Annotated in this window: 96 protein-coding genes (2 of these 96 only partly in view); 64 read left to right on the forward strand and 32 right to left on the reverse strand. The window is 61.2% G+C overall.

Annotated features, from left to right (window positions below):
• From QMK52_RS03805 to QMK52_RS03830, 6 genes are all read left to right on the forward strand, one after another.
• Window positions 1-621, forward strand: partial view of a LysR family transcriptional regulator gene (locus tag QMK52_RS03805; RefSeq protein WP_003188270.1) — the 3' portion only. Its footprint begins 300 nt before the window's first position; 621 of the gene's 921 nt are visible here — the last part of the coding sequence; the start codon falls outside the window, past its left edge; it ends in the stop codon at window positions 619-621.
• A gap of 87 nt (window positions 622-708) precedes the next feature.
• On the forward strand, window positions 709-2,103 hold the full coding sequence (locus QMK52_RS03810; protein WP_320403826.1) for a nucleobase:cation symporter-2 family protein: 1,395 nt from the start codon (window positions 709-711) through the stop codon (window positions 2,101-2,103).
• An 87-nt stretch (window positions 2,104-2,190) separates the two neighbouring features.
• Window positions 2,191-2,850: a TetR/AcrR family transcriptional regulator gene (locus QMK52_RS03815; RefSeq protein WP_005784489.1), complete on the forward strand. Its 660-nt coding sequence runs from the start codon at window positions 2,191-2,193 to the stop codon at window positions 2,848-2,850.
• A gap of 12 nt (window positions 2,851-2,862) precedes the next feature.
• Complete coding sequence (locus QMK52_RS03820) at window positions 2,863-3,444, forward strand: IMPACT family protein (protein ID WP_005784487.1); 582 nt, start codon at window positions 2,863-2,865, stop codon at window positions 3,442-3,444.
• Window positions 3,445-3,499: 55 nt separating this feature from the next.
• Entirely contained in the window at window positions 3,500-4,186 is a 687-nt protein-coding gene (locus tag QMK52_RS03825; RefSeq protein WP_194439999.1) for an SDR family oxidoreductase, read from the forward strand.
• Between the two features lie 243 nt (window positions 4,187-4,429).
• Complete coding sequence (locus QMK52_RS03830; RefSeq protein ID WP_320403827.1) at window positions 4,430-5,788, forward strand: 8-oxoguanine deaminase; 1,359 nt, start codon at window positions 4,430-4,432, stop codon at window positions 5,786-5,788.
• Window positions 5,789-5,861: 73 nt separating this feature from the next.
• On the opposite strand, the gene QMK52_RS03835 is transcribed toward QMK52_RS03830, so the two are convergent.
• Complete coding sequence (locus tag QMK52_RS03835) at window positions 5,862-6,953, reverse strand: calcium:proton antiporter (RefSeq protein WP_005784481.1); 1,092 nt, start codon at window positions 6,951-6,953, stop codon at window positions 5,862-5,864.
• A 193-nt stretch (window positions 6,954-7,146) separates the two neighbouring features.
• On the opposite strand from QMK52_RS03835, the gene QMK52_RS03840 reads away from it, so the two are divergent.
• Complete coding sequence (locus tag QMK52_RS03840; RefSeq protein ID WP_005784479.1) at window positions 7,147-8,100, forward strand: adenosine deaminase; 954 nt, start codon at window positions 7,147-7,149, stop codon at window positions 8,098-8,100.
• 128 nt (window positions 8,101-8,228) lie between these two features.
• Here QMK52_RS03840 and QMK52_RS03845 read toward each other — a convergent pair whose 3' ends face one another.
• From QMK52_RS03845 to QMK52_RS03855, 3 genes are all read right to left on the reverse strand, one after another.
• Window positions 8,229-9,599 carry an MFS transporter gene (locus tag QMK52_RS03845; RefSeq protein ID WP_005784477.1) on the reverse strand — a complete coding sequence of 457 codons (1,371 nt, stop codon included), beginning with the start codon at window positions 9,597-9,599 and terminating at the stop codon, window positions 8,229-8,231.
• Between the two features lie 100 nt (window positions 9,600-9,699).
• A complete protein-coding gene (locus QMK52_RS03850; RefSeq protein ID WP_194439996.1) occupies window positions 9,700-10,386 on the reverse strand; it encodes an ArsR/SmtB family transcription factor in 687 nt (228 codons plus the stop codon).
• Between the two features lie 134 nt (window positions 10,387-10,520).
• Complete coding sequence (locus tag QMK52_RS03855) at window positions 10,521-11,450, reverse strand: LysR family transcriptional regulator (protein ID WP_194439995.1); 930 nt, start codon at window positions 11,448-11,450, stop codon at window positions 10,521-10,523.
• A gap of 133 nt (window positions 11,451-11,583) precedes the next feature.
• On the opposite strand from QMK52_RS03855, the gene QMK52_RS03860 reads away from it, so the two are divergent.
• A complete protein-coding gene (locus QMK52_RS03860) occupies window positions 11,584-12,597 on the forward strand; it encodes a zinc-binding alcohol dehydrogenase family protein (RefSeq protein ID WP_005784471.1) in 1,014 nt (337 codons plus the stop codon).
• Between the two features lie 144 nt (window positions 12,598-12,741).
• Window positions 12,742-12,924 (forward strand): hypothetical protein, encoded by a 183-nt coding sequence (locus tag QMK52_RS03865; protein ID WP_005784470.1) that lies wholly within the window; start codon window positions 12,742-12,744, stop codon window positions 12,922-12,924.
• Window positions 12,925-12,932: 8 nt separating this feature from the next.
• On the opposite strand, the gene QMK52_RS03870 is transcribed toward QMK52_RS03865, so the two are convergent.
• On the reverse strand, window positions 12,933-14,126 hold the full coding sequence (locus QMK52_RS03870; RefSeq protein WP_005784468.1) for a multidrug effflux MFS transporter: 1,194 nt from the start codon (window positions 14,124-14,126) through the stop codon (window positions 12,933-12,935).
• Between the two features lie 88 nt (window positions 14,127-14,214).
• The gene (locus QMK52_RS03875; RefSeq protein WP_057010836.1) at window positions 14,215-14,412 is read right to left on the reverse strand and encodes a heavy-metal-associated domain-containing protein; all 198 of its coding nucleotides are present in this window, start codon (window positions 14,410-14,412) and stop codon (window positions 14,215-14,217) included.
• A 147-nt stretch (window positions 14,413-14,559) separates the two neighbouring features.
• Here QMK52_RS03875 and QMK52_RS03880 point away from each other — a divergent pair, with 147 nt between their 5' ends.
• From QMK52_RS03880 to cueR, 3 genes are all read left to right on the forward strand, one after another.
• Window positions 14,560-14,940 carry a hypothetical protein gene (locus QMK52_RS03880; RefSeq protein WP_005784464.1) on the forward strand — a complete coding sequence of 127 codons (381 nt, stop codon included), beginning with the start codon at window positions 14,560-14,562 and terminating at the stop codon, window positions 14,938-14,940.
• A 66-nt stretch (window positions 14,941-15,006) separates the two neighbouring features.
• Complete coding sequence (locus QMK52_RS03885; RefSeq protein WP_320403828.1) at window positions 15,007-17,208, forward strand: heavy metal translocating P-type ATPase; 2,202 nt, start codon at window positions 15,007-15,009, stop codon at window positions 17,206-17,208.
• Window positions 17,205-17,606 (forward strand): Cu(I)-responsive transcriptional regulator, encoded by a 402-nt coding sequence (gene cueR / locus QMK52_RS03890; protein WP_003188242.1) that lies wholly within the window; start codon window positions 17,205-17,207, stop codon window positions 17,604-17,606. The genes QMK52_RS03885 and cueR overlap by 4 nt, the downstream gene beginning before the upstream one ends.
• Window positions 17,607-17,734: 128 nt before the next feature.
• Here the strand turns inward: cueR and QMK52_RS03895 are convergent, their stop codons facing one another.
• Together QMK52_RS03895 and QMK52_RS03900 are read right to left on the reverse strand one after the other, a co-directional pair.
• A complete protein-coding gene (locus tag QMK52_RS03895; protein WP_005784460.1) occupies window positions 17,735-18,634 on the reverse strand; it encodes a PA4780 family RIO1-like protein kinase in 900 nt (299 codons plus the stop codon).
• A 134-nt stretch (window positions 18,635-18,768) separates the two neighbouring features.
• Window positions 18,769-20,046 (reverse strand): acetyl-CoA C-acetyltransferase, encoded by a 1,278-nt coding sequence (locus QMK52_RS03900; protein WP_005784458.1) that lies wholly within the window; start codon window positions 20,044-20,046, stop codon window positions 18,769-18,771.
• A 105-nt stretch (window positions 20,047-20,151) separates the two neighbouring features.
• On the opposite strand from QMK52_RS03900, the gene QMK52_RS03905 reads away from it, so the two are divergent.
• From QMK52_RS03905 to QMK52_RS03925, 5 genes are all read left to right on the forward strand, one after another.
• Window positions 20,152-21,504, forward strand: a complete 1,353-nt coding sequence (locus QMK52_RS03905; RefSeq protein WP_194439992.1) for a 3-oxoacyl-ACP reductase — start codon at window positions 20,152-20,154, stop codon at window positions 21,502-21,504.
• Between the two features lie 2 nt (window positions 21,505-21,506).
• Window positions 21,507-22,355 (forward strand): MaoC family dehydratase, encoded by an 849-nt coding sequence (locus QMK52_RS03910; RefSeq protein ID WP_194439991.1) that lies wholly within the window; start codon window positions 21,507-21,509, stop codon window positions 22,353-22,355.
• 300 nt (window positions 22,356-22,655) lie between these two features.
• On the forward strand, window positions 22,656-24,536 hold the full coding sequence (locus QMK52_RS03915) for a collagen-like triple helix repeat-containing protein (protein WP_320403829.1): 1,881 nt from the start codon (window positions 22,656-22,658) through the stop codon (window positions 24,534-24,536).
• A gap of 186 nt (window positions 24,537-24,722) precedes the next feature.
• Entirely contained in the window at window positions 24,723-26,405 is a 1,683-nt protein-coding gene (locus QMK52_RS03920) for a ShlB/FhaC/HecB family hemolysin secretion/activation protein (protein ID WP_122732315.1), read from the forward strand.
• A 275-nt stretch (window positions 26,406-26,680) separates the two neighbouring features.
• Entirely contained in the window at window positions 26,681-27,805 is a 1,125-nt protein-coding gene (locus tag QMK52_RS03925; protein WP_216091764.1) for an IS481 family transposase, read from the forward strand.
• Window positions 27,806-28,240: 435 nt separating this feature from the next.
• Here the strand turns inward: QMK52_RS03925 and QMK52_RS03930 are convergent, their stop codons facing one another.
• Together QMK52_RS03930 and QMK52_RS03935 are read right to left on the reverse strand one after the other, a co-directional pair.
• Complete coding sequence (locus tag QMK52_RS03930) at window positions 28,241-28,642, reverse strand: response regulator (protein WP_005784450.1); 402 nt, start codon at window positions 28,640-28,642, stop codon at window positions 28,241-28,243.
• Window positions 28,643-28,695: 53 nt separating this feature from the next.
• On the reverse strand, window positions 28,696-28,893 hold the full coding sequence (locus QMK52_RS03935) for a Flp family type IVb pilin (protein ID WP_005784449.1): 198 nt from the start codon (window positions 28,891-28,893) through the stop codon (window positions 28,696-28,698).
• A gap of 335 nt (window positions 28,894-29,228) precedes the next feature.
• Here QMK52_RS03935 and cpaB point away from each other — a divergent pair, with 335 nt between their 5' ends.
• Genes cpaB through QMK52_RS03975 form a run of 8 tightly spaced genes read left to right on the forward strand, consistent with a single transcriptional unit; the run spans window position 29,229 to window position 36,654 of the window.
• Entirely contained in the window at window positions 29,229-30,173 is a 945-nt protein-coding gene (cpaB, locus tag QMK52_RS03940; RefSeq protein WP_320403830.1) for a Flp pilus assembly protein CpaB, read from the forward strand.
• Window positions 30,174-30,192: 19 nt separating this feature from the next.
• Window positions 30,193-31,398: a type II and III secretion system protein family protein gene (locus QMK52_RS03945; protein ID WP_005784446.1), complete on the forward strand. Its 1,206-nt coding sequence runs from the start codon at window positions 30,193-30,195 to the stop codon at window positions 31,396-31,398.
• Window positions 31,395-32,588, forward strand: a complete 1,194-nt coding sequence (locus QMK52_RS03950; protein ID WP_005784444.1) for an AAA family ATPase — start codon at window positions 31,395-31,397, stop codon at window positions 32,586-32,588. The genes QMK52_RS03945 and QMK52_RS03950 overlap by 4 nt, the downstream gene beginning before the upstream one ends.
• The gene (locus QMK52_RS03955; RefSeq protein ID WP_320403831.1) at window positions 32,585-33,856 is read left to right on the forward strand and encodes a CpaF family protein; all 1,272 of its coding nucleotides are present in this window, start codon (window positions 32,585-32,587) and stop codon (window positions 33,854-33,856) included. Before QMK52_RS03950 ends, QMK52_RS03955 begins: the two co-directional genes overlap by 4 nt.
• An 8-nt stretch (window positions 33,857-33,864) precedes the next feature.
• Entirely contained in the window at window positions 33,865-34,746 is an 882-nt protein-coding gene (locus tag QMK52_RS03960; RefSeq protein ID WP_320403832.1) for a type II secretion system F family protein, read from the forward strand.
• Window position 34,747: 1 nt separating this feature from the next.
• Window positions 34,748-35,635, forward strand: a complete 888-nt coding sequence (locus QMK52_RS03965) for a type II secretion system F family protein (RefSeq protein ID WP_005784440.1) — start codon at window positions 34,748-34,750, stop codon at window positions 35,633-35,635.
• Window positions 35,636-35,645: 10 nt separating this feature from the next.
• A complete protein-coding gene (locus QMK52_RS03970) occupies window positions 35,646-36,371 on the forward strand; it encodes a tetratricopeptide repeat protein (RefSeq protein WP_005784438.1) in 726 nt (241 codons plus the stop codon).
• A gap of 10 nt (window positions 36,372-36,381) precedes the next feature.
• Window positions 36,382-36,654, forward strand: a complete 273-nt coding sequence (locus tag QMK52_RS03975) for a DUF3613 domain-containing protein (RefSeq protein WP_005784437.1) — start codon at window positions 36,382-36,384, stop codon at window positions 36,652-36,654.
• 75 nt (window positions 36,655-36,729) lie between these two features.
• Here QMK52_RS03975 and QMK52_RS03980 read toward each other — a convergent pair whose 3' ends face one another.
• Together QMK52_RS03980 and QMK52_RS03985 are read right to left on the reverse strand one after the other, a co-directional pair.
• The gene (locus QMK52_RS03980; RefSeq protein WP_005784435.1) at window positions 36,730-37,515 is read right to left on the reverse strand and encodes a response regulator transcription factor; all 786 of its coding nucleotides are present in this window, start codon (window positions 37,513-37,515) and stop codon (window positions 36,730-36,732) included.
• 123 nt (window positions 37,516-37,638) lie between these two features.
• Window positions 37,639-38,088, reverse strand: a complete 450-nt coding sequence (locus tag QMK52_RS03985) for a prepilin peptidase (protein ID WP_320403833.1) — start codon at window positions 38,086-38,088, stop codon at window positions 37,639-37,641.
• Window positions 38,089-38,159: 71 nt separating this feature from the next.
• On the opposite strand from QMK52_RS03985, the gene QMK52_RS03990 reads away from it, so the two are divergent.
• Window positions 38,160-38,597, forward strand: coding sequence for a TadE family protein (locus QMK52_RS03990; RefSeq protein ID WP_005784432.1), 438 nt, complete (start codon window positions 38,160-38,162; stop codon window positions 38,595-38,597).
• Window positions 38,594-41,347 carry an ATP-binding protein gene (locus QMK52_RS03995; RefSeq protein ID WP_320403834.1) on the forward strand — a complete coding sequence of 918 codons (2,754 nt, stop codon included), beginning with the start codon at window positions 38,594-38,596 and terminating at the stop codon, window positions 41,345-41,347. The genes QMK52_RS03990 and QMK52_RS03995 overlap by 4 nt, the downstream gene beginning before the upstream one ends.
• Here QMK52_RS03995 and QMK52_RS04000 read toward each other — a convergent pair.
• From QMK52_RS04000 to pbpC, 6 genes are all read right to left on the reverse strand, one after another.
• Window positions 41,332-43,275, reverse strand: a complete 1,944-nt coding sequence (locus QMK52_RS04000) for a pilus assembly protein TadG-related protein (protein WP_320403835.1) — start codon at window positions 43,273-43,275, stop codon at window positions 41,332-41,334. The two genes, QMK52_RS03995 and QMK52_RS04000, sit on opposite strands and share 16 nt — an antisense overlap.
• A 216-nt stretch (window positions 43,276-43,491) precedes the next feature.
• A complete protein-coding gene (locus QMK52_RS04005; RefSeq protein WP_122732329.1) occupies window positions 43,492-44,049 on the reverse strand; it encodes a DUF4136 domain-containing protein in 558 nt (185 codons plus the stop codon).
• Window positions 44,050-44,093: 44 nt separating this feature from the next.
• Window positions 44,094-44,696 (reverse strand): DUF4136 domain-containing protein, encoded by a 603-nt coding sequence (locus QMK52_RS04010; RefSeq protein ID WP_122732330.1) that lies wholly within the window; start codon window positions 44,694-44,696, stop codon window positions 44,094-44,096.
• A gap of 24 nt (window positions 44,697-44,720) precedes the next feature.
• The gene (locus QMK52_RS04015) at window positions 44,721-45,470 is read right to left on the reverse strand and encodes a methyltransferase (RefSeq protein WP_122732331.1); all 750 of its coding nucleotides are present in this window, start codon (window positions 45,468-45,470) and stop codon (window positions 44,721-44,723) included.
• Window positions 45,463-45,771: a MazG-like family protein gene (locus tag QMK52_RS04020; protein ID WP_003188211.1), complete on the reverse strand. Its 309-nt coding sequence runs from the start codon at window positions 45,769-45,771 to the stop codon at window positions 45,463-45,465. Before QMK52_RS04020 ends, QMK52_RS04015 begins: the two co-directional genes overlap by 8 nt.
• 161 nt (window positions 45,772-45,932) lie before the next feature.
• Window positions 45,933-48,263, reverse strand: coding sequence for a peptidoglycan glycosyltransferase PbpC (gene pbpC / locus QMK52_RS04025; RefSeq protein ID WP_320403836.1), 2,331 nt, complete (start codon window positions 48,261-48,263; stop codon window positions 45,933-45,935).
• Window positions 48,264-48,353: 90 nt separating this feature from the next.
• Between pbpC and QMK52_RS04030 the strand changes: the two genes are divergently transcribed.
• Window positions 48,354-48,647: a hypothetical protein gene (locus QMK52_RS04030; protein ID WP_005784417.1), complete on the forward strand. Its 294-nt coding sequence runs from the start codon at window positions 48,354-48,356 to the stop codon at window positions 48,645-48,647.
• A gap of 137 nt (window positions 48,648-48,784) precedes the next feature.
• On the opposite strand, the gene QMK52_RS04035 is transcribed toward QMK52_RS04030, so the two are convergent.
• Entirely contained in the window at window positions 48,785-53,683 is a 4,899-nt protein-coding gene (locus QMK52_RS04035) for an alpha-2-macroglobulin (protein ID WP_320403837.1), read from the reverse strand.
• Between the two features lie 296 nt (window positions 53,684-53,979).
• Between QMK52_RS04035 and QMK52_RS04040 the strand changes: the two genes are divergently transcribed.
• Window positions 53,980-55,323, forward strand: coding sequence for an MATE family efflux transporter (locus QMK52_RS04040; protein WP_005784412.1), 1,344 nt, complete (start codon window positions 53,980-53,982; stop codon window positions 55,321-55,323).
• A 111-nt stretch (window positions 55,324-55,434) separates the two neighbouring features.
• Here the strand turns inward: QMK52_RS04040 and speA are convergent, their stop codons facing one another.
• The 4 genes from speA to QMK52_RS04060 all read right to left on the reverse strand — a co-directional run bounded on the left by speA (window position 55,435) and on the right by QMK52_RS04060 (window position 59,651).
• Window positions 55,435-57,348, reverse strand: a complete 1,914-nt coding sequence (gene speA, locus QMK52_RS04045; protein WP_005784410.1) for an arginine decarboxylase — start codon at window positions 57,346-57,348, stop codon at window positions 55,435-55,437.
• Window positions 57,349-57,490: 142 nt separating this feature from the next.
• Window positions 57,491-57,862, reverse strand: a complete 372-nt coding sequence (locus QMK52_RS04050; RefSeq protein WP_005784408.1) for a translation initiation factor Sui1 — start codon at window positions 57,860-57,862, stop codon at window positions 57,491-57,493.
• 182 nt (window positions 57,863-58,044) lie between these two features.
• The gene (locus QMK52_RS04055; RefSeq protein WP_194439980.1) at window positions 58,045-58,581 is read right to left on the reverse strand and encodes an NUDIX hydrolase; all 537 of its coding nucleotides are present in this window, start codon (window positions 58,579-58,581) and stop codon (window positions 58,045-58,047) included.
• 2 nt (window positions 58,582-58,583) lie between these two features.
• A complete protein-coding gene (locus QMK52_RS04060; protein ID WP_003188197.1) occupies window positions 58,584-59,651 on the reverse strand; it encodes a DUF2333 family protein in 1,068 nt (355 codons plus the stop codon).
• Between the two features lie 298 nt (window positions 59,652-59,949).
• Here QMK52_RS04060 and QMK52_RS04065 point away from each other — a divergent pair, with 298 nt between their 5' ends.
• The 13 genes from QMK52_RS04065 to QMK52_RS04125 all read left to right on the forward strand — a co-directional run bounded on the left by QMK52_RS04065 (window position 59,950) and on the right by QMK52_RS04125 (window position 76,885).
• Window positions 59,950-61,620 (forward strand): response regulator, encoded by a 1,671-nt coding sequence (locus QMK52_RS04065; protein ID WP_005784403.1) that lies wholly within the window; start codon window positions 59,950-59,952, stop codon window positions 61,618-61,620.
• A 53-nt stretch (window positions 61,621-61,673) separates the two neighbouring features.
• Window positions 61,674-63,635 carry a methyl-accepting chemotaxis protein gene (locus QMK52_RS04070; protein WP_320403838.1) on the forward strand — a complete coding sequence of 654 codons (1,962 nt, stop codon included), beginning with the start codon at window positions 61,674-61,676 and terminating at the stop codon, window positions 63,633-63,635.
• Window positions 63,636-63,898: 263 nt separating this feature from the next.
• A complete protein-coding gene (gene aroQ, locus QMK52_RS04075) occupies window positions 63,899-64,354 on the forward strand; it encodes a type II 3-dehydroquinate dehydratase (protein WP_005784399.1) in 456 nt (151 codons plus the stop codon).
• 24 nt (window positions 64,355-64,378) lie between these two features.
• The gene (gene accB / locus QMK52_RS04080; RefSeq protein ID WP_005784398.1) at window positions 64,379-64,843 is read left to right on the forward strand and encodes an acetyl-CoA carboxylase biotin carboxyl carrier protein; all 465 of its coding nucleotides are present in this window, start codon (window positions 64,379-64,381) and stop codon (window positions 64,841-64,843) included.
• A 17-nt stretch (window positions 64,844-64,860) separates the two neighbouring features.
• Window positions 64,861-66,222 (forward strand): acetyl-CoA carboxylase biotin carboxylase subunit, encoded by a 1,362-nt coding sequence (gene accC, locus QMK52_RS04085; RefSeq protein WP_003188188.1) that lies wholly within the window; start codon window positions 64,861-64,863, stop codon window positions 66,220-66,222.
• A gap of 276 nt (window positions 66,223-66,498) precedes the next feature.
• Window positions 66,499-67,377 carry a 50S ribosomal protein L11 methyltransferase gene (gene prmA / locus QMK52_RS04090; RefSeq protein ID WP_005784395.1) on the forward strand — a complete coding sequence of 293 codons (879 nt, stop codon included), beginning with the start codon at window positions 66,499-66,501 and terminating at the stop codon, window positions 67,375-67,377.
• Window positions 67,378-67,407: 30 nt separating this feature from the next.
• On the forward strand, window positions 67,408-68,634 hold the full coding sequence (locus QMK52_RS04095) for a DUF3426 domain-containing protein (RefSeq protein ID WP_194439979.1): 1,227 nt from the start codon (window positions 67,408-67,410) through the stop codon (window positions 68,632-68,634).
• Between the two features lie 185 nt (window positions 68,635-68,819).
• Window positions 68,820-69,833 (forward strand): tRNA dihydrouridine synthase DusB, encoded by a 1,014-nt coding sequence (gene dusB, locus QMK52_RS04100; RefSeq protein ID WP_032878112.1) that lies wholly within the window; start codon window positions 68,820-68,822, stop codon window positions 69,831-69,833.
• A complete protein-coding gene (gene fis / locus QMK52_RS04105) occupies window positions 69,830-70,150 on the forward strand; it encodes a DNA-binding transcriptional regulator Fis (RefSeq protein ID WP_002555375.1) in 321 nt (106 codons plus the stop codon). The genes dusB and fis overlap by 4 nt, the downstream gene beginning before the upstream one ends.
• 81 nt (window positions 70,151-70,231) lie before the next feature.
• Window positions 70,232-71,839 carry a bifunctional phosphoribosylaminoimidazolecarboxamide formyltransferase/IMP cyclohydrolase gene (purH, locus tag QMK52_RS04110; RefSeq protein ID WP_005784388.1) on the forward strand — a complete coding sequence of 536 codons (1,608 nt, stop codon included), beginning with the start codon at window positions 70,232-70,234 and terminating at the stop codon, window positions 71,837-71,839.
• Between the two features lie 170 nt (window positions 71,840-72,009).
• Window positions 72,010-73,302, forward strand: a complete 1,293-nt coding sequence (purD, locus tag QMK52_RS04115; RefSeq protein WP_103733880.1) for a phosphoribosylamine--glycine ligase — start codon at window positions 72,010-72,012, stop codon at window positions 73,300-73,302.
• A gap of 115 nt (window positions 73,303-73,417) precedes the next feature.
• Window positions 73,418-76,192 carry a hybrid sensor histidine kinase/response regulator gene (locus QMK52_RS04120; RefSeq protein WP_194439978.1) on the forward strand — a complete coding sequence of 925 codons (2,775 nt, stop codon included), beginning with the start codon at window positions 73,418-73,420 and terminating at the stop codon, window positions 76,190-76,192.
• Between the two features lie 96 nt (window positions 76,193-76,288).
• Window positions 76,289-76,885, forward strand: coding sequence for a MarC family protein (locus tag QMK52_RS04125; protein WP_003171467.1), 597 nt, complete (start codon window positions 76,289-76,291; stop codon window positions 76,883-76,885).
• Here the strand turns inward: QMK52_RS04125 and QMK52_RS04130 are convergent.
• The 5 genes from QMK52_RS04130 to cobG form a co-directional block, all read right to left on the reverse strand.
• Window positions 76,882-77,661, reverse strand: a complete 780-nt coding sequence (locus QMK52_RS04130) for a hypothetical protein (RefSeq protein ID WP_005784382.1) — start codon at window positions 77,659-77,661, stop codon at window positions 76,882-76,884. The genes QMK52_RS04125 and QMK52_RS04130 overlap by 4 nt on opposite strands.
• 237 nt (window positions 77,662-77,898) lie before the next feature.
• Window positions 77,899-79,536 (reverse strand): precorrin-3B C(17)-methyltransferase, encoded by a 1,638-nt coding sequence (gene cobJ, locus QMK52_RS04135; protein ID WP_005784380.1) that lies wholly within the window; start codon window positions 79,534-79,536, stop codon window positions 77,899-77,901.
• Window positions 79,536-80,267, reverse strand: coding sequence for a precorrin-2 C(20)-methyltransferase (locus QMK52_RS04140; protein ID WP_005784378.1), 732 nt, complete (start codon window positions 80,265-80,267; stop codon window positions 79,536-79,538). The genes cobJ and QMK52_RS04140 overlap by 1 nt, the downstream gene beginning before the upstream one ends.
• The gene (locus QMK52_RS04145) at window positions 80,267-80,893 is read right to left on the reverse strand and encodes a precorrin-8X methylmutase (RefSeq protein ID WP_005784376.1); all 627 of its coding nucleotides are present in this window, start codon (window positions 80,891-80,893) and stop codon (window positions 80,267-80,269) included. Before QMK52_RS04145 ends, QMK52_RS04140 begins: the two co-directional genes overlap by 1 nt.
• Window positions 80,886-82,232, reverse strand: a complete 1,347-nt coding sequence (cobG, locus tag QMK52_RS04150; protein WP_194439976.1) for a precorrin-3B synthase — start codon at window positions 82,230-82,232, stop codon at window positions 80,886-80,888. Before cobG ends, QMK52_RS04145 begins: the two co-directional genes overlap by 8 nt.
• A gap of 38 nt (window positions 82,233-82,270) precedes the next feature.
• On the opposite strand from cobG, the gene cbiE reads away from it, so the two are divergent.
• The 13 genes from cbiE (at window position 82,271) to QMK52_RS04215 (ending at window position 95,214) form a co-directional block, all read left to right on the forward strand.
• Window positions 82,271-83,476: a precorrin-6y C5,15-methyltransferase (decarboxylating) subunit CbiE gene (gene cbiE, locus QMK52_RS04155; protein WP_194439975.1), complete on the forward strand. Its 1,206-nt coding sequence runs from the start codon at window positions 82,271-82,273 to the stop codon at window positions 83,474-83,476.
• On the forward strand, window positions 83,473-84,201 hold the full coding sequence (locus QMK52_RS04160; RefSeq protein WP_005784369.1) for a cobalt-precorrin-6A reductase: 729 nt from the start codon (window positions 83,473-83,475) through the stop codon (window positions 84,199-84,201). The genes cbiE and QMK52_RS04160 overlap by 4 nt, the downstream gene beginning before the upstream one ends.
• 347 nt (window positions 84,202-84,548) lie before the next feature.
• Window positions 84,549-84,848, forward strand: a complete 300-nt coding sequence (locus QMK52_RS04165; RefSeq protein WP_005784367.1) for a type II toxin-antitoxin system RelE/ParE family toxin — start codon at window positions 84,549-84,551, stop codon at window positions 84,846-84,848.
• Window positions 84,849-84,851: 3 nt separating this feature from the next.
• Window positions 84,852-85,139 carry an addiction module antidote protein gene (locus QMK52_RS04170; protein ID WP_005784366.1) on the forward strand — a complete coding sequence of 96 codons (288 nt, stop codon included), beginning with the start codon at window positions 84,852-84,854 and terminating at the stop codon, window positions 85,137-85,139.
• 96 nt (window positions 85,140-85,235) lie between these two features.
• Entirely contained in the window at window positions 85,236-85,628 is a 393-nt protein-coding gene (locus QMK52_RS04175) for a DUF2946 domain-containing protein (RefSeq protein ID WP_005784364.1), read from the forward strand.
• Window positions 85,629-85,675: 47 nt separating this feature from the next.
• Window positions 85,676-86,158, forward strand: a complete 483-nt coding sequence (locus tag QMK52_RS04180) for a copper chaperone PCu(A)C (protein WP_005784362.1) — start codon at window positions 85,676-85,678, stop codon at window positions 86,156-86,158.
• Between the two features lie 9 nt (window positions 86,159-86,167).
• Entirely contained in the window at window positions 86,168-86,557 is a 390-nt protein-coding gene (locus QMK52_RS04185) for a DUF2946 domain-containing protein (RefSeq protein ID WP_320403839.1), read from the forward strand.
• 93 nt (window positions 86,558-86,650) lie between these two features.
• A complete protein-coding gene (locus QMK52_RS04190) occupies window positions 86,651-88,711 on the forward strand; it encodes a TonB-dependent copper receptor (protein WP_320403840.1) in 2,061 nt (686 codons plus the stop codon).
• 118 nt (window positions 88,712-88,829) lie between these two features.
• Window positions 88,830-90,212 carry a PepSY domain-containing protein gene (locus tag QMK52_RS04195; RefSeq protein ID WP_320403841.1) on the forward strand — a complete coding sequence of 461 codons (1,383 nt, stop codon included), beginning with the start codon at window positions 88,830-88,832 and terminating at the stop codon, window positions 90,210-90,212.
• 151 nt (window positions 90,213-90,363) lie between these two features.
• Entirely contained in the window at window positions 90,364-92,472 is a 2,109-nt protein-coding gene (locus QMK52_RS04200; protein WP_320403842.1) for a TonB-dependent receptor, read from the forward strand.
• Window positions 92,472-93,260, forward strand: a complete 789-nt coding sequence (locus QMK52_RS04205; protein ID WP_194439972.1) for an ABC transporter ATP-binding protein — start codon at window positions 92,472-92,474, stop codon at window positions 93,258-93,260. Before QMK52_RS04200 ends, QMK52_RS04205 begins: the two co-directional genes overlap by 1 nt.
• On the forward strand, window positions 93,257-94,207 hold the full coding sequence (locus QMK52_RS04210; RefSeq protein ID WP_194439971.1) for an ABC transporter substrate-binding protein: 951 nt from the start codon (window positions 93,257-93,259) through the stop codon (window positions 94,205-94,207). The genes QMK52_RS04205 and QMK52_RS04210 overlap by 4 nt, the downstream gene beginning before the upstream one ends.
• Window positions 94,204-95,214: an iron ABC transporter permease gene (locus QMK52_RS04215; protein WP_320403843.1), complete on the forward strand. Its 1,011-nt coding sequence runs from the start codon at window positions 94,204-94,206 to the stop codon at window positions 95,212-95,214. Before QMK52_RS04210 ends, QMK52_RS04215 begins: the two co-directional genes overlap by 4 nt.
• Window positions 95,215-95,216: 2 nt before the next feature.
• On the opposite strand, the gene QMK52_RS04220 is transcribed toward QMK52_RS04215, so the two are convergent.
• The 4 genes from QMK52_RS04220 to QMK52_RS04235 form a co-directional block, all read right to left on the reverse strand.
• Window positions 95,217-101,120, reverse strand: coding sequence for a DUF4329 domain-containing protein (locus QMK52_RS04220; RefSeq protein WP_320403844.1), 5,904 nt, complete (start codon window positions 101,118-101,120; stop codon window positions 95,217-95,219).
• A gap of 281 nt (window positions 101,121-101,401) precedes the next feature.
• Window positions 101,402-102,046: a hypothetical protein gene (locus QMK52_RS04225; protein WP_194439968.1), complete on the reverse strand. Its 645-nt coding sequence runs from the start codon at window positions 102,044-102,046 to the stop codon at window positions 101,402-101,404.
• Between the two features lie 76 nt (window positions 102,047-102,122).
• The gene (locus tag QMK52_RS04230) at window positions 102,123-102,425 is read right to left on the reverse strand and encodes a hypothetical protein (protein WP_320403845.1); all 303 of its coding nucleotides are present in this window, start codon (window positions 102,423-102,425) and stop codon (window positions 102,123-102,125) included.
• Window positions 102,426-102,862: 437 nt separating this feature from the next.
• The gene (locus QMK52_RS04235) at window positions 102,863-107,449 is read right to left on the reverse strand and encodes a DUF4329 domain-containing protein (protein WP_320403846.1); all 4,587 of its coding nucleotides are present in this window, start codon (window positions 107,447-107,449) and stop codon (window positions 102,863-102,865) included.
• 282 nt (window positions 107,450-107,731) lie between these two features.
• Here QMK52_RS04235 and urtA point away from each other — a divergent pair, with 282 nt between their 5' ends.
• From urtA to QMK52_RS04280, 9 genes are all read left to right on the forward strand, one after another.
• A complete protein-coding gene (gene urtA / locus QMK52_RS04240) occupies window positions 107,732-108,997 on the forward strand; it encodes an urea ABC transporter substrate-binding protein (RefSeq protein WP_005784337.1) in 1,266 nt (421 codons plus the stop codon).
• Window positions 108,998-109,163: 166 nt separating this feature from the next.
• Window positions 109,164-110,666 carry an urea ABC transporter permease subunit UrtB gene (urtB, locus tag QMK52_RS04245; protein ID WP_122732361.1) on the forward strand — a complete coding sequence of 501 codons (1,503 nt, stop codon included), beginning with the start codon at window positions 109,164-109,166 and terminating at the stop codon, window positions 110,664-110,666.
• The gene (gene urtC, locus QMK52_RS04250) at window positions 110,666-111,733 is read left to right on the forward strand and encodes an urea ABC transporter permease subunit UrtC (RefSeq protein ID WP_005784333.1); all 1,068 of its coding nucleotides are present in this window, start codon (window positions 110,666-110,668) and stop codon (window positions 111,731-111,733) included. Before urtB ends, urtC begins: the two co-directional genes overlap by 1 nt.
• The gene (gene urtD, locus QMK52_RS04255; protein ID WP_087149500.1) at window positions 111,730-112,563 is read left to right on the forward strand and encodes an urea ABC transporter ATP-binding protein UrtD; all 834 of its coding nucleotides are present in this window, start codon (window positions 111,730-111,732) and stop codon (window positions 112,561-112,563) included. Before urtC ends, urtD begins: the two co-directional genes overlap by 4 nt.
• Window positions 112,564-112,575: 12 nt before the next feature.
• Entirely contained in the window at window positions 112,576-113,274 is a 699-nt protein-coding gene (gene urtE / locus QMK52_RS04260) for an urea ABC transporter ATP-binding subunit UrtE (protein WP_005784329.1), read from the forward strand.
• Window positions 113,275-113,305: 31 nt separating this feature from the next.
• Entirely contained in the window at window positions 113,306-114,145 is an 840-nt protein-coding gene (locus QMK52_RS04265) for an urease accessory protein UreD (RefSeq protein ID WP_005784327.1), read from the forward strand.
• A gap of 26 nt (window positions 114,146-114,171) precedes the next feature.
• Window positions 114,172-114,474 carry an urease subunit gamma gene (gene ureA, locus QMK52_RS04270; protein ID WP_003171437.1) on the forward strand — a complete coding sequence of 101 codons (303 nt, stop codon included), beginning with the start codon at window positions 114,172-114,174 and terminating at the stop codon, window positions 114,472-114,474.
• Window positions 114,475-114,483: 9 nt separating this feature from the next.
• Window positions 114,484-114,996: a GNAT family N-acetyltransferase gene (locus QMK52_RS04275; RefSeq protein WP_005784324.1), complete on the forward strand. Its 513-nt coding sequence runs from the start codon at window positions 114,484-114,486 to the stop codon at window positions 114,994-114,996.
• Window positions 114,997-115,001: 5 nt separating this feature from the next.
• A protein-coding gene (locus QMK52_RS04280) for a GNAT family N-acetyltransferase (RefSeq protein WP_005784322.1) crosses the window boundary here: on the forward strand, window positions 115,002-115,343 show its 5' portion. Its footprint extends 192 nt past the window's final position; only the first 342 of its 534 coding nucleotides appear in the window; its start codon is at window positions 115,002-115,004; its stop codon lies off the right edge, out of view.

Raw genomic sequence — 115,343 nt, forward strand, 5'->3', positions numbered from 1 at the left:
CAGCATTTGCGCGGCGAGTTGATCATCGGCCTCACCGATAACCTCGTCACCCTGCCGCATATGCGCATCACTCACGCACTGGCGCAATTGAAGGAACGCGGCCCGGACGTGCAGATCCAGATCCGCATGATCGCCCCCAATGAAGTGGAACAAGGTGTACTTGATGGCCGTCTGCATGTCGGCGTGGTGCCCCAGGCCAGCGCCCTGTCGGGTCTGGAATACCAACCGCTGTACAGCGAGCGCTCACTGCTTTATTGCGCGGTCGGGCACCCGCTGTTTTATGCCGACAACAAACAACTCGATGACGAGCGCATCGACAGCCAGGACGCCATCGCCCCTACCTTTCGCCTCCCCGCAGAGATCCAGGCCCACTACCAGGCGCTCAACTGCACGGCCAGCGCTTCGGACCGTGAAGGCATGGCGTTCCTGATCCTCACTGGCCGCTATATCGGCTACTTGCCCGATCACTACGCCAGCCTGTGGGTGCAACAAGGCCGACTGCGCGCGCTGAAACCGGCTACACGTTTTTACGATTTGAGCCTGGCATCGGTCACGCGCAAAGGCCGGCGCCCTCATTTGGTGCTGGAAAGTTTCCTTGAAAGCCTGGCCGCGACGCGCTAACTCGGGCCTCACGCAAAAAGCTGAGCACATGGACAGCTTTTTGCAAGGCACAGGGACCTTGAACCGTCCGCCTCGAGTCTACCCGCCATGCCACCAGAATCTGCCAGCCCCAGCGACCTGATCTACGGCCTCAACGACCGCCCCAAACCACTGCCGGCTCTATTGGCAGCACTGCAACATGTGCTGGCGGCGTTCGTCGGCATCATTACTCCGCCGCTGATCATCGGCTCCACGCTCGGCCTCACCGCCTACCTGCCCTACCTGATCAGCATGGCGCTGATGGTGTCCGGCGTAGGCACGTTCATCCAGGCACGCAGGCCGTATGGTATCGGCGCCGGTATGATCTGCCTGCAAGGCACTAGCTTTGCGTTTCTCGGCGCGGTGTTGGCGGCAGGCTTTCTAGTCAAGCAACGCGGCGGCAGCCCGGAAGACATTCTGGCGATGATCTTCGGCGTGTGCTTCTTCGGCGCGGCGGTACAGATCGTGTTGAGCCGCTTCATTGGCCAACTGCGTCGTGTCATCACCCCCCTTGTAACGGGGATCGTCATCACGTTGATCGGCATCAGCCTGATCAAAGTGGGGATTACCGACCTCGGCGGCGGTTTTAATGCGCCAGACTTCGGCGCCCCTGCGAACCTGGCACTCGGCCTGTTCGTGGTACTGACAATCATCCTGCTCAACCGCTCCAATACCCCGTGGGTACGCTTGAGCGCCATTATCATCGGCCTGGCCCTGGGGAGCCTCGCGGCGTGGTTCAGCGGTAAACTGGTGCCCCAAGCCCTGCCCGACTTGCCCTTGATCAGCCTGCCGATGCCGTTCCGATTTGGTTTCAACTTTGACTGGAGCGCTTTCCTGCCGATTGCGCTGATTTATCTGATCAGCAGCATCGAAACCGTCGGCGACCTCACGGCCAATTGCATGATCGCCCGCCAACCCATCAGCGGTGCATCTTATATAAGCCGGCTCAAGGGCGGCGTGCTGGGCGATGGCGTGAGCTGCATGATTGCCGCCACCTTCAGCGCGTTCCCCAACACCACCTTTGCCCAGAACAATGGCGTGATCCAGCTCACCGGCGTGGCCAGCCGTTACGTCGGTTTGTATATAGGTGTGCTGCTGTTCTGTCTGGGCCTGTTTCCATTGATCGGCGCCGTACTGCAGCAAATCCCCAAGCCGGTGCTGGGCGGCGCGACCCTGGTGATGTTCGGCAGCGTGGCCGCCGCCGGCGTGCGTATCCTCGCCCAGGCGCCGCTGGATCGACGCAGCATGTTGATCATTGCCACCTCGTTTGGCGTCGGCCTGGGTATCGCCGCTCAACCCAACTTGCTGCACCTGATGCCGACACTGGTACAGAACCTGTTCGACTCGGCCATCACCAGCGGCGGCCTCACCGCCATCGTATTGTGCCTGTTGCTGCCGGAAGCCAAGGCGAGTACATGCGCTACAAACCCAACAGCGCAAAGCGAAAGCCTGGAGCCGCTTTGACGGTTTTATTGCATCGGGACTTGTCTGAGGCTTGAGGGTGGGTTATCTGTGCACACGTCGCCTTTATCGATCAGCACGGAAACCTCCATGAGCCTCGAAGTTCCTGCCCACAGCAACCACGCCGGTAAACCCGCCAGCCGCATTCGGCAAAAGAACGAACAAGCTATTCTCCAGGCTGCTGAAGATGAATTCGCCCGCCATGGCTACAAAGGCACCAGCATGAACACCATCGCTGCCAGTGCCGGGCTGCCCAAGGCCAACTTGCACTACTACTTCACCAACAAGCTGGGCCTGTATATCGCGGTGCTCAGCAATATCCTCGAATTATGGGACAGCACCTTCAACGCGCTGACCGCCGAGGATGACCCGGCCGTGGCGCTTGCGCGCTACATCCGCACCAAGATGGAGTTCTCACGGCGCCAACCACAAGCCTCGCGGATCTTCGCCATGGAGATCATCAGCGGCGGCGAATGCCTCACCGAATATTTCGGTCAGGACTATCGCGCCTGGTTCAGTGGCCGAGCGGCGGTGTTCCAGGCGTGGATCGACGCCGGCAAAATGGACCCCGTCGATCCCGTGCACTTGATCTTCCTGCTGTGGGGCAGCACCCAGCACTACGCCGACTTCGCCACCCAGATCTGCCGAGTCACCGGTCGCACCAAGTTGACCAAGCAGGACATGGAAGACGCCGGCACCAACCTGATCCATATCATTCTCAAAGGCTGCGGCATCAAGCCGGCCCTATAAACGAAGCGAGTTATGTCTTTTACGCTGACAGGCTTTTGTGAGTTTCGTGAAGAAATACGCAAAAGCCGCTTTATCACCTTGGCGGCGCCGATCACCAGCCCGCCGGACGCCCAGGCGTTTTTCGAGCAGCACAGCGACCTGAACGCCACGCACAACTGCTGGGCCTGGAAGCTGGGCGATCAATACCGCAGCAACGACGACGGCGAACCCGGTGGCACCGCCGGGCGACCGATCCTCGCGGCTATCGAGGCCCAGGGGTTCGATCAGGTCGCGGTGCTGGTGATCCGCTGGTACGGCGGCATTCAATTGGGTACGGGCGGACTCGCCCGCGCCTACGGTGGTGGCGCAAACAAATGCCTGCAAAATGCCGAGCGCATCGAACTGATCAGCCGTGTGCCCCTGAGCTGCGCCTGTGGGTTCTCCGAGCTGAATCTGGTGAAGCTGCGCGTCGCCGAACTTGGCGGTTTGGTGCTGGAAGAAACCTTCACCGCCAACGGCGTAGAGCTACACCTTGCACTGGCAGAGGCACACATCGATACCTTACAAACCCAGCTCGCCGACCTGAGCCGTGGGCGCATCCTGCTGCAACGCTGAAACTGCTACTGTTATGCGCTGAACTCCCTGAACCGCGATTTCAAAGGAAGCCTTCATGTCTACGCCAAAAACCGCACTGATCATCGGCGCCTCGCGCGGGCTAGGCCTTGGCCTGGTCAAGCAACTGCTCCAGGATGGCTGGGACGTCACCGCCACCGTGCGTGATCCGCACAAGGCCGATGCCCTCAAAGCTGTGGGCCCGGTGCAGATCGAGAAATTGGATATGGACGATCAGCAAGCCGTGATCGCCCTGGCCCAACGCTTGAAAGACCGCACCTTCGACCTGCTGTTCGTCAACGCCGGCGTCAAGGGCCCGGCGAACCAGGAGCCAGGCCACGCCACCCTCGCAGAGGTCGGCCAGCTGTTTTTCACCAATGCCGTGGCGCCGATCAACCTGGCCCAGCGCTTTGTCGGGCAGATCCGCAAAGACACCGGCGTGCTGGCGTTCATGAGTTCGGTGCTGGGCAGCGTGACCATTCCTGACGGTTCGGACCTGGCGCTGTACAAGGCCAGCAAGGCTGCCCTCAACTCAATGACCAACAGCTTTATCACCCAGTTGGGCGACCACAAGCCGACGGTTCTGTCGCTGCATCCGGGCTGGGTGAAAACCGACATGGGCGGAGAGAACGCACATATCGACGTCGACACCAGCGTGCGCGGCCTGGTGGATCAGGTAAATGCCTACACCGGCAAGGGCGGCCATCACTTCGTGGACTACAAGGGCGACGCCATCGCCTGGTAAATACACTGATCAACCTGTGGGAGGGGGCTTGCTCCCGATGGCTGAGTGTCAGTCAATGCTGTGTGGACTGGTCCACCGCTATCGGGAGCAAGCCCCCTCCCACCCTGTCCCTGCTCCTACAGCTAGACCCCGCAATGAACTACACGTAATCTAGCCACCTCGCCCTCCCCGGCGACCCTGGATCAGCAGACAGGGCAACACTGAGCTGGCAAACCTGAACCCATCATTCAGAGGAGCCGGCCAATGCCTGCGACCCGTATCTGGTTAAAAAAACCCCTCGCGATTTTCACTGCCAATGGCCTCGATGCCCGTGGCGGCCTGGTGCTGCAAGACGGTGTGATCACCGAAGTGCTGGCCCAGGGCCAAGAACCGGCACAGCCCTGCACGCAGGTGTTCGATGCTCGCGAACATGTGGTCCTGCCCGGGCTGATCAACACTCACCATCATTTCTATCAAACCCTCACCCGCGCCTGGGGCCCGGTGGTCAACCAGCCGCTGTTTCCCTGGCTGAAAACCCTGTACCCGGTATGGGCTCGGCTTACCCCGGAAAAACTCGCCCTGGCCAGCAAAGTCGCCCTGGCTGAATTGCTGCTGTCGGGCTGCACCACGGCGGCCGACCACCACTACCTGTTCCCCGATGGTTTGGAAAACGCCATTGATGTGCAAGTGGGCAGCGTGCGCGAACTGGGGATGCGCGCCATGCTCACCCGCGGCTCCATGAGCCTGGGCGAAGCCGATGGCGGCCTGCCACCGCAGCAGACCGTACAACAAGGCCAGGTCATTCTTGACGACAGCCAGCGCCTGATCCGCGAATATCACGAGCGGGGTGACGGCGCGCAGATTCAGATTGCCCTGGCTCCGTGCTCGCCGTTTTCCGTCACCCCCGAGATCATGCAAGCCAGCGCCGAACTGGCCAACCGCCTGGATGTGCGCCTGCATACCCACTTGGCGGAAACCCTCGACGAAGAAGACTTCTGCCTGCAACGCTTCGGCCTGCGTACCGTGGATTATCTCGACAGCGTCGGCTGGCTCGGCCCCCGCACCTGGCTGGCCCATGGCATTCACTTCAACCCGGATGAAATCGCGCGCCTGGGTGCCGCCGGTACGGGGATCTGCCACTGCCCAAGCTCCAACATGCGCCTGGCTTCCGGTATCTGCCCGACCCTGGACCTGCTTGCCGCCGGCGCGCCCATCGGGCTGGGCGTGGACGGCTCGGCGTCCAACGATGCCTCGAACATGATCCTTGAAGCGCGTCAGGCCCTGTACATTCAGCGCCTGCGTTATGGCGCAGAAAAGATCACCCCAGAAGGCGTGCTGGGCTGGGCAACCAAGGGCTCGGCGCAGTTGCTGGGCCGAACGGACATCGGTGAATTGGCCGTAGGCAAGCAGGCTGACCTGGCATTGTTCAAACTCGATGAACTGCGTTTCTCTGGTAGCCACGATCCGATTTCAGCGCTGCTGTTGTGCGGTGCGGATCGGGCGGATCGAGTGATGATCGGCGGCAAGTGGCGGGTGATCGACGGCCAAGTCGAAGGTCTGGACCTGAAAGGCTTGATCGCCGATCACACCCAGGCGGCTCGCCAACTCATCGCCGGCACCTGAGCCAGGCGCCGATCAAAATGTGGGAGCGGGCCTGCTCGCTCCCACATTGGGTCTACGGCGTCATCAAAAACAGTTACAGCCCCAACAGCGACAACATGATAAAAGTCGCAAACAACACGAAATGGGTCATCCCCTCGATGGCATTGGTTTCACCATCGTTGAGGTTGATCGCGCTGACAATCAGCGTGATAAACACCATCACCGTCTGCACCGGCGTCATCGCCATCTGGAACGGCTGGCCGCTATAGAGCGCCATGGCTTCCATCACCGGCACCGTCAGGATCACCGTAGACAACGAAGCACCCAACGCGATATTCACCACCGACTGCATACGATTGGCCAATGCAGCGCGCAATGCCGTCAGAATTTCCGGCGCGGCCGAGATAGCCGCCACCACAATCGCCGTGATCACCGGCGGCGCGCCCGTGCCTTCCAGGCCCAGATCCAGGGTTTTGGACATCACCTCGGCCAACGCGCCAATCACAATCACGCCAAACACCAACGTGCCTATCGAGAACGCGAGGTTAACGGGCGGTGTGTGTTCTTCTTCGGTTGATTTCTTGCGGCGTTTTTCCGGGTAGCTGTAGCTGAAGAAATAACTGTGTGGGCCTACCTGCATCCTCAGGAACAAGGTGTAGAGCACCACCATCGCGCCAATGGTGAAGGCCGAGTAAATTTTCCAATCGGCCTCGGGGATAAATTCCGGCACCACCATCGACACGCCCATGGCGGTGAGGATCATCACGCTGTAGGTGCGCGCCGAGTCATCGTTGTAGGACTGTTCGCCATGCTTGATGCCACCCATCAAGGCGGCCAGGCCGAGAATACCGTTGATATCCAGCATCACCGCCGAGTAAATGGTATCGCGCACCAGGGTGGGTGATGGCTCGTTGCTCATCATGATCGCCAGGATCACCACTTCCACCAACACGGCCGCGAGGGTCAGGATCATGGTGCCGTAGGGGTCGCCAACCTTTTCTGCCAACTGCTCGGCGTGGTGGGCTACGCGCATTGAGGCCATTACGATAAACGCGATCAGCGCAGCACCGGCCAGCAGGGCCACCAGTTGCCCACTGTGGAGCATCCAGTGCTCCAGCGGATAAGCCGCAATGGCGGCAATCAGCGCCAGCAGCATGAATTTTTCTTGCTTGAGGTGTGTGAGCATTACGGGCCTTTTCGTGCAGCGAATCAGTCATTGATGGGGTACAGACTGCGCCAAGCCGCTAACGTTTCGTTACACCTTAGTTCAGCTCACTCTTGCGTGAGTGACACAAATACTCTCCTGCTGGTCAGGTTTTGCCGATTATTTCAGCCATGGCCTGTAGAATGCCGCCATTGCACCTGATGAGATTTTAACTATGTACGATTGGCTCAACGCCCTGCCCAAGGCTGAACTGCACCTGCACCTGGAGGGTTCGCTGGAGCCTGAGTTGCTGTTCGCCCTGGCCGAGCGCAACAAGATTGCGCTGCCGTGGAACGACGTCGACACCCTGCGCAAGGCCTACGCCTTCAACAACCTGCAAGAGTTTCTCGACCTGTATTACAAAGGTGCCGATGTGCTGCGCACGTCCCAGGATTTCTACGACCTGACCTGGGCCTACCTGCTGCGCTGCAAGGCCCAGAACGTGATCCACACCGAACCGTTCTTCGATCCGCAAACCCACACCGACCGTGGCATCCCGTTCGAAGTCGTGCTGAACGGCATCGCCGCTGCGCTTAAAGATGGCGAGCAGCAACTGGGCATCACCAGCGGCTTGATCCTCAGCTTCCTGCGCCACCTGAGCGAAGCCGAAGCCGAGAAAACTCTCGACCAGGCCCTGCCGTTCCGTGACGCGTTCGTGGCCGTGGGCCTGGACAGCTCGGAAATGGGTCACCCGCCGAGCAAGTTCCAGCGCGTGTTCGACCGTGCCCGCCACGAAGGCTTCCTCACCGTCGCCCACGCCGGCGAAGAAGGCCCGCCCGAGTACATCTGGGAAGCGCTCGACCTGCTGAAAATCCAGCGTATCGACCACGGCGTGCGTGCCATTGAAGATGAACGTTTGATGCAGCGCATCATCGACGAACAGATCCCGCTGACGGTATGCCCGCTGTCCAACACCAAACTCTGCGTGTTCGACGACATGGCCCAGCACAACATTCTCGACATGCTCGAGCGTGGCGTGAAAGTCACCGTAAACTCGGACGACCCGGCCTACTTCGGCGGTTATGTCACCGAGAACTTCCACGCGCTGCACACCTCCCTGGGCATGACCCAGGACCAGGCCAAACGCCTGGCGCAGAACAGCTTGGATGCACGTTTGGTAAAACCATAACCGAACAAGCGCTGCTCAACATGTGGGAGGGGGCTTGCCCCCGATGGCGGTGGGTCAGTCACAGATGTGTTTACTGACACGCCCTCATCGGGAGCAAGCCCCCTCCCACATAGGTTTTGCGCTGATCTTTAGATTTGGGTGAGCTCTTCCAGCGTCTTGCCCTTGGTCTCCATCCCGAACACCCACACCACCAGCGCCGCCACGGCAAAGCACAACGCCCCCAAGGCAAATACCCCGCCCTGCCCGGTTATCGGAAATACCAACCCGGTCACCAACGGCCCCAGCAACGAGCCTACGCGGCCAATCGCTGACGCAAATCCGGAACCTGTAGCTCGCGCCGAAGTGGGATATAGCTCCGGCGTGTAGGTGTACAGCACCGCCCACATGCCAAACAGGAAAAACTGCATCAACAGCCCGGAGGTGATCAGCAGGGCCACATTGCCGCCAAACACAGCACTTTGCCCATACAGAAACGCCATCACCCCGCCACCCAGCAGCGTCACCACGCACACCGGTTTACGCCCCCAGCGCTCGACCAGCCAGGCCGCCATCAAAAAGCCGGGGATCCCGCCCAGGGAAATGATCACCGTGTAATACACCGACTGGGTCACGGCGAAACCCGATTGCTGCAATAGCGCGCTCAACCACGACGTCAGCCCGTAGAACCCGAGCAAGGCAAAGAACCACACGCTCCAGATCATCATCGTGCGTTGGCGGTACTGCGCCGACCACAGCTGCTGGAACGCAGAAAAGAATGTACCCGGCGTACTCTCTACCCATGGCAGGACCATCGGCTCCGGCAAATCGGCGCGGCCCAGGGAATCGCGTACCTTCTGCTCGATACCCAGCAATACCTTGTCCGCCGCTTCGTGGCGCCCGGCCTGTTCCAGCCAACGCGGCGACTCCGGAATAAAGAAGCGGATGGCCAACACAAACACCGCCGGTACAGCCAACACCAGGAAGATGTCGCGCCAACCAATCACCGGCAGCAAAAAGTACGACAGCACCCCGGCGGCTACAAAGCCCAACGGCCAGAAACCATCCATCAACGCAATGTAACGCCCGCGCCGTTTGGCGGGAATCAACTCCGACAGCATCGACTGAGCAATAGGAAACTCCATGCCCATGCCAATGCCCAACAGGATCCGAAACAACGTCAACGCCTCCACCGTCTGCGCCGTGGAGCACAGGTAACTGGCCACGCCCCACAACACGATGCTCCACTGAAACACCGGTTTGCGCCCAAAGCGATCCGCGAGCATTCCAGAAAGAGAAGCACCCACCACCATGCCGAAAAAACTCGAACTGGCCAGCAACCCGGCCTGGGCCGTGCTCAAGCCAAACTCGGTTTTGATCGAGCCCAACAGAAAGGTCATCATCGCCAAGTCCATGGAGTCGAAGAAAAACGCCAGGGCAATGATGATGAAGATGACTCGGTGGTAGCCGCTGATGGGCAACCGTTCCAGCCGCTGCGCTGCGCTATAACCCTGCCTGACCATGCCGCATCCCCCCGTATGAAAAATCCCCTTGGCGAGTGTGCGGCATCGTTTGTCCAGGCTATTGCTGGATGCGACCTGATTGCAGCTCTGAACGACGCGCTTAACGTGCCGCCAGCCGACTGATCTCCCTGAGCCCTGCCTCGTTGATTGACAAGGCACGCGACTCGTTGATCACGCTGATCCAGTTGGCCTGCAGAAACAGCTGCATCAACCCCGCCCCCAATGCTCCGCCCAGATGCGGTTGCTGCTGGCTCCAGTCGAAACAGTCGCACACCAGCGGCGCTGCCAGGGCCTGGATAAAAATCCCCAGGTCCGCCAAATGCTGCGCGCCCTTGACCGTAACCTCGGTACGCTGCTCATGGCGCTCGAACCATCCAGCCTCAAGCATCCGTTGATACAACTGCGCCGCCAACTCGCCGCCGAGATGGCCGTGACACCAGCGGGCACGGCGCAACAACTGCGGTGCCATCAGTGCCGGCGGCAAGGCTTGCGGTGTACTGCGCGCCGCGCTGGCCATGGTGGTGCTGGCCAGTGCATCAATGGCGGCACTCACATCCGCAGCCGCCACGCGAAACAAGCGCTTGCCACGTCGGGCCTCGATCCGCAGCAAACCGCTGCCGGTCAGCCGCGCCAAATGGGCATTGGCCGACGCCGGCGACAAACCGGCCAGCGTTGCCAGCTCTTCTGAAGACTTCGCCGAACCGTCCATCAGGGCCCAGAGCATGGCCGTGCGTTTGGGCTCGGCAAGCAAGCTGGCGATCTGACTGATGCAAGGTGCTGCTTCCATGTATTCACTCCCTGTAAGACCATTTTTCTGCTGCGGTTGACGCCAAAGTATAGGTGCGCACGCTGCAGGTTCCGCGGCCTCCGACAGCTCGGATCAGGACAGGGCATGAGTGAAACTTCCGATCATTACGCAGGCTATTGCCCAGTCGCCGTTCGCCCCGGTCGTTGCGCCGCCAAGGTCGCACACCGGGACACGAGCATGTCCCGCAGCAGATTGATGGGTTTGCTCAATTGCGCACGATGGGCACATAGCAAGTTGAGCGGTGTGCGCTCGCCCTGCAACTGCGGCAGGATCAAACGCAAGCGCCCGGCCAGCACGTCGGTGCTGATATCCAACCAGGATTTGTAAGCGATGCCCATGCCCGCCACCGCCCAGCGCCGCACCACATCGGCGTCATCACTGAACCGGTCACCACTGACCGTCAGGCTCACATGGCGCTTGCCGTCATAAAACCCCCAATGGTCATGCACCCGGCTGCCGAGCATGTACAGCAGGCAATTGTGCTGGGCCAGTTGCTCCAGATGCTGGGGTTCGCCATGCCGGGCGAGGTAGCTCGGCGCGGCGCACAGCACACGAATATTGTCCGGGGCGATGGGCAGAGCCACCAGGCTGGAATCTTCGGGTTCACCATAGCGCAGGGCTATGTCCACTGGCTGGCGGAACAGGTCGGCAATGCGATCGCCCAGCAACAGGCGCACGTTCAGTTGCGGGTGTTGCTGCTGGAACTCATCCAGCCACGGCAACAGCTGGTTGCGCCCGAAATCCGACGGCGCCGACAATTGCAGCACGCCGCTCACATGATCCTGGCCACTGGCCAATAAGCGCCGGCCATCGTCCAGCGCGCTTAATGACGCACGCGCATACTCCAGGAAGCCCTCGCCTTCGGCGGTCAGGCGCAGGCTGCGGGTGGAGCGCGCCAGCAAACGCGTGCCCAGCTGCTGTTCGATACGCTTGAGCGCGGCGCTGGCCACTGCCGGTGACAGGTCCATCACCCGTGCCGCCGCCGACAGGCTGCCCAGGTCCGCAGCACGTACAAACAACTGCAAATCATCAAAACGCAGCATGGAATTCCGCCCATTATCAAAATTTGGTTGAAACAGACTGCTGTTTTAGCCGCTTTTATCTGCGTAGGAAATAGCCAATCATCTGCCCATCCCGTTCTTAGCTATATCACTCAGACCTTTTACCGGAGCCCTCATGAAAGCCATTGCCTACTACACGTCATTGCCGATCAATGATCCAAAATCCCTGCAAGATATAGAGCTGCCGGAGCCCGTGGCCGGCCCGCGCGACCTGCTGGTGGAAGTCAAAGCCATCTCGGTCAACCCGGTGGACACCAAGGTGCGCCACAACGTAGCCCCGGAAAATGGCGACGCCAAGGTGTTGGGCTGGGACGTGGCCGGTGTGGTCAAGGCGGTCGGCAGCGATGTGACGCTGTTCAAAGCCGGTGACAAGGTGTTCTACGCCGGCTCCCTGGTGCGCCCAGGCGGCAACAGCGAACTGCATACGGTCGATGAACGCATCGTCGGCCATATGCCCAAAAGCCTGGGGTTTGCCGAAGCGGCCGCGCTGCCGTTGACCGCCATCACAGCGTGGGAACTGCTGTTTGAACGTTTGCAAATACCCGAAGGCAAGGAAGATCACGGCCAGAGCCTGCTGATCGTCGGCGCTGCCGGCGGCGTGGGGTCGATCCTGACCCAACTGGCCAACCAACTCACGGCGCTGAAAGTCATCGGTACCGCCTCGCGCCCCGAGACTCAGGAATGGGCCAAAGCCTTGGGCGCCCACGTAGTGATCGACCACAGCCAGCCGCTGAGCGAAGCGCTGAAACAGGCAGGCCTTGGGCAAGTGACCCACGTCGCCAGCCTGACCCAAACCGAGCATCACCTGGATCAACTGGTGGAAGCGCTGCAACCCCAAGGCAAGCTGGCGTTGATCGACGACCCCAAGGCGCTGGATGTAAGCAAGCTCAAGCGCAAGAGCCTGTCGCTGCACTGGGAGTTCATGTACACCCGCTCGATGTTCGAGACGCCCGACATGATCGAGCAGCACAACCTGCTTAACCGCGTGGCCGATCTGATCGACGCCGGCACCCTGAAAACCACGGTGGGCGAGCATTTCGGTGTGATCAATGCAGCCAATGTGCGCCGTGCCCACGCGCTGCTGGAAAGCGGCAAGGCCAAGGGCAAGATCGTGCTGGAAGGGTTCTAAAAAACGCTGTCAGTGTCGTCCGTTATACGTGTAGGTAATGGACGACACCATTAGTCCGAGAGTTGATCTTCGTCATATTTGTGAGGGGATTCGGGTTTATATTGGCCGCCTTTGCCACGATTCTTTTACGTGAGGAAGTCAGCAATGAAAATCCTGATAAAAGCGTTAGCAAAATCCCCAGGCAAGCTATGGCAAGTTCGTCTCGACGGCGAAGCCATCACCTTCCGCAGTGAAGCCGAGGCCCGCGCCTTCGTTGACACCCTGCAAGCGCGGATCCAGGCCCCCCACCGTTTCCCCCTCGGCCAGCAGCGCTCTGCCGCTGGCTGACCCGTCTATCAGACCTGCGCCTGCGTGGCCCTTGCCCGTTGCAGGCGCTGGGTCGACATTGCAATCGTTACCGCCAGCACGCCGCACAAGCTGATGACCATGGCCATCGGCATCGCCGTACCATCATGCAACACGCCGACCAGCGACGCCGCACCCGCCGCCACGCCGAACTGGATACACCCGAGCAACGCCGAGGCACTGCCCGCCCGTGCGCCTTGCCCGCTCATGGCACAGGCCGAGGTGTTCGGCAAAATGCAGCCCAGGCTGGCGATGCAGATAAATAGCGGCACCAGCAACGGCCACAGCGCCTCAGTGCGCAGCGCGGCAATCCCCAGCAGCGTCAACGCCGCCGCCACGTAGACCCACACCGTACGCGACAGCAAAAACGCCGGGCCACGCTTGGCCAGCAACCGCGCATTCAACTGCGCCACCAGGATAAAGCCGGCGGCGTTGGAACCGAACAGCCAGCCGTAATGCTCGGCAGGCACGCCGTAGAGTTTGATAAATACGAAGGGGGAGCCGGCGATGTAGGCAAACATCCCGGCAATCGAGATGCCGCCGGTCAAGGCATAGCCCAGGTACACGCGGTCCGACAACAGCGAGCCGTAGCGGCGCAACGAACCAGACAGTGGCTGGCGCGGCTGATCGGCCGGGAAGGTTTCCGGCAAGCCGACTGCCACGGCGATAGCCGCCATCACGCTGAACAACGACAGTGCCAGGAAAATCGACTGCCAGCCCCACACCCCGACCATCAGCCCACCCGCCAATGGCGCAAGGATCGGCGCCAGGCCGGTGACCAGCATCAGTTGCGAATACACCTTGGCCGAGCCCACTGCGTCGCACTTGTCACTGACCACCGCCCGGGAAATCACCATGCCCGCGCAACCACCAAGGGCCTGCACGAAACGCGCACCGATCAGCCACTCCAGCGACGGCGCGTAGGCACAGGCGAAGGATGCGATGGTAAACAACGTGACGCCGCTGAGCAGCGGCACGCGCCGACCGAAACGGTCAGCCAGCGGGCCGTAGATCAATTGACCGATAGCCAGGCCGGCGAAATACACCGCCAAGGTTAACTGGATATGTTTTTCGTCAGTGGCAAAGGCCGTAGCCATGGCCGGAAAGCCTGGCAGGTAGAAGTCGATCGCCAACGGCGCGAAGGCGCTCAAGGCGCCCAGAATCAGGATTATGCGAAGGTTCATCAGACACCCAAGTGAGTCGGCAGCTCGACAGTCTAGCCGCGCTTGGGTGCCGTGAACATTACGTTAGGTCGCTAACGATCAGAAAAAATCACGCCAGTTTGGCGGTGTAGCCCTCCTCGGTGATCAGTTGGATGACCTTATCCGAGGGCAGACTGCTTGCCACGCGCACTTCTTTAGCGCCCAAATCTACTTCGACACTCGCTGCCGGGTCCTGGCTCTGTACCGCCTGGGTCACCGATCGAACGCAATGGCCGCAGGTCATTCCTTCAACATTGAATATTTGCATGACATGACTCCTTTGATGAGGTTGAACCCAGTCTCAAGCTTGCCATGATGGCAAGGTCAAGTTTCAAAAAAATCGGCCGGGCTGGTATTCGCAGGCGACGTCGGCCAAGCTTCAACTTTCCTCGCTGTGAACCATGGAGCATTCGCCATGCGCTGGTCGTTTTTTGCCCTTGCCGGCCTGATGAGCTTGTCTGCCGTTGTGCCCCCGGCACTCGCCGCTGAAGATTATGCGGTGCTGATCATTTCCCGCGAACGCCTGGAAGTACCCACCAATTGCGAAATCGGCCTGTATCTTCAGGACCAACTGGCCGGACGCCTGTTCCAGGAACAAGCCACCTCGTTCAATCTGCCCGCAGGTAACGTGTCGCTGCGCCTCAAGCTATTGCCAGGCCAGTCCCCGGGCTGCCAGCCAGGGATGCTGGCGCCAGCGGCGCAGAACATTACGTTGAAAGCCGGTGATGTCCGCAAATTGCGTATTGCCCAGGGCCAGGACGGCATGTACCTCAAACCTGCCGCATTGGAATACTGAAGACGCTTGACCTTCCCCACAGGTTAAGGTTGATCCTAGTGGCAACTTCTTCTGGAGGACTGCCCCATGAATGGATCCACCACATTTGACCTGCCCATCGGCGGCATGACCTGCGCCAGCTGTGCCGGCCGCGTCGAACGCGCGCTGGGCAAGGTGCCGGGGGTGCAGCGCGTGAGCGTCAACCTGGCCAACGAACGCGCCCACATCGAAGTGCTCGGCCAGATGGACGCCAGCGTACTGATCGCCGCAGTCGACAAGGCCGGCTACACCGCCACCCTGCCACAAAGCGAAACCGCCACCGAAGCCGACCAGGCCGGGCGCCTGCGCCGCGAGCGCTGGGCGCTGGTGGCGGGGATTGTGCTGGCGCTGCCCCTGGTGCTGCCGATGCTGGTAGAACCCTTCGGCCTGCACTGGATGCTCCCGGCCTGGATACAGTTCGCCCTGGCCACACCGGTGCAATTCATCCTCGGTGCGCGCTTCTATGTTGCCGCCTGGAAAGCCGTACGCGCCGGCGCCGGCAACATGGACCTGCTGGTGGCAATCGGCACCAGCGCCGGCTACGGCCTGAGTATCTATGAATGGCTCACCGCCGCCCCCGGCGTGACGCCGCACCTGTACTTCGAAGCTTCAGCGGTGGTCATCGCTCTGGTGCTGCTGGGCAAATACCTGGAAAGCCGCGCCAAGCGCCAGACCGCCAGCGCCATCCGCGCCCTTGAAGCCTTGCGTCCGGAACGAGCGATCCGCGTGCTGGATGGCCGCGAAGAAGACGTCGCGATCAATGCCTTGAAGCACGGTGACCTGGTGCTGGTCAAACCCGGCGAACGCTTCCCGGTGGACGGCGAGGTGGTGGAAGGCCAAAGCCATGCCGATGAAGCGCTGATCAGCGGCGAAAGCCTGCCGGTGCCGAAACAGCCCGGCGACCCGGTCACCGGTGGTGCCATCAACGGTGAAGGCCGTTTGCTGGTGCGCACCCTGGCCCTGGGCGCGGAGAGCGTGCTGGCGCGCATCATCCGCCTGGTCGAAGACGCCCAGGCCGCCAAGGCACCGATCCAGAAACTGGTGGATAAAGTCAGCCAGGTGTTCGTACCGGCCGTGTTGGTCTTGGCGCTGATCACCGTAGTGGGCTGGTGGTTGTATGGCGCATCGCTGGAAACCGCGATCATCAATGCGGTCGCCGTGCTGGTGATCGCCTGCCCTTGTGCCCTGGGCCTGGCCACGCCGACCGCGATCATGGCCGGCACCGGCGTCGCAGCACGCCACGGTATTCTGATCAAGGATGCCGAAGCCCTGGAACGCGCCCATGCCGTGAGCGCCGTGGTGTTCGACAAGACCGGCACCCTGACCTCCGGCGCGCCAAAAATTGCGCACCTGGCGGCGGTGGACGGCGATGAAGCCCTCTTATTGCAACAGGCCGGCGCCTTGCAACGCGGCAGTGAACACCCGCTGGCCAAAGCCGTGCTGGATGCCTGCCAAGAGAAAGGTCTGGACGTGGCCGATGTGAGCGCCAGCCAATCCCTGACCGGACGCGGCATTGCCGGTACGCTGGACGGTCGCCCACTGGCGCTGGGCAATCGACGCCTGCTGGAGGAAACCGGTCTGGACGCAGGCGATTTGGCTCAGCGTGCCAAGGAATGGGAAGCCGAAGGCCGCACCTTGTCCTGGCTGATCGAGCAAGGTGCGCAACCGCGTGTACTGGGCCTGTTTGCGTTTGGCGACACCCTCAAGCCCGGCGCACTTGAGGCGGTGCAACAACTCAAGGCGCAGCACATCAGCAGCCACCTGATTACCGGCGATAACCACGGCAGTGCACGGGTCGTGGCGCAGGCGTTGGGGATCGATGACGTGCACGCCGAAGTGCTGCCGGCCTACAAAGCTGCCGCCGTTGCCGAGCTGAAAAAAACCGGGGTGGTGGCCATGGTTGGCGACGGTATCAACGATGCCCCGGCGCTGGCCGCTGCCGATATCGGCATTGCCATGGGCGGCGGCACCGATGTGGCCATGCACGCCGCCGGTATCACCCTGATGCGCGGCGACCCGCGCCTGGTGCCAGCCGCGCTGGAGATCAGCCGCAAGACTTATGCAAAAATTCGACAGAATCTGTTCTGGGCCTTTGTGTATAACTTGATCGGCATTCCCCTGGCCGCCTTCGGCCTGCTCAACCCGGTACTGGCTGGGGCTGCCATGGCCTTGTCCAGCGTCAGCGTGGTGAGCAATGCACTGTTGTTGAAAACCTGGAAACCCAAGGACCTGGAGGATCAACACCCATGAACATCGGCCAAGCCGCCCGCACCAGCGGGCTGAGTGCAAAGATGATTCGCTACTACGAATCCATCGGCCTGCTGAAAACGGCCCATCGCACCGATAGCGGCTACCGTGTGTATGGCCACGACGACCTGCACACCCTGACGTTTATCAAGCGCTCGCGGGACCTGGGGTTTTCATTGGAAGAGGTCGGCAAGCTGCTGACCTTGTGGGAAGACCGGCAGCGGGCCAGCGCCGACGTAAAAGCCCTGGCGCGCCAGCACATAGACGAGTTGAACCACAAGATTCGCGAGCTGGGGCAACTGCGCGACACCTTGCAGGACCTGATGGAGCACTGCCAGGGCGATCATCGACCCGATTGCCCGATACTCAAGGAATTGGCAGCGGGCAACTGCTGCGCCTGACCGGATAAACACAAAACCCAATGTGGGAGCTGGCTTGCCTGCGATAGCATCACCTCGGTGTCACTGATACACCAAGGGGTCTGCATCGCAGGCAAGCCAGCTCCCACATTGGAACGCGCCGTTTTGAGTTACTGCATCCAAGGCGGCGGTGGCGGTTCGTCCGGCACTTTGCTCGGTGGCGCATCGTCTGCCGCGCGAATCGCCTGGCGACGCTCTTCATCCAGCCGCGCCGCTTCGATTTCGCGGATCACACCGCCTACGTCCGCCAGCTCTTCCGGTTCGTCGAACTCACCGGTCAACACACTGGCCGGATGCAAGGTGCCGGCTTCGTACAGCGCCCACATTTCCTTGGCGTACTTGGTCTTCTTCAGCTCCGGGGCAAAGCGTCCAAAGTAGGAAGCCATGTTGCCCACGTCCCGCTCCAGCATGTTGAAGGCGTGGTTGTTGCCCGCCGCATCCACTGCCTGGGGCAGGTCGATGATCACCGGGCCCGTCGGCGTAAGCAGTACGTTGAACTCGGACAGGTCACCATGCACCAGGCCGGTGCACAACATCAGCACGATCTGCGAGATCAGGAAGGCGTGGTACTCGCGCGCCTGGTCCGGCTCCAGTACCACGTCATTCAAACGCGGCGCTGCATCACCGTACTCGTCGGCCACCAGCTCCATCAACAGCACGCCCTCAAGGAAGTCGTACGGCTTGGGCACGCGAACGCCGGCACCGGCGAGACGGAACAGCGCCGCCACTTCGGCGTTCTGCCAGGCATCTTCGGTTTCTTTCTTGCCGAACTTGGAGCCCTTGGCCATGGCCCGGGCCTGGCGGCTGTTACGGACCTTTCGGCCTTCCTGGTATTCGGCCGCCTGACGAAAACTTCGTTTGTTCGCCTCCTTGTAAACCTTGGCGCAACGCAATTCGTTGCCGCAGCGCACCACATAAACAGCTGCTTCTTTACCACTCATGAGTGGGCGCAGCACTTCGTCGACCAGACCGTCTTCGATCAGGGGTTCAATGCGTTTAGGAGTCTTCATCAGCTTTTATTGTGGGTCCTGTATTACCAAACACGCGTGTGGCACTCGTTATACGGCAATCAGCTCGCCGGTGGGAGAGGCTACCGACCTCTGACCCCTTCAGAATGCATGCAATGGGCCAATTTTTTTGGCAATCAGCGTTCGATAATCGCTGTCACCCCTTGGCCGCCAGCAGCACAGATCGAAATCAACCCCCGCCCTTTGCTCGCCGCATCCAGCAACTTGGCGAGGTTGGCAACGATGCGCCCGCCGGTGGCGGCAAATGGATGGCCTGCCGCCAAAGAACTGCCCTTGACGTTGAGCCGGCTGCGATCGATAGCCCCCAACGGAGCATCCAGGCCCAGGCGCGTCTTGCAGTAATCGGCGTCTTCCCACGCCTTGAGCGTGCACAACACCTGGGCAGCAAAGGCCTCGTGGATCTCGTAGTAATCAAAATCCTGCAAGGTCAGGCCATTGCGGGCCAGCAAGCGCGGCACCGCATACACCGGCGCCATCAACAGACCCTCGGCACCGTTGACGAAATCCACCGCCGCCGCTTCGCCATCACGCAGGTACGCAAGGATCGGCAGCCCCCGCTCCTTGGCCCACGCTTCACTGCCGAGCAGCACCAGGGAGGCACCATCGGTCAGCGGCGTAGAGTTGCCGGCGGTCAGCGTGCCCTTTTCGCTACGCTCGAAGGCCGGCTTGAGGGCGGCGAGTTTTTCCAGGGTCAGGTCCGGGCGCAGGTTGTTGTCACGGGTGAGGCCGAGAAACGGCGTGAGCAAATCGTTATGCCAGCCTTCGGCGTAAGACGCGGCCATCTTTTGATGACTCTCCAGCGCCAGCTGGTCTTGGTCGGCACGCGGGATCTGCCAGGTCTGGGCCATCAGTTCGCAGTGTTGGCCCATGGACAGCCCAGTGCGCGGTTCGCCATTGCGCGGCAGCTCGGGCTTGAGGTGCTGCGGACGAAGTTGTAACAGAATTTTTAATTTGTCTGCCATGGATTTGCTGCGGTTGGCTTTGAGTAGCAGCTTGCGTAGCCCTTCATTCACGCCAATCGGTGCATCGGACGTGGTGTCCACCCCGCCGGCAATGCCACATTCGATCTGGCCCAGCGCGATTTTGTTAGCCACCAGCAACGCCGCTTCCAGACCGGTGCCACAGGCTTGCTGAATGTCGTATGCGGGGGTCTGCGGCGACAACCGCGAGCCGAGCACGCATTCGCGCGTCAGGTTGAAATCGCGGGAATGCTTGAGCACCGCGCCGGCGGCCACCTCGCCCATGCGCAGGCCATGCAGGTTGTAGCGCTCGATCAGGCCCTCCAGGGCGGCGGTGAGCATCGCCTGGTTACTCGCCGTGGCGTAAGGGCCATTGGAACGGGCGAAAGGAATGCGGTTACCGCCAATGATCGCCACTCGGCGCAATTGAGTCATGAAAAGCTCCCTCTGTCGGTTATGGGCTTGATCACTGAGCCTAGTCGAACGACTGCTACCCTGGGATGGTCAACCCTTTGAACCCCAGCCTTCGGAGAGCGTTCCATGTCTGACCGTTATATCGACTTCGCCAACTCAAGCCTCGGCCATCGCCTGGTCGCCGCCATTGGCCTGCCGTCACCGGTACGCCTGGAACGCTGGCAAGCCGGACGCCTGCGCCCGGTCGAAGGCGCACTGTTGCTGGGCGGCGGCGCATTGACGAGCAAGGTGCTGGCGTTTGCCAATCGGCTCACCGACGCCGTCTACAGCTACGGCGCAGAAGCCTCGACGGCATCCGCGTGGATTCCCGGGCACGGCCCCAAGCTCAAGGCGGTGGTGTTCGACGCCAGTGACTTGAAGCACACCGACCAACTCAAGCAACTGCGTGAGTTCTTCCAGCCATTGCTGAAAAACCTCGACCATAGCGCGCACCTGGTGATCCTCGGCCGTGCGCCGGAAAGCCTCAGCGACCCGTTTGCCGCCAGCGCCCAGCGCGCCCTGGAAGGCTTCAGCCGCTCGCTGGCCAAGGAACTGCGCAGCGGTGGCGTGTTGCAGTTGCTGTATGTGGGTGACGGGGCCGAGGACCAATTGGAAGGCGCGCTGCGGTTTTTCCTCTCGCCCAAAAGCGCTTACATTTCGGGCCAAGTCATTCGCCTGTCAGCCTGCGACACCCCGGTCGAAGACTGGACGCGCCCGCTGGCGGGGCGCAAGGCGCTGGTCACTGGCGCCGCCCGGGGCATCGGTGCGTCCATCGCCGAAACCCTGGCCCGCGACGGCGCCGAGGTGATTTTGCTCGATGTGCCCCAGGCCAAGGCCGACCTCGAAGCCCTGGCCGCACGCCTGAATGCGCGTACGGTGGTGCTGGATATCTGCGCCGAAGACGCCGCCAGCCAGTTGGTCGAACACTTGCCCGACGGGCTCGATATCCTGGTGCACAACGCCGGCATCACCCGTGACAAAACCCTGGCCAACATGACGCCCGAATACTGGGACGCGGTGCTGGCGGTGAACCTCAATGCTCCGCAAGTGCTGACCAAGGCCCTGCTCGACAGCGGCACTCTGCACGACAACGCACGGGTCGTGCTGCTGGCTTCGATCAGTGGCATCGCCGGCAATCGTGGGCAAACCAACTATGCCGCGAGCAAGGCCGGTTTGATCGGTCTGGCCCAGGCATGGGCGCCCCTTTTGAAGGAACGCGGGATCAGCATCAACGCCGTGGCGCCGGGCTTTATCGAAACCCAGATGACCGCACACATCCCGTTTGCCCTGCGTGAGGCCGGGCGACGCATGAGTTCGCTTGGCCAGGGTGGCATGCCACAGGACGTGGCCGAAGCCGTGGCGTGGCTCGGCCAGCCGGGTTCCGGTGCCGTCAGCGGCCAGGCGCTGCGTGTGTGTGGGCAAAGTCTTCTGGGAGCATAAGCATGCAATGGCAAACCTTGGACAGCACACCGTCGCTACTCCCGATGTACTGGCGTGCGGCACTCAAGCGCAAGATCACCGGCAGCACGTTGCCCGAACGCGGCTGGCGCTGTCGGGTCAGCGTCGATCCCAAGGCCGTCGCGGCGTACCGCAAGGTCTGCGGGTTCACCGACAGCCCGATGCTGCCAGCGACTTACCCGCACATCCTGGCGTTCGGTCTGCAACTGCAACTGCTGACCGACAAGGCGTTTCCGTTTCCGCTGTTGGGGCTGGTCCATCTGAGCAATCGCATCCGCATCCACCGGCCTCTGGGCGGCGTGGGAGAGCTGAGCATCGGTGTGTACGCGCACAACCTACAGCCTCACGCCAAGGGCGCGACCTTTGACATTGCGACCGTGGTCGAAGATGCCCTTGGGCTGCTATGGGAAGCCGAAAGCCAGATGCTCTGTCGTGGCGTAAAGCTTGAAGGCGAATCGCTGAATAACAGCGTGCACGTCCCAGGGCCGCTCAACGAACTGACACGCTGGAAAGCGCCCACCGATATCGGTCGCCGCTATGCCCGCGTGTCCGGCGATTACAACCCCATCCATCTCAGTGCGCCGACGGCCAAGCTGTTCGGTTTTCCCCAGGCCATCGCCCATGGACTGTGGAACAAGGCCCGCACGCTCGCGGCGCTGGGAGAACACCTGCCGGCCGCCAATATTGAAATCAATGTCGAGTTCAGGAAACCCGTGCGCCTGCCCGGTGAAGTGATATTGATGAGCAGCGCAGCCGGTTCCAGTGGCGAGTTGGAACTTAAAGGGCCGGGCGGCATTGAGCATATGTTCGGAAAGTGGCAGCCGATCGCCTGAAAAAACCGATTAATTGTATATATACACCCAAAGTTATAGCGGACCTTACGAGGTCCGCTTATTTATTCAACCTTTTGATTCACATCACCTAATTTTCAGTAAGCATCCTTGCCATACACCCTTTGTATTAGTCGCTAAGTTGACCGATGGCTGGGGTATATAAATTGTTAATACCAAGTTGAGCATTGTGCGAAAGAGTGCCATGGCCTGAGATAGAACCACGGACAAATCTATTGCTGCCCCAAGAAGTAGCGAAGGTTTGAAACAACCCAGGTTGTACCAGGTGCAAGGAACTCAATCATGAAAACTCAAGTCGTGTTGTGGAAAGCAAGTACCGCGTTGGCCCTGATTCTGGCAATGAGCCTCGGCGGCTGCAGCAGTGGTGGTGGCGGGCATAAATCCAGCGTGGCGGCGTCATCGCCGGATGCTGGCGCAGGTGCTGGTGGTGGTACAGGTGGTGGTGACGGCGGCACGGGCGGTGGTACCGGTGGCGGTACTGGTGGCGGCGATGGCGGCACGGGCGGTGGTACCGGTGGCGGTACTGGTGGTGGTGACGGCGGCACGGGCGGTGGTACCGGTGGCGGTACTGGTGGTGGTGACGGCGGCACGGGCGGTGGTACCGGTGGCGGTACTGGTGGCGGTGACGGCGGCACGGGCGGTGGTACCGGTGGCGGTACTGGTGGCGGTGACGGCGGCACGGGCGGTGGTACCGGTGGCGGCACGGGTGGCGGCACTGGCGGCGGCACTGGCGGTGGCACTGGCGGCGGCACTGGCGGTGGCACTGGCGGCGGCACTGGCGGTGGCACTGGCGGCGGCACTGGCGGTGGCACTGGCGGCGGCACTGGCGGCGGTACAGGTGGCGGCACTGGCTCAACAACCACCCCGCTGGTTACTGGTCAGATCGCCGGTACCCTCGGCACCACTGTGGGCAATGTGGGCGTAGCAGTGGGTGATCTTGGTTCTACCTTGAACGGTGTGCCCATCGTCGGTGTTACCGCTGGCGGCCTGGTGACCTCGGCCGGCACTGCCGTCACCAGCGTCGGCACAGGGGTGACCAACGGTCTGGGCTCACTGGGCACCAATACCAACTCCCTGGGCGTTACTGTGGCAGGCGTAGGGAATGGCGTCGCCGACCTGGGCGGCGGCATCTCCACCACCGGCCAATCACTGTCGACCACCCTCGGCGGTGTACCCGTCGTCGGCGGCCTGACAGGCGGCGTAGGCACTGCAGTCGGCGGCGTAGTGGATAAAGTCGGCACTACGGTAACCATGCTCGGCGATACCCTCAGTACCGCCAGCACCACCGGTCCATTGGGCTCGCTGACCAACACCCTCGGCGGCAAAGTAGTGGTGCCTGTGGTATCGCTGGTGGAAAACACCACCGGCAACCTCGGTACGGCAACCGGCCTGGGCGCTCCAGTCAATGGCCTGCTGGATAAAGTCGGCTCGACGGTTACCAGCCTGGGGACTCAAGTCGCCAGTACTGGCGGTACCGGCAACCCTGTCACTACCGTGGTCGGCAGCGTGCTGACTGGCGTTGGCGGCACGCTCGACAAGTCTGGCGGCTATGTCGCCCCAACCGGTGGCACCGCAGCTCCCGGCATTCCAGAACTGGTCGGCGGCCTGGTCAGCAACGTCGGTACCGGCCTGAATGTCGGCAACACCAACGGCACGGTCAGTGCAGCGGGTGTAACCGGTGGCGCGCTGGGCAACACCATCGCTTCGGTAGGGACTGTGCTGGGTGGTACAGGTGTCGCCAACACAGGCGCCACGGCACCAGTCGCGGCAGTGGCAACCAATGTCGGCGCCGCGCTTAACCCGGTCACATCCGGCGTCACCGCGCTGACGCAAAACATCGGTACTACCACTGGCGTTGGCGCTCCGGTCAACGGCCTGGTGACGCAAGTGGGAGGGGCAGTCAGCAGCGTAGGCACCAACCTGACTGCCGCCAATGCCAACCCGATCACCAACGCAGTGGGCACCACCGTAACGGCTGTCGGCAACACTGTAGGTTCGGTGGGTGGCTTGGTTACCGGCGGCACTACCGGCACCAGCGGTGGCCTGCTCGGTGGCTTGAACATCGGCGCCACCACCACGACCACAGGCACTGCCACAACCACCGGCGGCACTACAGCCACAGGCGGTCTGGGCGGTTTGTTGAACGGCCTGACCGGTAAATAGAAATGCACCTGGCCGATTAGACGGCCTCCCCTACAGCGCCTACGCTTGGTTGAGACGAGAGACCCTAAATAAGTCTCTCGTCTTTTTTATGGGCGACGCCTTGTGTGATGAGCCGCCACCCTCCCGAACCGAGTCCCAGAACCCGGCGGGCCCGAAGCGCTGCTGCAGTTGACCATGGAGTGTCCTATGCGCGTATTAACGCCGTTGTTAATGCTAACCCTCAGCGCTTACGCCCAGGCCGAGCCCCTTCCCAGCTTTTTGAACAGCAATGACACCGTGCGCACCTTGCCGGTACCCAACCTGCCCGCCGATGCCTATCGACCGGCCACGCCACAAACCCAAGTGCCTGAAGCACCGCCGACTGCCGGCCAGCCCCTGTTGATGGACACCAAGGTCACCATTCGCAAGCTGCAGATCGAAGGCGGCACCATTTACCCCCTGACCGAGACGGCCCAAGTCTACGCACCGCTGATTGGCCGCGAGACCAACCTCGCGCAATTGATCGAAGCAACCCGTGGCATCACCCGCCGCTACCAGGAGGACGGCTACCTGCTGTCCTATGCGTTCCTGCCACAGCAGAATTTCGAAAACGGCCTGGTCCGCGTTGTTTTGGTGGAGGGTTACATCAAGGACTACCAGCAAACCGGCGACATCGGCTCGGTGTCGGCCTACGTCGACAAACTGGCGAAAAAACTGTTGGCCGAACGCCCGCTGACGCGCAAGACCTTCGAGCGCTACACCACGCTGATGAGCCGCATTCCCGGCCTGACCGTACAAGCCCAGGTGCCACCGCCCGGCACCACCGATGGCGCCACGCACATGCAGATCCAGGCCAGCCGCAAACCTTTCACCACCAGCATGAGCCTGGTGCAGAAAAGCCGTGGCGGCACGCAAGCCTTGCTCAGTGCCACCAGCAATTCGCAAACGTTCATGGGCGAACAACTGACCGTCAGCGGCCTGTTCCCGCCCGGCGAGGACAAAGAGCATTACTACCGTGTGGACTACAACCAGTTCATCAATGCCGAGGGCACCCAACTGGCACTCGCTGCCGAACGTTACCGCGCCGACCCCAACAGCAGCGTGCAACTGGACGGCGGCTTCGAGCTCAAGCCGCACCAGTCGATCGATCGCTATTCCATCGGCCTGAGCCACCCGTTTATCGCCTCTCCCACCGAGTCATTGAGCCTGGGCACACGCCTGTACGTGGTGGACCAGACCACCCGTTACAAGCTGGTGGGCTACCCGCTGAGTTTCGACATCGAATCCAACCTGCGCGCCCTCGCCTTCGAGGGTGATTGGCGCAAGGCCGACGCACGCCGGTTACGTATCATCAGCGGCGGCCTGTACCAAGGCATCGACGGTTTGGGCGCCAAGGCGCGCAGTGACCTGGACGTGGCAAAACCCGACCTCGATTTCTTCCGCCTGCGCCTCTCCGGCGTGCAAAGCGACAAGTTCTTCGACAACTGGCAAGGCGTGCTCTCAGGTGCGTTGTACTGGAGCAACAACACCTTGCCCGACAGCGAACGCGCCACCTTCGGCGGGCAAAATTTCGGGCGTGGCTATCCTGATGATCAAGGCTCGGGCGACAAGGGCTGGGGGGTGGCGTACGAGGTCAACTACAGCTTCAACCGTGCTGGCAACTGGGTGAAGGTTTTGCAACCCTACGTGGTGCTCGACCGCGCCAAGACCTGGTTCAACGACCTGCCGGTCAAGGCCAGCGACATGTCTTCGGCGGCAGTGGGGTTACGCTTTGGCGATAACAAGTACTACAACATCGCCCTGGAGGCGGCCAAGCCGATGTCGGATATCGCCCTGGACAGTTTTAACCGCAGGCCACGGTATACGCTGAGTTTCAGTTATCAGCTTTGAGGAGCTTGATGCCTTGATCATTGTTGGATCAGACTCGGTGAACATGTGGGAGGGGCGGTGCGACGATTCGACTTGCTCCCGATGGCGGCCTTGTAGCCGACGGGGGTCTTGGATCAGACCGAGTACATATCCATTTCTGCGGTAACGGCTGATATTGGTTCCGCTTTTACAGCGGGTCACTTTTGAAGAGCCTGTACGGACCGGACACATGGTTGACGGGTGTGCGGGGACATGGTGGACACTTTTCGGCGAGCCAACTTCGCCGGAAAGCCATCATGCCTTGGAACACGAGAGATACCATGAGCCTGAAAGAAGAGTTCGTTGCCTTAGCACGGCAGCCCGGCAGTAATAAAAGAGAACTGTGTCGACGCTTCGGCATCAGCCCGCAAACGGCCTATAAATGGCTCAAACGATACGAGATGCAAGGGCAGTCGGGGCTGCAAGAAAAGTCCCGAAAACCAGCTACCAGTCCCAAACTGACCAATGCGGCCCTGGAGGCGGAGGTCGTAGCGCTCAGGCAGGAACATCCGGCCTGGGGCGGACGCACAATCAGCAGCATCTTGAAAAAGCAAATTGCTCCCAGCACAGTAACTAACGTGCTGCACCGACACGACCTGATTCAGCCCGTTCAGAAGGAACAGGAAGCAAAGCTGAGATTTGAACACGATGCGCCTAACGACCTTTGGCAGATGGACTTCAAAGGGCATTTCGCAACTCAAGAAGGTCGATGCCATCCCCTGACCTTGTTGGATGATCACTCGCGATTCAATTTAGCTATTCAGGCGTGTGATAACGAACGCGGGGGCACAGTGAAGGAGAAGATGATTGAGGTATTCCAACGCTTCGGATTGCCCGCTCGTATCAATGTTGATAACGGTCCTCCATGGGGATCGCCGCGCAACCCCGGTGAAATCACAGAGTTAAGTATCTGGTTGATTAGCTTGGGAATCCGGATCAGTTTCAGTCGCCCCTATCACCCTCAAACCAACGGAAAGATCGAGCGCTTTCATCGATCACTCAAGGCGGAGGTGCTTAATGGACGGCAATTTTCCACGATCAAGGAGGCTCAAACCGCATTTGATCAGTGGCGTGAGGTTTATAACCTGCAGCGTCCTCATCAAGCACTGGACTACAAGGTGCCCATGGACCGGTATCGGTCCAGCCCTTGGGCTTACCCGCAGCAGTTATCACCCTTCGAGTACGGGCCGGATGATGTGTCGATCAAGGCGTATCACAGCCGATTTCGTTTTCAGAAACGCTATTTCAGCATCGCCAAGGGCCTGAATGGTCATCACATCGGAATACGACCTAACCCTGAAAAAGACGGTCTCTTTGATGTTTACTTCTGCCATCACTTTCTAAGAACGATCGACCTGAGCAAACCTGACTATGGCCCATAATGTGTCAACCATGTCCCCGCACATGTGTCCACCATGTGTCCGGTCTATACAAAGAGCCCAAAAGTAACCAAAAGGCTCTTGCCCCACCACTCGGCACCTCGCTTAGGCTCGGTGTGCCCGTAATCCGACAGGGATTTGGGGGGCCGCCGCCACGCGCCATCCATGGCGCGGGGCGGCTAAACCGGCATCCCTGCCGGTTTACCCCCCAAATCCCTGTCGAATTCCGGCCAGCGTGGTTTAACGGGGCGCCTGAGATCAAAAGCAGATCAAGATCAAGAGCTGCTCGCTTCGCATCGTGGTTACGGTTGGCTGCGGCTACACAAGCTGTGTCCATACCCATGCTTATCGGGGGCAAGCCCCCTCCCACATTTTGACCGAGGTGTATTAGTTCAATACCTGTCAGCTGTCAGGCAGCACTCGCATTTGATCCATCGATCAATGAGGCTTCAAGGGGGGAAACAAGTTATCCAGCGTATCGATCAACCGCACCAGATAGATCGGCTTGCGAAATAGATCCAGCACCTGCAAGCGCAGCATATCGCTGACATCATCCATCTCGGCATGACCGGACATCACGATCACAGGCAAATGCGAGCGAGAGGTGTGTTCGCGCAGGCGCTTGATCAAGGAGATGCCGCTTTCTTCGGGCATACGCAGGTCGGTGATAACCAGAGCGATATCGGGGTGAAGTGTCAGTTCTTGCAGAGCAAAAGTGACGGTGGTGGCGGTAAAACAGACGAATCCCTCGTTTTCGAGGGACTCGGCCAACTCGATCAGCGCATCCTCCTCGTCATCCACCAATAGGATTTGTTGGCGGGGTGACGAGAAAGGGGTCATGGGCAGTACCTGATAAATAAAATCACCGAAACAACAAGCAACAGCCCTGGCGCTTAAGTAGCCGCCGGCAGCGCATCGGATACTTTCTGGAAGACGCCTTTGATTTTATCGCCAAGCCCAGTGCCGAACCCAATAATAACCAACGCAACTATCGCCACAATAATCACATATTCGATAGCCGACGCCCCCTCTCTGCGGCGCAGAAATAACTGGGCATGAATGTAAAACTTCAAGAACAGGTCAAGGATCATAGGAAGATCTCCTTCATGCGCCACAAAGCGCCGTTACAGCTGGCCCGCACAATGATTGCCGTGTGCCACTAGAGCATTGTCAAGAAATTTAACACTCACAACTGTAAGAACGCATTAATCACAAAGTATTAGTCGCCGCAAACACGCCGCACATCCTGTATTTACAGGACCACCCTTGAACCTCGGATAATTTTTTCGTTCGGTAATGGCATTTTGTCCTAGCTGAGCTACCTTCAAATAGCCAAATCGTTAGTTGTTCATCACAGCCAAGTTGCGAATTTAACTCGTTTGAAGTAACGGGAAAAAAACCGTGCAACAGGATAGGGAGAGCCGTCATGAACAGTCGCATCAGCATGGTCCTGGCTGGCTTGCTGCTTGTTGGGGCTTTGATTGCAGGGTATTGGGGCCTGGTGCTTAGCCGTTCTCCAGTGCCAGTGGCGGCCCCATCACCAGAACCTGTCATTTCCGTTGAAAAAACCGTCGCCGTCGTCGAGGACCAAACCCGCCAGCCGGTGGTGGTACTGGTACACGCGGTGCCGCCTTTCGTCGCTCTCACTGCCGCCGATGTGGCGGTGGAAAAACTGCGCACCGTCCCGGCCGGGAGCCTCACTAGCCTCGACCAGGCCATCGGCCGCACGCCTCTGCGTGCCCTGGGTGCCGGCACCTGGCTGAACGAAGAAAGCTTCACCGCCGGCGGCCCCCTGGCCCGCATGATCCGGGCGAATGAACGCGCCCTGGCCGTGGCCGTCGATGAAGTCATCGGGGCCGGTGGCCAGTTGAGCCCCGGCGATTACGTCGATGTGTTGCTGTTCCTGCGCCAGGACAATGCCAATGCCGAGCAGTCGGCACAGGTGGTTATTCCGGCGATTCGCCTGCTCAGCGTCGGCGATCAACTGGGCCTGGCCAACGACGGCCAACCCGCAGTGCCGCCACCGGCCACCGCCGAAGAACGCGCCCAGGCGGCCCAACGCCGTACCGCCGCGCGCAGCGTCGTGCTGGCAGTGCCAGAACCGTTGCTGAGCCGGCTGATGCTCGCCTCGCAGGCCGGCACGTTGCGCCTGGCCGTGCGCAGTGCCGATGAGCAACTGCTCAGCCGCTACTGGGCTGGCGAAAGCGATACCCCGGACAAAGTGCAAAGCGCCAACCGCGACCTCTACCAATTCACCCAATTGGCCCTCAGCGGACCGCCGAAGAAAATCGCCCCCACGGTTGCCGACACCGGCCAGCGTCGCGGCGTCGAAGTGATTCGCGGCGCAGCGTCAGCACCCCAAACCCCCTGATTGAACAAGGATGCCTTGAATGAGCCAACGCTACGCTCAATTGGCCTTGGCCTTGATGCTGCCGTGCTTGCCCGTGGGCATGGCGATGGCAGCACCGGGTAACTGCAACGCCCTGGGCCAATTGCCCGCTGTGGTTGAGGTGGGCGAAGGTTTGCAAACTGAACTGCACTCGCCAGTAGCGATCACGCGCCTGGCCATTGGCGACCCGAAAATCGCCGACGTGCGGGTCAATGGCGACCGCAACTTCCTGCTGACCGGCGTCGGCACCGGCGCCACCAGCCTGATGGTGTGGACGAGCTGCTCGACCGCCCCGCGCCAGAGCATGGTGTTCGTCAAGGGCAAGGCCACTTCGGCGCTGACCAGCCAATCGCTGTCGCCCTCCGAAGACCCGACACTGCCCAGCCAAGTGCAGACCGACATCCGCTTCGTCGAAGTCAGCCGTACCAAGCTCAAGGAAGCCAGCACCAAGATCCTCGGCATGGGCAAGAACTTCTTCCTCGGCAGCCCCGACCTACTGTCTCCAGCCGAGAGCGTGTTCAAATTGCCGGTGAGCGCTGACAGCTTCAACATCGGTTTCGGTGGTGGGCGGGTCAAGGCATTGATCAACGCGCTGGAGAGCAGCGGCTTCGCCTACACCCTGGCGCGCCCGAGCCTGGTGGCCATGAGCGGCCAGAGCGCGACCTTCCTGGCCGGTGGTGAAGTGCCGATCCCGGTGCCCAGTGCCGGCAGCGATACCATCACCATCGAGTACAAGGAGTTCGGTATTCGCCTGACCCTCACGCCCACGGTCATCGACCACAATCGCATTGCCCTGAAAGTCGCCCCGGAAGTCAGCGAACTGGATTACAACAATGCGATCCGCATCGAGGGCATCCAGGTGCCGGCCCTGACCGTGCGACGTACCGACACCAGCGTGTCGTTGGCCGACGGCGAAAGCTTCGTGATCAGCGGCCTGATCAGCAGTACCAACCGTTCCACCATCGCCAAGCTTCCGGGCCTGGGCGATATCCCGATCCTTGGCGCGTTTTTCCGTGACTCCAATATCCAGAGCGAAGAGAAAGAGCTGCTGATGATTGTCACCCCGCACCTGGTTCGACCCTTGGCGGCCAATGCGCAATTGCCGTCCTTGCCCGGCGAAAAACTGCGCAACTATGACCCGAACTGGTTCCGCCTGTTCTTCCTGGAAAACGGCAACTTCGACCGTCGCAGTGGACTTTCCCAATGAGCGATAGCCTGAGCCAGACCTTCCTGGCAATCACCCGCAACAGCACCGACCTGGAATGGCTCCAGGGTGCGCTGGCACCGCTGGGTCAAGTGATCAGCGTGGGCGGTGGCAGCCTCGACGAACTGCTGGCGCTGGTGGACGTAACCTTCGCCAACCTGGTGTTCGTGGGCCTGGACCGCGAGCACCTGGTGGCCCAAAGCGCCTTGATCGAAGGCGCACTGGAAGCCAAGCCGATGCTGGCGGTAGTCGCGCTCGGCGATGGCATGGACAACCAGTTGGTACTCAACGCCATGCGCGCCGGCGCCAGGGACTTTGTCGCCTATGGCTCGCGCTCCAGTGAAGTGGCCGGGCTGGTGCGGCGCCTGAGCAAACGCCTGCCGCCCTCCGCGCCCAATGCCCACCTTGGCGGCCTGACCGTGCTCTACGGTGCCCAGGGCAACACCGATGGCGCCCTGCTCGCCAGCCACCTGGCGATGGTGGTGCAAAAGAGCGGCCAACAAACCCTGCTGCTCGACCTCGGCCTGCCCAAGGGCGACAGCCTCGCGCTGCTGGGCCTGGAGAGTACCTTCAATTTCGGCGACGCCTTGCGCCACCTGCGCCGCCTCGACACCACCCTGATCAACAGCGCGTTTACCAGCACCGACACAGGCTTGCGCATCCTCGCCTACGCCGGCAACGAAGAGCCCCTGGAAGTGACCAGCGCCGCCGAGCTGTACATGCTGCTCAGCGCCCTGCGCCAGCACTTCCAGCACATCGTGGTGAACCTCACCGGCCAGGCTGACAGCGAAGCATTGCGCACCTTTGTCAGCCACTGCGACAAGCTGCTGTGGTGCACCGACCAGGGCGTACTCGACTGTCGCCGCAACCTCGCGGTGCTGAACCTGTGGCGCGAAAAAGGCATGAAGCTCGACCATGCCAAGCTGCTTGTCGACCGCTATATCAAAGGCTGCGCCCCCGACACCGAAGCCCTGGAAAAAAGCTTCGGCCTTGAGTGCATCGCCGTATTGCCGCTGAGCCCCGAAGTGCGCCTGAACGCCAAGAACCAGGGGCAAAGCCTGTTCACTTTGGCACCACGCGAAGCCTTGACCCAAGCCCTGCGTCAGCTGGGTGAGCGCCTGGCGAAACGCTCCGAGGGCATTGCAAAACCCTCGACGCGCTGGTTCGAGCGCCTGTTGGGGCCAGGTCGATGAACGGCGAAAAACTCTTCGGCGCCCCAACTCGCGGCGCCGCCGCGCACAACGATCACGACGGCCTGAAACTGGTGCTGCATCGCTACATCATCGACGCCATCGAGGAGTCCGGACAGAATTTGCTGGAAGGCTCGCGCCAATCCCTGGCGCAATTTGTCATCGACAAAGTGGCCGAATACATCACGCGCATGCACCTGGCGATCTCGCGCTATGAGATGGAGCGCCTGGCCGAAGAAATCGTCGATGAGCTGACCGGCTTCGGCCCACTGGAAGTGCTGCTGCGCGATGTGTCGGTGACCGAGATTCTGGTCAACGGCCCGCACCGGGTGTTTATCGAGCGCGACGGTGTGCTGTACCAGAGCGACCTGCGCTTTATCGATGCGCACCATGTGGAACGCGTCATGCAGCGCATCCTCGCGCCACTGGGGCGGCGTCTGGATGAGTCCTCGCCAATGGTCGATGCGCGCCTGCCCGACGGTAGCCGGGTCAACGCGATCATCCCGCCGATTGCCCTGGATGGGCCCTGCCTGTCGATCCGAAAGTTTCGCAAGGACATGCTCAAGAGCAGCGACCTGGTGGCGATGCAAACCATCGACCACAGTATCTTAGAATTCTTCCAGGAGGCGGTGGGCAAGCGCTGCAATATCCTTATCAGTGGCGGTACCGGTACCGGCAAGACCACCCTGCTCAACATCCTCAGCCAATTGATCAACCCCCATGAGCGCCTGGTCACCATTGAAGATGTGGCCGAACTGCAACTGGGCCACCCCCATGTGGTGCGCCTGGAAACCCGCCCGGCCAATGCCGAAGGGCATGGCGAGGTCAAAGCCAGCGACCTGATCCGCAACGCCCTGCGGATGCGCCCCGACCGCATCATTCTTGGTGAAATTCGCGGCGTGGAAGTACTCGACGTGATGACCGCCATGAACACCGGCCACGATGGTTCCATGAGCACCGTGCACGCCAACAATGCCCAGGACGCGCTGCTGCGCCTGGAGACCCTGGTGGGTCTGACCGGGCGCGTGGTGGCGGAAAAAACCCTGCGGCAAATGATCTGTGCGGCACTCGATGTGGTGATCCAGCTGACACGCCTGCCCGATGGGCGCCGGTGCGTCAGCGAGGTGGTGGAAGTGGTGGGCGTGCGCGATGACGTGTATGTCACCAATACCCTGTTTCGCCTGGACCGCCGTACCGGTTTTGGCTTCCTGCGCGAGGCGCTCAACCCGGCCGGCGACAAGCTGCGGCGTGAATCGGCATTGCCGTTGTAGAGGGCACCATGACAGGACTTCTCTTGCTGCTCATCTGCATCCTGCTGATCAGCCTGTCGGTGTGGCTGTTCCAGCGCGGGCTGCGCCAGGCCGGCACCGACCGCGTGCTGGAGCGTCTCGCCGACGGCCAGCCGTTGCCTGAGGAACCGAACGGCAGCTGGATTGCGCTGGAGCGCATGTTCCAGCGCGCCGGCCTGGGCAAGCCCACCGATCGCCTGGGGCTATGGCTGAGCGGCTGGGCGGTAGCCATGTTGCTGGGCTACCTGCTGGCCGACGGGCTGGGCCTGCTCGCCATGCTGATAATGCCGCCGCTGCTGCTGCGTGCGTATATCGCTTGGCGCTACCAAAGACGCGTGCAGCGCATGATCGAACAATTGCCGCAACTGCTGGACCACAGCGTGCGCAGCCTCAAGTCCGGCCGCACCCTGGCCGATGCCGTGCTGGGGGCTATCGACAGCACCGAGGCGCCACTCAAGCAGGCCATGAGCCGCATCCAGCGCAACGTGCAAATGGGCGTAAGCCTGCCGGAGTCTGTCAGCGACTTTGCCGAGTTCTATGAACGCGATGAGTTTCGCCTGTTTGCCCTGGGCTTGAAGGTCAACCACCGCTACGGCGGCAACGCCAGCGAATTGCTGGAGAACCTGATCAAGATGATTCGCGAGCGTGAGCAGGGCGCACGCCAACTCAAGGCCATGACCGGTGAAACACGCATGACCGCTTATGTGTTGGCGGGTTTGCCCATCGTCATGGTGGGCTACTTCCTGATGGTCAACCCGGGCTACCTGATGAGCATGTGGAATGACGGCACCGGGCGCTATTTGTTGCTGGCCGCGGTGGCGCTCGACATCACGGGCACCTTCGTGATGTGGCGCATGTTGCGGAGTATTTGAAATGGCGATTCTGATCAGCATCCTGCTGTTGCTCGCCGCCGTCGCCTTGATCGCCGGCAACCTGCTGGAGCAACGGCGGCGCCAGCGCATGGTCAGCCAGCGCCTGCAAGGCCACCTGACCCGCGAAGACAAACTCGGCAGCCTGATGCGCCAACTGGGCGCAAGCCAGGTGGCCCAGCGCTCGGTCAGCCTGGACAACGAAACACAGACCCTGCTCAACCGTGTCGGCTGGCGCAAGGCCAACCAACGCTCGATGTTCGCCGCCTGCCAGGTCGGAGTGCCGATCGTGCTGCTGGGCCTGACCCTACTGGGCCAGCAACTGCTGTTCCCCCATGCCGGCTCGCCGTGGATCGCGCCGGCGGTGGCCCTGGGGATTGGTTACCTGCTGCCCAAGCGCGTCCTGGCCCTCAGCGCCAAATATCGCCAGGAACGCATTGCTCGGGAAATCTCCACGTTCATTCCACTGCTGCGCATCCTGTTCGAATCCGGCATGGCGGTTGAGCAATCACTGCGAGTGTTGAGTACCGAAGCCCAGCGCCTGCTCCCTGACTTGACCCATGAATTGCGCCTGATCCTGGCGCGGGTCGACTCGGGCCTGGAGCTGTCCGAGGAGCTGGGCAAGACCGCACGCCTGCTGGCGGTGGACGAGTTCACCGACACCTGCATCATTCTTCAGCAATTGATTCAGCAGGGTGGCGGCGCGATGAAGTCGCTGCTGGCGCTCAAGCAATTGCTCGATGACCGCCGCCTGACCCGCCTGCAGGAATACATCTCGAAAATGTCGGCGAAGATGTCGGTGGTGATGATGGTGTTCCTGTTTCCAGCCTTGCTGATTGTGCTCGGGGGCCCGGCCATGATCGCCATCTCCCGCGCCCTGAATAACTTCTGAGGAGTCTGTTATGAAGCCACTGATTGTCGCCATAAGCGTGCTGATGCTGGGTGGCTGCGCCAGTAATGGCCAGGCTCCGTGGGCCGGCTTGCTGGCGTCCGGCAGTTGCCCCAAACCCAGCTCGGACCAGGAGCTGTCCTTGAACCTGGCCGACGACATGGCCAACGAAGGCAAGCTGCACGCCAGCCTGGCCAACCTGCAAAACCTGCCCGCTACCCTGCCTCAGGTGCGCCAGCGCCAGGCCCGCGCTTATCGCCTGCTGGGCCGCACCGAGGCCGAGCCGTTGTACCGCAGTTTGCTCGGCACCTGCCTGGCCGCCGATGGCGAGCACGGTCTGGGGCAACTGGCGTCGGCCAAGGGCGACAACGGCCAGGCCATGGCCCATCTGCAACGTGCGGCACGCCTGGCACCCACCGACGAAAAAATCCGCAATGACTTGGGCGTGGTGTACCTCGATCAACTGCGCCTGGAAGACGCACGCTTTGAATTCATGACCGCCATCGAACTCAAGCAGAGCGATCAATTGGCGGCGGTGAACCTGGTGACCTTGTTGATTTACCAGGACAACTGGGAGCAGGCCGCAAAAGTGGTCGGCCAACTCGGGCTGAGCCCCGAGCAAGTGACGCAGGCCCAGGCACGCGCACAACGCATCAAGGGTGCGGCTGCGGCAACGGTACGTCCATCCAAAGACCAGGTAGCGGCCGTCAGCGACACGCTGCCGGCGTCTGTGAAATAGGGAGCCGATGATGAAACTCCATTACCTCGCCAGCCTCGCATTGCTGGCCCTGCCCTACGCAGCATCGGCCATCGAGGCTGGACCGTCTTCGCCGCAGCAGGCGGAAACAGAAAACTGGATGGCCCTGCAACTCAGCGGGCGCGCAGCCTCGGCCAACCCGCAAAAGACCACGCCGGCGGAACGCGAGCAGGCGCTGAAGCGCTGGCTGGACAGCAACAAGCATCCGATCCCGGAGTTCTTTGATCAGAAGGTGGGCGGGTCTGCGCAGAGCGGGAGTAAATAGGGTGACTGTGGGAGGGGGCAAGCCCCCTCCCACATTGAATATCTACCGGCTTTTGCTCTGCCGTTGACTGGGCTTTCAGTGCGCCGTCACCCGCTGGCCCATCGCCGAGTTGCTCGGTGACAACGCCAGCGCCAACTGTGTGCGATTGTGCATATGGGTCAGGCGCAGCACCTGGGATACATACAGCTTGACCGTGTTCTCGGTGATCCCCAGTTCACAGGCAATCTGGTAGTTGGTCTGCCCCTTGCCGACCAGGCGCGCCACGTCCAACTGGCGCGGAGACAACTGATTGAAGATCGCCGGGATTTCCACTGGCCCGGCTTCGTCAGCCATCGCCTCGCCGTCGCTGGCCTTGGGCGCCGGGTTGCGCCGCACCCTGTCCAGGTCCATATACAAGTCGTTGATGGAGTCGGACAGGTACTGCAACTTCTGGTTAAGCGTCCCCAGTTGCAGGTCCTTTTGCCGCTCCTCCAATGCCGCTTCCTGGCGCTTGAGGCCTTCGAGCAGTTCATCCAGGTTGATCGGTTTCTGGTAGTAATCAGCGATCCCTGCACGCAGGGCCTTGATCACATCCTGCTTGTCGGCGCGCCCGGTGAGCATGATCGCTTCAAATGCACGATGCTTGCCGGCGACGCGTTGCAACGCCTGAACCAGTTCGATGCCGTCCATGTCCGGCATATGCAGATCGCACAGCACCAGGCCGATCAGAGGGTCTTCGCTGAAACGCTCTATCGCTTGTTTGCTGGACTCGCACGGGACACAACGGTACCCGCTGCTTTCAAGAAACTCACAGAGCTCCTCTACGATTAACGGTTGATCGTCGACTACGAGCACTTTTACTGCTGATGTAAGCTTGTTCACGCGCTACTCCATGCCTGGCAAGCCAAAAGGTGACCTATCCTTTCTGACGAAAAATCCCACAACCACTCATTAAACGTAGACGTACTTTCTGACTATGTACATACGACTAATCAACTCGAACGACTAGTGGATCCAAAGCCAGCAGGCCGCATAACCTGTCAGAACAAAGGGTGCAAAAGGTTGTTTTGTTGACACCTGCGCGTCCCGCTCTACATGGCTTGAGCTAAGGCCTTGATGCATAAGTGCCCAAGCCACCATGGCGATGCCCGCGCCAATCAGCGACCCCAGCAGATACGTGGTATTGGAGGCCAGGCCCAGGGCTGCCAACAACTTCACATCCCCGGCGCCGAAGCGGCCCAACGCATAACCCGGCAGGGTCAGGGCGAGCGCCAGCACCAGGGCCAGGCCGCCATCGCTGCGGGGAGCACCGAGCCACGTCGAGCCGGTCCACAGCAGGTAGATCAACGCCAGTAATCCGACGCCCAGGGTCAGCGTATTGGCAATTTGCCGCTGACGCATATCCTGTAAAGCGCACAGCCCCAACCACAGCAATATCACTACATTCTGGATCACGTAAAAAACATCCCTTTTTGCCGAATGATTCTATGCTGATATCAGGTACTCGCCTCAGGGTAGACGCAGTCATGAAATCAGGCCTCCCGAGAAAGCAAAAAGGTGCGGCGGCGATCGAGTTTGCCTTGGTCTTCGTAATCTTCTTTGCGGTGTTCTACGGCATGCTCAGCTACAGCTTGCCGCTGTTGCTGATGCAGTCGTTCCACCAGGCGGCGGCAGAAGGCGTGCGCCGCAGTGTGTCACTGGACCCAGGCACCGCAGGCTATTCGGCTTTGGTTGTGCAGCGCGCCAAAGATGCAGCCCAGGCGCAGTTGAACTGGATCCCCGGCTCCTTGAAGTTTCTGCCCGGTTACATCACCGCCACCTACACCAATAACTTGCTGACGGTGAAAATCACTTATCCATCAGCCAACATCAAAGCGGTGCTGCCGGCCCTGGTACTGCCTGGCGTTGGCACCGTTCCGAACCTGCCCACCAACCTGACCGCTACCTCGAGCCTTCAGTTTTGACGACGGGGGATAAATTGTTCGCACGCCTGCGCGGGCGCAGCAGCGCCTTGGCCCTGGATGCCCCGGCAACGCCTGCGCCGGGCCTGCAGTTGCAACTGGACAACCTGGGCCAGGTGCTAAGCATTGCCGGTAGCCTGCGGCCTCTGCTCGACCAACACCTGGCCAACACGCCCAACCCGCCGCTGCGCACATTGCTGTGCGCGAGCAGCGCGCTGAGCGTCGAAGGTGCACCGCCGCAATGGCAACGACAGGGTCTGGACCTGGACTTTCAGGGCGCCGCCGGCCTGGTTCTGCACACCCGCGGCTGGCTCGAGCCGGAGGGCGACGGCTGGGCCCTGCGCCTGCTGGATATCACCGACCTGCTGGCCGACCGGGCACGGATGCAACAGCGCGAACAGAACCATCAACTCGCTGGCCTGATGAGCGAACAACTGCGCGTGTGCAGCTTCAACCGCCTGTCACAGGTGTTCAACGAGCACCTGCGCAGCGTGGCCCAGCGCTGGCGCATACCTTGCGTGGCGATGGCGCTGCTCGACGAAGACGATCAGGGTTGGCGCATCTACAGCCAATACGCCGCCCATGATGCCCCGGCCCTGTGGCAAACCGGGCAGCATCTTGGCACCAGCCTCGACAGCCTGAACGGCAACATGCCTCTGAACCTGGACATTGCCCTGGGCCGCAGCGAAAACCCGCGCCTGCACAGCATCTTCGGCAACGTCGGCGGTTTGCTGGTGCCCTACCGCGACAGCCACGGCGTGGCGGCCTGGTTGTTGTGTGGCTGCTACGACGGCCAGGTGGATCACACCCGCGAACGTGACTGGCTCACCCTGTGCGCCGCCCTCGCCGCGCCACTGTTGAGCCGCCTGCGTGAACAGCGCCACCACCAACAACTGGAACGGGTGGAAGCCTTGCAAGGCCTGCTCGGCGCCGGCTGGTGGGAACTGTTGCCCGCCACCCAAGAGATCCAACTGGCGCCACAATTGCTGCGCAACCTGAGCCAGGAGGACGGCCCCACCCGCCAGGCCCTCGACACCTGGCTCGGATTGATCCACCCCGCCGACCGCCAAGCCCTCAATAGCCGCCTGAAAGATCTGCAAGCCCTGGGCAAGCCGTTGCTGACCAGCGTACGCCTGCAACGCACACAGGCCGAGCAGGCACCGCTCTGGTATCGCATACAGGGGCAAGTGCTGGGCGTGGGCAGTGAGCGGCGCTGGATCGGCTTCATGCTCGACATCAGCGACATCAAGAACCAGCAACTGCAAGCCGCCTCCGCCCATGCGCGCCTGGACAACCTGATTGCCAGCTCACCGGCGGTGATCTATGTACAGCGCTACGTCAACGGCGCGCTGCACCCGGCGTTTTTCAGCGCCAGCCTGTTACCGCTGCTGGGCTGGACCTTGGCCGAGTGCAACCACGACACCCTGGCAACGCTGATCCACCCCGACGACCGCGAACTCTACTTTGAACGCACCCGCCAACTGCTGCGCGAAGGCACCGTGCGCAGCCGCTACCGGTTGCGCGATAAACAAGGCCATTACCACTGGCTGCTCGACGAAGCCAAGCTGTTGCGCGACGACCTCGGCCTGCCGGTGGAAGCCGTGGGCCTGTGGCTGGACGTGACCGAAGCGACCCTGGCGGCTGAGCAAGTGCGCCAGAGTGAGGAGCGCTACCGCATCCTGGTGGAAGACTCACCGGCAATGATCTGCCGCTACCGCCCCGACCTGATCCTGACCTTCGGCAATACGCCGCTGGCCAACTACCTGGAATGCCAGCCCGCCCAATTGCCGGGCATCGACCTGGGCCAATGGCTGTCGGATGAACAACGCGCGTCCTTTGTGCAACGCATCGCACGATTGACCCCCGAATTCCCGGTCAGCACTGCCGAGATCAGCCTGCAACTGCCCGGACGCGAACATGCCTGGTGGGTGTGGTCCGACCGTGGCGTGTTTGATCAGCAAGGCACCCTGGTGGAAGTGCAAGCCGTGGGCCGCGACAACACTGAAGTGCGCCGCTCACAACAACAACTGACCCAAAGCGCCAAAATGGCCACCCTCGGCGAAATGGCCACCGGCCTGGCCCATGAGATCAACCAGCCGCTGAACGTAATGCATATGGCCGTCGTCAACGTGCTCAAGCGCCTGGGCAATGGCGATGTGCAAATCGACTACCTCACCGAAAAACTCCAGCGCATCGACGCCCAGGTGCAACGCGCAGCCCGGGTGGTCGACCACATGCGCGTGTTCGGCCGTCGCTCGGAAATCGAGCAGCAACCGTTCGACCCGGCGCAAGCGCTGGAAGGCACCCTGGCGTTGCTCAGCGAAGGCTTGCGTGGCAAAGGTGTGGAAGTGCGCATCACACCTGCGGACTTTGCGGTGCAGGTCAAAGGCTACGTCGATCAGTTGGAACAGGTGCTGATCAACCTGATGGTCAACGCCCGCGACGCGCTGCTCAGCCAGCACGAAAAGAATCCCGCCCTGCGCCCCTGGATTGCCCTGCACAGCGAGCATGACCGCCACCATGTACGCATCTGGGTCGAAGACAACGCCGGCGGCATCGACCCGCGCTTGCTGGAACGGATTTTCGAGCCGTTCTTTACCACCAAGCCAATCGGCGTAGGCACCGGACTGGGGCTGTCAGTAAGCTATGGGATTGTGGAAAACATGGGCGGACGCCTGAGCGTCAGCAATGGCGAGGCCGGTGCGAAATTTTGCGTTGAGTTACCCATCGTGCAGGATCAGATCACCAGGTAAGCCCGCCCCATATGACAGCTCAGGTTGGCGCCAACTTCGGCGTTGCCCAGGTTGATGCCCAAGGCACTGAGCAAGGTGTTGACGATAGGATCAAGGATCGGCGACAGCACGTTCTGGATCAGTCCCACCACCGCCGTGGTGATTGTCGCCAACAGGCCGGCCACTCCCGCCAGCGCACCACTGGACACACTGCCGCTGGGCGGCACATAAGTCACCTGCAAACCACTCAAGGTCGCTGTCAGACTCCCCACGATATTGGCGGTGCCGGGTGCGTTCTTGTAGGTCGGTGGCGCATTCATCTCAGCCACCGGTGCAAACAGGATATTACTGGTCTGCGCACCAATCGTAGAGTTGGCCTTCAACAGTAAGCCGCCCCCCACATTAGGTGTACGGGTAGGGCTGCACAGCAACGTCAGAACGACACAGTAGCGCTGGCCAAAATCGATCAGCCTGACCGGTTGCACGTTAACCGCAGCGGATGAAGAAAACGCAGCCACCGGATCGACCGTCCCAACCGCCAGGGTGGCAAGGGACGTAGTGGTCTTCACCGTCAACGACTTGGAGGCCGGCGAAGCACAGTTGAAATCAATGACGTTGCTTTGCGCGCTGCCGGCCTCTATGTAAATCGATAGCGTCTGCGTGACATCCACATCGGCCACATTGCACGCCACCAGACACAGCACACCGCCCACTACCGCCGGCAAGTTGAGGTTCAACAAGCCCTTGACCACCTGGGACACCGGCGTGCCCAGCCCGTTCAAGACCGAAGCCACGCCAGACACGACCTTGATGATCGGTGCTTGCACCGTCACCAATGTGCGCACTTGCGCAGTACGTACAAAAATCTGATCGGTCGGCGGGGTATTCAACAAGCCCTTCTTCGCCAAGGCGGGATTGCCGATGGCCGACAACTGCGGCGGTTCGATGACCTTGGTCTGGATCGACACATTGCCCACCAGCGGAATAGCGATTTGCGCCGCCGCACTCACGGCATTCTTGCTGCTGGACAACTGCGCCACCGCTTCGAGCAACTGAAACAGTTGCACATTGGTATTGAGCGCCGCCGTCGGCGTGCCGGTGGCAATGTCGATCAGGTCCCCCACGGTCAACAGCTTGGTGTTTGGTGCAATCGCCTCAATCGAAATCACATCATTGATGACTGCCGTGACCGCCGCTCCGTTTTGCTGCAAGACCTTGACCGCAGCGTCGATCAACTGGGTAGCGGAGACGGCTGTATTGAGCAATGCATCGTAGTCGCCAGCCTTCACGTTCAAGCTGATCGCCAACTGGTCCAGGTAACTGAGCAGGTTGACGTCGGTCTGCAGCAAGCCGTTCCAACCCGCCGCCGTGAGCGAAAGGTTGCCGCCGAGCAGGTTGCCGATGACCAGGTTGACCAGCGGGGATTTGCTTGAGTCGACGCTGGCCAGGCTGCTGCGGATCGACAACTGCGCTACAGGAGGCGGCGTCGCCGCGACAGCGGTGGCGCTCAGGTTGATTTGCGCGGTGATCGGCGCGCCACTAAAGAGGTTCCACAGGCCATTGGCGATGCTGCTCATCACCGTGCGCGAAGCCACCACGCGGATCGCGTCGCTCTTGGTGGCATCGGCGGTAAACACCCGGGTGTTCAGGGCGTTGGTGGCCAGGGTGCCGCACGTCACGGCCAGGGTGCGGCCATTGCCCACGACAAAACCATTGCGCGCAGCGTTTTGCGTGGCATAGGCGTTGGCCGTGGTGTTGGTGCCGCACTGGCCGCCCAGCCCGGCCGCTTCCAGCGCCGAAGTATCGGCGACGGACTGCAGCTTGCGCTTTTCCAGATACAGACGCCCGCTGTCGACCGCCAGCAACGTAAACACCAGGGCCAAGGCCAAGGTGCCTGCCGCCATCAAGCCAATTGCCCCACGCTGCCTGGAACCGAATCGGGGAGACATCGAAGCACTCCTGCGCTAACTCACCGGGGTTGCACTGGAGTGTAGACAAGGGACAGGCAGGTTGCTGGCAACTCGCCATATTGGCGACTGGCGGAGATGCCCTAATCCTGTAGGAGCGAGCTTGCTCGCGAAAAACTCACAGGCGCCGCGTTGATTCAGGAAGCACGCGTTATCGTTGACGTTTTTCGCGAGCAAGCTCGCTCCTACAGGGGGTAATCAGCGCGGTGGGTAGTTGGAAAGGATTTTGGTCACCGTACTGCGGATGGCCTTGCTGCGATCTTCCGGGTTTGGCGTGCTGGCCATCATTTGCTCGTCGCTGCCGCGCCACACCAGTTTGCCGTCCTTGCCGTCGAGCAGGTCGATCTGGATGGTCGCCACTTTGTAGGTGATGTTGCGCGTTTCGTTGTACATCGGCGCGCCCCAGTAGCCATTCCATGGGCCGCCCCAGGCGCCGCCGTAGTTGGTGGTGACTTGTTGCTGGCGGTCTTCGACGATCAGGTACGCCTGTACATTCAGGTCGGCCTTGGTACCGGCCGCTGCGGGGCGCAGGCCGCGTTGATCGAGTTGCTCGCCCACGGCCTGGCGGATGCGCTGCTCGGTGAGGTCGCTCTTGATACGCGGGTCATCGGGGCGGTACTGCAATGCCGGGTCTTTCCAGGCCCAATTACGGTAGGCGCCAAAGTCGCGGCTGGCGTCGAAATCGTGGTTGACCTGGTTGCTCTGGCAACCGCCCAGCAACACAACAACAGCAAGTGCAGCGATGCGACCCAACATGATGTTCTCCAGAAAACGACATGAACCTGAAATGAGAATAGCTGCTAACTGGGCGGATAGGCAGCCATTGCCTTCTGCATCGCCTTGCGCAAGCTATCGGCGCGCTCACTCAGGCTGCCCTGGCTGGTGGTTTCTGCGCTGGTGCTCCACACCGGTTGGCGGGTGCGGGCGTCGAACAGGCTGATGCGCGCCACCGCCACCGTCACTTCATAGGTGCGTACCACAGGCACGCTGTTGTACATGCCATAGCCGTTGCCATAGCGGTTGTAGCCACCGTAGCCGTAGCCATAGTCGTCCTGGACCTGGCGCAGGCGCTTCTCCAGGCGCACATCGGCACTCACCAGCAGGTCGGGCACACGGTTGTCATGCAAGGGGCGCAGGCCGCGCTGGTCGAGGGCGCCGCTGACCGCCTCGGCAATCTGTGCCGAATCGGCCCAGGCCGTGCCGGCTGGCAACTGGCCGTTGAGCCAGCCCCAACTGCGATAGGCGCCGTAGTCGCGTACGGGTGCCGGGTAGGCGCTGGCATCAAAAGTGGTGGCCGCCTGGGCCGGGGCCGGCGGCATCGGTGCCGAACTGGCGACATAAGGATTAGGGCTGGAACAGGCTCCCAGCCCCAGGGATAACAGGATCAAACCGAGACGACGCATTTGGACCTCCGCAGGCTGGGCCGCTTAAACCGGACGGCAGACCCAGTGCAAATATCGCCCAAGCCCGGCAAAACTTGGGTGACGACGGTGAGCGAGCTCCATCTCCAACAAGTCCTGCAAATCGGCGCGAGCCTGGAATTCTACCGGCATATAGTCGTGGAACACCCGCACGCCACTTTGGCTTTCGACCTGCCACAACCCTTCGAGTTGCGCCGCCAATTCCCGAGGGTCGAGCGGTTGCTGCGGCGTGAGGCTCTGCTTTTCACCGGCCATGTCGTTCTTGCGCATTTTGCGGAAGTGGCCTTTGAGCAGGTTGCGGTAAATCAACGCATCGCGGTTGTAGAACGCCAGGGACAACCAGCCGCCGGGCAGCGTCAACTGATGCAGCACCGGCAGGATGGCATGGGGTTCGGCCAACCACTCCAACACCGCGTGGCACAGCACCAGATCGTAAGGCTCGGTGAGTTGACCGAGCAAGTCTTGCCATGGCGCATGAATAAACGTCGCACTTTGGCCGGCGTCGGCAAAACGTTGGCGCGCACCGTCGAGCATCGGCTCAGCGGGTTCGGCCAGGGTCACCTGGTGACCGCGCTCGGCCAGCCACAGCGACATATGCCCCAGGCCCGCGCCGATATCCAGCACGCGCAACGGACGATCAGGCAACGCTTCAAGCAAGTCAGCCTGAAGCACCGCCAGGCGAATCGCGCCTTTGGCGCCGCCGTAGATTTTCTCGGCAAAACGCGTGGCCAACTGGTCGAAATGACGATCACTCATGGGCAAACCGCCGCTCGCTGTCGGCCAACTTGGCACGCACCACTTCATTCATATCCAGGCCCAGCTCACTGCACAGCAACAGCAGGTACAGCACGATGTCACCGACTTCCTGGCCCGCATGGGCGAGTTTATCGGCGGGAAGCTGACGGGATTGGTCTTCAGTCAGCCATTGGAAGATTTCCACCAGTTCGGCCATTTCCACACTGGCGGCCATGGCCAGGTTTTTCGGGCTGTGGAACTGCTTCCAGTCGTTGGTATCGCGGATGCGGTGCAGGCGTTCGGTGAGGTGTTCGAGGTTCATTGGGGGGCTCCTGAATGGGTATAGCTTCAGGGGGATGGGGATTGAAGGCAAGTGAATAGCGGTGGTGTTCTCAAGGGCGCTATCGGGAGCAAGCCCCCTCCCACACTTTGATTTGTGAACACATTTCAAAATGTGGGAGGGGGCTTGCTCCCGATGAGGCCCTAATCAACCACGCTAAACTCGAGCCTGGCGGTTTGACCGGCCTCATCCAACACGCTGAGCTGATATCGCCCCAACCGCTCAAAACTGGCATTGATGCTGTCCTGATTGGCGCTGTCCCCCAACGGTGCGCCGTTGAGAAACCACCAGCGCCGACCGCTGCCGCCCAACGCGGAGATTTTCAGGCGCAAGGCTTGTTGGCTGGCCGCGGGCAGGCGCAACTGGTCGCCCTCGCGCACGCCCACAATGGACAATGGCGAAGCCGCAGCCAGCGCCGGTGGCGGGCAATCCGGGTCAGGCGCAGGAATGCGCGCTTCACGGCGTTCAACCCTTGGCAACCAGGGCTCCAGCGGCGCTGGCCACAGGGCAATATGCCTCGGCACCGCGCCAGGGCAATGGGCATCAACCCGCAAGCCCTTGGCATTAACCCAGATGCTCTCCATCAGCCCCACGCTCAAGGGTTGATCCAATGCCTGCAAGGTCGGCGGCGTGGTGTTGTCCAGGGTCCAGGCGAAACGCTGGCGACGGCAGTTGGGGTCGCTGCGGTTCATGGGCTGGCCCAGCGGCCAACAGATTGCCGCCACGCCGATATTCGCCGGCACCGGTTTGACCGGCGCGCTGATGCCGCGCTGACTGTCGCGGTTGGTCAGTACGTCATGTACCTGCAACATCAACGGCGCCGCCGACGCCAGGCCGAACTGGCCGGGGACGGGCGTGCCATCCGGCCGGCCGATCCATACACCGATCAAATAACGCGGCCCTACGCCAATTGCCCAGGCATCGCGAAAGCCATAGCTGGTACCGGTTTTCCACGCCAGCACCGGGCGCTGCACCAGCTCGGCACGCGGGTCGCGATCGGGCCGTGCCTGGCCGCTGAGGATACGCCGCACAATCCACGCAGCCCCCGGCGACAGCAAAGGTCGCTCCCTGAGCGCATCCTCCGGCTGTAGTCGCAACGTCGCACTTTTGCCGTCACGGGCCAAGGCGCTGTAGCCGCTCACCAGGTCCTCCAGGCGACTGCCCGCGCCGCCGAGGATCAGCGCCAGGTTCGGCTCGGCCAGCGCCGGCAACGCCAACGGCATGCCGCCGATGCGCATCTGTGCGGCAAAGCGCTTGGGCCCGTAGGCTTCCAACAGTTGCACCGCCGGCAGGTTCAACGAGCTGGACAGCGCCGTGCTCGCCGGCACCGCCCCGGTAAAGCCCATGGAAAAGTTGCCCGGCCGATAATCGCCGTAACGCCGGGGCACGTCCTGCAACAGGGACTCGGAGTGAATCAAGCCGTCGTCCAACGCCATGCCATACAGGAAAGGCTTCAGGGTCGAACCGGGCGAGCGCAGCGCACTGATCATGTCCACATGGCCAAAGCGCTTGGTGTCGTTGATATCCACCGAGCCCAGGTAGGCGCGCACCGCCATGCTTTCCTCTTCCACCACCAGAATCGCTGCCGAGGTGTGTTCCGGCAGGCGTGCACGCCAACCCAGCAGGAGGTCTTCGAGGCGGCGTTGCAGGGTGGCGTCCAGGGTGGTGCGAATCAGCGGCGGGCTGTCGGGGCGGTTCAGACGCCGCGCCAGCAACGGCGCCAGGCTCGGTTCCAGGCGCGGGGCGAGCAGCAGCGGTTCTTCCAGGGCTTCATCGACCGCAGGCTGCGGCCACACCTGGAACTCGGCGAGGCGGCGCAGCACTTTGTCGCGGGCCTGCTGGGCACGTTGCGGATGACGGTCCGGGCGCAAGCGACTGGGCGCCTGGGGCAATACCGCGAGCAAGGCGGCTTCGGCGTGGGTCAGTTGTGAGGGCGACTTGCCCAGATACGCCCAACTCGCCGCTGCCACGCCCTGCAGCGTGCCGCCGAAGGGCGCACGATTGAGGTAAAGGTTGAGAATTTCGTCCTTGGACAGGTGCCACTCCAACTGCGCGGTACGCCACAGTTGACGCAACTTGCCATGCAGGGTGCGTGAATGCGGGTCGAGCAAACGCGCCACCTGCATCGACAAGGTACTGCCGCCGGACACCACCCGTGCACCGGTCAGGTTTTGCCAGGTCGCCCGTACCAGCGCTAGCGGGTTTACCCCGGGGTGTTGGTAAAACCAGCGGTCTTCGTAAGTGAGCAGCGCGTCGAGATAATACGGCGACACCTCGCGCGTCTGCACCGGGTAGCGCCATACGCCGTTGGCATCAGCAAATCGCCACAGCGGCGTGCCATCTTCGGCCAGGACCACCCGGGCCAGGTCGTCCTGGGGCAGGGGCAAGGGCCAGATACGATCGGCCAGCCATAGCACGGCGATTACCAACAGCAGGCTCGCCAGGGTCCAGCGGGCAACAAAACGCAAATTCAACCGGGCAAACCTCTATGCTTGTAGGGAACTAGCCTGTCGCAATAACGACCAAAGGCTCAGTTACGCCCACCTTCTTATCAGGACACGCACATGCAGGTAGAAAGCTTTTTCGAATGGTTGGGCCAGGCGCTCGGCTCCGTCATCCGCTTTATCGTCGATGGCCTGAGCGGGTTGTTCGGGGCATTGACCCACGCCGGCGGCAACTTTATCGATGGCTTGTCGCGTACCTTGGGCATGGACACCTCGATCATCAGCATCATCACCCTGATCGTCGGGTTGCTCTTCTTGTACTCGGCGGTACGCGCCTTTATGCGGGCCTCGATCATCGTGGGCATCATCTGGCTGCTGCTGGGCCTGTGGTTGCTGAGTTGGGTTGTGCACTGATTTATCTGACAGCCCCAATCCCTTGTGGGAGGGGGTTTGCTCCCGATAGTTGAGTGTCAGCCAATGATGCTGTGACTGATTCACCGCTATCGGGAGCAAGCTCCCTCCCACAAGAGCGCCCACTTCAACTTCAGCGATCAGCGGCCCTTGATCACCATATCCCCCGGCGTCTCGCCCACCGCCTGCCAGTTCGGCCGATACATCGACTCCACTTGCGGCGGCGGCACGCGATAGGTGCCAGGCGTCACCGCACGTGCCAGGTACAGCAAGTGCGTGGTGCCGTAGCCGTCCAGGTTCATCGCCGCCACATAGCGATCATCCCTGAACTCCTGATGCTTGAGCGATGCGTTCTGCATCGACTCGCGCCACTCCTTCACCTGGCTGCTGGCGTTCTCAAGGCTCGCCGCACTTTGTGCCAGGTTCTGGTTTTCCAGCTCCAGGCCAGCGGGCAGCAGGTCTACCACCAGGGCATCCGGCACGCGTTGCTTGGCACTGACGGCCAGGTGCACCAGAACCAGGTCGCCGCTGTCGAGGCTGCGCAGGTTCAATGGCTGGCCGTTCATGCCCAGGTATTCGCGGCGAATGCTCAGGTTCTCGCCGCCCGCTGCCGGGGGCAGTTGTGGGTAACCTGAAATAGTCAGCTGCTGGTAAACGGGAGTCTGGCCCTGATTGCTCAGGCTCAGGTCGCTGGATAGCAGCTTGTCATCCAGTTGCAGCGTGGACTGCTGGTTGTTCAGCTCCCGCGCCCCGCCACTGCCGGTCAGCGACACCTGCCAGTCAGCCTCGGGCTGGGCGAAACCGAGCCGACCGGCCAGGAACAGCGAGTTGCGCTCCTGGGTCGACAGATACGGGCTGGCCGCCAACTGGTCCGACAAGGTAAACAGGCGCTCTTCACGTTTGCCCTTGGCCAAATCGTTTTCCTCCAGCAGCGCCAGGATCATCGCCTGATCGCGCAATGGGCTACCGTAGTCGGCCAGCCATTCCTTGGCACTGCGCTGCGCCGCCAAACCGGCGAGCAAGGCTTGATCGGCACGCGGCTGGTCGCCCATTTTTTGCAAGGCGATGGCCAACTGCACCAATGGCAATCCGGAGCGCGCATCACTGCGGCGTTCGAACAGGCTGCGCAAGGCACCCAACGGCGCCTGCTGACTGCGCGCCAGCACCATGCCGGCGTAGGCCTGTACGGCAAAACGCGTGTGCTCGGCGTTGTCGCTGTAGTCGACTTCAATCAGGTTGCGTTCCTGCACATACCGCAGCAGCCGCTCGCTGGCCTTCTTCAAGGCTTCAGGCGGTACGGCAAACCCCTGGTCGCGGGCGCGCAGGAGGAAGTCGGTGACATAGGCGGTCAGCCAATATTCTTCCTCGCCGTCAGCGCCCCACAAGCCAAAGCTGCCGTTGTAGCGCTGCATCCCCAGCAGGCGTTCGATGCCCAACTCGATCTTGCGTTTGCGCTCGGCATCCGGTTCGCCCTTGATGCTCAGGCGCTTGAGCAGCGCATCGTCGGCATACAGCGACGGGTACAAGCCACTGGCGGTTTGTTCCAGGCAGCCATAGGGGTAGGCCTTGAGCGCACTGATCTGTGCACCAAGGTTCAACGGCGGCCGGCTCGACAGGCTCAACAGCGCCTCACGCCCCGAGGCATCGAACTGATCGAGCGTGCCCGCCGGCAAGCTCCACGGCTGATCCTTGAGCACAGCGCGGTAATGCTTGAGTAAGGCCGGGTACGCCGGGCGCACGCCCAGGGTCCACTCGCGGCTGAACGGCGGCAGGTTTTCCCCCGGCAGGTCCAGGCCATTGACGGTGACCTTGACCTTGCCCTGGCCGAGACCGCCCCAGGCTTTTACCGGAATACGCAGGGTGGTGCGCTGGCCTTGCTTGAGCTCAACCGATTGCGCGCCGCTGTTGACCAGTTCCAACTGCCCTTGCGCGGTCAATTGCACATCGAGTTTCTGCGCCTTGCCCGACAGGTTGGAGAGGTCCAGGGCCAAGGTGGTCTGGTCGCCTCCCGCCAGGAAGCGCGGCGCCGACAGCTCGGCAATCAGCGGTGCGGCGATGACAGTCTTGCCCTCGGCCATGCCATAGCGATCATCGCTCCAGGCCTGGGCCATCAGGCGCAGTTCGCCATTGAAATCGGGGATATTGACGCTGACTTCGCCCTCGCCTTTATCGTTCAGGGTCACCGGCGCGCTTTGCAGGGCAACGATGGTCACACTGGTGTCCGGGCGCTTGCCGCCTTTGGCCAACGCCGCGTCACCGCCAAATGCCAGGCTGGCGAGGCGCCCCTGGCCGGCTTCGATCAACTGGCCGTAGATGTCGAACTGGTCGACGCCATAGGCTTTGCGGCCGAACAGGCTGGAATACGGATCGGGCGTGGGGTATTCGGTGATATTGAGGATGCCCACATCCACCGCCGCCAGCAGCACATGCACCTGTTTGGGCACGCTGCCATCGGCGTTTTTGGCGGCGATCTTCACCGTCAGCAGTTGTTTGGGGCGCATTTTTTCCGGTGCAGTGAGGGTCAGGCCGAGTTTGCGCTGGGTACGATCCAGCGGCAGGTGCAACAGGCCCACGGCACGTTTTGGGGTGATATTGGCTTTGCGCTCGCCGGGGCGAATCACCAGGGCGCTCACATACAGATCATGGCGCGACCATTTCGGGTCGAGCTTCACCGCAAAGCTTTTGCCTTCGGCCGGTACGTCGATCTCCTGCCACCACAGCGGGCCTTCGGCGGACTCCACCAGCAAGTAGCCTTTACCGGCAGCCGGTGGCGTGACGGTGACATTGGCGGTGTCGCCATCGCCATAGGCGGGTTTATCCAACGCCAGCTTGACCTGGTCGGGGCGCACGGCGCCGCCTTCGGTGTTGTCCTGGGCCTGGTAGCCGGCCCAGAAGCGCACGCTGCTGACCAGTCCGGTCTGCGGGTCTTCCACCTCGACACGGTACGGGCCCCACTCCACCTGGAAGCTGACCTTGGCGGTGTCGCCGGCCTTGATGTTCAGGGTCTGCTCATCGAGGTTGAGGAATTTCTCGTTGAAGTGATAGCTCCAGCCATCGTTCTCCGAGTAGTTCCAGTAGTAGTCACGGCGCTCACGCACCAGGCGCACCTTGAGGTTTTGCGCAGCTAGTTTCTGACCGTCTTGGTTGGCCACCAGCACTTCGAATTCCACTGGGCCATCGCCATTGGTTTCCTTGCCATCAAACAACCCGCGCAGGCCCGGCAATTGCTCGGCCGGCCAGATCGGCTGCACCAGGCGTCGGGTGATGGGCCGCCCGCCGGACTCTTGCAGGCTGGCTTGCACAATCAGTTGCAACGGGGATTTGGCCTCGGCCCATTTGCTTTCCAGGGTCAGCGCTTGCTCGCCATTGGCGTCGAGTACGCTTTCGTCCAGTTCGAAATCCTGGCTCAGCTCTTCTTCAGTGATGGAACCGAACTGGTACCCCGGCAGAGATTTGACCGCCTCACGCAGCGGGCGCACATAGACCTGGCCGCTGACCCGATTGCCGGATGCCGGTGCGCCGTACAGATAGCGCCCGTTGACCTGAATGACCGGATTTTCCGTTGGGCTCAGTGCGGTTTCACTGCCCTTGAGTTCCAGTGCCAGGCGTTCGGGCAGGAAGTCTTCGACGAGGAATTCATACAGTTGCGGCTTGCCGTCCCCCAGGTCAAATACCAACTGCCAGCGCCCGGTCGGTGCTTCGCCGGCCAGTTGCAGCGCGTATTGATACAGGCCGGAGGCATCAGCATCCCACACAAACTTGCGGCTCACCTGTTCATCCGGACGACGCACCTCGACGCTCACCGGCTGCGGTTTGACCGCGTTGCCATCCTTGTCGCGCAACAGCGCATTGAGCAGCACGGTTTCGCCAGGGCGATACAGGTCACGCGGGCCGAACACAAAGAACTGCAGCGGGTGGGACGGCTGCCCGCCGATATCGAACTCGGCCAAATCCAGCGCGGCGCTGTCCAGGCGCAACAGGCTGGTCTGCTCGCCTTGTTTGGCCAGCAACACCTGGGCTTTTTTCGGCAGTGGCAGCTCGGCGTGACCACCGTCTTCAGTCTTGCCCTGGCCGAGTACGCGGCCTTCGGCATCGAGGATTTCCAGTTCCACGCCGTTCAGTGCCTTGCCGCCTTCCAACGCCTGGGTAAACACATCCAGGCGATTGGCATAGCGGTGCACCGACAGGCCGATGTCACTCAAGGTAAACAGCGTGGCCGGTTGCGAATAGTTGTAGGTGCCCGAGGCACGCATCACCGCCAGGTACACGCCCGGCTGCTGCAATTGCTTGAGGCCGGCAATCGGCAGCAGCAGGGTTTCGCGAGTGTTGCGTGCCGGGTTCAGGTCGAAACGCCCACCGTAGACCAGCTCGGCCATCGGCAGCAGTTCGCGGGACTCATAGCTTTGCAGGCTGGTATTGCGCCCCCACTGCGCCAGGAACGAGGGCAGGGATTCGGGCTTGATGCGGAAGAACTCAACATCGATCTTGTCGACGTTCAGCGCGATCACCGGCAAACCCTCGGCCAGGCGCGTCGGCAGCAACGTGCCACGGCTGGCGAAGCCGACGGTGGCTTGCAGATCACGGGTTTCCAGGCGGGCGGTGTATTCGGCGGCGAGTGTGTTGTCGTTGACTGCCTTCACCCCGGCGTCCACGGTCAGCACCAACTTGCGCTGCGGCTCCAGGTGGCGCAGGCGCAACTCCATCAAGTTATCGGACAGCTCCCAGGCGCCATCGACCTTGCCGGACTTGCTGTCCACCAAGTGCAGCTTGTCGGCGAACTTCTGATCCGGGTCCAGAGGAATGGAAAAACTCACCGACAAGGTGCTGGCCCCGTCCAACTGCACCTCGGACACGTCCACCACGCTTAACTCGCGCCCGGCATAGCGCTGCTTCAGCGCCGCCACGTCCACCGCCGCCTTGGCGGGTTTGGGCGCTATGCTTGCCGCGGCGGGCGCCGTCGGTGCAGCGGGCTTATCGGAAGAATCACAGGCGCTCAGCAGGGCCAGCGCGCAAGCGAGGAACAGTCCTTTGTTAAGCATGGGGCACTCGTAGTCAGAGGGAACCGAGGGGTGAACTATATATCAGCGCCGCGCTGGCTGCTGCGGTGCCGGTCACATTGACCGACGGAGGGAAGTTTGGTTCTGGGCAGCCTCAAGTCCCAGCCAAATCCAACAACCAACGACGAACCCTGTGGGAGCTGGCTTGCCTGCGATATCGGTCCTGCAGCCAATATCTCACTGGCTGACTCACCGCTATCGCAGGCAAGCCAGCTCCCACACTGGTTCTGTTGCGTGGCTGATGGATGGGTACAATACCGCTCCACCAAGGAACCTGTATGCCCACCTTACTCACCGACTGGCGCCACCGCCCCACCCATCGCCGCGTCTGGGCCCTGGCCGCGCCGATGATCCTGTCGAATATCTCCGTGCCGCTGGTAGCCCTGGTCGACAGCATGGTCATCGGCCACCTGCCACACGCCCACCAACTGGGCGCCGTGGCTGTCGGCGCCAGCCTGTATACCTTTCTGGCCTGGGCCATGGGTTTCCTGCGCATGGGCTCCACCGGGTTCGCCGCCCAGGCCGCCGGGCGCAAGGATGGCGCGGCGCTGCGGCAAATCCTGTTGCAAGGCTTGCTGCTGGCGCTGGGGTTGGCGATGTTACTGGGCACGGTCGGTATTCCCCTGAGCCATCTGGCGTTGGAATGGATGCAGCCCTCCCCTGAACTGAACCAACTGACCCGCGAATTCTTCCACACCCGCCTGTTCGGCCTGCCCGCCGCCCTTGCCAGCTATGCGCTGGTCGGTTGGTTCCTCGGCACACAGAATGCGCGGGCGCCGCTGGCGATTCTGCTGACCACCAACCTGGTCAACATTGCGCTTAACCTGTGGTTTGTACTCGGCCTGGACTGGGGCGTGGTCGGCTCCGCCCGCGCCTCGGTGATCGCTGAATGGACCGGCGCGCTGCTCGGCCTGGCACTTACGCAAAAAGCCCTGCGCGCCTACCCTGGCCATATCGCCTGGGCTGCACTGAAACTGTGGCAAAGCTGGAGGCCGTTGCTGGCGGTCAACCGCGACATTTTTATCCGCAGCCTGGCCCTGCAGTCGGTGTTCTTCATGATCACGGTGCAAGGTGCACGGCTGGGGGACGCCACCGTTGCAGCCAATGCGCTGCTGCTCAATGGCCTGTTGCTGACGGCACATGCCCTGGATGGCCTGGCTCACGCTGTCGAAGCCTTGTGCGGCCACGCCATCGGTGCGCGTGACCGCCAGGCGTTGCGGCGCTCATTGGTGGTGGCCTGTGGCTGGTCACTGATCGCCAGCCTCGGCTTCGCCCTGCTGTTCACCTTCGGCGGCCATCTGTTTATCGCTATGCAAACGGATATTCCCAGTGTGCGCGAAACCGCCGACATCTACCTGCCTTACCTGGCGGTACTGCCGTTGATTGCGGTGTGGAGTTATTTGCTCGATGGACTGTTTATCGGCGCAACGCGGGCGCGGGAGATGCGCAATGGGATGTTGCTGACGGTGCTGTTGGTGCTGCCGATTGCCTGGGCGTTGCAGGGGTTGGGTAACCACGGGTTGTGGGTAACCTTCCTGCTGTTCATGGCCGTGCGCAGCCTGACACTCTGGGCGATAGCCTGGCGCTTGAATCGGCAAGGGCTGTGGCTGGGAGCAAACTGAAGGAATGCAGATCCAAATGTGGGAGGGGGCTTGCTCCCGATAGCTGAGTGTCAGTCAACAGATTCATTGACTGATCCACCGCTATCGGGAGCAAGCCCCCTCCCACATAGATTACGAGGACAGGTACGAAGAACGGGTCAAGCCCAGGCGCAACGCATCCAGGAACTGGGTGCGCTCAGACGCGGAGATCTTCGCACTCGCACACTTGTCGCGGTAATGCGTCATCAACTCCTCCGGCGACAAGTGCACATAGCGCAGCATGTCTTCGATGGTGTCGTGGGTCTCGATCCCGGCGCTGTACACCGAACCGTCTTCACGCTGGTAAATGTTCACCGAGTCGGTGTCACCGAACAGGTTGTGCATGTCGCCCAGGATCTCCTGATACGCGCCGACCAGGAAGATACCCAACAGGTAGTCCTCACCTTCGTTCAAACCGTGCACCGGCAGGCTGGTCTCGATGCTCTGCTCGTCGACGTACTGCTTGATCTTGCCGTCGGAGTCGCAGGTCAGGTCTTGCAGCACGGCGCGGCGCAGCGGCTCTTCGTCGAGACGGTGCAGCGGCAGGATCGGCAGGACCTGGCCGATGGCCCAGGTGTCCGGCAGGCTCTGGAACACCGAGAAGTTGCAGATGTACTTATCAGCCAGCTTGTCGTTGAGTTCGTCCAGCACCTGGCGATGCGAACGCTGGCGGGCTTTCAACGAGTTGTGCAGGCGGCGGCAGACGGCGAAGTAGCACTGTTCGGCCAGGGCTTTTTCCGCCAGGGTCAGTTTGCCGTCGGCGTACTGGGTGGCCACGTCGCTCATGTAGTGGGTGGCGCGCCAGTAGGTTTCGGTGACCATTTCGATGTCGGTCGGACCGAGCAGGTCCACCAGCCATTGCACGGTTTCCGGCAGGCTTTCCTTGTTTTCGATGGTCGGGATTTCGTCGTTGTGCTTCTCGACGTCAGTGACTTGCACCACCAGCATGGCGTGGTGGGCGGTCAGGGAGCGACCGCTTTCAGAGAAGATGTTCGGGTGCGGCAGGCTCTGCGCATCGCAGAATTCCTTGAGCATGCCCACGACCACGCCGGCGTAGTCGTCCATGTCGTAGTTGATCGAGCTGGCGTTACGCGAGTGGGTACCGTCGTAGTCCACGCCCAGGCCGCCGCCGACGTCGATGTGGTCCACCGGCAGGCCGAGGTTGCGCAGTTCGCCGTAGTAACGAATAGCTTCCTTGAACCCGTGCTGGTAGTCGGCCAGGTTGGCGATCTGCGACCCCATGTGGAAGTGCAGCAGGCGGATGCCCTGGTCCAGGCCGGCCGCGCGGAAACGCTCGACCACCGACAGCAACTGCGCCGCCGACAAGCCGAACTTGGATTTCTCGCCGCCGGTGTCCGCCCACTTGCTCGATGCCAGGGAAGACAGGCGCACACGCAGACCCACCTGAGGCTTGACCTTGAGGCTGGCGGCCTCTTCGATCACCAGCCCGACCTCGGATTCTTTCTCGATCACGATAAATACGTTGTGACCAAGCTTCTGACCCATCAACGCCAGGCGGATGAACTCGCGGTCCTTGTAACCGTTGCAGACGATCGTGCCACCCTTCGGCGCCAGGGCCAACACGGCCAGCAGCTCGGGCTTGGAGCCTGCTTCCAGGCCGATGGAGACGTTCTGGGTGGCGATGATGTTCTCGATCACCGCTTCCTGCTGGTTCACCTTGATCGGGTACAACGCGGTGTACTTGCTCTGGTACTCCAGGCGTTCGATATTCGAATCGAAGGCGCCGGTGAGTTGGCGTACACGGTCTTGCAGAATGTCGGGGAAACGCACCAGCAGCGGCAACGACAGGCCGCTTTTACGCAGTTGATCGACCTGCTCGTACAAATCGACCGGCGTGCTGTTCGGACCGTTGGGGCGGACTTCTACGCGACCGGCTTCATTGATCGCGAAATAACCGGCCCCCCAATGGCGGATCCCGTAAACACTGCGGCTGTCCGCAACTGTCCATTGGCTGCCATCGTCTTTGCGTGTGCGTCGTACGGACATCGAAGTCCCCTATAAATGAAGGCGAAGGCGCCACCTCAAGCGGAGGCTGGCGCAGTCTAAAGAATGAAAATGACGATTTGCCTGCAAGAAGGTCAGACCCCACTCGCAGGACAGAGTTTAGCCACAGGTTGGGAAGAGGCTTTCAGCCGCCGGACTTCTTGGCCTTGTAACCGAGCTTGATCAACTCGGCCAACAGCAGTTCGACGTGATCACCCTGAATCTCGATGACCCCGTCTTTCAACGCACCACCGGTGCCGCAGCGCTTTTTCAGCGTGGTGGCCAGCTCCTTGAGGGCATCTTCGGCCAGAGGCACACCGGTGATGGTGGTCACCGTTTTGCCGCCACGGCCTTTGCTCTCGCGGCGTACGCGGGCAATGCCATCGCCTTCGGGGATCAGGGTCTGTTTGCAGGTACACGAATCCACGGGCTGACGACAGTCCGGGCAGTGTCGACCTGCATCGGTGGAAAATACCAGGCCACCAAGGGCGGCGAAGGATGCGGCTTTTTTGGCCACCGGCAATCCTCTTGGGAGGATGAAGACTGATCGGCGCCGCAAAGGGCGGTGACCGACCGCGAAGCCCCACTCAGGCAGGGGCAGCGCTACCGAACCGCTAATGTGGTTCGGGTGAAAAGGCGCGCAGTGTAACGGCAAAAAGCGAAGTTGCTAAGAGCCAAATGGCGCCAATTTATGCAACTTTAGCGACGTAAGGCGAGATAGCGCCGCAGACCTTCTTGAGCATCCGGGCAATAGGGCTTTTGCTCGGCCTCGGCAAGCACCGTTTCGATGGGCAGAAAGCGTGCCTCCATGACCTCTTCAGGCTGCAAACACAACGGGCCGTCCCATACGGCAGAGTAGGAAGTGCACCACAGGCGGCTGTCACCATCTTCAAAGTAAAAATGATCGTGCTCGACCAACTCCACTCCACTTACGCCCAGCTCTTCGGCCAATTCCCGCTGTGCCGACAGGGCATAGCTTTCCCCCGCCGCCACCATGCCGCCAGCCGCCGTATCCCAAAACCCCGGATACAGGGCCTTGCTCAAGGTGCGCCGATGCACGCACAGCTCGCCCTTGGAATTGAACAGAAAGATAAAGGTGCAACGGCCAATCAGGCCGCGCTGGCGTAGGTCGGACCTGACCAGGTGGCCGAGCAGGTTGTCCTGCTCGTCGACCCAGCAGATCAGTTCAGCATCGGAGGCCGCACGGTGTTCGGCCTCCTTTTGAGTAGCGTCCATCATCAACCCTGGTTGAGGAGCTGACGCAAATCGATCACTGCAGCGTTTGCCCGGGAAATATAGTTGGCCATCACCAGCGAATGGTTCGCCAGTACCCCGAAGCCACTGCCGTTAAGAATCATGGGACTCCACACCGGTTCCTGCGAGGCCTCCAGCTCACGAATGATCTGGCGCACGCTGACGGTGGCGTTTTTCTTGGCCAGCACGTCGGCAAAGTCGACTTCGATGGCGCGCAGCAGATGGGACAAGGCCCATGCCTGGCCACGGGCTTCGTAGAACACGTTATCGATCTGCATCCATGGGGTTTCCACCACTTCTTCATCGACTTGCGGCACTTCGCCCGGCGCCAGCGCCTCGGTTTTGAGCGCGGTGTTCAGCTTGACGCGGCCGACGCTGGCCGACAGGCGCTGGGACAGCGAGCCCAGACGGGTCGCTACATCGCCCAGCCAGTTGTTCAGGTTGTCGGCACGCGCGTAAAACAGTGCGCCGCGCTGGTTCGGGTCAGACAGACGCGCTTCGTAGCGGCTCAGGGAGTTGATGCCTTCCTGGTATTCCGATTCGCTCGAAGGCAGCACCCAGCTCTTGTTATCGAAGTTGAACCGCGGCTCGGCCTTGGCCAGGTCCGCGTCTTCAGCCGACTGCGACTGGGAGCGAGCGAAGTCTTTGCGCAGTGCGCGGGTCAGGTCACGCACCTGCACCAGCACGCCATATTCCCAGCTCGGCATGTTGTCCATCCACAAGCCCGGCGGGAAACGGTCGTTGGAGATGTAGCCGCCAGGCTTGTTCAGCAAGGTGCCGACCACGGTCTTGAGGGTTTCGACCGTGGTGTAGCCCACGACCATCTGCTTGCCTTCCTTCTCGGCGGCAAGCTGGGCGTTCTGCTGGACCGGAAACAGCGCCGGCTCCTGGCTCCAGTACCAACCCAGGCCACCGGTGACCAGCAGGTACAGGCCGATAATGCTGAGCAAAGCCCGGCTCATCAGCAAGTTGCGAAAATAGCTGCGGTTGGCCGACTTGGGCTCAGGGGCGGGGCCTTTGGCACTGCCTTCACGGTTTTTCCAGTCCAGCATGGCGATATCCTTTCAATCACTTGAGTTCATGCACGTCAATTGTCCGGGTGCGTTCAGACACTCCGACCACAACCCTACCCCATCGTGCCCATCGTTGCGGGGCTTTTACGCGAAAGCGGCGCACAAGCAAGGTTGGACTATAAAGGATGCACGCTTTTTACGCTGCGCGACCCGCGGGTCAATAACTGAATATCCGGCACGCAGACTTAATTGACGTATGACACTCATGCAACAGAAAAGAGGTGCTAGCATAGAGCCATCAGTCGACCTCAGCATGCACCCTCACAGTAGTCAGGATATGACCGAGTCAGAAGACCCTAGCCGCGAGCGTCTCAAGCAGCATTTTGCCCAGCGGGTAATTCATCAGGCACGTCAAATTCTTGAGATCTGGCAGCGCCTGCAACGCGGCGAATGGTCGAACGCCGACTTTTCCGAACTCAGCGAAGCCAACCTGCGCCTGCAGCGCTTCGCCGAGCGTTTTGAACAACCCGAACACCGCCAACTGGCCCAGCATATTGGCCAAACTCTCCAGGCGGTGGACGAAAACCGTGGCCGTTTGAGCAGCCAACTGATCACCGAACTCAACCGCTTGATGCAGCGCCTGTCGCGCACCGGGCTGCGTCAGGGTGACCAGCTTGAGCAAACCCTGCTGCCACCGATGCGCAAGCCGATCTACGTGATGCTGGCCGACCACGACCGCGCCGAGCGCCTGGCCAAGCAGCTGGAATTCTTTGGCCTGAGTGCCCAGTCCCTGGACAGCGTCGCGGCTTTTCACACGGCCATGGCCGAACGCCTGCCGTCAGCCATCGTCATGGACGTGGACTTTTGCGGCCCCGGCCTGGGCCTCACCCTCGCCGCGCAAGCCCAGGAGGGCCTGGAGCAAAAGCTGCCGCTGTTGTTTTTCAGCCTGCACGAAACCGACACGCCGACGCGCCTGGCCGCCGTGCGCGCCGGAGGTGAGGAGTTCCTGACCGGCACCCTGGAGGCTTCGAGCCTGCTGGAAAAGATCGAAGTGCTGACCTGCGTTGCCCAGTACGAGCCGTACAAAGTGCTGATCATTGACGACTCGCGGGCCCAGGCGCTGCACACCGAGCGCCTGCTCAACAGCGCCGGGATTGTCACGCGCACCTTGATCGAACCGATCCAGGCCATGGCCGAACTGGCGGATTTCCAGCCCGACCTGATCATCCTCGACATGTATATGCCCGCCTGTACCGGCACCGAACTGGCCAAGGTGATTCGCCACAACGACCGTTACGTCAGCGTGCCGATCATCTACCTGTCGGCCGAAGACGACCTGGACAAACAGCTGGACGCGATGAGCGAAGGCGGCGATGACTTCCTGACCAAACCGATCAAGCCGCGCCACCTGATCACCACCGTGCGCAACCGCGCCGCGCGTGCGCGCAACTTGAAGGCGCGGATGGTGCGCGACAGCCTGACCGGGCTGTACAACCATACGCATATCCTGCAATTGCTCGAAGACTGCAGCTTTCGCGCCCGCCGCGAGAACAAGCCATTGAGCTTTGCGATGCTGGATATCGACCACTTCAAACGTGTCAATGACAGCCACGGCCACCCCATGGGCGACCGGGTGATCAAGAGCCTGGCGCTGTTTCTCAAGCAGCGCCTGCGCAAGACCGACTACATCGGCCGTTATGGCGGTGAAGAGTTTGCCATCGTGATGCCCGACACCGACGTGGAATCGGCCTGCAAGGTACTGGACGACATTCGGCGGCGCTTTGCAGAAATCCACTACCCCGCCCAACCGCAGGATTTGTGGTGCACCTTCAGTGCCGGCCTGGTGGAGCTGTGTGACGGGTGCGACAGCCTGACGATGGCCGCCCAGGCTGACGAAGCGCTATACCTTGCCAAGGACGCCGGACGCAACCGCGTGCAAGCCGCGCGCGCATCAAAGCAAAGTGCCATCTTTTCACCGGAATCCACCGAATCGGTCATAACTCTGTAACGCAAGCGCAATAACTTCAGGCACTTATCTTTTGCCGTCGGTTGAAACCCCGCATGCGCCTCAAGCTGCTGACCAATCTCAATACCCTTCTGCTGGTGGCCGTATGCCTGGCCCTCGGGGCGACGCTGTGGTGGTCGCAACGGGCGCTGGAGCGGCCTTATTTATTGATGGAACGCTACCTGGGCCTGTCCCAGGGCTTTCAAAACCAGGCAGCGCGCAATATCGAAGACTACCTGGCCAGCGGCGATGCCCTGCGCCTGAGCAGCGCCAGTCAAAGCCTGGAGAGCCTGTTGCAGCAACTCGCGCAATTGCCGGTCGAGTTGGCGCAAACCCTGCACCCCAGCCTGGCGGACCTGGAAACCTTCAGCAAGACCGACCTGCTGGCTGCAGGCAAGCTGGCCGGCGACCCGCAAGCACTGTTGGTTCAGGCCGAGCGTGAACTGGGCGCAAACCTGGAGCAACTGAGCCAGTACGCCAGCGGCGTCAACTCCACAGACGCAGCACGCTACCTGCCTCCCCTGCTGACCGCCTCGCAGCATCTGGGCAAACTGTCCCTGGCCCGCGACAAGCTGGTGAGCAGCGGCCGCGCCGAGCTGGCCGACGAGGTGGAGCGCGAGATTGCCACCATGCGCACCCAGGCCGACCTGTTGGCACAGTTGCGATTGCTTGGGGTAAAGGCCAGCGCCGAATCCAACGCTGACGATTTCTCCGCGTTGATGGGCCTGGAAAACACCGAAAAAACCGCAGTCCAGGACACCGGCGTCGACCTCAAGCGCGAGCTCAACAGCCTGTTGACCCGCTACCCCGCCGAACTCCAGCGCACCCGCGAGCAGATCCAGCAGCGCGCCGACCTCGCCGCTGCCACCCACCTGAAGATCGCCAACGTGCAACAGGCCATCGCCGGCCTGGAGCCGGTAGTGCGTGCACAGCACGCCAGAATCCAGGGCGAGGTGCGTGTGCTGCAAGGCGTAATGATCGGCCTCATCCTGTTGATCGCACTGCTGATCGACACGCTGCAACGGCGCCTGGCACGGGTGCTGACCAATCTGGCACCGGCCTTGTCGACCTGGGCCGAAGGTAATTTCAGCCAGCCGATAGCCCTGGGCAAGACCAACCATGAACTGCACGCTATCGAAGCCTCCCTGAACCGCCTGCGCGCCTATCTGGTGGGCCTGGTAGGCACTATTCGCGGGAATGCCGAAGCAGTGGCCGGCAGCAGCCGCACCCTCGCCGAACTGAGCAGCGGCCTGCACGACGGCGCCGAGCGTCAGGCCGGCGACACCGCGCAGATCCGTGACTCCCTGGGTGAACTGGAAGCCACCATCCAGCAAGTGGCCGGGGATGCCAGCCAGGCTGCCGGCGCCAGTCGCAGTGCAGGCTTTGCTGTGGAGCAAGGCCAGCGCGTAATCGGCCTGAGCCTGACCGGGTTGCACGCCCTGGTGGGCGAAGTGCAGCAAAATGCGCAGATGATCGAGAAACTCGCGGAAGAATCCGCCACCATCGGCGGCGTGCTGACCGTGATTCGCTCGATTGCCGAGCAGACCAACTTGCTGGCGCTCAATGCCGCTATCGAGGCGGCTCGCGCCGGTGACGCCGGGCGCGGCTTCGCGGTGGTGGCCGATGAAGTACGTTCCCTGGCGCAGCGCACCGCTGGCGCTACTGCCGAAATCCAGGGCCTGATCGCCGGCCTGCAAACCGCCGCCCACCAATCGGTGCAAGGCATGCGCGCCCAGGTTGAGCACGCCGAAGCCACCGCCCAGCAAGCCCAGACAGCAGATGGTGCGCTGGATGAAATCGTCGGTGCGATCCAGACGATTTCCGAGACCGCGGTGCGCATCGCCGATGTGACCGCGCAGCAGAGCGGGGCCGTGAGTGAGATTCGTGATAACAGTGAGCGGATTCACCAGTTAGGTGAGGACAACCTGCTGCGTATCGGGCAGGGGCGTAGCCAGGGTGAGCACTTGCTGGTGCTGGGTGGGCAATTGACTACCGCCGTACAAGCCTTCCGCGTCTGACTCGATCTGATGCCCCATGAAGACCAAAATGTGGGAGCTGGCTTGCCTGCGATAGCGCAGGATCAGCCAACTCATCCACCACTGACACACCGTCATCGCAGGCAAGCCAGCTCCCACACTGACCAGATGCCGGCTCACAGTCACAAATTTTGCGCAATCCTCGCTAATCGTGCTGGCTACTGCATAGAACTGGACAGTCACAAAGGCTTTGCGGCATAGTCGCCGGGTTCTGCCGCACCCCTACCAATAACAAGGAACAGCCGATGGCGACCTTACTGGTTCTTCATGGACCCAACCTGAACCTGCTTGGCACCCGCGAACCGGGCGTCTACGGGGCAGTGACCCTCGACCAGATCAACCTCGACCTGGAAAGACGGGCCCGTGAAGCCGGCCACCATCTGCTCTACCTGCAAAGCAATGCCGAGTATGAATTGATTGATCGCATCCACGCCGCGCGTCACGAAGGCGTGGACTTCATCCTGATCAATCCCGCCGCTTTTACGCATACAAGTGTTGCATTACGTGACGCGCTGCTGGCGGTGAGCATCCCATTCATCGAAGTGCATTTATCGAACGTGCACAAACGCGAAGCTTTCCGCCATCACTCTTACTTCTCCGACGTAGCGGTAGGAGTGATCTGCGGCCTTGGCGCCAGCGGTTACCGACTGGCCCTGGAGGCCGCCCTGGAACACGTTGAAGAACAGGCTAAACGCCCCTGACCGACCCTTGGGAGTTGATGATTCATGGATATCCGTAAAGTTAAGAAACTGATCGAACTGCTGGAAGAATCCGGTATCGACGAGCTGGAAATCAAGGAAGGCGAAGAGTCCGTACGGATCAGCCGTCACAGCAAGACCCCGGCCCAACAGTTCTACGCACCGCAGATGCAAGCACCGGCTCCTGCCGCTGCCGCCCCTGCTGCCGCTCCAGTCGCTGCCGCAGCCCCTGCTGCCCCAGCCGCACCAGCGTTGAACGGCTTCGTGGTCAAGTCGCCAATGGTCGGTACTTTCTACCGCACCCCGGCACCGACCTCGCCAGCCTTCGTTGAAGTGGGCAAGACCGTGAAAGTGGGCGACACCATCTGCATCGTTGAAGCGATGAAGATGATGAACCACATCACCGCTGAAAAAGCCGGCGTCATTGAATCCATCCTGGTAGAAAACGGTCAGCCGGTTGAGTACGACCAGCCGCTGTTCACCATCGTTTGAACCGCGGAGCGCCTTCGATGTTGAAACCTGCGAAGAAACTGCAAAAAGTCCTGATCGCCAACCGCGGCGAGATCGCGCTGCGTATCCTGCGCGCCTGTAAGGAAGAGGGCATCAAGACCGTCGCTGTTTACTCGACGGCCGATACCGAATTGATGCACGTGAAACTGGCGGACGAAAGCATCTGCATCGGCCCGCCACTGGCCACGAACTCGTACCTGAAAGTCTCGAACATCATCGCTGCCGCAGAAGTGACCGGCGCTGATGGCATCCACCCGGGCTACGGCTTCCTCGCGGAAAACGCCGACTTCGCCGAACAGGTGGAAAAATCCGGGTTTGCCTTCATCGGCCCCAAAGCCGAAACCATTCGCCTGATGGGCGACAAGGTCTCGGCCAAGGACGCCATGATTGCAGCGGGCGTGCCGACCGTTCCAGGCTCCGACGGCCCACTGCCTGAAGACGAGGAAACCGCTCTGCGCATTGGTCGCGAAGTCGGTTACCCGGTGATCATCAAGGCCGCCGGTGGCGGTGGTGGTCGCGGTATGCGCGTGGTGCACAAGGAAGAAGACCTGATCGAAGCCGCCAAGCAGACCCGCTCCGAAGCGGGCGCCTGGTTCGGCAACCCGATGGTCTACCTGGAGAAGTACCTGACCAACCCACGTCACGTGGAAGTCCAGGTGCTGTCCGACGGCCAGGGCCACGCCATCCACCTGGGCGACCGCGACTGCTCGCTGCAACGTCGTCACCAGAAAGTGTTGGAAGAAGCCCCGGCACCGGGCCTCGATGAAAAAGCCCGCCAGGAAGTCCTGGCACGCTGCGTCAAGGCGTGCATCGACATCAACTACCGTGGCGCCGGTACCTTCGAGTTCCTCTACGAGAACGGTCGCTTCTACTTCATCGAGATGAACACTCGTGTGCAGGTAGAGCATCCGGTTTCGGAGATGGTCACCGGTATCGACATCGTCAAGGAGATGCTGAGCATCGCCGCCGGTAACGTGCTGTCCTTCACCCAGGACGACGTGAAGATGCACGGCCACTCCCTGGAGTGCCGCATCAACGCCGAAGACCCGAAAACCTTTATCCCAAGCCCTGGCCTGGTCAAGCATTTCCACGCGCCCGGCGGCAACGGCGTACGTGTGGATTCGCACCTGTACAGCGGCTACAAGGTTCCGTCCAACTACGACTCGCTGATCGGCAAGCTGATCACCTGGGGCGCGACCCGCGACGAGGCCATGGCCCGTATGCGCAACGCCCTGGACGAAATCGTGGTCGACGGCATCAAGACCAACATCCCGCTGCATCGGGACCTGGTTCGCGATGAGGGTTTCTGCGAAGGTGGTGTGAACATTCACTACCTGGAACACAAGCTGGCCAACCAGTAAGTGCTCCACCCAACAAAGCCGCCTTCGGGCGGCTTTGTTGTTTCTGCACACCTGTTTTCCAGGATGCACACAGTCCAAATGTGGGAGGGGGCTTGCTCCCGATAGCGGTGGATCAGTTACAGATACTGCGGCTGACACACTGCAATCGGGAGCAAGCCCCCTCCCACATTTGGTCCGCATTCACTCAGTAATGTCGTCTTCTGCTGCCCGCTCGCGTAAACTTGCGCGCTTTCGCGGCCTACTCGCTGCACATTCATTTTTTCAAAGGTGCCCGCCATGCCTTGGCTGCAAGTCCGTCTCGCCATCAGCCCAGAACAAGCCGAAACCTACGAAGACGCTTTCCTCGAAGTGGGCGCTGTGTCGGTGACCTTCATGGACGCCGAAGACCAGCCGATCTTCGAGCCGGAACTCAACACCACGCCGCTGTGGTCCCACACCCACCTGCTGGCCCTGTTCGAAGACGGCACCGATGCCGCCGCCGTACTGGCCCATATGGAACTGCTCACCGGCGGCCCGCTGCCCGAGCATCACAGCGAAGTCATCGAAGACCAGGACTGGGAACGCAGCTGGATGGATAACTTCCAGCCCATGCGCTTCGGCCAGCGCCTGTGGATCGTGCCAAGCTGGCACGCTGCTCCCGAGCCAGACGCCGTCAACCTGCTGCTGGACCCGGGCCTGGCGTTCGGCACCGGCACCCACCCCACCACCGCCCTGTGCCTGGAATGGCTGGACGGCCAGGACCTGACCGACAGCAACGTACTGGACTTCGGCTGCGGCTCCGGGATCCTGGCGATTGCCGCGCTGCTGCTGGGCGCCAAGGAGGCCGTGGGCACCGATATCGACGTGCAGGCCCTGGAAGCCTCCCGCGATAACGCCGGGCGCAATAACATCGCTGAAGGCAAATTCCCACTCTATCTGCCTGAAGATCTGCCCCAGGTACAGGCCGATGTGCTGGTCGCCAATATCCTCGCCGGGCCGCTGGTGTCGCTGGCACCGCAACTGTCGAGCCTGGTCAAGCCGGGTGGGCGCCTGGCGCTGTCGGGTATCCTCGCCGAGCAAGGTGAAGACGTGGCTGCGGCCTACGCCAGGGATTTCGAGCTGGACCCGATCGCCAACCGTGATGGCTGGGTACGCATCAGCGGTCGTCGGCGCTAGAATGAGCGCTTGTCTGAATCGGATGGCCGCATGACCGACAGTTTCGTCACCCAGTGCCCGCATTGCCAAGCCCGCTTCCGTGTCAACCACGCTCAGTTGAGCGTGGCCCGTGGCGTGGTGCGCTGCGGCTCGTGCCTGCAAGTGTTCAATGCCGCTCGCCAGTTGCTGGAGCAGCGCGCCCAAGTGTCGGCAGCCGAACCTGAAGTGCCCGCTGCGGTTGAGCCAACGCCTGAGCCCCCGCGAGCCATCAGCCAGAAACAGTGGACAGCCCAGGAGCTGGACCTGGACAACCTGGACCTGGACGAAGAACTGGCCAAGCTCGAGCGCCGCGAGATTCAGCACACTCAACCCCAGGGCGCGGAGCGTCGACTACCCGGCACCGACCGTCGGCACAAGGAAGACACCCTCAGCGCCAGCCGCGACACGGTCAAGGCCGAGGAAGAACAATGGGCCGCCAGCCTGTTCAGCGAGCCCGCGCAAGAGCGCGCAGACAGCGACGAAGACGAGCCTGAACCAAGCAATACCCGGCAGCGCACCGAACCGTCCATGTCGCTGCACAGCGAAACCATCGACGACGAGCCAACCCCGCTCTCTCCCCTGCATGACGACGAGCCCGACCCGCCCTTCACGCCCCTGACCCCAGCGGCAGAAGAAGCCGATGAACGCCCGCAATCACGGCGTAAACGCCCACGCACCGAGGCCAACGCTCACGACGCCGTGCTTCAGGACCTTGAAGACGACCCGCTGCACCTCTATGCACAGAAACGTCCGTCGGGCTGGGGCCGCCGCCTGATCTGGATCCTGCTGGTACTGATTGCCGCCGCCGGCCTGGCAGGCCAGTACATCGCCTACCAATTCGACGAACTGGCCCGTCAGGACGCCTACCGTCCGTGGTTCCAGCAGCTGTGCCCGAAATTGGGTTGCACCGTGCCATCGCGGGTCGATATCGCCCATATCAAGAGCAGCAACCTGGTGGTACGCAGCCATCCGGAGTTCGCCGGTGCGCTGGTGGTGGATGCAATCCTCTATAACCGCGCGACCTTTTCCCAGCCGTTCCCGCTGCTGGAACTGCGTTTTGCAGATTTGAACGGCAGCCTGATCGCCAGTCGTCGCTTCAAACCCGCCGAATATCTGAGCGGCGAGTTGGCTGGCGTCAGCGAAATGCCTTCGCAGACACCGATCCACATTTCCCTCGACATCCTTGATCCCGGCAACAAAGCCGTGAACTACAGCCTGAGCTTCCACTCGCCCGAGTGAAACGCCACGCCCGAAGAGGTTTGACGGCGGATTATTGACTTGACCGACGTCAACCAAACCGGTGGCGATAAAAAAATAACTGTTCAGATTTTATCCAATTCAGCCTTTAACCCGTCATCGAGAGCGGGTATCATGCCAACCCTTTTTCGAACTCTAATGATCCGGCCCCACAACAGGGAAGTCCTATGTCGGCGGTACGCATCGGCCCATATACATTGCAGAACGGCTTGATCCTCGCCCCGATGGCGGGTGTCACCGATCAGCCCTTTCGTCAGCTGTGCAAGCGTTTGGGCGCGGGTCTAGTAGTCTCTGAAATGGTTACCAGCGACATGAGTTTGTGGAACACCCGCAAATCGCGGATGCGCATGATCCACGAAGGTGATCCCGAGCCACGCTCGGTACAGATCGCCGGGGGTGATGCGCAGATGCTGGCGGATGCGGCCCGGGCCAATGTGGAGCTGGGTGCACAGATCATTGATATCAACATGGGCTGCCCGGCCAAGAAGGTCTGCAACAAGGCCGCCGGTTCCGCCCTGTTGAAAGATGAGCAGTTGGTCGCCGAGATCCTGCAGGCCGTCGTTGGCGCAGTCGATGTGCCGGTGACCCTGAAGATTCGTACCGGTTGGGACCGGGACAACAAAAATGGCCTCACAGTGGCAAAGATCGCTGAACAGGCCGGGATTACAGCGCTGGCGGTGCATGGCCGTACCCGCGCCGACCTTTATACCGGTGAAGCCGAGTACGACACCATTGCCGCGATCAAGCAGGCCGTGTCGATGCCGGTATTTGCCAATGGCGACATCGACTGCGCCGAGAAAGCCCGGCGCGTGCTGCACGCAACCGGTGCCGATGGATTGTTGATTGGCCGGGCCGCCCAGGGGCGACCGTGGATTTTTCGCGAGATCGAGCATTTCCTGCGCACTGGTGAAGTCTTGCCGGCGCCGGAGTTGGTCGAAGTGGAACGTATTCTGCTGGAGCATCTGGCCGCCCTGCACGCCTTCTATGGGGATGTGATGGGCGTACGCATTGCTCGCAAGCATGTCGGCTGGTATCTCGCCACCTTGCCGGGCGCCAAGGAATTTCGCGCTCAGTTCAATCGTTTGGATGAAACGCAGGCACAGGTCGCCACCGTTCGTGAGTTCTTCGCCGAACGTGACAAGAGCCTGGGAACAGGGGATGGAAAAGGGGTGGCCGCATGACGATGATGACCGAGACTTTAGTGAGTGGAACAACACCCGTGAGCGACAACGTCAATTTGAAACAGCACCTCAACACGCCCAGCGAAGAAGGCCAGACCCTTCGCGGGAGTGTCGAGAAAGCGCTGCACAATTATTTCGCCCACCTTGAGGGTGCTTCCGTCACGGACGTGTACAACCTGGTGCTCTCCGAAGTCGAGGCGCCCTTGCTCGAAAGCGTGATGAACTACGTCAAGGGCAACCAGACCAAAGCCAGTGAGCTGCTGGGCCTCAACCGTGGCACCTTGCGCAAAAAGCTCAAGCAGTACGATTTGCTGTAAGCATTCAATCAAACCAGAAAGGCGCCCGCGTAAAACCGGTCGCCTTTTTTGCTGACTCCTTTGCTTTTGATGGAAATTGAAATGACCGACCAGACTACCCGCCTGCCGATCCGCCGCGCCTTGATCAGTGTTTCCGACAAGACCGGGATCCTCGAATTTGCCCGGGAGCTGGAAGCCCTGGGTGTGGAAATTCTCTCCACGGGCGGGACCTTCAAACTGCTGCAGGACAACGGCGTGGCCGCAGTAGAAGTCGCGGACTACACCGGTTTCGCAGAAATGATGGACGGTCGCGTCAAGACCCTGCACCCGAAAATCCACGGCGGCATCCTCGGCCGTCGCGGCATCGACGACGCCATCATGACCGAGCACGGCATCAAGCCGATCGACCTGGTGGCCGTTAACCTCTACCCGTTCGAAGCCACCATCAACAAGCCAGGCTGCGACCTGCCCACCGCCATCGAAAACATCGATATCGGCGGCCCGACCATGGTGCGCTCGGCGGCCAAGAACCACAAAGACGTGGCCATCGTGGTCAACGCCAGCGACTACGCCCACGTGCTGGAAAACCTGAAAGCCGGTGGCCTGACCTACGCCCAGCGTTTCGACCTGATGCTCAAGGCGTTCGAACACACCGCAGCCTATGACGGCATGATCGCCAACTACATGGGCACCGTGAACCAAGCGGCTGACACCTTGAGCACAGAAGGTCGCAGCCAGTTCCCGCGCACCTTCAACAGCCAGTTCATCAAGGCCCAGGAAATGCGCTACGGCGAGAACCCGCACCAGAGCGCGGCGTTCTACGTGGAAGCCAAGCCTGCCGAAGTGGGCATTGCCACCGCGACCCAGCTGCAAGGCAAAGAACTTTCCTACAACAACGTGGCCGATACCGACGCCGCGCTGGAATGCGTGAAGAGCTTCGTCAAACCGGCCTGCGTGATCGTCAAGCACGCCAACCCGTGCGGCGTGGCCGTGAGCCCGGACGCTGAAGGCGGTATCCGCCAAGCGTACGAACTGGCCTACGCCACCGATACCGAATCCGCGTTCGGCGGCATCATTGCCTTCAACCGCGAGCTGGATGCCGAGACCGCCAAGGCGATCGTCGAGCGCCAATTCGTCGAAGTGATCATCGCACCAAGCGTCAGCGAAGAAGCCCGCGCCATTGTCGCCGCCAAAGCCAACGTGCGCCTGCTGGCCTGCGGCGAGTGGTCGGCCGACCGCGCCGCTGCCTGGGACTACAAGCGCGTCAATGGCGGCTTGCTGGTACAGAGCCGCGACATCGGCATGATCGGCAGCCAGGACTTGAAAGTGGTGACCAAACGCGCCCCGACCGAGCAAGAGATCAACGATTTGATCTTTGCCTGGAAAGTCGCCAAGTACGTTAAATCCAACGCCATCGTCTACGCCAAGAACCGCCAGACCATCGGTGTCGGCGCCGGCCAGATGAGCCGTGTTAACTCGGCGCGTATCGCCGCGATCAAGGCAGAACACGCCGGTTTGCAGGTGGTGGGTTCGGTAATGGCTTCCGATGCATTCTTCCCGTTCCGTGATGGCCTGGATAACGCCGCGAAAGCCGGTGTTACTGCCGTGATCCAACCGGGCGGCTCGATGCGTGATGCAGAAGTGATTGCCGCTGCTGATGAAGCTGGCATTGCGATGGTCTTCACCGGTATGCGCCACTTCCGCCACTGATTGATTTGATCTCAAGCGGGCACTGGCTCCATGTGGGAGCTGGCTTGCCTGCGATAGCATCACCTCGGTGCAACTGACACACCGAGGTGCCCGCATCGCAGGCTAGCCAGCTCCCACAGGAAAACAGCCAACAGTGCCCCCACGAATTTGCTTCATCCGAGGTTTTTGAAATGAATGTTTTGATCATTGGCAGCGGTGGCCGTGAACACGCCCTGGCCTGGAAAGTTGCCCAGGACCCACGTGTCCAGAAAGTCTTCGTCGCCCCCGGCAACGCCGGTACCGCCATTGAGGCCAAGTGCGAAAACGTCGCCATCGACGTACTGGCCCTTGAGCAACTGGCAGATTTTGCCGAGAAGAATGTTTCCCTGACCATCGTCGGCCCGGAAGTGCCACTGGTTGCCGGCGTCGTCGATCTGTTCCGCAGCCGTGGCCTGGATTGCTTCGGCCCGACCGCTGGCGCCGCCCAGTTGGAAGGCTCGAAAGCCTTCACCAAGGATTTCCTGGCACGCCACAAGATCCCCACCGCCGACTACCAGAACTTCACCGAGATCGAGCCGGCCCTCGCCTACCTGCGTGAAAAAGGCGCACCGATCGTGATCAAGGCCGATGGCCTGGCTGCCGGTAAAGGCGTGATCGTCGCCATGACCCTGCAGGAAGCCGAAGACGCCGTGCGCGACATGCTCGCCGGCAATGCCTTTGGTGATGCAGGTTCGCGCGTGGTGATCGAGGAATTCCTCGACGGCGAAGAAGCCAGTTTCATCGTAATGGTCGACGGCAAGAACGTACTGCCCATGGCCACCAGCCAGGACCACAAGCGCGTCGGCAATGGCGACAGCGGCCCGAACACTGGCGGCATGGGTGCTTACTCCCCGGCGCCAGTGGTCACCAGCGATGTGCATCAGCGCGTCATGGACCTGGTGATCTGGCCGACCGTGCGCGGCATGGCCGACGAAGGCAATGTCTACACCGGTTTCCTCTACGCCGGCCTGATGATCGACAAAGCCGGTAACCCGAAAGTCATCGAGTTCAACTGCCGTTTCGGCGATCCGGAAACACAACCGGTGATGCTGCGCCTGCAGTCGAGCCTGGTGCTGCTGGTGGAAGCAGCGCTGGCCCAAGCGCTGGATAAGGTCGAAGCACAGTGGGACCCACGCCCGAGCGTCGGCATCGTGCTGGCGGCCGGTGGTTACCCTGCCGATTACGCCAAGGGCGATGTGATTGAAGGTCTGGACGCCGCCGCTGCGCTGGAAGGCAAGGTGTTCCACGCAGGTACCGCGCTCCAGGACGGCAAAGTTGTAACCGCAGGTGGCCGTGTGTTGTGCGCTACCGCAATGGGTGCCAGTGTCGATGCCGCACAACAGCAGGCATACAAGCTGGCTGCGAAAATCGACTGGAAAGGTTGCTTCTACCGCACCGACATCGGCTACCGCGCCATTGCCCGTGAACGCGGTGAAAACAGCTGAGAGCTACACTTGCAGTAGCTATCCGTTCGGTTAGGTAAGGGCCTTTGGCCCTTGCCGTACACATGTCGCCCCGCGCATAGTTAACCCGTGCATCAACCTACGAAGGGATTTCGCCGTGCGCTGGCTCAGGATCGCCATAGGTTTCACAGTCAGCTTGCTGACCCTGCTCTGCCTGCTCCCGGCCCAGGCCGCCGCGCAAGGCAGTGGTTGGGCGGTATTGCTTGATGAACAGGCCGACCTGCAACTGAGCGACATCCGTTCCGCCCGCTACACCAATCAATTCAGCCCCATCGAACTGGACCGGATCACTGCCGCGCAGCCGGACGGTGCGTTGTGGGTGCGCTTCAGGCTGCAGCCCGGCAAGCACGAGCAAGTGCTGCGGGTCTTTGCCCCGGATCTTTCCAGCCTGAGCCTGTATGTACTGGACGGCGATACCCTGGTGGAGCAACAAACCACCGGCACGCGCCAACCCCAGGCTGAACGCCCGCTGCCGAGCAGCGATTTCATGCTGCCGATGCCCCAGAGCCCACGACCTCTGGAGGTGTACCTGCGCCTGGTCTCGGAACACGAACTGCGCCCCTACATCACCCTGGAACCTGCAGTACTGGCCGCCGCCAACCAGAACCAGACGCTGATCTACGGCCTGCTGTTCGGCGTGCTGCTGATGCTGATCCTGCACAACCTCACACGCTTCGCCTACCACCGCTCGCGCAGCAGCCTGTGGCTGGCCGCCTGCGAATTGCTGTTGATGCTCAGCCTGGCGCTGCTGCTCAACCTGGTGGGGCCATGGCTGCCGAACTGGCACGCGATCCAGACCCCTGGCGCCTACCTCGCCCTGCTGCTGACCGCACCGTGCGGGTTGATGTTCGCCTACCGCTTCTTCATGCCCCTGGGCCCGCACCCGCTGAACAAGGTGTTGATGGCCGATATCCTGCTGATCGTGCTGTGCGGCCTGCTGTTGTTGTTCGTCAATACCCTGCCACTGAACATCATCACCTATGCCCTGGTGGCGCTAGCAGGCCTGAGCATGTTGTTTGTCTCGGCCTACCACTGGCAAAAAGGCTACCGCCCGGCGCGTCTGTTCGTGGCGGCGATGGTGGTGTTCAACATTGGCACACTGATCATTCTTCCCGCGCTGCTCGGCCTCACCCTGGTGGCGCCGCAGGGCCTGATCGTCACCCTGCTGGGTTTCATCTGCCTCAGCGGCCTGTTGATGAGCCTGGCCCTGGGCGAACGCCAGCGCGCGATTGTCGAAACGCGCTTCAGCCTGAGCCGCGACCTGGCCGCCAGCAACGCCGAAATCGCCGCCAAGGCCGAGTTCCTGGCGAAGATCAGCCATGAAATCCGCACGCCCATGAACGGCGTGCTGGGCATGACCGAACTGCTACTGGGTACGCCGCTGTCGGTGAAGCAGCGCGACTACGTGCAGACCATCCACAGCGCCGGTAACGAGCTGCTCACCCTGATCAACGAGATTCTCGACATTTCCAAGCTGGAGTCCGGGCAGATCGAACTCGATGATGTGCAGTTCGACCTCAACGCGTTGATCGACGACTGCCTGAGTATCTTTCGCGCCAAGGCCGAGCAGCAGAATGTCGAGCTGATCAGCTTTATCCAGCCCCAGGTGCCACGCGTGATCAGCGGCGACCCGACGCGCCTGCGCCAGGCGCTGTTGAGCCTGCTGGAAAACGCCCTGCACAAGACCGATGAAGGCGAAGTGCTGATCGTCGTGGCCCTCGACGAGCGCAGCACCAAGCCCCGTTTGCGCATTGCCGTGCAGGACAGCGGCGTGCCGATGGAAGCCGCCGAACGCGACGCACTACTGCACAGCGAACTGCACAGCAAGAACTTCCTCTCGGCGACACGCCTGAGCGGTCACCTGGGCCTGGTCATTGCCCGCCAGTTGATCCTGCTGATGAACGGCGAATTCGGTATCAAGAGTGGCAGCCATCAGGGCAGTACCCTGTGGCTGACGCTGCCGCTGGACCCGGAGCGCCTGGAGCACCCGACGTCGGATCTCGACGGCCCGCTCAAGGACGCCCGTGTGCTGGTGGTGGACGACAACGACACCTGCCGCAAAGTACTGGTGCAGCAATGTTCGGCCTGGGGCCTTAATGTCAGCGCCGTGCCGTCCGGCAAGGAGGCCCTGGCGCTGCTGCGCACCAAGGCACACCTGCGCGATTACTTCGACGTGGTGCTGCTGGACCAGAACATGCCAGGCATGACCGGCATGCAACTGGCGGCGAAGATCAAGGAAGACCCGAGCCTGAACCACGACATCCTGCTGATCATGCTCACCGGTATCAGCAACGCACCGAGCAAGATCATCGCGCGCAACTGCGGGATCAAGCGCATCCTCGCCAAACCCGTGGCCGGTTATACGCTCAAGACGACCCTGGCCGACGAACTGGCCCAGCGCAGCAAAGGCGCAGCCATTCCACGCCCCGCCCCCAGCGCACCGGTGGCGGTGACCGTGCCGAGCGATTTCCGCATTCTGGTAGCCGAAGACAACAGCATCTCCACCAAAGTGATTCGCGGCATGCTCGGCAAACTCAACCTCAACCCGGACACCGCCAGCAACGGCGAAGAAGCCCTGCAAGCGATGAAAGCCCAGCGCTATGACCTGGTGTTGATGGATTGTGAAATGCCAGTCCTCGATGGATTCTCCGCCACCCAGCAGCTGCGCGCGTGGGAAGTCAGCCACCAACGCGTACGCACGCCGGTGGTAGCGCTCACGGCGCATATTCTTTCGGAACATAAAGAACGCGCACGCCAGGCCGGCATGGACGGGCATATGGCCAAGCCGGTGGAGCTATCACAGTTGCGCGAGCTGGTGGATTACTGGGTAGTGCAGCGCCAAAAGCTTCCTGAGCGCAGCACCATTTCCTGATTTGAAATACCATTCCCTGTGGGATCAAGCCAGCTCCCACATTTGATCTCTGTCGGATAGACTCCTCCACACTTCCCCCGCCCGCGAGCCGCCCCCATGCTCCATGTGTTATTCAGCGTTTACCTGAAGATGCTGGTGCTCTACAGCCCGTTTTTTGTGCTGTCCTGCTTTATCAGCCTGACCCGTGGCTATTCCAGCAAGGAGCGTCGGCGCCTGGCCTGGAAAGTCGCACTGGCGACCCTGGTATCGAGCGTGTTGCTCTACCTGTTCGGCAGGGTGATTTTCAGCGTGTTCGGCATTACCGTGGACGCGTTCCGTATCGGCGCCGGCAGCGTGTTGTTTATCTCAGCCCTGGGCATGGCTCAGGGCAAGTCGGCGGTGCAGACCGACAACGTGCAGCAGGACGTGACCATCGTGCCGCTGACCATCCCGCTCACTGTCGGCCCAGGCACCATCGGCGCGCTGCTGGTGATGGGCGTGAGCCAGCCCCACTGGGACGACAAGCTCACCGCCATCCTCAGCATCGCCTTGGCCAGCCTCACCGTGGGTGTGGTGCTGTACCTGTCCAACCGTATCGAACGGATTCTCGGCGACCAGGGCTTGCAGATTGTCAGCCGGTTGATGGGCCTGTTCGTATGCGCCCTGGCCGCGCAAATCATTTTTACCGGGGTTCGCGGCTACCTGGTGCCTTAGATCCGGTATTTGGCAATCGCCAGCTGCACCTTGTCACCGGCGCTTTCGCGCATCAGCTGGATGGTTTTTTCGTTGACCACCGAGGTGTTCAGCACCAGACAGGTTTGCCCGCTGAAAGCCTCGAACGATGAGCTGTCCCATTCAAGGAACGGCACTCCCACCTGTTTGTTCACGCCGTGGCTGCTGAAGGTCACCAGCACCATCATCACTTCACCATTGGATTCGGCGCAGGACGCCACGCCGAAGTCACCGCCCTCATGCACCGCGCTATTGCGCTTGAACAAATCGAAAGACGCCGGCTGCCGCTTCAATGCCTCCAGCGCATCGGCGGCCAATTTGGGCAGCGCGGTAACCAGCGGCCCCGACAGTGACATCGACGCCAGCAGCGCGCCGATAATATTCAACGCAGCCAATTGCACCGTCAGCCCCTTGCCGGAGCGTGAGACCCGCTCGAAACTGCTGCGCACCGGCAGCCAGCCAAGACTGACCATGACCTTGATAAATTCGTCGTACCACGCCTCGGTGCCCCGATGCACCTTCAATACATCGCTCACGTAACTGCTGGCCAGCAGGTAACTCTTGCGAATGTATTCGCGGTTCAGCCCAGACAGCCCCTCGGCGAAGGAAATCACCCCGTTGTTGACCACCGCCGCATTGCAGTCGTCGTCAGTGTCCAGGGGTAACGCCGCGTGCGCTCCTGGTGCCCCCGGCAACTTGTAGGCGGCAATCAGCTTGCGCCGTTTGATAGTGTTGATCCTTCTGTTACGTCGCTCCATTTTTCAGTTCTCCACAAGCACCCGACATGGGGCTTTCCTTCACACTAGTCCAGCGGGCGGAGGGCTTTCCATGCGACAAACATGCCTTGGTGGCACCGGTGAAAACCCAGTGCCCAGCAATCACAAGGCACAGCCGGCATGCTTGCGGTTTTCACCGTAAAAAAAAGAAAAAGCCCCGAACAACATCAGGAGAATCCCTGGGTCATTCGGAGCTTTCCGGCGGCCAGCGGACCGTTTTCAGGAGGCGGGTTTGTCGCCGTACCAACGCGGCGTGTACACCCACGCCCCGCCACCGGCACGCGGGAACACGCAGGTGGTGGACGAGCCGATCAGCACCATGGTGCGCATGTCCACCTGCTCGGGCGTCAATTGGCCCAGGGTGGTGACGCGTAGCGTCTGGCCCGGGCGGCCGATGTCGCGGCCCAGCACCACCGGCGTATCGGGCGTGCGGTGCAGGCCGACGATCTCCAGGGCACGCCCCAGTTGCCAGGGCCGCGAACGCGAGATCGGGTTGTAGAACGCCAGGGCCAGATCGGCTTGGGAAGCCAGGTCCAGACGCTTTTCAATGATCGACCAGGGCTTGAGGTTATCCGACAGCGACATGACGCAGAAGTCATGCCCCAAGGGAGCACCGGCCTGGGCGGCGGTGGCCAGGGAGGCAGAAACCCCCGGCAGGATTTCCAGGTCGACCTGATGCCAGGCCGGGTCCGTGGAGTCGTGCAGCGCCTCGATCACCGCGGCGGCCATGGCGAATACACCCGGGTCGCCGGACGACACCACCACCACCGACCGCCCCTGCGCAGCCAGCTCGAAAGCATGGCGAGCGCGCTGCATTTCTTCGCGGTTGTCGGTGCAGTGTTGCACTTGATCGTCACGGAACGGCCCGGCCATGCGCACATAGGTTTCATACCCCAGCACATCGGTGCAACGCGCCAGTTCCGCCTTGACCGCCGGCACCATCAACTCGGCCGCACCGGGACCCAGGCCGATCACTGCGAGACGGCCACGGGGGCGTCCCACCTGCGACACGTCCAAGGGCTGTTCGGCCACGGTAATGCTGATGTCCGCAACGGGCATCACCGGGGCAAAACGCAGCGGCACACCCAACGCCAGCGCAGCTTCATGCAATGAGGCGTCGGCCATCTGCAGGTCGCTGGCCAACAGGCAGGCCACGGCTTGCACCGCGATCCCCGCCTCATGCAGCGCAGTGCGCACGCGCTCGGCCAACCGCGCCCCAGGCTTGCAGATAATGCAGACGTTTTGTGGATAAATCAGCAGCTCGTTCGGTGCCGGTGGGCGCTCGGCACTGCCCACATGAATCGCCAGGCGCGCCTGTGGGTCCTGGACCAGGTTGGCTTGATCCAGCCACGGCGCCACGCCTTCGACGCGTACCGATTCACCGGCCAAAAGGTCCGAGACAAAGCGCTTGCCCAGTTCAATGTCCGCCAGTTGATAACCCGTCGGCGGGTTGAGCAGGCAGGTGCCAAAACGCAGTTCGCCACTGGTGGTGATTGCCGCGGATACGCCCAATGCCGCGGCGATGTCACGCGCCATCACATTCACCCCGCCCAGGCCACCCAGCAGCGGCACCACGGCGCTGCCGTCTTCAGCCACGGCCAGCACGGCGGGTTCCTCGCCTTTTTCCAGCAGCAGCGCCGCCAGGGTACGAATCACAATGCCGGCCGCGCACAGGGCAATCAGCGGCGTGCCTTGCTGGTAGAGCTGGCGCAGCGTCGCGCCGAACTCGCTGTAGCTCTGGTCCGCCCCTTCAACCCGAGCCGCCAGGCCGTGGATCAACGCGCCAGGGTAAACCTGCTGGATCTTGCGCGCCGTGGCCAAACTGCCTTGGCCCAGAATCACAATCGCCGGAGTCATCAACCTTGCCACCTTTCACCGGGCACGATGATCAGCGAGAAATACGGCGACGACATCGGCTCCACCTGGTCCAGCGGCACGATCTTCTGGTTGGCCATGGTGGCGCGCTCCACGTACAGCGCACGTTCGGCCAGGCCCAGCTCTTCCAACACCTGGCGCACCTTCGGGAAGTTGCGCCCCAGCTTCATGATCACTGCGGCATCGGCATCCGCCAGGCGGCGCTTGAGGTCATCATGGGGCAATACGCCCGAGAGCACCGACAAGCTCTGGTTGCGATACACCAACGGCGCGCCGAGCACCGAAGCGCCACCGAGCATCGAACACACACCCGGAATTACCTGGGCTTCGTAGCGCTCGGCAAGGCGGTCATGCAGGTACATGTAGGAGCCGTAGAAGAATGGATCACCTTCGCAGATCACCGCCACATCGCGGCCCGCGTCCAGGTGCGCGGCCACGTCGAGGCTGGCGTTGTCGTAGAAGTCGCTGATCACTTGTTCATAGGACAGCGGCGCCGGCAGCGCTTCAGTGGTGACCGGGTACACCAGCGGCATCAGGGTCTGCTGTGGCACCAGGTGGCCTTCGATGATGCCGAAAGCGTTGCCCTTCTTGCCCTTGGCCACGAAATACGCCACCACCGGCGATTCACGCAGCAGGCGCAGGGCCTTGAGGGTGATCAGTTCCGGGTCACCGGGGCCTACGCCCAGGCCGATCAAACGTCCGCGCACCTGCATTATTCGACCTCCGTGGCCAGGGCGTTGACGGCGGCGGCAGCCATGGCGCTACCGCCCAGGCGGCCTTGCATGATCACGAAGGGTACGCCACGGCTGTCGGCGGCAAGCATGGCCTTGGACTCGGCGGCGCCAACGAAACCGACCGGGAACCCCAGGATCAGTGCCGGTTTCGGCGCGCCGGCGTCGAGCATTTCCAACAGGTAGAACAAGGCGGTCGGCGCGTTGCCGATCACCACCACGCTGCCTTCCAGGTGCGGGCGCCACAGCTCCAGAGCGGCGGCGGAACGGGTGTTGCCCAGCTCCCGCGCCAGCTGCGGCACGCTGTCGTCGCGCAGGGTGCAGATCACTTCGTTATTGGCCGGCAGACGCGCACGGGTCACGCCCTCGGAGACCATCCGCGCATCACACAGGATCGGCGCGCCAGCAGCCAGCGCATCGCGCCCGGCCTTGCCCGCCCCTTCGGAAAATTGCAGACCGTCGATGGCCTCGACCATGCCGCACGCATGAATCACCCGCACCGCGAGTTTTTCCAGATCGGCCGGGATGCGGTCCAGGTTGGCTTCCGCGCGAATAATGGCAAAGGAGTTGCGATAGATCTCCTGACCGTCGCGGATGTAATCAATCATCGGTGTTGCTCCGTGGGCGAGCGCGTAACAGGGCGCCCGCCGCTTCAATGGAAAGAGTGCGCGCGTGCAGCCGACCGAAACCCGAGTGGGCTGCATCGCGAAAATAGAGGTCGTAATGGCCGGGGCTCACCGCCAGCAACGTGACCGGCGCGGTGTGCGCGGCGGCGCATGAGCGCGGGCAGCCGGACAGGTGCGCTTCGACGCCGGGTTGCAGGGCGGCCAGTTGCACCGCGTCGGCCTTGGTATCGGCCAGGCCCTTGCCGCAACCGCTGGAACCGGTGCAGGCAATCATGCGCGCCAGGGGTTGGTCGATTGAACACACAAAGCCCAGTTGCGCCAGGCGTTCGGTCACGGCGCCAACGCGTTCAATGTTAGGCAGTAGCACGCCCTGCCAGGGCGTGAAGCGCAACGTGCCATCGCCGTACTCGCTGGCCAGTTGCGCGGCGCCCTGGAGCATCAGCGAATCCAGGCGGCCCAATGGCGCGACTGCCGCGACGTAAAACTGATTTTTTTGGGTCTGTGGATAACTGCCGATGTGCAACAACGCACCACTGGCCGGTCGCTTGAAGCCCTGCGCCGACAACAGCGGCAGCATCAGGCGGCCCAACAAGTTATCCACAGGCAGATGACGCATACGTGTTTGCTCGGGCGTCGCCAGGTCGAGAAAGGCCTCCAGCACCGCCACCACCAGTGCATGGCCCTGATCCAGCGGCACTGCCGCCACGGGCGCATCCAGCCCCGGACAACCGGCCAGGCCGAACGCCAACAGCGTCTGACCATCGCGCACAAACGCCGACAGCCACAGGTCATGGTGATGCTCCAGCATCGCCAGGGCTTCACCGCCATCGAGTTGTATCGCGAACTTGGCCGACAGCTGGTGGAACCGCGCATGGTTTTGCAAGGTGGCAAGAATCTGCGTGGCCAGCGGGCGGGTGTCGAACAGCATCTGCGGGTCGATGCCAGCGCCGGGGCTGAGCATCAGGTTGCGCACGTCGTCACCGCCAGCGTTATTGGGGCCCAGGCCGGCGGCAAGCAACCTGGCGATCAAGGCGTCCTGCTCGGCGCCAATGCCGCGGATCTGCAAGTTGGCGCGGTTGGTCGCCTCGATTATCCCGCCCGCGTACGTACGGGCCGCGTCGGCCACGGCGCTGGCCTGGGCTGCGGTGATCGAACCACCGGCCAGTTTGATCCGGCAAATGCCGCCGTCCAACGCCTGGACAATACGCAGCAACCCCGGACAAGCCGAGGGGCGCATGGTATTCACAGCGGGCGTTGGGTTCACGGGGCTACCGGTTGACGGGTAAAGGCGCGGTATTATGCCTGCTTTGTCCGGCGGCATGAAAAGCCTGCCCGTCGGATGTCGTTCAAGGAATTGATATGTCGCCCTGGCTGACGGTTGTAGGCATCGGTGAAGACGGCTTCAAGGGCCTGGGCAGGAATGCCCGGCACGCCCTGTTGCGCGCCACGCGGATTATAGGCGGCCAACGCCAGTTGGACCTTTTGCCGGTGTGTATTCGTGGCGAACGCCAGGTGTGGCCGAGCCCGTTTTCCCTGGAGCCGGTGTTCTCGCGGCGCGGGGAGCCTGTGTGCGTCTTGGCCAGTGGCGACCCGATGTTCTATGGCGTCGGCGCCAGCCTGGCCCGGCAAGTGGCAGCTGAAGAGTTGTTGATTTTGCCCGCACCATCGTCGGTGTCCCTGGCGGCAGCGCGCCTGGGCTGGCCGTTGCAGGAGGTGGTGACGCTATCGGTGGTCGCTCGTCCGTTGGCAGCACTTAATGCGCATCTGGCCGCTGGCGTGCGCTTGTTGGTCTTGAGCAATGACGGCAGCAGCCCCGCGTTGATGGCTGCGTTGTTGGCCGAGCGCGGTTTCGGCCCCAGCCGGATTACCGTGTTTGAACACTTGGGCGGCCTGGCTGAGGGGCGCATCGACGGGCACGCGCAATCGTGGGAACACGCCGAGGTTGCCGCTTTGAACCTGGTCGCCATCGACTGCCTGGCGGATGCGAACGCACCACGTCTGTCACGCCTTGCAGGTTTGCCCGACGCGGCCTTCAAGCACGATGGCCAACTGACCAAACGCGACGTGCGCGCCATGACCCTCGCCCGCCTTGCCCCCATGCCCGGCGAACTGTTGTGGGACGTGGGCGCGGGCAGCGGCTCCATCGGCATTGAATGGATGCGCACGCATCCGAGCTGCCGCGCCGTGGCAATCGAGGCCGACGCAGGCCGCCAAAGCCTGATCGAACACAACCGCGACGCCCTCGGCGTGCCCGGCCTGCAACTGATTCGCGGCAAGGCGCCGGAGGCGTTAAGCGGTCTGGAAGCACCGAACGCCATCTTCATCGGCGGCGGCGTCACCCGCGAAGGCGTGCTCGACACCTGCTGGCAACACCTGCGCCCCGGCGGGCGGTTAGTGGCCAATGCCGTGACCCTGCAAAGCGAAATGACCTTGATGAACTGGCGCACCGAGCACGGCGGCGAACTGACCCGCATCCACGTGGCCCAGGCGCAGCCATTGGGCGAGTTCGATACCTGGCGCCAGGCATTGCCGATCACGCTATTGGAAGTGATCAAGCCCCTATGAAAAGAATTCTGTTGCTGGGCGGCGTGACGGAGGCGTTGGCCATTGCCCGCACCCTGGGGCCGGAGCATATCTACAGCCTGGCGGGCGTGGGCCGTGTGCCGACCGACCTGAGCTGCCAGGTTCGAGTCGGAGGTTATGGAGGCGCTGAAGGGCTGGCGCAGTTTGTTCGTGATGAACGCATCAGCCTGATCCTCGATGCCACGCATCCGTATGCGGCGCAGATCAGCCACAACGCGGCCCAGGCGGCGCGATTGAGCGATGTGCCTTGCTGGGCGTTGCGACGTCCGGCGTGGCAGCCGCAAGTGGGGGATGACTGGCGGGAAGTGCCTGACTGGGCCGCGCTGATAGCCGCGTTGAAGCCTTTCAAGCGCCCATTGTTCACCCTGGGTCGCGAACCCTTGCAACATCTCGATGAAATCCCCGCCGACCAGTTCTGGACCTTGCGCGCACTGGACGTTTATCCGGGGAATGCGCGGTGTGAAGTGATCGGCGCGCGCGGGCCGTTTCTGATCGAGGATGAGCGGGCTTTATTCGAACGGCGCAGGATCGATGTACTGATCAGCAAGAACAGCGGCAGCACCGCCACCGAACCGAAGCTGGAAGTGGCGCGGGAGCGGGGGGTGCCGGTGTTGGTGTTGAAGCGGCCGGTATTGGCTGCGGTGGATCGAGAGTTCACCACCTTAGCGGCAACGCTACAGGCAATCACCCTTCCAGACACCCTCTAGTAAGCGTCAACTGAAATGAGACATTGCTTGATCATCCGGCCATGACGCCCGACCGCTGAGTTTGCAGCGGTGTACGTAGATTAGGGATTGAGGTCCTGGGGGCAACCTCAAAGACGTCTCGCAAAGTTCTGCGTATACGAAGAACTACGCAAATCCTAGTTGCTTATCTACCCCCCTCAAAAAGCGACCCATCTTACAAATCCTTCCGAACAACCTGGCTGGTCGAGCCTAATCCTGCGCCCTAACGTCGCCTCACGCGGTTTTGCAGCATCGCCCACGATGGAGATGCACTGCTTTTGCAGTGCGTCGCGACTTGCCATCCTGTATCCCATGGAATACGCTCAAAGATGAATCACTTCAAGAAGTCAAAACCTTTTCAGGAGTGGCTTGACGCGTTACGCAGTGAACCTGCCCGGGCACGCATATTGGCAAGGTTGAAAAACGCACAATCAGGCAATTTCGGGGACTGTGAAGCAGTAGGAAATGGCGTATCGGAAATGCGCATTCATTACGGGCCTGGATACCGAGTTTATTTCATACGTAGAGACGAGGTGATTTATCTGTTGTTGATAGGAGGCGACAAATCAACGCAGAAACGAGACATCCAACGAGCAAAGCAAATTGCAGAAAGATTTGAAAAGGAATAACCGATGACTGAATTTACCGACTTCGATGTAGCGGAACACCTCAAAACCCCCGGGGACATGGCCGAATATCTTGAAGCCTGTTTCGAGGAGGATGCGGGTGATGGCTTGCTTATTCGTTCAGCTCTCAACGACATCGCCCGTGCCCAAGGCATGACCCAAGTAGCCCGTGATGCCGGCCTTGGACGTGAAAGCTTGTACAAAGCCCTCTCCAGCACGGGCAATCCCGAGTTTGGGACTATCATGAAAGTCATGAAAGCATTGGGCCTCAAGCTTCATGCCACAGCGATCTGATAGCACTGCGACACCAAACCACACCGCCCCTTTTTACTTATCCCCCCCGATCAGGCTAAATACCCCCTGATCGTTTAACCCTACGGATTATCCGCCATGGCCCGTCAACGCTTTGCAATTGCCTGGATCGCCTGCCTTGCAGTGCTGTTCAATGCGTTTGCCATGCCGTTGGCCAGTGCGATGCAGCAGACTGATGACCCGGTCAAGCGTCTGATGTGGGGTGGGTTCTGTTCGTCCAATGGTGCCAGCCTGAAGGCGATTGCCCTGGGCAAGCTGGAAATCCCGGCAGCGCCGGACGATCACTCTGCCATGCAGCATTGCTGGTGTTGCTCGGGCTCGGCGCCGTTGGTGGCGTTGCCGGGGCATGTGCCGCAGCTGTATGTGACGCGCTTCGAGGCGGTGCAGAGCCTGCCACCACGCTTATTGCGCAATCCCACCCCGCGCCAGCAATGGCCAAGCCTTAACCCTCGCGCCTCCCCAACGGTCTGATCTTCTTCGCAAGTGAACTGCGTTTGGAACCGTTCTGGAGAACTGCCATGCTTAAATCTTCCCTGCTTCTGGCTGCGTTGCTGTTGCCGGTGTTCAGTGCTGCCAATGCCGATGACTACAAGGCCGGCGACCTGTTGGTGAGCGATCCCTGGTCCCAGGAGCTGCCACCGAATGCGCCGACCGTGGCGGCCTACTTTGTGATTCATAACACCGGGGCTGCTCCGGATCGCCTGCTCAGCGTTGAAACCAGCGTCGCGGAGAAAGCCGAGCTGCACGAGCATGTGATGCAAGGCGACTTGATGAAGATGCAGCAAGTGCCCAGCGTTGCCGTACCGGCCAAGGGTGAGCTGACCTTCGCGCCGATGGCTTATCACGTGATGCTGCTGGGCCTCAAAGACCGCAGCCTGTTGGCCGATGGCAAGCAATTCCCACTGACCCTGACCTTCGAGAAAGCAGGCAAGGTTCAGGTGCAAGTGTCGGTGCAGAAGGTCCCGCCGATGGCCACGCAAGAGCATAAGCACACTCACTAGACCTACCCGATGGGCGCCCCCCGCGCCAGGTTGTCTCCGCACCGCCGTCTGATGCGCGGCAGTTGGATCAGCCTGTTCGCCATGCTGATGATCTTTATCGGTCCGCTGATTTCCCAAGCGATGCCGATGGATCATCACGCCGGTATGTCCATGGACATGCCCGCGTGCCACGGCGAGCCCAAGCCGACCAAAACCCCCGACGAACATCATGTCCTCTGGGAGAAATGCGGCTATTGCAGCCTGCTGTTCAGTTGCCCGGCCCTGCCCGGCAGCGTCTCCTACGTAACGCTCGGCACCCCGCCGCCAGCCAACACGCTCATCCCCGCCCCCCGCCTGGGCCATGCTCGGCAGAGCATCTTCCCTGGCGCCCGCAGTCGTGCGCCGCCCATCGTGTCGTAAGCCCTTCACCGCGTTACTTCACCCCGGCCGACTTCAATTAGACAGCCGCAGGCTGCTGGCCGTGTTGTTTACGATTGATTGATGGAATTTGTCATGTCCAGGTTTTCTGCTGACACCCGTTTGGGCGCTGCCCCTGTTTTCGCCGCTCTGTGCGGCGCACTGCTTGCCCCCTACGCCCATGCGCATGAACACGAGCTGAGCCCCACGGTGATCACCGCGATCGCCCCCAGCTCGCCCCTCACCGTTGTCACCAACCCCAAGGATCCACGCCAGCCGGTGCCCGCCAGCGATGGCGGCGACTACCTCAAGACCATCCCCGGCTTCGCCCTGGTGCGCAACGGCGGCACCAACGGCGACCCGGTGCTGCGCGGCATGTTCGGCTCGCGCCTGAACATCCTTACCAACGGCAGCATGATGCTCGGCGCCTGCCCAGGCCGCATGGATGCGCCGACTTCGTATATTTCGCCGGAAACCTACGACAAGCTCACCGTGATCAAAGGCCCGCAAACCGTACTCTGGGGCCCGGGCGCGTCGGCCGGTACGATCCTGTTCGAGCGTGAGCCCGAGCAGTTCGGCGAACTGGGCACGCGGGTCAACGCCAGTGTGCTGGCAGGTTCCAACGGGCGTTTCGACAAGGTCATCGATGCCGCTGCCGGCGGCCCATTGGGCTATGTGCGGGTGATCGGCAACCAGGCCCATGCCGACGACTACAAGGACGGCAACAACGACACTGTCGCCTCGCGCTATGACAAGTGGAATGGCGATGTGGCGGTGGGTTTCACCCCCGACGCCGACACGCTGCTGGAACTCACCGCCGGCCGTGGTGACGGTGAAGCGCGCTACGCAGGACGCGGTATGGATGGCTCGCAATTCCTGCGCGAAAGCCTCGGGCTGCGCTTCGAAAAATCCAACCTCGGCGAGGTGCTGGACAAGGTCGAGGCCCAGGTCTATTACAACTACGCCGACCACGTCATGGACAACTACAGCCTGCGCGTCCCTTCGGGCACCGGCATGATGGCCGGGCCCATGGCCTCTAACGTCGACCGTCGCACCCTGGGCGGTCGCCTCAAGGCAACCTGGCGCTGGGCCGATGTGCAACTGATCGGCGGCCTGGACGCACAGACCAACGAGCACCGCGCGCGCAGCAGCATGGGCATCGACACCTACAAGGACCTGCCGCGCAACAAGGACGCCAACTTCCACAACTACGGGGTATTCGGCGAGCTGACCTGGTACGCCGCCGACAACGACCGCCTGATCACCGGCGCCCGCCTGGACCGCGCCTCAGCCAAGGATTTCCGGCAACGCACCGGCTCGGCAATGATGAGCCGCCCCAACCCCACCGCCGACGACACCCGCGCAGACACCTTGCCATCGGGCTTTGTGCGCTACGAGCACGACCTGGCGGACACGCCCACGACCGTCTATGCGGGCCTGGGTCACGCTGAACGCTTTCCGGATTACTGGGAACTGTTCTCCCCCAACACCGGCGCGGTCGGCTCGGTGAATGCCTTTGACGGCGTGAAGCCCGAGAAGACCACGCAGCTGGATTTCGGCGCGCAATACAAAACCGCCGACCTCGAAGCCTGGGCCTCGGGTTACGTCGGCCAGGTGCACGACTTCATCCTGTTCGACTACCGGCCCGGCATGATGGGCACCACTTCCCAGGCGCGCAATGTCGACGCGCGCATCATGGGCGGCGAGTTGGGTGCGGCCTACAAGCTGAGCCGCAACTGGAAAGCCGACGCCAGCCTCGCCTACGCCTGGGGCAAGAACAGCAGCGATGGCAAAGCCCTGCCGCAGATGCCGCCGCTGGATGCACGCCTGGGCCTGACCTACAGCGAAGACGACTGGAGTGCCGGCGCCTTGTGGCGCGTGGTCGCGGCGCAAAACCGCATCGACCAGAACAAGGGCAACGTGGTCGGCAAGGACTACGACAAGAGCGGCGGTTTTGGCGTGTTCTCGCTGAACGCTGCGTACCGCATCAATAAGAACTTCAAGGTCAGTACCGGAGTCGACAATCTGTTCGGCAAGGCTTATGCCGAGCATTTGAACCTGGCGGGTAACGCAGGCTTCGGCTACCCGGCCAACGACCCGCAAGCCATCAAGGAGCCGGGGCGTACGCTCTGGACCAAGGTGGACATGAGCTTCTAAAAGCATCGCAGGCAAGCCAGCTCCCACAGGTGGAATACAGTCCCATGTGGGAGCTGGCTTGCCTGCGATGACGATGTAACAGACCAAGAAAAATCAAAAGCCTCATGCGGAGCAGCCGATGACCACACAAAAGATTTCCTTCTACAACCTGGCCTGGCGCTGGCACTTCTACGCCGGTCTCTTTGTCGCCCCTTTCATGGTGCTGCTGGCCCTGACCGGCATCATCTACCTGTTCAAACCCCAGCTCGACCCGCTGATGTACGGCCACCTGCTCACCGTACCCGCCGCCGAACACGCTCTGAGCGCCGACGAACTGCTGCAACGCGCCAAAGACGCCTACCCCCAGGCCGCGATCAGCAAATACCTGCCGCCGGCCGACGCCACCAGCAGCGCGCAGTTCGTGATGCACAACCAGGACCGCGAAATCAGCGTATTCGTCGACCCGTATCGCGGCACAGTCCTGGGTGAGCAGGACGCCAAATACAACCTGCAGGCCATTGCCCGCGCCCTGCACGGCGAGCTGATGATCGGCACCACCGGCGACCGCCTGATAGAACTCGCCGCCGGCTGGGGCGTCATGCTGGTGGTGTCCGGCCTGTACCTGTGGTGGCCGCGTGGCAAGTCATCGGCTGGCGTATTGTGGCCGCGTCTCAACAGCCGTGGCCGCTTGTTCTGGCGTGACCTGCACGCTGTCGCCGGCTTCTGGGGCGCGGCATTTCTGCTGGTGATGCTGCTCAGCGGCATGACCTGGACCGGTTTCTGGGGCAAGCAATACGCCGACCTGTGGAACACCTTCCCGGCGGCCATGTGGAACAACGTGCCGCAGTCCGACCAGCAGGCACGCGTGCTCAACACAGCCACCCAACAGACCGTGCCCTGGGCCATGGAAAACACGCCGATGCCGATGTCCGGCGACCATGCCGAACACATGAAGCATGGCGCCATGCACGCAGGCCCTGCCGCGCCAAGCGTGCGCCTGCAACAAGTGGTCGATCTGGCCAATGCGCGCGGCGTGGAGCCCGGCTACAGCATCACCTTTCCCACCACCGCCACGGGGGTATTCACCGTCGCGGTGTTCGCCAACGACCCGCGCAATGACGCCACCCTGCATGTGGACCAGTACACCGGCAAGGTCCTGGCCGATGTGCGTTGGGAACATTACAACCTGGTCGCCCGCGCCACCGAGACCGGCGTGATGCTGCATGAAGGCAAGATGTTCGGCTGGGTCAACCAACTGATCGTGCTGGTGATCTGCCTGATGATCCTGCTCAGTGCGGTCAGCGGCGTGGTGATCTGGTGGAAGCGTCGCCCTGCCGGTGGCGTGGGTGTTCCGCCGTTGCGTCATGACCTGCCAAAGTGGAAAACCGCGATGGTGATCATGCTGGGCCTGGCACTTGTTTTCCCGCTGGTGGGGGCGTCGCTGATCGTGGTGTGGGTACTGGATCGTCTGGTGCTGTCGCGCTTTTTTGGCCAAGGTGAATCCGCTTCAGGTTCCGCATGAAACAGGCGAGATGCCCAATCCAGGGGGCTTGTGTAGCCTTGCGCAGACTTTTTCCCCGCAGCCGATAAGTGTTAACTTATAACACTTTCTGCGCTATCGTTGCTCGCCGCGCCCTGCGGCGAGTACCTCTCAAGAAGCGACTGATCGACCGATGAACAACTACCTTGCGAGCGGCCTGTGCCTGCTCGCCCTGCATACCAACGCCCAGGCCCTGACCCTGCCCGCCAGCCCCATTACCGCACCGGCAGTGGATAGTGAGCGCGTTGACCTCAACACCCCGACCACCGCCGGTTCGCGCCTGAATCTCACAGCGCTGCAAACCCCCGGCAGCGTTGAAAGCCAGACCGGCGCCCAGATCCGCGAACGTGGCGACGCCAGCGTGCAGGACGCCATCTCCCGCGCCACCGGCATCAGCCGCACCGGCACGCCGGGCGACGGCGGCACCTCGTTGCAGGCCCGTGGTTTTACCGGCCAAAGCTCGGTTATGCAACTGTACGACGGCAACCGTATGTACACCGGCATGGGCACCTCCACCTTCCCGGTGGACAGCTGGGCAGTAGAGCGGGTGGACGTGCTGCGCGGCCCGGCCTCGGTGCTGTATGGCGAAGGCGCCACCGGTGCGGTGATCAACACGATCTCGAAAAAACCCTTCGCGGGTGAGATCGAAAACCATATCCGCCTTGGCTACGGCTCCTACGACCGCCAGCAGCAAGCCCTCGACAGCGGCGGCTCGCTGACCGACACCTTAAGCTACCGCTTGAACCTCAACCGCCTGCGCAGCAACGGTTTTATCGACCGTGGCGATTCCAGCAGCGATTTCGTCAGCGGCGCCCTGCGCTGGCAACCAGCCGACAACCTGAGTTTCACCCTGGCCAGCGACTACGGTGATCAGCGCCCACAAAACTACTTCGGCACGCCCCTGGTCAACGGCCAGTTGCACAAGGGCCTGCGCGACAAGAACTACAACGTCAGCAACGACACCCAGCACTACAACGACCAGTGGACGCGCCTGACCAGCGAGTGGCAACTCAACGACAACGTCAGCGCCACCAACGAGCTGTACTACCTGAAAAACCAGCGTCGCTGGCAGAACGCCGAGAACTACAACTTCACCAACGGCCAACTGACCCGCAGCGGCAACTTCGGTATCAAGCACGATCAGGAACAGGTGGGCGACCGCCAGACCTTCACCTTCAAGCACACCCTGTTCGGCCTCGATAGCCAGACCGTAGCGGGCGTGGAATACAACCGCATCCGCTTTCGCCTGGCGAGCAACACGCCGTTTAATGATGTGCTGAAAACCGGCCAACCCATCGACCTGTACCACCCGGCGCCCGCGCCGTTTGCCAGTAAAGACCCGTTCAACCCGGTATTTTCCACTACGACCAAAACCTTCGCAGGGTTTGCTGAAAACCGCTTGCAGTTGACCGACCAACTCACGCTGATCACCGGTATCCGCCGCGACTACGCACATATCGACCGCGACGACCTGCGCACTGGCGGCCAATCCGACAAAACCCTCACCGGCAATAACTGGAAAGCCGGCCTGGTCTACGCGATCACCCCGGACACCTCGGTCTACGGCCAGTACGCCACCAGCAACGACGGCGTCGGCGGGCTGATCTCGCTGAGCCCGAGCCAGCAACAGTTCGACCTGTCTACCGCCAAACAGACCGAGGTCGGCATCAAACAAGCGTTCTGGGATGCCCGCGGAGAATGGACCCTGGCCGCCTACCACATCGTCAAAAAGAAGCTGCTGACGGATGTGCCGGGTGAGCCGGACTTCAAGCAGCAAGTCGGCCAACAATCCTCCAACGGCCTGGAGGCCAGCCTCGACTTGCAACTGCCCCACGCCTGGCAGTTGCAGGCCAACGCTGCCATCGTGCGGGCGCAGTACGACGACTTCAAACAAGACGTCAACGGCGTACAGGTCTCCCGCGACGGCAACCGCCCGGTGGACGTTCCGCGCCGCACCGCCAACCTGTGGCTGAGCAAGGCCGTGACCGACAACGTGCGTGCCGCTGCCGGTGTGCGTTACGTCGACGCGCGCTATGCCGATATGGCCAACCAGAGCGAGCTGCCGAGCTATACCGTGGTCGATGCCACGCTGTCGTGGAAAGCCATGCGCAACACCACGCTGGGCCTGCAACTCAATAACCTGTTCGATCGCACTTATGCGGTCAGCCAGTACAACGATGGGCAGCAGTGGATTCTGGGTGTACCTCGCTCCATGTTCATTACCGCGGACTACACCTTCTAATGACCTCACTTACCCTCACCGACCTGGCTTGGACTCCACCCGGCCACAACCTCTGCCATCACCAGTTCCAACTGCGTGACGCCAGCCTGCGCGTCGGTGCCGGGGAGTTTGTCGGGCTGATCGGGCCTAACGGCAGTGGCAAGACCAGCCTGTTGCGCTGCGCCTATCGGTTCACCCGGCCAGAACAGGGTGATGTATCGCTTGCGCACCAGAATGTCTGGAAGCAAAGCGCAAAATGGTGCGCGCAACGCATCGCCGTGGTGCTGCAGGAGTTTCCCGATACCTTCGGCTTACGCGTGGATGAGGTGGTCGCCATGGGACGCACACCCCACAAGGGTTTGTTCGACAGCGACACACCGCACGACCAGCAACTGATCCTTCAAGCGCTGGAATCGGTGGGTATGCATGGCTTCGAGGACCATGCCTTCGCGACCCTGTCCGGCGGTGAAAAACAGCGCGTCATTCTTGCCCGCGCCCTGGCCCAGCAACCGCAACTGTTGATCCTAGACGAGCCGACCAACCACCTCGACCCGCGTTATCAACTTGAGCTGCTCAGGCTGGTCAGGCGTTTGAACATCGGCACCCTGGCCAGCATCCACGACCTCAATCTGGCCGCCGCCTTCTGTGATCGCCTGTACGTGATCCACCACGGGCGCATCGTCGCCAGCGGCACGCCCCACGAAGTGCTGACCGCCGCGTTGCTGCGCGACGTGTTTGGCGTCGAGGCCTTGATCGACACTCACCCCTTGGACGGCTACCCACGAATCACTTGGATAACCCAGCCATGATCCTGCGCATCCTGCTGTCTCTGCCTCTGTTGCTCGGCACTGCCGCCCAAGCACTCGCCGAAAGCACCCAATACCCGCTGACCATCAAAAGTTGCAACCGCGACGTGACCTTCCAGCAAGCCCCACAACACGCGGTCAGCCATGACATCAACATGACCCAGATGATGCTCGCCCTGGGCCTCAAGCCACGCATGGCCGGCTACAGCGGCGTGACCGGCTGGAAGTCAGTACCGCCGCAAATGGCCGCGCTCTTCGACGGCCTGCCGGAACTGGCGAGCAAGTACCCATCGGTGGAAACCCTGCTCAACGCCAACGTGGATTTCTTCTTCGCCGGCTGGGGTTACGGTATGCGCGTGGGCGGCGATCTCACTCCGCACACCCTGCAACCCTTGGGCATCAATGTGTATGAGTTGACCGAGTCATGTGCGTTCGTGATGAAGCGCCCAGCCGCAAGCCTCGACGATACCTATAACGACCTGCGCAACCTGGGCAGGATCTTCGACGTGCAGGATCGTGCCAATACCCTTATCGCCCAGATGCAGGCGCAAGTGGCCGAGGTGCAAAAAGACCTGCCCGCCGACAAGCCACGGGTGTTCCTTTACGACAGCGGCGAAGACCGCGCCATGACCTCGGGCCGCCTGGGCATGCCCCAGGCGCTGATCGACGCCGCCGGCGGGCGCAACATCCTCGATGACATCGACGCCAGCTGGACCCGGGTCAACTGGGAAACCGTCGTCGAGCGCAACCCCCAAGTCATCGTGATTGTCGACTACAGCGAGGTCACCGCCGAACAGAAGAAACAGTTCCTGCTCAACCACCCTGCACTGCAATCAGTGGAGGCGATCAAGCACCAGCGCTTCATCGTGATCCCCTATATGCAAGCCACACCAAGCATCGACAACGTGCTGGCGGTTGAAACCCTGGCCAAGGGGTTTCACGGCGAATGATCACCCGTCACTACGTCCTGTTATTAAGCGCCCTGGGTGCCTTGTTGCTGGTCTCCTGCGTGATCTCCCTGGGGTTCGGTTCGGCGCGGGTGCCCGTGGACGTGGTATGGCGAATTTTGCTGAACAAGGTGTTCGGCTTGGGTGTGGTGGACTGGAGCATGGGCCAGGAACACATCGTCTGGCTGATCCGTGTACCGCGCATGATGCTGGGGGCGCTGGTAGGCGCCGGGTTGGCGCTGATTGGCGCAGTGCTGCAGGCGGTCACGCGCAACTCGCTGGCCGACCCGCACCTGCTCGGTGTGACCTCCGGCGCCACCCTCGGCGCGGTGATCGTGGTGCTGCACGTGGGTGAAATCATCGGCCTGCTGACCTTGCCCCTCGCCGCCTTTATCGGTGCGCTGCTGAGCATGTTGGTGGTGCTGGCCGTAGCCAGTCGCAACGGCCGCCTGGAAAGTGATCGCCTGTTGCTGTGTGGTGTCGCGGTGTCATTCGTGATGATGGCGGTGGCCAACCTGCTGCTGTTCATGGGTGACCACCGCGCCGCCTCGGCGGTGATGTTCTGGATGCTCGGCGGGCTGGGGCTGGCGCGCTGGGAACTGCTGGCGGTCCCTACCGCCACCATCCTGCTCGGGCTGGCCCTGCTGCTGGGCATGGCCCGTGCGCTCAATGCCCTGATGGCCGGCGAACAGACCGCCGTGACCCTGGGCCTGAACGCACGCAACGTGCGGCTCAAGGTGTTCCTGATTGCGTCGCTGATGACCGGCGTGCTGGTGTCCATCAGCGGCTCCATCGGCTTTGTCGGGCTGATGGTGCCGCACATCGCCCGGCGCCTGGTGGGTGCCGAGCACCGACGCTTGCTGCCGGTATGCGTGCTGCTGGGGAGCGTGTTCCTGGTGTGGGTCGATGTGGCCGCGCGCACCTTGATTGCTCCCGAAGACTTGCCGATTGGCGTGGCCACGGCAGCGATCGGCGGGTTATTTTTTATCGGATTGATGCGTAAGCGTTGAAGTCAGAGTTCAATCCTGTCCCGTTTATTGTTCCGTTCATACCAGAACTCGCTGATTGGCGAATCGGACGGCTCTGGCGTGCAGTTCCACTCGTTACCCACTACGCCCAAGCGTGTCCAGAAAGCGTCGACAACCAACACCGACAGGCTGCCCTGAGACCGCAATCGAAGGATCAGCGAACAGGGGTCTGGTGCATCACCTGGGCCGAGCAAGATGGTTTCAGCCGATGTGAACGTCGGTACGTACTTAAGCAGGGCGCCGCCCTGACTGGAAAAGTAGCAACTCTTGGCATCGGGCGCATTGCTCTTGATCACCGAGAGATAGTCGCGCAGGTCATCCTTGGAAAGGAAGTTGTTCAACAGTCGTTGACCCTTAGACCCACGGCTGGATGTCGAAGGCATCGCTTTGTAGAACGCCTGCACGGCAGCGATCTTGTAGGTGCTCAGTGCATTGTTGGCGGGTACATCGAACCCGGCATGATCAATCCAGAACAACAGTTCTCGCGTACTTGCCCCTGCGGTGCCCTGATCCTCCACCGGATCAATCGCAACATAGCCTTGGATTTGATCTGGCATCAGTACCGCCCCCAGATACTGCTTACCCAGGAAAGGCGCTACCAGGCCTTGGGCATAACGCGCCGCATCATCGGGATAAAGAAACAACGGCCCACAGAACGAATGAAAATGCGGGTCGTCTGCAAACGCATGGGGCGCTCTTTTCGGCACCCATTGCGCCGTCACCCGCTCTTTCCTGCCCCAGACGTCACTGGTCACACGGACATCCAATTTCCCCCTGGCAGCCAGGCGGCGCACATAGTCGCGCACTGTGAGGGTACCTTTGAGCAATTGCGTGCGTTCAACGGCCGCGGTGCTCGTCCAGTCGTACAGTGACGCCGTCCTTTGCACCAGGTATTTGAGTAGCGCACCATCAGCACACAGCAGATACAGCGCCAGAGCCTTGCCGTTGCGTGCGTAGAAGAGGAAGCTCAGCGCCTTACCGATGTATTGGGGCGCGAAAAAGCTCTGCGACATTTCATCACTGGCCGGGGCAATCGCCACATTCGAAGCACACAGATACATGCCGTCGAGCACATAACCTTGGGGCAACTGGCCGTTGATAAAAACCCGCCTGAAATCGTCAAATTCCTCTCTAACAAGCGGCAGGGTCGTCATGTACAGCGATTTTTTCACCGCCTTGAATACATAACCGAACGATACAGCGGCTTGCGGCTTCGCCATGCGCTGGGCGTAGCGGACAGCATCGAGCGCCCGGGTAAAGATCGGGCCACAGGGCGAGTCGAACAATACCTGGCGAATATCCCCAGGATTGGGCGGCGTGTTAAACGCCGCAAATTCGCCTCTTATCCGCCTGGGCTGCCCCCATACCCGGTCACCTTTGACCACACTCAACTCACCGGCCTTCGCCACCACCGTAACAAATTCCAGCGGCGTGAGCGCCCCACTGCGGATTTGCTGCTCGACGCTGTTGTCACCGTAATCACCCTTGACCTGATCCAGCGCTGCCAGACGCTTCTTGAGTAGCAACTCCTCGGCAGAGCCCGACAGTTGGTAACTCAGGATTGATCCATTGAACCCGAACACATATTCACGCTTGATATGGACCTCACGATGCAACAGTCTCGACAGTACCGCGCTCGGTATCATGCTTTGGTAGATGGCTTTCTGGGTGGTGGACAGCAACAGCGGCACCTCCTGATCCTTCAACGACCGATATCGCCCCACAATCGTGCTGTTCCCCGGATAAAGTCCCACAGCAACCGACTGATCCGGAAAAATCCAATTAAGCGCAAAACCTTGGGGCGGTATCGCCAAAGGCGCTGTCGAGGCAAACAGACCACCGGCCAGCCTGAGAATCACCCCGCCATAAGCGCGGCCGCTCCCGTGGCTGATTTGAGACGCTGCGTAGCAGGCCGCATCATCAGGGTTGGCGAAGGCGGGACTCAAACTGCGCGGCGTCAAGTTCTGGTAACCGGCCCAGGTTTTAGCCACCACGCCTTTTTCATCCCAGCACTGGCTGGTCCGTACCACATAGAAGGCGTTCGGCGCCCACGCCCTGATGAAGTCACGGGGTTGCAACTGGCCGGAGTTCAATTGCAACTCAGACTGATCCAACAGCATAGCTGCCGCACCGCCAACGGTTACGTCGAGCGGTACGGGCTCATAACGCAACAGCGCACCATCAAGGGTTGAAAAATAAATCGGCAGGCTTTTCGCGCTACCTCGATTGGCTTCATAAAGTGAGGCATATAACGTTTGAGGCGTGACAAAAAACCGGGTTAACCACTCGATCGAAGCATTCAGCCCTGCGCGCGCCCATTGTTGCGAGCGAAACAGCCCATGCTGTACAAAGCCATCGGGAAGCTGGTACTCGTTCAGGCTTATCAATTTATAAAAGTTGAAGCGATTGAACAGGTCACCGTCCCGGGCGGCACCCACCACCTCGCTCGCAACGTACTCTTCCTTGTCCTTGTGTTTGAGGATAAATGCATAGCACGCCTCCTCTGGAAAATTACGCCCATGCACCCGTCCATGAAGGTCGCGGGCCGCGTCGTCGGCACGGGTGAACACGGCACCGTGGGTGACATAATCAAGTGGGCCGGACCTTGGGGCATAGACATAATTGGCCGTCCAGTTAGCGTAGATCACCGAGCGCGGCCCCCACAATGGGTTGCCCTGGATGACGCTGAAATCACCCGCCTCGGCGAGTCGCTGTACCCATTCGGCAAGTTTGACCTGCCCGCTATCGAGGCGTCGCTGCAGGCTGTTGTCCCCGGCCTGGGGGCTGACATTGGCCAGCAGCGTCGTTTCTGCCGAAGACTTGTTTGGGGTGTATTCCAACAAACAATTCGGTGCCGCCGAGAGATAGGCCACTCGCCCGGCCGGAATAATCGAGTACATTTCAGTGCAGGAAAATACCTGCTGATTGATCAGCGCCTCGTCCCGTGTCCAGCCGCGACGCACGATCGGTACCGGGTCGGCCATGGACAGTTCGAGGTGAGAGCCGTAACGCCCGTGCAACACATAGGGTTCCGGTGGGATCAACGGGCCTCGGTGACTGGCAGGGAAAAACAGCGTGTACAAGAATGGATTGTCGTTGCTTTCTATAGGCTCGGTAATCACAAAGCGACCGTCTTCGCCTTTGAGCACGTAACCGCCATAGTAACGATCCCGTCGATTGCCGATTTGCTCATGGGCGTACACCGCCGCGTCGCGCGCCGAGAGAAACGAACGGCTAAATGTCGCCGTATAGAACGGCACCAGCAGGCGGTCATCCACTGGACCCACGTGGCGCCACAGGCCACCCGCCTGTACCACCGACAGATCGGTTGCGCTAATAACCCGACGTACATAAGTGCGCGGGCTAAGCGTGCCATCGAGCAAGCCGGCTTGCGCACCGTTATCGTGTAGCCCACCGGTGCTGGATTCCTGCACCAGCTCGGAGGTGGCCGTGGCCTCGGGCACTCTGAATGCCAGCAACGCTGAATCAGAGGCGTGCATGTACAGGCTCAAGCCACGGGCCGGGTTCTGGATGGCCAGCGTCGCCCGGGCCTGGCGGGTAGCGGCCACCACCTGCGACGGCGTAAAAAAGGCGCTGGCCAACCAGGTTTCCCGGGCCGAGATGTCGTTGGTCTCGTACCAACTGTTGAAGTAGATAGCCTCCAGCCGGTATTGAGAAGGCAGTCGCAACCCGCCATCACGGCGTTTGGGGAATATACCAATAGGCGAAAACAGCGGTTCACTCTTGGGTACCGCCAGCGTCGCTGCGTAGATATCTTCACGCGTATGTTTGAGTACAAATCCAGATTTTGCGCCACTATCGTCGGGGCCGGCGAGTACAAGTGCACGCATCACGGCATGCTCAGGTCGCGAGAAGGCTTCGGTGAAAAAGGGTTGCTGCTGCTGCGCTGTCGCGGGGGTCCTGATGCGCCAGCCTTTGGAGATACGCCCACGAACGCCACCCCAAACCGGGTTAGCAATGACCACCCACAGCTCGCCGGCCTCGGCCAGCATCCTGATGGGATGCTCGAAATCACTGCTGGTCCTACCGGGGCCACCACGCAGTTGCAGATCCAATTTTTTTTCAATTTCCGACCCACTGCTGACGTACTTGAGCAGTACATCATCCGGCCCAGACAAGTAGTGGACCTTGGCAAACGTTCTTTTTTCAAAACTGAAGAGCTGATCAGCAGTGGAATAAAAGTTGTTGAACACTTGCACCTGATCAGCCGTGAAGTGGGGAATTTGGGCCTTGATGTTTTCGGCATCAGCGGGATGGGAGTGATAAAACGCCTCGGCGACGTAATCATCAGGGGCGATGAACTTGCCCTGATCGTCCGTTGCCAACATGCGCCAGTGGTCGAATTGAACGCGTTTTCCCGCTATAGGGTGGGTGGCATAGTAGCGATAACCGCGTTTGAGAATGACACCGCCATACTCGAGGTCGCGCTGCGTACCGATAGCCTCATGTGCCCAACGGGCAGCGTCGTCGGCCGTGATGAAAGCCGGGCTCATCACCGGCTTTGGCATCTTGGCCAAGGGCCGCCACTGTAGCCCCACTTCCCCAACCGTATCCCAAATATGGCTGATCTGTACGACCGACAACGACCCTGCTGCCGCAACACGGGTAACGTATTGTCGCGGGCTTAGCGTACCGGCGAGCAATTGGGCCTGCAGGCTTTCATTGGCACCTGCCCCCTGTTTGTCCTGTTCCATGAGCAACGTTTCGGCAGGCGAACCGGAGAATTCGTACTGCAGCAGTGCGCCATCGGGTGTACGCATATACAACACTAGACCCAATACCGATTCCGCCTCCCGTTCAAGGCCATATTGACGAACCTTGGCGATATAGCGGGACAACTCTGCTGGATGGAAAAAATTCTGGTAAAGCCAGCTCTGTATTGTGGGGACTCCTTGCGTGGCGGGCCTTCCATTAAAATAGAACCCGTGCAGATGAAACCCGGCCGGCAATATAGGGCCTGACGGCAAGCCCGGGAACCAATAATCGGGAGGCAGTCCGTTCGCGGGTATAACCCGAGGTATCGAGGCAAGGTATTCATTGCCCTGGGTACTTTTCAGAATAAACACCAACCCTTGGCTGGTGGGTTTGCGATCGAGTCGATTTTGAGCATAGGACCAGGCGGCCTCCTCTGTCTCCAGCAGATACCCACAAACGATCTGTTCGGGGCCGCAAGCAAAAGGAACATAAGGCACCCAATCATCTGGAACCGCGCCCAACGAACCACCCCACGCCGAGCTGGTAGCAAGAAAGGTCAGTCGGCCGACCGACGCATATTTTTTGTAGAGACCCTCAATGGTGCCGTCATACGCATGAGGTGATTCCCAGGGGCCATTGGTAGCGAGCCATTGCACAAAACCACTCTCGGCGACGGAACCACTGTGCTCGTACTTGAGCAATGTGCCATTGGGGCCGGACAAATAGGCGACACCAAACACGCCGCGTTCCTGATGCAGGAAAATCATGTCCTCGACTGAGAAGAAACTTACGAAGGTTTCGACCTGTTGTGACGTCCATTTCGGGTTTTGCTTTTGCGTCGTCGCAATACGGTCGGGATGAGAATGCAGACACCCGACAATTTTGTAGCCCGGCGGGTGCAAGAAGTCTTTGGTGGAGCTGTCGCGCTCCAGCAATTTCGTCCAATTGAATACGGTATCCCTGTCTGCAATCGGCTCACTGGCGACAAAGCGCTGGTCTGCCAAACGCTGGAGAATGACACTCCCATACTCGACAGTACGCCGACTGCCGATCTGTTCGTGAACATATCGCGCTGTATCATCGGCACTGACAAATGCCGGGCTTAGAGTACCCAGTTTTAATACAAGCTCTGGAAGGGCAGCGCGCTTCTCACGCGATAGGTCGAGGGTCATGGTAACGTCCTTGAATGATCAAATCCGCCAGCGTTCTCAACGCCTATCGAGAAGCCGGACCTGACGTCATTCTGGACAGCAGGCCTGCCGCCGACGATGTAGATAGTTAGCCGTGTCGATAGCCGGCGCACAGAGGTACAGTCCCGCGACAGTAAAGCCAACAGGCACCTGCCCACGCAAAAATACCCGACTGAGCGGGAACAGCAGGCCTTCGGCATTGACCGGCATACTTGCTGCCCACTGGCCTTTCGCCGATTTGAGAAGGAAGCCGAACATCAACATCAGCTCGCTACGCTCGCCCGCCTGCTCGTGCGCATGACGTGCGCATGACGTGCGGCATCATCCGCGTGATCGAACACCGGCCCCATGGCCCTGTCAGCCGCTGCATACGCGACGCTTTGCGGCGCAGTAAAGCTATTGCCGGGCAGCCAACCGCGCCGCAATGTCTGCGCGTTTCCCCATTGCGCGCTGTTCTGAATCACCGACATCGATGCGACGCTGAGGAGTTGCCACACAAATGCGCTGGGTGTTTTCTGGCCATCACGCAGTTGCAGTTCGCTGCCTTCCAGCAGAAACCCCGGCTGCGTATCCCGACGCGAACGGTAACGCGCAACAATCGTCATGCCAGGGGCAAGCTGTTCCAGAGGGACGTCTTCATCCGGAAAAATCCATTTCGGATCAAAGTTCTCGGTCGGCACCGGCAAGGGCTCGGTGGCGACGAACAAACCGTCCACCCGCCGCAGCAGCAGCCCGCCATAAATAGAGCGCCCTGAGGTACCCAACCGAGTCTGGGCATAACGCACAGCATCATCGGTATTGACGAATGCCGGGCTCAAGGCCCGACGAATGAAATCGGCATAGGGTATCCAGTCCACGCCCAGCTTGCCCTGCTCGTCCCAGCACTCATTGGGCTCGATCACACTCAACCAACATAGCGTTGCAACTTTGACGACGAAATCCCTGGGGTTCAACAACCCGCTGGCCAGGGCCGTGTGTACATCCTCACAACTCGCCGGCTTCGGCCAACATCGGAATGTACTCTTCGAATACATCAATATACTGGCCTGTGTTTTCTACAATGAAGTTTAGAAGTTCCAGCTCCTTGGGTGAACGGCTGGTCACGTACTTGAGGAGGGAACCTTCAGGCCCGGACAAGTAATGCGCCGCTGCCACGCTACGCAGCCGGATGATGTACTCCATGTCAGTACGCGAAAAAATCCCGCGAATGATCGTGCGCTGATCAGTTGTCCAGGTTCCGACGTCGAACTTGTTATTTCCATAATGATGGGAGTGGTAGAACGCCATGCAGGAGTAACCTGCCGGGAGGATGAGCTTGCCGTCATCCCCACGGCGCAGACATCGGCCGGAACAAAAGATGCAGATGCACCCGGGATCGGGGTGGTCGCGAAATAACGGTTGCCGCGCTTGAGAATCGCCCCTCCATATTCTCTGTCACGTCGCTCGCCTATTCGCTCATGCGCCCGATACGCGGCATCATCGGCACTGACAAATGCGGGGCTGAGGGGTGGAAGCGGCGGTGCAGGTGACCCCAAGGGATGTGCGTCATCCATCATTGTGAAACTCCCTGAAAACGATTGAAAGAAGCTGGAAATCTTCAACCCTCACAAGGTCCAGCAGGCACAACATAGTTATCGCATTGACAGAAGCCAGCACCGCCGATAAACAGCCTTAGGCTCGCGGCTCAGCCGGAGGCAGCCCGACACGAGCCCCGAACCGCGTGGTTAAAACTCATCCTTCTCTCGATGAAAACCATCGTCTTGCTTCGTCTGCTCCGGGAGAGCCGTGGCACGGGGAGCGCCCTCAATCAAGCCTTTTCGTGTCCAGAAACTGCCAGCACGCACCACGTTCAACGTTCTGTAAGGCGTCATCAGTTCCAGCATCTCGCGGGCCTCATACGCACCTATGTGTTCGAACTGATGGACCATCGTCTCCTCCCGCGAGTCGACGCTGAAATCCGGGGTGTACCGTAGCAACCCGCCGTCGCGTGTCGACAGGTAGTAATTCTGAACGTCGAAATACCCTCTCAGGCCGCGGGTGTATCGCCAGATATAAATCCAGGAAATGAAGTTGACCCCCAGTGACTTGGAAGGGTCGTTCTTGCTCTGGGCAAAGTCGGATTTGTAAAACTGATGGGTCATGACAATACGGTGCCCGTCCGGGTACTCGGGAAGCGGCACATTGTGGTCGCTGGTCGAGATTCTGCTGGGCTTCCAGAAAAGGCGCTCCTCGGCACTGGGAACGGCGTTGGCGTCGTTGTCTACCAAAGGCTCGACGGCTACATAGGCACGCCTTAGCACATCTTCAAGAATCGCCCCCAGGTAATCGTTCCCTTTGTAGGGGCCGACCAGATGTTGCGTATAACGCGCGGCATCGTCCGAATGCAGGAAAACCGGGCTCAAGGCTAAACGAAAGTCATGGTAGGGAGACACAGGCGTCGCCTTGTACGGCACCCATTGCGCGGTGACCCAGGTGGTTTCGAACCAGAATGGGCTGCCCAGCAATACCCTTAGCTTGTTGCCTGCGGCGACCTTGCGAATGTAGTGCAGCAGCGGCACGGCTCCGCTGTGCAGTTCACCGCCGTAACGGGATGCTGCCTCCACGGTGGCCAGCTCGGCAGCCGGCCGGGTGGTGTCAAGCATCAGCAGCGCGCCATCGGCACATGAAAGATAAAGAGGCACACGGCCGTACTCAGCCGCCGCCAATCCTTTTAACAAGTCCAGTGGCCAGAAAAAATGAGCGGACGGGCTTGAATCTCCGGCCTGTGGCAGCACGCGGGCACGCAGGTAGACACCATAGACGGTGAACCCTTGAGGCAACTTCCCCTCAACAAATACATGGTTGAGCTTAAAGCCTTCGGCATCGTGCAGGGGCAACGGCAGCGTCCCCACAAAATGCGCCTGATTCGGGGATTTGAGAATAAAACCGAACGCCAAGTGATCGCGTTCCGGACTCAGGCGATGCACATAGCGTGCGACATCCAATGGCTGGGTGAACAGCGGGCTCAACCCTGCATCCGCTTGCGCCGGCACACCAGCGATCATTTCCAGCGCCTGGGAGTATGCCCTGAGGACAGTCACGGTGCGCGACGGCCCCCATAGTTCACTGCCTTGCAGTACAACCAGTTCCCCCGCATAAGCCAACCGATTGACCCACTCTTCAGGTTGCAGGGTGCAGTCACGAATCTGTTCTTCAATCGGGTTGTACCGATGCCATTGCGCTTGAGCAGAGGCCAGGTTGAGTTCGGCCGCCAACGCCAGTTGCCTCGCGCCGCCATCGAAACGATAACGCAGCAGCGCACCGTCGTTACACATCAAGTAGTCAATACGGGGGCTGGATGTTGCATCCCGGGCCCGCTCCCTGAGCACCTGCGTCACAAACGCAGTGGAGAACATATTGCGGTATACGTTCCATTGCGTATCGGTGGTCGGAAACTGCGGCTCGTATGCACTGCAGCTATGATAAAAAGCCACCACGGTACTGCCTCCCAGGAACAACCCCTTAGCCACCAACTCGTTTGAGCGAACCCACTGCACATCGAAGTTTTCGACGTGTACCACCAAGGGCTCGGTGGCGACGAACAGGCCTGCACTTGATCTGAGGATCAAGCCGCCATAGACCTTGTCCCGTCTCGCGCCCAGGCGCATCGAGGCATAACGTGCTGCATCGTCGGCACGGGAAAAGGCCGGGCTCAGACGGCGACGCAATACCCGTAAAAACGGCACCCAGTGCGCATCCACCTTGCCTGGCGTGCTCCAGCATTCACTCTCCAGGATCACGTGTAGCTGCCCGCTGCCGGCCACCCGCGAGACAAAATCGGTGGTGGATATCTCAGTGCTGTCGAGCCCGCGCTTGAGGGTCGACAGGCCCAGCTTCGTATCGGTGCCAAACACCCCATCACGGGTGCCGGCTTCATACGCCAACATAGCCCCTTCCAGCGTTGCGATATGCACCACCAGCCGCTGCGACAGCGGTAACCGTCGGACACCGACGTTATCGTAAAGGGCTGCGTGCAGATCGTCAGGCGCGATGAAATGGCGAGCCAACCAACGCCCGGAGGCCGACACATCCTCCGGCAAACGCACGGTGGATGCGTAAAAGCTGTCAACTTCAAACCCCACCTGCTGCAGCGGCTCGCCAAAACGGCAGGTATACAGCAACTGGTCGAGTAACTCGGCCGACACACTCTGCGTTACCGCGTACTGCTCCAGGGTTCGATGCCGCAGCACCACACCCAGGCCAACAGGGCTGCGCCCATAGCGATCCAGGGTGCGTTCATGCGCGTCCCGCACCGCCTCCGTTGCCGAGGCAAACACCGGGCCCAACAGGGGTGTTTCAGGCAGGCGCGACGCGTCAGTGCCCAACGCCGGCTCCCAGTCTTCGGGCAAATCGCCTACCGGGCCCCAGAGTGGGTTGGCAAGTACCACGCGCAACCGTCCCAGGTAAGCCTGCTCACGCACAAAGGCACTGGGCACAAGCATGCCTTGCGATAGCTCTCGCGCCACGGTGCTACTACCGGCCGAAGGCGTTACCCGCTCCAGCAACTCGCGTTCGGTATACGACTCAAGCGCTTGCGATGTATAGGCCAGCAAACTGTTTACCGAACCTGAAAGGTAGGCGCGCGCAACCACCTTGTGATTTGAGAGCAGCGTATAAATATCGGTGTCCATGAACATTTGCGCTGCGACTCGAGCCTCGTTGTCACGCAGGCTCTGAGCCGCATCAGACTGTATTCTGGCGCAGAACAGGGCGTACAGTCGGCAGCCTGCCGTCAACATGATCGGCTCGCCCTGGGCGTCCAACGGGTAGACCGCATCCAGTGCAAAACGCGGCTGGTTTGTGCTGACAGGTTCAGTGACGACAAAACGTTGATCATCGCGCTGGAGAATCAGCGCAGCGCAGTTGGACAGACGACGGTAATCCAGTTGCCCATGGGCATACCTGGCCGCATCATCAGCCGTCACAAAGGCGGGGCTCAGCGGCGGCTGCCTATTGGAGTAGGGCTTCCAGCCTGACGTCAGGATCGCCTTTTCATCCCAGACATTACTGGTACGCAGGACCTCAAGCGCTCCAATCCCGGCAACCCGCAACACATAGTCGTGCGCCGACAATACGCCAGTACGCATGTGTTCTTCGCTGCCATCGTCTTTGAATACGCCCTGAGGATCCTCGACAAACAACGTCGTCTCCTGCTGCGAACCACGAAGGGTATACCGCAACAAAGCATGGTCACTGGTTTGAAAATACAGGCTCGTCGGGTAATCGTCGTTACGCACGCCGGTATTGGCTCGAAGCTGACCAATCCCCGCCGCCAACTGCGACGCCGAAAACATCACTTTGTACAGCCACGGTTGCGGCACGGCGGGCGCAACCTCCTGAACGGCCGGCACAGTGGCGTAAGCGCCCTGCACAGAGCAATGCTCAGGCAAGCTGACCCCGCCACTGGCCTGGGCTGGAAACAACGCCTTCAGAAGAAACCACGGTTGCGCTGCCTGCACCGGCCAGGTGGCGACATAACCTTGAGTGCACTTGAGAATAAAGCCGCTGACCCCTGGCCCGGCTGCAGCCCTATCGTCCAAGGCCACCGTGGCCGCCTTTTCGGCTAGTGCATACACCCGAGTACACAACGGTAATGCTTCAACTTTTGACGTCACGGCAGTGCCAGGCGCCCAGGTCGAGGGGACCCTGCCCCGTACGCCGCCCCACTCATCAGTGGCCACCACCACCCACAGCTCACCTGCGGCGGCGCATTCAAGGATAAACGAATGCACAAACTTGTAGTGCCGAGGCGCCTGGCCATTCCATTCTTGCACCAACTGGTCGTGCAAGACCTGCTCGACGGCATTGCCGCTGGCGACATACTTGATCAAGGACCCATCCGGCCCCGACAGATAATGGACCGGCACCGACTCACCCATGGCGATGTTAAACAGCATTTCCGAAGAGGTGAACGAACCGAGGAGGAATCGCACCTGCGAGTCCGACAAGCCTGTGCTGCGCATCTGCTCATGTACGAACTGATGTGAGTGGTAAATCGCAACTACTTTGAACCCCTTGGGTGCAACGGGATGCCCAGACTTATCTGCTGATAACACCGTTTCAAAATAGAACCGAGGCATCTCGCCGTGGCGAGGTTCGGTCGCGCGGAAAAGCCCCTCTTTGTCCTGCAGTATCACCCCGCCGTACTCCCATTCCACGGTATGGCGGATACGGCGGTGCGCCCAATACGCGGCGTCGTCGGCACTGATAAAAGGTGGGCTCAGGGGAGGCAATTCAACAGGATGGCTTGGGGTGACGGCAATTGTGTCCATAAGGTACTCGCTGGCAAGAAGGTCCAAGGCACAAAAGGCGCGCCTGGTGGCCTCATCCTGGAACGCTCCTGCGTGACGCTAGCGCTGCATATCTATGCCTGCGCCCTTTTTAAGGGCTCTGCGCGCACTCGACGAGCTATACGGCGCCAAATTGGTGCGCTGCATAGCCACCTTGGCCGGGCAACCCTCATTGATATTCACACTGCACGCCGTAGGCACAGCCTTTGCAAAGTGCTGAGTATCTGCCCCATAAAAAAACTATCGGTTTACGGAGATCGCACCATGCAGCGTCGCAGCTTGATCAAGGCTTTCACTTTGTCGGCATCCATTGCAGCCATGGGTTTGACCTGGACCGTACAGGCCGCTGAGACCATCAAGGTCGGCATCCTGCACTCGTTGTCCGGGACCATGGCGATCTCCGAAACCTCGCTTAAAGACATGGCGCTGATGACCATCGACGAGATCAACGCCAAAGGCGGTGTGAACGGCAAGATGCTCGAACCGGTGGTGGTCGATCCGGCTTCCAACTGGCCGCTGTTCGCGGAAAAAGGCCGGCAGCTGCTGACCCAGGACAAGGTCGCCGTAGTGTTCGGCTGCTGGACCTCGGTATCGCGCAAATCCGTACTGCCGGTGTTCGAAGAACTCAATGGCCTGCTGTTCTATCCGGTGCAGTACGAAGGCGAAGAGATGTCGCCCAACGTGTTCTATACCGGTGCAGCGCCGAACCAGCAGGCGATCCCGGCAGTGGAATATTTGATGAGCGAAGAAGGCGGCAGCGCCAAGCGTTTTTTCCTGCTGGGCACCGACTACGTCTACCCGCGCACCACCAACAAGATCCTGCGCTCGTTCCTGCATTCCAAAGGCGTGGCGGATAAGGATATCGAAGAGGTCTACACCCCGTTCGGCCATGCCGATTACCAGACCATCGTCGCCAACATCAAGAAATTCTCCGCCGGCGGCAAGACCGCGGTGGTCTCCACCGTCAATGGCGACTCCAACGTACCGTTCTACAAAGAGCTGGCCAACCAGGGCTTGAAAGCCACCGAAGTACCGGTGGTGGCGTTCTCGGTGGGCGAAGAAGAACTGCGCGGCATCGACACCAAACCACTGGTGGGCAACCTGGCGGCGTGGAATTACTTCCAGTCGGTGGAGAACCCGGTCAACCAGAAATTCGTCGCCGACTGGAAAGCCTACGCCAAGAAGCACAACCTGCCGGGCGCAGACAAAGCCGTGACCAACGACCCGATGGAAGCCACCTATGTGGGCATCCATATGTGGGCCCAGGCGGCAGAGAAAGCCAAGTCCACCGACGTCGACAAAGTGCGCGAAGCCCTGGGCGGGCAGACCTTCGCCGCACCGTCGGGCTTTACCCTGACCATGGACAAGACCAACCACCACCTGCACAAGCCGGTGATGATCGGCGAGATCCAGGCCGACGGGCAGTTCTCGGTGGTGTGGCAGACCGAAGCGCCGATTCGGGCACAGCCGTGGAGCCCTTACATCCCGGGCAATGACAAGAAGCCGGATTACGCCGTGAAGAGCAACTAAAGTCCCCACGACTCTAATGTAGGGCATGGTCACTGTGGGAGCTGGCTTGCCTGCGATGCAAACAACTCGGTGTGCCTGACACACCGCAGCGATGCCATCGCAGGCAAGCCAGCTCCCACAGACAACCAGCGCCCACACTGTCCCCGCATGATCAGGACATTTTTGTATGCCCACTGCCCTCCACCGCTTCATCCTCGCCGTGCTGTTGTTGCTGCCTTTGGCCGCACACGCCAGCGACGCCGAAGACTTCATCAACGCCAACCCGATGCAACAAGCCAAGCTGCTCCAGGACTGGGCCGCCCAGCCTGACCCGGCGCGCATCGAACTGGTGGATGCCCTGCAACAAGGCCAGCTCAAGCTCAATGGCGAAACCAGGACCGTACGCCTGAACAACCGCCTGCGCGGCCTGATCGACAACGTTCAAGCCAGCCAGCAACTGCTCGCCGCCGACCCCAAGGTACGCCTGGCGGCAGCTCGAACCCTGCAAAAAAGCGCTGTGCCTGCGCAGTTGAAATTCCTCGACCAGCAGGTCGCCGCCGAAACCGACGAAGATGTGCACAGCGCCCTCAGCCTGGCCTTGGCCAACCTGCAACTGGTAGACACCGACCCTGCGGTGCGTCTGGCCGCCGTGCGCCTGCTCGGCAGCACCGGCGACCCGCTGGCACGCACGCGCCTCGAAGCGCTGCTCGCGCCGGGCGTGGAAACCGATGCCGCCGTGCACACCGCCGCCGAAACCAGCCTGGCCCAGGTCAAACGCAAACTGATGGTCGGCGAGATCCTCGGGCAGGCGTTCAGCGGCATGTCGCTGGGCTCGATTCTATTGCTGGCAGCACTAGGCCTGGCGATCACCTTCGGCCTGCTCGGCGTGATCAACATGGCCCATGGCGAGATGCTGATGCTCGGCGCCTACTCCACCTATGTGGTGCAGCTGATGATGCAGCGCTATGTGCCCCAGGCCATCGAGTTCTACCCGCTGATCGCACTGCCGGTGGCGTTCTTCGTCACCGCCGCCATCGGCATGGCCCTGGAACGCACGGTGATTCGTCACCTCTATGGCCGACCACTGGAAACCCTGCTCGCCACCTGGGGCATCAGCCTGATGCTGATCCAACTGGTGCGCCTGGTGTTCGGCGCGCAGAACGTCGAAGTGTCCAACCCGCAATGGCTGTCCGGCGGTATTCAAGTGCTGCCCAACCTGGTGCTGCCGTACAACCGCATCGTCATCATTGCCTTCGCGCTGTTCGTGGTGGTGCTCACCTGGTTGTTGCTGAACAAGACACGCCTGGGCCTCAACGTGCGCGCCGTCACCCAGAACCGCAACATGGCCGCCTGCTGCGGCGTGCCCACCGGGCGCGTGGACATGCTCGCCTTTGGTCTGGGCTCCGGCATCGCAGGCCTTGGTGGCGTGGCCCTGAGCCAGGTCGGCAACGTCGGCCCGGACCTGGGCCAGAGCTACATCATCGACTCGTTCCTGGTGGTGGTACTCGGTGGCGTCGGCCAGTTGGCCGGTAGCGTAATGGCAGCCTTCGGCCTGGGTATCGCCAACAAGATTCTTGAACCGCAAATCGGTGCCGTGCTCGGCAAGATCCTGATCCTCGCGCTGATCATTCTGTTTATCCAGAAACGCCCGCAAGGACTCTTCGCACTGAAAGGACGGGTGATCGACTGATGAATCAGCCATTGATGCTTACGGCCACACAAAAGGCCGGACCCAAGGTGACGATCGCCGTGGGCGCGGTGATCCTGTTCCTGCTGCTGGCGCTGCCACTGTGTTCGCTGCTGGCGACGGACAATCCACTGCATGTGTCGGCCTACACCCTGACGCTGGTGGGCAAGATCCTCTGCTATGCCATCGTAGCGTTGGCACTGGACCTGGTGTGGGGTTACGCGGGGATGTTGTCCCTGGGCCACGGTCTGTTCTTCGCCCTGGGCGGTTATGCCATGGGCATGTACCTGATGCGCCAGGCATCCGGCGACGGGTTGCCGGCGTTCATGACCTTTCTGTCCTGGACCGAATTGCCCTGGTACTGGGCGGGCACCGACAACTTTCTCTGGGCGCTGTGCCTGGTGGTGCTGGCCCCGGGATTGCTCGCGCTGGTGTTCGGCTTCTTCGCCTTCCGCTCGCGGATCAAAGGCGTGTATTTCTCGATCATGACCCAGGCCCTGACCTTTGCTGGAATGCTGTTGTTCTTTCGCAACGAGACCGGCTTTGGCGGCAATAACGGCTTTACCAATTTTCGCAGCATCCTGGGCTTTGGCATTACAGAACCTGGCACACGGGCGGTGTTGTTTGTGGCCACGGTGCTGTTGCTGGTGGCCAGCCTGTACATCGGCTGGCGCCTGGCGCAGAGCAAGTTCGGCCGCGTGCTGACCGCCCTGCGCGATGCCGAGAACCGCCTGATGTTCTGTGGTTACGACCCGCGCGGTTTCAAGTTGTTTGTGTGGGTGTTGAGCGCGGTGTTATGCGGGTTGGCGGGGGCGTTGTATGTACCGCAGGTGGGCATTATCAACCCCAGCGAAATGTCGCCGACCAACTCCATCGAGGCCGCCGTATGGGTCGCCTTGGGCGGGCGGGGCACACTGATCGGGCCATTGCTCGGCGCTGGGGTGGTCAACGGCATGAAGAGCTGGTTCACGGTGGCGTTTCCAGAGTACTGGCTGTTCTTCCTGGGGGCGCTGTTCATCATCGTCACCCTGTACCTGCCCAAGGGCGTTATCGGCCTGCTGAAGAAATGAGGAACGTCATGCTTGAACCTATTTTCGATGCGGGCAGCGGCCGCGATGCGATCGGTATCGGCCAGGCCGCAGGCAAAGGGCTCAATACCCGCCACGGCACCATCCTGACCCTGGAAGATATCAGCGTCAGCTTCGACGGTTTCAAAGCGCTGAATGACCTGAACCTGTATATCGGCGTCGGCGAATTACGCTGCATCATCGGCCCCAACGGCGCAGGCAAGACCACATTGATGGATGTGATCACCGGCAAGACCCGGCCCAGCCACGGCAGGGCCTGGTTCGGCGAAACCCTGGATCTGACCAGCATGAGCGAAGTGCAAATCGCCCAGGCCGGTATCGGCCGCAAGTTCCAGAAACCCACGGTGTTCGAAGCCCTCAGCGTGTTCGAAAACCTGGAGCTGGCGCAGAAGACCGACAAGTCGGTGTGGGCCAGCCTGCGGGCGCGCCTGAGTGGCGAGCAAAAAGACCGCATCGATGAAGTACTCGACACCATCCGCCTGACTGCCTCGGTGCATCGACCCGCGGGTTTACTGTCCCACGGCCAGAAGCAGTTCCTGGAAATCGGCATGTTGCTGATGCAAGACCCGCAACTGTTGCTGCTCGACGAACCGGTGGCCGGCATGACCGACGCCGAAACCGAATTCACCGCCGAACTGTTCAAGCGCCTGGCCGGCAAGCATTCGTTGATGGTGGTGGAGCACGACATGGGCTTTGTCGGCTCCATCGCTGATCACGTCACCGTGTTGCACCAGGGCAGCGTATTGGCCGAAGGGTCGCTGGAACAGGTGCAGGAAAATGAGCGGGTGATCGAGGTTTACCTCGGTCGCTAAGGAGAACTGAACATGCTGCAAGTCGACAAACTGCACCAGTACTACGGCGGTAGCCACATCCTGCGCGGGCTGTCCTTCGAGGTGAAAATCGGCGAAGTCACCTGCCTGCTCGGCCGCAACGGCGTGGGCAAGACCACCCTGCTCAAGTGCCTGATGGGCTTGCTGCCGGCCAAGGAGGGCGCGGTGAATTGGGAAGGCAAGGCCATCACCGGCTTCAAGCCGCACCAGCGTGTCCATGCCGGGATCGCTTACGTGCCTCAGGGCCGGGAGATTTTTGGCCGGCTGACGGTGGAAGAAAATCTGCTGATGGGCCTGTCGCGCTTCCCCGGTTCCGAAGCCAGGGAAGTGCCCGCGTTCATCTACGAGCTGTTTCCGGTGTTGCTGCAGATGAAGCATCGACGCGGCGGCGATTTGTCCGGGGGCCAGCAGCAACAGTTGGCGATTGGCCGCGCCCTGGCCAGCCGCCCGCGCCTGCTGATCCTCGATGAGCCCACCGAAGGTATCCAGCCGTCGGTGATCAAGGAGATCGGTGCGGTGATCAAGAAGCTTGCCGAGCGCGGCGACATGGCGATCCTGCTGGTGGAGCAGTTCTACGACTTCGCTGCCGAACTGGCCGACCACTACCTGGTGATGTCGCGCGGTGAAATCGTGCAGCAGGGCCGCGGTGAAAATATGGAGAGCGAAGGTGTACGCGGCCTCGTAACCATCTAATCTGTGGCGTCACGACATTAAGCCAAAAACCATGAACCTGCCCGTTTCCCCTGCCCTGTTCACCCCCAGCTGGCACGCCGCGCTGGAGCTCGGCTACGCGCGTTTCGGCGACACCACGCGCCCGGTATTGCGCCGCCACCTGGGCCCGCTGCGCGTGCAAAAGCACCTGTACGCCGAAGGCCCCCAGGTGTGCCAGCACATCATCGTGCACCCGCCCGGAGGAATTGCAGGTGGCGATCGCCTGGATATCAGCGCCCACGTCAGCGCCGGTGCCTGGGCGCAGTTGACCAGCCCCGGCGCAGCCAAGTGGTATCGCGCCAGCGGCCCGGCGTTTCAGCAAGTCGAGTTGACCGTCGAGGCCGGCGCGACGCTCGAATGGCTGCCTCAGGAAACCATCGTGTTCAGCGCCGCCCAGGCCGAACTGACCACGCGTATTGAGCTGCAAGGCGATGCGCGGTTGTTCTACTGGGATGTGGTCGCTCTGGGGCGCCCGGCCAGTGGCGAGCGGTTCGACCTCGGCCACTTTCAATCACACCTGGATATTCGCCGCGACGGCCAGTTGCTCTGGCATGAGCGCCAGCGCATTGTGGGCGCCGATGGGTTGCTGGATTCGCCCATCGGGTTGGACGGGCAGCCGGTGTTTGCCACGTTGCTGGTGACGGGTGAGGTCGACCCTGAACTGCTTGAACAATGCCGCTCGCTGCCCCACGCAGTGCGCGGCGATTTGACCCAACTGCCCGGGCTGCTGGTGGCGCGTTGCCTGGCCGAGGAAGCGCTGTTGGCGCGGGGGTGGTTGATTGATTTATGGCGATTGCTGCGCCCAGCCGTACTGGGCCGCGAAGCGGTATCACCGAGAATCTGGAGCACATGAAGAATGCATTTAAAGGACCTTGAACCATGGACCTGACCCCACGGGAAAAAGACAAACTGCTGATCTTCACCGCAGGCCTCGTCGCCGAGCGGCGCCTGGCGCGCGGTGTGAAGCTCAACTATCCGGAAACCATCGCCTATATTTCCGCCGCGTTGATGGAAGGCGCCCGCGATGGCCGCACCGTGGCCGACCTGATGCACTACGGCACCACCCTGCTCAGCCGCGAACAAGTGATGGAAGGCATCCCGGAAATGATCCCGGACATCCAGGTGGAGGCCACCTTTCCCGACGGCACCAAACTGGTGACCGTACACCAGCCCATTGCATGAGGCACCGCGATGATTCGTGATGCAACCGAACACGACCTGCCGGCGATCCGCGCTATCTACAACGACGCGGTACAGAACACCACGGCGATCTGGAACGAACAGCCGGTGGACCTGGCAAACCGCCAGACCTGGTTCAGCGCACGCCAGGCGCAGCAGTACCCGATCCTGGTCGCGGTGGAAAACGATGAAGTCATCGGCTACGCCTCATTCGGCGACTGGCGACCTTTCGAAGGCTTTCGCTATAGCGTCGAACACTCGGTGTACGTGCGCAATGACCAGCGCGGCAAAGGCCTCGGTCCACGCCTGATGCAGGCCCTGATCGAGCGCGCGCGCAGTTGCGGCAAACACGTGATGGTTGCGGCCATCGAAAGTGGCAACCAGGCGTCCATCCACCTGCATGAACGCCTGGGCTTCATCACCACCGGGCACATGCCGCAAGTGGGCATCAAGTTCGGCCGCTGGCTGGACCTGACCTTTATGCAACTGACCTTGAACCCGGGCGCCGAACCGCCCAAGGAGTGAGATCGATGAACGCTGCACAACTGCGTCGAGTCAATGCTGAAAGTTTTGCCCATTACCGCCTGGGCTTGATCGAGTTGTTGCTGGACGCGGTGCAGCATGGCGCGTCGGTGGGCTTTATGGCCGACTTCGATGAGGCCCAGGCCCGCGAGTATCTGACCGGCGTGCAAGCCGGTATCGAAGACGCCAGCCTGCTGCTGTGGGTGGTAGTACGCGACGAGCAGGTGATCGCCAGCGTGCAACTGGCGCTGTGCCAAAAAGCCAATGGCCTCAACCGCGCCGAAGTGCAAAAGTTGCTGGTGCACAGCAGCGCCCGCCGCCATGGCCTGGGCCAGCAATTGATGCACAGC

This window comes from Pseudomonas sp. P9_2 (assembly GCF_034008255.1).
GTDB lineage: Bacteria > Pseudomonadota > Gammaproteobacteria > Pseudomonadales > Pseudomonadaceae > Aquipseudomonas > Aquipseudomonas synxantha_A.

Bases quoted from the DNA above. Each gene is read 5' to 3' on its own strand.
- QMK52_RS03835 (WP_005784481.1), bottom strand. From the start codon at position 6,953: ATGCTCACACACCTCAAGCAAGAAAAATTCATGCTGCTGGCGCTGATT.
- QMK52_RS03850 (WP_194439996.1), bottom strand. From the start codon at position 10,386: ATGGAAGCAGCACCTTGCATCAGTCAGATCGCCAGCTTGCTTGCCGAG.
- QMK52_RS04005 (WP_122732329.1), bottom strand. From the start codon at position 44,049: ATGTTGGGTCGCATCGCTGCACTTGCTGTTGTTGTGTTGCTGGGCGGT.
- urtE (WP_005784329.1), top strand. From the start codon at position 112,576: ATGCTGCAAGTCGACAAACTGCACCAGTACTACGGCGGTAGCCACATC.
- QMK52_RS04020 (WP_003188211.1), bottom strand. From the start codon at position 45,771: ATGAACCTCGAACACCTCACCGAACGCCTGCACCGCATCCGCGATACC.
- QMK52_RS03855 (WP_194439995.1), bottom strand. From the start codon at position 11,450: ATGCTGCGTTTTGATGATTTGCAGTTGTTTGTACGTGCTGCGGACCTG.
- QMK52_RS04030 (WP_005784417.1), top strand. From the start codon at position 48,354: ATGCAGGTAGAAAGCTTTTTCGAATGGTTGGGCCAGGCGCTCGGCTCC.
- QMK52_RS04235 (WP_320403846.1), bottom strand. From the start codon at position 107,449: ATGGACACAATTGCCGTCACCCCAAGCCATCCTGTTGAATTGCCTCCC.
- QMK52_RS04265 (WP_005784327.1), top strand. From the start codon at position 113,306: ATGAACCTGCCCGTTTCCCCTGCCCTGTTCACCCCCAGCTGGCACGCC.
- QMK52_RS03955 (WP_320403831.1), top strand. From the start codon at position 32,585: ATGAACGGCGAAAAACTCTTCGGCGCCCCAACTCGCGGCGCCGCCGCG.
- QMK52_RS04065 (WP_005784403.1), top strand. From the start codon at position 59,950: ATGACCGAGTCAGAAGACCCTAGCCGCGAGCGTCTCAAGCAGCATTTT.
- QMK52_RS03895 (WP_005784460.1), bottom strand. From the start codon at position 18,634: ATGAAGACTCCTAAACGCATTGAACCCCTGATCGAAGACGGTCTGGTC.
- ureA (WP_003171437.1), top strand. From the start codon at position 114,172: ATGGACCTGACCCCACGGGAAAAAGACAAACTGCTGATCTTCACCGCA.
- QMK52_RS03945 (WP_005784446.1), top strand. From the start codon at position 30,193: ATGAGCCAACGCTACGCTCAATTGGCCTTGGCCTTGATGCTGCCGTGC.
- QMK52_RS03910 (WP_194439991.1), top strand. From the start codon at position 21,507: ATGCAATGGCAAACCTTGGACAGCACACCGTCGCTACTCCCGATGTAC.
- QMK52_RS03845 (WP_005784477.1), bottom strand. From the start codon at position 9,599: ATGGTCAGGCAGGGTTATAGCGCAGCGCAGCGGCTGGAACGGTTGCCC.
- cbiE (WP_194439975.1), top strand. From the start codon at position 82,271: ATGTCGCCCTGGCTGACGGTTGTAGGCATCGGTGAAGACGGCTTCAAG.
- purD (WP_103733880.1), top strand. From the start codon at position 72,010: ATGAATGTTTTGATCATTGGCAGCGGTGGCCGTGAACACGCCCTGGCC.
- QMK52_RS04220 (WP_320403844.1), bottom strand. From the start codon at position 101,120: ATGACCCTCGACCTATCGCGTGAGAAGCGCGCTGCCCTTCCAGAGCTT.
- QMK52_RS03870 (WP_005784468.1), bottom strand. From the start codon at position 14,126: ATGAACCTTCGCATAATCCTGATTCTGGGCGCCTTGAGCGCCTTCGCG.
- QMK52_RS03950 (WP_005784444.1), top strand. From the start codon at position 31,395: ATGAGCGATAGCCTGAGCCAGACCTTCCTGGCAATCACCCGCAACAGC.
- QMK52_RS04095 (WP_194439979.1), top strand. From the start codon at position 67,408: ATGACCGACAGTTTCGTCACCCAGTGCCCGCATTGCCAAGCCCGCTTC.
- QMK52_RS03915 (WP_320403829.1), top strand. From the start codon at position 22,656: ATGAAAACTCAAGTCGTGTTGTGGAAAGCAAGTACCGCGTTGGCCCTG.
- QMK52_RS03875 (WP_057010836.1), bottom strand. From the start codon at position 14,412: ATGCAAATATTCAATGTTGAAGGAATGACCTGCGGCCATTGCGTTCGA.
- QMK52_RS04275 (WP_005784324.1), top strand. From the start codon at position 114,484: ATGATTCGTGATGCAACCGAACACGACCTGCCGGCGATCCGCGCTATC.
- cueR (WP_003188242.1), top strand. From the start codon at position 17,205: ATGAACATCGGCCAAGCCGCCCGCACCAGCGGGCTGAGTGCAAAGATG.
- speA (WP_005784410.1), bottom strand. From the start codon at position 57,348: ATGTCCGTACGACGCACACGCAAAGACGATGGCAGCCAATGGACAGTT.
- QMK52_RS04160 (WP_005784369.1), top strand. From the start codon at position 83,473: ATGAAAAGAATTCTGTTGCTGGGCGGCGTGACGGAGGCGTTGGCCATT.
- accC (WP_003188188.1), top strand. From the start codon at position 64,861: ATGTTGAAACCTGCGAAGAAACTGCAAAAAGTCCTGATCGCCAACCGC.
- cobJ (WP_005784380.1), bottom strand. From the start codon at position 79,536: ATGACTCCGGCGATTGTGATTCTGGGCCAAGGCAGTTTGGCCACGGCG.
- QMK52_RS03920 (WP_122732315.1), top strand. From the start codon at position 24,723: ATGCGCGTATTAACGCCGTTGTTAATGCTAACCCTCAGCGCTTACGCC.
- fis (WP_002555375.1), top strand. From the start codon at position 69,830: ATGACGATGATGACCGAGACTTTAGTGAGTGGAACAACACCCGTGAGC.
- QMK52_RS03965 (WP_005784440.1), top strand. From the start codon at position 34,748: ATGGCGATTCTGATCAGCATCCTGCTGTTGCTCGCCGCCGTCGCCTTG.
- QMK52_RS03885 (WP_320403828.1), top strand. From the start codon at position 15,007: ATGAATGGATCCACCACATTTGACCTGCCCATCGGCGGCATGACCTGC.
- cpaB (WP_320403830.1), top strand. From the start codon at position 29,229: ATGAACAGTCGCATCAGCATGGTCCTGGCTGGCTTGCTGCTTGTTGGG.
- QMK52_RS04125 (WP_003171467.1), top strand. From the start codon at position 76,289: ATGCTCCATGTGTTATTCAGCGTTTACCTGAAGATGCTGGTGCTCTAC.
- QMK52_RS04210 (WP_194439971.1), top strand. From the start codon at position 93,257: ATGATCCTGCGCATCCTGCTGTCTCTGCCTCTGTTGCTCGGCACTGCC.
- QMK52_RS03860 (WP_005784471.1), top strand. From the start codon at position 11,584: ATGAAAGCCATTGCCTACTACACGTCATTGCCGATCAATGATCCAAAA.
- QMK52_RS04140 (WP_005784378.1), bottom strand. From the start codon at position 80,267: ATGCAGGTGCGCGGACGTTTGATCGGCCTGGGCGTAGGCCCCGGTGAC.
- QMK52_RS04055 (WP_194439980.1), bottom strand. From the start codon at position 58,581: ATGGACGCTACTCAAAAGGAGGCCGAACACCGTGCGGCCTCCGATGCT.
- QMK52_RS04195 (WP_320403841.1), top strand. From the start codon at position 88,830: ATGACCACACAAAAGATTTCCTTCTACAACCTGGCCTGGCGCTGGCAC.
- QMK52_RS04200 (WP_320403842.1), top strand. From the start codon at position 90,364: ATGAACAACTACCTTGCGAGCGGCCTGTGCCTGCTCGCCCTGCATACC.
- QMK52_RS04170 (WP_005784366.1), top strand. From the start codon at position 84,852: ATGACTGAATTTACCGACTTCGATGTAGCGGAACACCTCAAAACCCCC.
- dusB (WP_032878112.1), top strand. From the start codon at position 68,820: ATGTCGGCGGTACGCATCGGCCCATATACATTGCAGAACGGCTTGATC.
- QMK52_RS03830 (WP_320403827.1), top strand. From the start codon at position 4,430: ATGCCTGCGACCCGTATCTGGTTAAAAAAACCCCTCGCGATTTTCACT.
- aroQ (WP_005784399.1), top strand. From the start codon at position 63,899: ATGGCGACCTTACTGGTTCTTCATGGACCCAACCTGAACCTGCTTGGC.
- QMK52_RS04165 (WP_005784367.1), top strand. From the start codon at position 84,549: ATGAATCACTTCAAGAAGTCAAAACCTTTTCAGGAGTGGCTTGACGCG.
- urtA (WP_005784337.1), top strand. From the start codon at position 107,732: ATGCAGCGTCGCAGCTTGATCAAGGCTTTCACTTTGTCGGCATCCATT.
- urtB (WP_122732361.1), top strand. From the start codon at position 109,164: ATGCCCACTGCCCTCCACCGCTTCATCCTCGCCGTGCTGTTGTTGCTG.
- QMK52_RS03960 (WP_320403832.1), top strand. From the start codon at position 33,865: ATGACAGGACTTCTCTTGCTGCTCATCTGCATCCTGCTGATCAGCCTG.
- QMK52_RS04015 (WP_122732331.1), bottom strand. From the start codon at position 45,470: ATGAGTGATCGTCATTTCGACCAGTTGGCCACGCGTTTTGCCGAGAAA.
- QMK52_RS03935 (WP_005784449.1), bottom strand. From the start codon at position 28,893: ATGATCCTTGACCTGTTCTTGAAGTTTTACATTCATGCCCAGTTATTT.
- QMK52_RS04035 (WP_320403837.1), bottom strand. From the start codon at position 53,683: ATGCTTAACAAAGGACTGTTCCTCGCTTGCGCGCTGGCCCTGCTGAGC.
- QMK52_RS04215 (WP_320403843.1), top strand. From the start codon at position 94,204: ATGATCACCCGTCACTACGTCCTGTTATTAAGCGCCCTGGGTGCCTTG.
- cobG (WP_194439976.1), bottom strand. From the start codon at position 82,232: ATGCCGCCGGACAAAGCAGGCATAATACCGCGCCTTTACCCGTCAACC.
- QMK52_RS03865 (WP_005784470.1), top strand. From the start codon at position 12,742: ATGAAAATCCTGATAAAAGCGTTAGCAAAATCCCCAGGCAAGCTATGG.
- QMK52_RS03975 (WP_005784437.1), top strand. From the start codon at position 36,382: ATGAAACTCCATTACCTCGCCAGCCTCGCATTGCTGGCCCTGCCCTAC.
- QMK52_RS03825 (WP_194439999.1), top strand. From the start codon at position 3,500: ATGTCTACGCCAAAAACCGCACTGATCATCGGCGCCTCGCGCGGGCTA.
- QMK52_RS04130 (WP_005784382.1), bottom strand. From the start codon at position 77,661: ATGGAGCGACGTAACAGAAGGATCAACACTATCAAACGGCGCAAGCTG.
- purH (WP_005784388.1), top strand. From the start codon at position 70,232: ATGACCGACCAGACTACCCGCCTGCCGATCCGCCGCGCCTTGATCAGT.
- QMK52_RS04070 (WP_320403838.1), top strand. From the start codon at position 61,674: ATGCGCCTCAAGCTGCTGACCAATCTCAATACCCTTCTGCTGGTGGCC.
- QMK52_RS04145 (WP_005784376.1), bottom strand. From the start codon at position 80,893: ATGATTGATTACATCCGCGACGGTCAGGAGATCTATCGCAACTCCTTT.
- QMK52_RS04180 (WP_005784362.1), top strand. From the start codon at position 85,676: ATGCTTAAATCTTCCCTGCTTCTGGCTGCGTTGCTGTTGCCGGTGTTC.
- QMK52_RS03815 (WP_005784489.1), top strand. From the start codon at position 2,191: ATGAGCCTCGAAGTTCCTGCCCACAGCAACCACGCCGGTAAACCCGCC.
- QMK52_RS04000 (WP_320403835.1), bottom strand. From the start codon at position 43,275: ATGTCTCCCCGATTCGGTTCCAGGCAGCGTGGGGCAATTGGCTTGATG.
- QMK52_RS03810 (WP_320403826.1), top strand. From the start codon at position 709: ATGCCACCAGAATCTGCCAGCCCCAGCGACCTGATCTACGGCCTCAAC.
- QMK52_RS03900 (WP_005784458.1), bottom strand. From the start codon at position 20,046: ATGACTCAATTGCGCCGAGTGGCGATCATTGGCGGTAACCGCATTCCT.
- prmA (WP_005784395.1), top strand. From the start codon at position 66,499: ATGCCTTGGCTGCAAGTCCGTCTCGCCATCAGCCCAGAACAAGCCGAA.
- QMK52_RS04230 (WP_320403845.1), bottom strand. From the start codon at position 102,425: ATGGCGTTCTACCACTCCCATCATTATGGAAATAACAAGTTCGACGTC.
- QMK52_RS04190 (WP_320403840.1), top strand. From the start codon at position 86,651: ATGTCCAGGTTTTCTGCTGACACCCGTTTGGGCGCTGCCCCTGTTTTC.
- QMK52_RS04040 (WP_005784412.1), top strand. From the start codon at position 53,980: ATGCCCACCTTACTCACCGACTGGCGCCACCGCCCCACCCATCGCCGC.
- QMK52_RS03925 (WP_216091764.1), top strand. From the start codon at position 26,681: ATGCCTTGGAACACGAGAGATACCATGAGCCTGAAAGAAGAGTTCGTT.
- QMK52_RS04060 (WP_003188197.1), bottom strand. From the start codon at position 59,651: ATGCTGGACTGGAAAAACCGTGAAGGCAGTGCCAAAGGCCCCGCCCCT.
- accB (WP_005784398.1), top strand. From the start codon at position 64,379: ATGGATATCCGTAAAGTTAAGAAACTGATCGAACTGCTGGAAGAATCC.
- QMK52_RS03820 (WP_005784487.1), top strand. From the start codon at position 2,863: ATGTCTTTTACGCTGACAGGCTTTTGTGAGTTTCGTGAAGAAATACGC.
- QMK52_RS04205 (WP_194439972.1), top strand. From the start codon at position 92,472: ATGACCTCACTTACCCTCACCGACCTGGCTTGGACTCCACCCGGCCAC.
- QMK52_RS04175 (WP_005784364.1), top strand. From the start codon at position 85,236: ATGGCCCGTCAACGCTTTGCAATTGCCTGGATCGCCTGCCTTGCAGTG.
- urtC (WP_005784333.1), top strand. From the start codon at position 110,666: ATGAATCAGCCATTGATGCTTACGGCCACACAAAAGGCCGGACCCAAG.
- urtD (WP_087149500.1), top strand. From the start codon at position 111,730: ATGAGGAACGTCATGCTTGAACCTATTTTCGATGCGGGCAGCGGCCGC.
- QMK52_RS04010 (WP_122732330.1), bottom strand. From the start codon at position 44,696: ATGCGTCGTCTCGGTTTGATCCTGTTATCCCTGGGGCTGGGAGCCTGT.
- QMK52_RS03840 (WP_005784479.1), top strand. From the start codon at position 7,147: ATGTACGATTGGCTCAACGCCCTGCCCAAGGCTGAACTGCACCTGCAC.
- QMK52_RS03990 (WP_005784432.1), top strand. From the start codon at position 38,160: ATGAAATCAGGCCTCCCGAGAAAGCAAAAAGGTGCGGCGGCGATCGAG.
- QMK52_RS03905 (WP_194439992.1), top strand. From the start codon at position 20,152: ATGTCTGACCGTTATATCGACTTCGCCAACTCAAGCCTCGGCCATCGC.
- QMK52_RS03880 (WP_005784464.1), top strand. From the start codon at position 14,560: ATGCGCTGGTCGTTTTTTGCCCTTGCCGGCCTGATGAGCTTGTCTGCC.
- QMK52_RS03930 (WP_005784450.1), bottom strand. From the start codon at position 28,642: ATGACCCCTTTCTCGTCACCCCGCCAACAAATCCTATTGGTGGATGAC.
- QMK52_RS03970 (WP_005784438.1), top strand. From the start codon at position 35,646: ATGAAGCCACTGATTGTCGCCATAAGCGTGCTGATGCTGGGTGGCTGC.
- QMK52_RS04185 (WP_320403839.1), top strand. From the start codon at position 86,168: ATGGGCGCCCCCCGCGCCAGGTTGTCTCCGCACCGCCGTCTGATGCGC.